At 46.7% G+C, this 115,343-nt stretch carries 91 protein-coding genes and 2 tRNA genes (2 of these 93 cut by a window edge); 49 read left to right on the top strand and 44 right to left on the bottom strand.

Annotated elements, in window-relative coordinates; all coding sequences use genetic code 11:
• On the bottom strand, positions 1-745 hold the 5' portion of the coding sequence (locus G367_RS0111510; RefSeq protein WP_020413281.1) for a patatin-like phospholipase family protein. The gene continues 422 nt to the left of window position 1, outside the view; the window shows 745 of its 1,167 coding nt (coding positions 1-745); the start codon lies at positions 743-745; its stop codon lies off the left edge, out of view.
• Positions 746-1,197: 452 nt separating this feature from the next.
• A complete protein-coding gene (locus tag G367_RS26155) occupies positions 1,198-1,404 on the bottom strand; it encodes a hypothetical protein (RefSeq protein ID WP_157533485.1) in 207 nt (68 codons plus the stop codon).
• A gap of 576 nt (positions 1,405-1,980) precedes the next feature.
• Between G367_RS26155 and G367_RS0111500 the strand changes: the two genes are divergently transcribed.
• Entirely contained in the window at positions 1,981-2,499 is a 519-nt protein-coding gene (locus G367_RS0111500; RefSeq protein ID WP_020413279.1) for a MaoC/PaaZ C-terminal domain-containing protein, read from the top strand.
• A 170-nt stretch (positions 2,500-2,669) separates the two neighbouring features.
• Here G367_RS0111500 and G367_RS0111495 read toward each other — a convergent pair whose 3' ends face one another.
• The 6 genes from G367_RS0111495 to G367_RS0111475 all read right to left on the bottom strand — a co-directional run bounded on the left by G367_RS0111495 (position 2,670) and on the right by G367_RS0111475 (position 6,619).
• Complete coding sequence (locus G367_RS0111495) at positions 2,670-3,014, bottom strand: hypothetical protein (RefSeq protein WP_020413278.1); 345 nt, start codon at positions 3,012-3,014, stop codon at positions 2,670-2,672.
• Between the two features lie 289 nt (positions 3,015-3,303).
• Positions 3,304-3,588, bottom strand: coding sequence for a hypothetical protein (locus tag G367_RS26150; protein WP_157533484.1), 285 nt, complete (start codon positions 3,586-3,588; stop codon positions 3,304-3,306).
• A 453-nt stretch (positions 3,589-4,041) separates the two neighbouring features.
• Positions 4,042-4,908, bottom strand: a complete 867-nt coding sequence (locus G367_RS0111490; protein ID WP_020413277.1) for an AraC family transcriptional regulator — start codon at positions 4,906-4,908, stop codon at positions 4,042-4,044.
• Between the two features lie 164 nt (positions 4,909-5,072).
• Entirely contained in the window at positions 5,073-5,615 is a 543-nt protein-coding gene (locus tag G367_RS0111485; RefSeq protein WP_020413276.1) for a hypothetical protein, read from the bottom strand.
• The gene (locus tag G367_RS0111480) at positions 5,615-5,890 is read right to left on the bottom strand and encodes a hypothetical protein (RefSeq protein ID WP_020413275.1); all 276 of its coding nucleotides are present in this window, start codon (positions 5,888-5,890) and stop codon (positions 5,615-5,617) included. Before G367_RS0111480 ends, G367_RS0111485 begins: the two co-directional genes overlap by 1 nt.
• Positions 5,891-6,085: 195 nt before the next feature.
• Positions 6,086-6,619: a mechanosensitive ion channel domain-containing protein gene (locus G367_RS0111475; protein WP_020413274.1), complete on the bottom strand. Its 534-nt coding sequence runs from the start codon at positions 6,617-6,619 to the stop codon at positions 6,086-6,088.
• A 304-nt stretch (positions 6,620-6,923) separates the two neighbouring features.
• On the opposite strand from G367_RS0111475, the gene G367_RS0111470 reads away from it, so the two are divergent.
• The gene (locus G367_RS0111470) at positions 6,924-7,313 is read left to right on the top strand and encodes a LexA family protein (protein WP_020413273.1); all 390 of its coding nucleotides are present in this window, start codon (positions 6,924-6,926) and stop codon (positions 7,311-7,313) included.
• Complete coding sequence (locus G367_RS0111465) at positions 7,314-8,567, top strand: Y-family DNA polymerase (RefSeq protein WP_020413272.1); 1,254 nt, start codon at positions 7,314-7,316, stop codon at positions 8,565-8,567.
• 411 nt (positions 8,568-8,978) lie between these two features.
• Here G367_RS0111465 and G367_RS0111460 read toward each other — a convergent pair whose 3' ends face one another.
• From G367_RS0111460 to G367_RS0111435, 6 genes are all read right to left on the bottom strand, one after another.
• Positions 8,979-10,133: a patatin-like phospholipase family protein gene (locus tag G367_RS0111460; protein ID WP_020413271.1), complete on the bottom strand. Its 1,155-nt coding sequence runs from the start codon at positions 10,131-10,133 to the stop codon at positions 8,979-8,981.
• 339 nt (positions 10,134-10,472) lie between these two features.
• Positions 10,473-11,465 carry a right-handed parallel beta-helix repeat-containing protein gene (locus tag G367_RS0111455; RefSeq protein WP_020413270.1) on the bottom strand — a complete coding sequence of 331 codons (993 nt, stop codon included), beginning with the start codon at positions 11,463-11,465 and terminating at the stop codon, positions 10,473-10,475.
• Positions 11,466-11,612: 147 nt separating this feature from the next.
• Positions 11,613-12,041 carry a DUF2267 domain-containing protein gene (locus G367_RS0111450; protein WP_020413269.1) on the bottom strand — a complete coding sequence of 143 codons (429 nt, stop codon included), beginning with the start codon at positions 12,039-12,041 and terminating at the stop codon, positions 11,613-11,615.
• 105 nt (positions 12,042-12,146) lie between these two features.
• On the bottom strand, positions 12,147-13,139 hold the full coding sequence (locus tag G367_RS0111445; protein ID WP_083922720.1) for a right-handed parallel beta-helix repeat-containing protein: 993 nt from the start codon (positions 13,137-13,139) through the stop codon (positions 12,147-12,149).
• A 284-nt stretch (positions 13,140-13,423) separates the two neighbouring features.
• Positions 13,424-13,500 (bottom strand) — tRNA-Arg (locus G367_RS0111440).
• Positions 13,501-13,707: 207 nt separating this feature from the next.
• Positions 13,708-14,733: a serine-rich family protein gene (locus G367_RS0111435; protein ID WP_020413267.1), complete on the bottom strand. Its 1,026-nt coding sequence runs from the start codon at positions 14,731-14,733 to the stop codon at positions 13,708-13,710.
• 829 nt (positions 14,734-15,562) lie between these two features.
• Between G367_RS0111435 and G367_RS0111430 the strand changes: the two genes are divergently transcribed.
• The 10 genes from G367_RS0111430 (at position 15,563) to G367_RS0111385 (ending at position 21,494) form a co-directional block, all read left to right on the top strand.
• Positions 15,563-15,907 (top strand): hypothetical protein, encoded by a 345-nt coding sequence (locus G367_RS0111430; RefSeq protein WP_020413266.1) that lies wholly within the window; start codon positions 15,563-15,565, stop codon positions 15,905-15,907.
• A gap of 90 nt (positions 15,908-15,997) precedes the next feature.
• The gene (locus tag G367_RS0111425; RefSeq protein WP_020413265.1) at positions 15,998-16,333 is read left to right on the top strand and encodes a hypothetical protein; all 336 of its coding nucleotides are present in this window, start codon (positions 15,998-16,000) and stop codon (positions 16,331-16,333) included.
• Positions 16,334-16,534: 201 nt separating this feature from the next.
• On the top strand, positions 16,535-17,143 hold the full coding sequence (locus G367_RS0111420) for a DUF4145 domain-containing protein (protein WP_020413264.1): 609 nt from the start codon (positions 16,535-16,537) through the stop codon (positions 17,141-17,143).
• Positions 17,144-17,248: 105 nt separating this feature from the next.
• Positions 17,249-17,542, top strand: a complete 294-nt coding sequence (locus G367_RS0111415; protein ID WP_020413263.1) for a hypothetical protein — start codon at positions 17,249-17,251, stop codon at positions 17,540-17,542.
• A gap of 128 nt (positions 17,543-17,670) precedes the next feature.
• The gene (locus G367_RS0111410) at positions 17,671-18,138 is read left to right on the top strand and encodes a GNAT family N-acetyltransferase (protein ID WP_020413262.1); all 468 of its coding nucleotides are present in this window, start codon (positions 17,671-17,673) and stop codon (positions 18,136-18,138) included.
• A 100-nt stretch (positions 18,139-18,238) separates the two neighbouring features.
• Positions 18,239-18,742 carry a hypothetical protein gene (locus G367_RS0111405; protein WP_020413261.1) on the top strand — a complete coding sequence of 168 codons (504 nt, stop codon included), beginning with the start codon at positions 18,239-18,241 and terminating at the stop codon, positions 18,740-18,742.
• 74 nt (positions 18,743-18,816) lie between these two features.
• Entirely contained in the window at positions 18,817-19,233 is a 417-nt protein-coding gene (locus G367_RS0111400) for a GNAT family N-acetyltransferase (RefSeq protein WP_020413260.1), read from the top strand.
• Positions 19,234-19,358: 125 nt separating this feature from the next.
• Positions 19,359-20,192 (top strand): hypothetical protein, encoded by an 834-nt coding sequence (locus G367_RS0111395; protein WP_020413259.1) that lies wholly within the window; start codon positions 19,359-19,361, stop codon positions 20,190-20,192.
• 64 nt (positions 20,193-20,256) lie between these two features.
• A complete protein-coding gene (locus tag G367_RS0111390) occupies positions 20,257-20,949 on the top strand; it encodes a hypothetical protein (protein WP_020413258.1) in 693 nt (230 codons plus the stop codon).
• Between the two features lie 65 nt (positions 20,950-21,014).
• Positions 21,015-21,494, top strand: coding sequence for a hypothetical protein (locus tag G367_RS0111385; protein WP_020413257.1), 480 nt, complete (start codon positions 21,015-21,017; stop codon positions 21,492-21,494).
• 65 nt (positions 21,495-21,559) lie between these two features.
• Here G367_RS0111385 and G367_RS23705 read toward each other — a convergent pair whose 3' ends face one another.
• Positions 21,560-21,901 carry a helix-turn-helix domain-containing protein gene (locus G367_RS23705; RefSeq protein WP_020413256.1) on the bottom strand — a complete coding sequence of 114 codons (342 nt, stop codon included), beginning with the start codon at positions 21,899-21,901 and terminating at the stop codon, positions 21,560-21,562.
• Positions 21,902-22,146: 245 nt separating this feature from the next.
• Between G367_RS23705 and G367_RS0111375 the strand changes: the two genes are divergently transcribed.
• From G367_RS0111375 to G367_RS0111365, 3 genes are all read left to right on the top strand, one after another.
• Positions 22,147-22,356, top strand: a complete 210-nt coding sequence (locus G367_RS0111375; RefSeq protein ID WP_020413255.1) for a hypothetical protein — start codon at positions 22,147-22,149, stop codon at positions 22,354-22,356.
• Between the two features lie 116 nt (positions 22,357-22,472).
• On the top strand, positions 22,473-22,862 hold the full coding sequence (locus G367_RS0111370; protein WP_020413254.1) for a LexA family protein: 390 nt from the start codon (positions 22,473-22,475) through the stop codon (positions 22,860-22,862).
• Positions 22,863-22,874: 12 nt separating this feature from the next.
• Positions 22,875-24,116 carry a Y-family DNA polymerase gene (locus tag G367_RS0111365; protein WP_245556688.1) on the top strand — a complete coding sequence of 414 codons (1,242 nt, stop codon included), beginning with the start codon at positions 22,875-22,877 and terminating at the stop codon, positions 24,114-24,116.
• 194 nt (positions 24,117-24,310) lie between these two features.
• Here the strand turns inward: G367_RS0111365 and G367_RS0111360 are convergent.
• From G367_RS0111360 to G367_RS0111330, 7 genes are all read right to left on the bottom strand, one after another.
• Positions 24,311-24,387 (bottom strand) — tRNA-Arg (locus G367_RS0111360).
• Positions 24,388-24,649: 262 nt separating this feature from the next.
• Positions 24,650-25,138, bottom strand: a complete 489-nt coding sequence (locus G367_RS0111355) for a DUF1993 family protein (RefSeq protein WP_020413252.1) — start codon at positions 25,136-25,138, stop codon at positions 24,650-24,652.
• Between the two features lie 207 nt (positions 25,139-25,345).
• Complete coding sequence (locus G367_RS0111350) at positions 25,346-27,565, bottom strand: ATP-dependent helicase (RefSeq protein WP_020413251.1); 2,220 nt, start codon at positions 27,563-27,565, stop codon at positions 25,346-25,348.
• A 74-nt stretch (positions 27,566-27,639) separates the two neighbouring features.
• On the bottom strand, positions 27,640-29,394 hold the full coding sequence (locus G367_RS0111345; protein ID WP_020413250.1) for a SulP family inorganic anion transporter: 1,755 nt from the start codon (positions 29,392-29,394) through the stop codon (positions 27,640-27,642).
• A gap of 75 nt (positions 29,395-29,469) precedes the next feature.
• On the bottom strand, positions 29,470-29,907 hold the full coding sequence (locus G367_RS0111340; protein WP_026305078.1) for a YeeE/YedE family protein: 438 nt from the start codon (positions 29,905-29,907) through the stop codon (positions 29,470-29,472).
• Between the two features lie 8 nt (positions 29,908-29,915).
• The gene (locus G367_RS0111335; RefSeq protein ID WP_020413248.1) at positions 29,916-30,347 is read right to left on the bottom strand and encodes a YeeE/YedE family protein; all 432 of its coding nucleotides are present in this window, start codon (positions 30,345-30,347) and stop codon (positions 29,916-29,918) included.
• Positions 30,348-30,351: 4 nt separating this feature from the next.
• Positions 30,352-30,666, bottom strand: coding sequence for an ArsR/SmtB family transcription factor (locus tag G367_RS0111330; RefSeq protein WP_020413247.1), 315 nt, complete (start codon positions 30,664-30,666; stop codon positions 30,352-30,354).
• A 98-nt stretch (positions 30,667-30,764) separates the two neighbouring features.
• Here G367_RS0111330 and G367_RS0111325 point away from each other — a divergent pair, with 98 nt between their 5' ends.
• The 3 genes from G367_RS0111325 to G367_RS0111315 all read left to right on the top strand — a co-directional run bounded on the left by G367_RS0111325 (position 30,765) and on the right by G367_RS0111315 (position 33,971).
• Complete coding sequence (locus tag G367_RS0111325) at positions 30,765-31,643, top strand: MBL fold metallo-hydrolase (protein ID WP_020413246.1); 879 nt, start codon at positions 30,765-30,767, stop codon at positions 31,641-31,643.
• Positions 31,644-31,696: 53 nt separating this feature from the next.
• Positions 31,697-32,110: a protein tyrosine phosphatase family protein gene (locus tag G367_RS0111320; RefSeq protein WP_020413245.1), complete on the top strand. Its 414-nt coding sequence runs from the start codon at positions 31,697-31,699 to the stop codon at positions 32,108-32,110.
• Positions 32,111-32,249: 139 nt separating this feature from the next.
• A complete protein-coding gene (locus tag G367_RS0111315; RefSeq protein WP_020413244.1) occupies positions 32,250-33,971 on the top strand; it encodes a SulP family inorganic anion transporter in 1,722 nt (573 codons plus the stop codon).
• A gap of 94 nt (positions 33,972-34,065) precedes the next feature.
• On the opposite strand, the gene G367_RS26630 is transcribed toward G367_RS0111315, so the two are convergent.
• From G367_RS26630 to G367_RS0111290, 4 genes are all read right to left on the bottom strand, one after another.
• Positions 34,066-36,258, bottom strand: a complete 2,193-nt coding sequence (locus G367_RS26630) for a hypothetical protein (RefSeq protein ID WP_020413243.1) — start codon at positions 36,256-36,258, stop codon at positions 34,066-34,068.
• Positions 36,259-36,865: 607 nt separating this feature from the next.
• Complete coding sequence (locus tag G367_RS0111305; protein ID WP_020413242.1) at positions 36,866-38,056, bottom strand: trypsin-like peptidase domain-containing protein; 1,191 nt, start codon at positions 38,054-38,056, stop codon at positions 36,866-36,868.
• Positions 38,057-38,439: 383 nt separating this feature from the next.
• Positions 38,440-38,757: a hypothetical protein gene (locus G367_RS0111300; protein ID WP_020413241.1), complete on the bottom strand. Its 318-nt coding sequence runs from the start codon at positions 38,755-38,757 to the stop codon at positions 38,440-38,442.
• 1,225 nt (positions 38,758-39,982) lie between these two features.
• Complete coding sequence (locus G367_RS0111290; protein ID WP_020413240.1) at positions 39,983-40,894, bottom strand: LysR family transcriptional regulator; 912 nt, start codon at positions 40,892-40,894, stop codon at positions 39,983-39,985.
• Positions 40,895-41,020: 126 nt separating this feature from the next.
• Between G367_RS0111290 and G367_RS0111285 the strand changes: the two genes are divergently transcribed.
• The 3 genes from G367_RS0111285 (at position 41,021) to G367_RS0111275 (ending at position 44,192) form a co-directional block, all read left to right on the top strand.
• Complete coding sequence (locus G367_RS0111285; RefSeq protein ID WP_020413239.1) at positions 41,021-41,863, top strand: type 1 glutamine amidotransferase domain-containing protein; 843 nt, start codon at positions 41,021-41,023, stop codon at positions 41,861-41,863.
• A 170-nt stretch (positions 41,864-42,033) separates the two neighbouring features.
• On the top strand, positions 42,034-42,861 hold the full coding sequence (locus tag G367_RS0111280) for an SDR family oxidoreductase (RefSeq protein WP_020413238.1): 828 nt from the start codon (positions 42,034-42,036) through the stop codon (positions 42,859-42,861).
• Between the two features lie 455 nt (positions 42,862-43,316).
• On the top strand, positions 43,317-44,192 hold the full coding sequence (locus G367_RS0111275; RefSeq protein WP_020413237.1) for an SDR family oxidoreductase: 876 nt from the start codon (positions 43,317-43,319) through the stop codon (positions 44,190-44,192).
• A 500-nt stretch (positions 44,193-44,692) separates the two neighbouring features.
• On the opposite strand, the gene G367_RS0111270 is transcribed toward G367_RS0111275, so the two are convergent.
• Positions 44,693-46,435, bottom strand: coding sequence for a WD40/YVTN/BNR-like repeat-containing protein (locus G367_RS0111270; RefSeq protein ID WP_020413236.1), 1,743 nt, complete (start codon positions 46,433-46,435; stop codon positions 44,693-44,695).
• Between the two features lie 112 nt (positions 46,436-46,547).
• Here G367_RS0111270 and G367_RS0111265 point away from each other — a divergent pair, with 112 nt between their 5' ends.
• Entirely contained in the window at positions 46,548-47,210 is a 663-nt protein-coding gene (locus tag G367_RS0111265; protein ID WP_157533481.1) for a hypothetical protein, read from the top strand.
• A complete protein-coding gene (locus G367_RS0111260; protein ID WP_020413234.1) occupies positions 47,207-49,180 on the top strand; it encodes an alpha/beta hydrolase family protein in 1,974 nt (657 codons plus the stop codon). Before G367_RS0111265 ends, G367_RS0111260 begins: the two co-directional genes overlap by 4 nt.
• A 291-nt stretch (positions 49,181-49,471) precedes the next feature.
• On the opposite strand, the gene csrA is transcribed toward G367_RS0111260, so the two are convergent.
• A complete protein-coding gene (gene csrA, locus G367_RS0111255; protein WP_020413233.1) occupies positions 49,472-49,660 on the bottom strand; it encodes a carbon storage regulator CsrA in 189 nt (62 codons plus the stop codon).
• An 847-nt stretch (positions 49,661-50,507) separates the two neighbouring features.
• On the opposite strand from csrA, the gene G367_RS0111250 reads away from it, so the two are divergent.
• Positions 50,508-51,101, top strand: a complete 594-nt coding sequence (locus G367_RS0111250; protein ID WP_020413232.1) for a TetR/AcrR family transcriptional regulator — start codon at positions 50,508-50,510, stop codon at positions 51,099-51,101.
• Between the two features lie 82 nt (positions 51,102-51,183).
• Complete coding sequence (locus G367_RS0111245; protein WP_020413231.1) at positions 51,184-52,320, top strand: methyltransferase; 1,137 nt, start codon at positions 51,184-51,186, stop codon at positions 52,318-52,320.
• A 148-nt stretch (positions 52,321-52,468) separates the two neighbouring features.
• Here G367_RS0111245 and G367_RS23700 read toward each other — a convergent pair whose 3' ends face one another.
• The 5 genes from G367_RS23700 to G367_RS25130 all read right to left on the bottom strand — a co-directional run bounded on the left by G367_RS23700 (position 52,469) and on the right by G367_RS25130 (position 58,653).
• On the bottom strand, positions 52,469-53,866 hold the full coding sequence (locus tag G367_RS23700) for an amidase family protein (protein WP_020413230.1): 1,398 nt from the start codon (positions 53,864-53,866) through the stop codon (positions 52,469-52,471).
• 203 nt (positions 53,867-54,069) lie between these two features.
• The gene (locus G367_RS0111235) at positions 54,070-54,573 is read right to left on the bottom strand and encodes a TlpA family protein disulfide reductase (RefSeq protein ID WP_020413229.1); all 504 of its coding nucleotides are present in this window, start codon (positions 54,571-54,573) and stop codon (positions 54,070-54,072) included.
• Positions 54,573-56,681, bottom strand: a complete 2,109-nt coding sequence (locus tag G367_RS0111230; protein WP_020413228.1) for a TonB-dependent receptor plug domain-containing protein — start codon at positions 56,679-56,681, stop codon at positions 54,573-54,575. The genes G367_RS0111235 and G367_RS0111230 overlap by 1 nt, the downstream gene beginning before the upstream one ends.
• A 422-nt stretch (positions 56,682-57,103) precedes the next feature.
• Positions 57,104-57,703, bottom strand: a complete 600-nt coding sequence (locus G367_RS0111225) for a DUF4360 domain-containing protein (protein WP_020413227.1) — start codon at positions 57,701-57,703, stop codon at positions 57,104-57,106.
• 443 nt (positions 57,704-58,146) lie between these two features.
• Entirely contained in the window at positions 58,147-58,653 is a 507-nt protein-coding gene (locus G367_RS25130; RefSeq protein WP_020413226.1) for an ester cyclase, read from the bottom strand.
• Between the two features lie 220 nt (positions 58,654-58,873).
• On the opposite strand from G367_RS25130, the gene G367_RS0111215 reads away from it, so the two are divergent.
• Complete coding sequence (locus tag G367_RS0111215) at positions 58,874-60,160, top strand: condensation domain-containing protein (protein WP_157533480.1); 1,287 nt, start codon at positions 58,874-58,876, stop codon at positions 60,158-60,160.
• A gap of 203 nt (positions 60,161-60,363) precedes the next feature.
• Here the strand turns inward: G367_RS0111215 and G367_RS0111210 are convergent, their stop codons facing one another.
• A complete protein-coding gene (locus G367_RS0111210) occupies positions 60,364-61,875 on the bottom strand; it encodes a lytic polysaccharide monooxygenase (RefSeq protein ID WP_040628755.1) in 1,512 nt (503 codons plus the stop codon).
• A gap of 1,150 nt (positions 61,876-63,025) precedes the next feature.
• Here G367_RS0111210 and G367_RS0111200 point away from each other — a divergent pair.
• Positions 63,026-64,015: a right-handed parallel beta-helix repeat-containing protein gene (locus tag G367_RS0111200; protein ID WP_169337111.1), complete on the top strand. Its 990-nt coding sequence runs from the start codon at positions 63,026-63,028 to the stop codon at positions 64,013-64,015.
• 86 nt (positions 64,016-64,101) lie between these two features.
• Here G367_RS0111200 and ahpF read toward each other — a convergent pair whose 3' ends face one another.
• Together ahpF and ahpC (G367_RS0111190) are read right to left on the bottom strand one after the other, a co-directional pair.
• A complete protein-coding gene (gene ahpF / locus G367_RS0111195; RefSeq protein WP_020413222.1) occupies positions 64,102-65,652 on the bottom strand; it encodes an alkyl hydroperoxide reductase subunit F in 1,551 nt (516 codons plus the stop codon).
• A gap of 75 nt (positions 65,653-65,727) precedes the next feature.
• Positions 65,728-66,294, bottom strand: a complete 567-nt coding sequence (ahpC, locus tag G367_RS0111190) for an alkyl hydroperoxide reductase subunit C (protein ID WP_020413221.1) — start codon at positions 66,292-66,294, stop codon at positions 65,728-65,730.
• Positions 66,295-66,685: 391 nt separating this feature from the next.
• Here ahpC (G367_RS0111190) and G367_RS0111185 point away from each other — a divergent pair, with 391 nt between their 5' ends.
• A complete protein-coding gene (locus G367_RS0111185) occupies positions 66,686-67,945 on the top strand; it encodes a 2OG-Fe(II) oxygenase family protein (protein ID WP_020413220.1) in 1,260 nt (419 codons plus the stop codon).
• A 309-nt stretch (positions 67,946-68,254) separates the two neighbouring features.
• On the opposite strand, the gene ahpC (G367_RS0111180) is transcribed toward G367_RS0111185, so the two are convergent.
• Positions 68,255-68,821 carry an alkyl hydroperoxide reductase subunit C gene (gene ahpC / locus G367_RS0111180; protein WP_020413219.1) on the bottom strand — a complete coding sequence of 189 codons (567 nt, stop codon included), beginning with the start codon at positions 68,819-68,821 and terminating at the stop codon, positions 68,255-68,257.
• A gap of 226 nt (positions 68,822-69,047) precedes the next feature.
• Here ahpC (G367_RS0111180) and G367_RS25125 point away from each other — a divergent pair, with 226 nt between their 5' ends.
• Genes G367_RS25125 through G367_RS25120 form a run of 3 tightly spaced genes read left to right on the top strand, consistent with a single transcriptional unit; the run spans position 69,048 to position 71,546 of the window.
• Positions 69,048-70,364 (top strand): DUF2157 domain-containing protein, encoded by a 1,317-nt coding sequence (locus G367_RS25125; protein ID WP_157533479.1) that lies wholly within the window; start codon positions 69,048-69,050, stop codon positions 70,362-70,364.
• The gene (locus G367_RS0111170) at positions 70,361-70,903 is read left to right on the top strand and encodes a GDYXXLXY domain-containing protein (protein WP_020413217.1); all 543 of its coding nucleotides are present in this window, start codon (positions 70,361-70,363) and stop codon (positions 70,901-70,903) included. Before G367_RS25125 ends, G367_RS0111170 begins: the two co-directional genes overlap by 4 nt.
• A 13-nt stretch (positions 70,904-70,916) precedes the next feature.
• Positions 70,917-71,546: a CPBP family intramembrane glutamic endopeptidase gene (locus tag G367_RS25120; protein ID WP_020413216.1), complete on the top strand. Its 630-nt coding sequence runs from the start codon at positions 70,917-70,919 to the stop codon at positions 71,544-71,546.
• 180 nt (positions 71,547-71,726) lie between these two features.
• Here the strand turns inward: G367_RS25120 and G367_RS0111160 are convergent, their stop codons facing one another.
• From G367_RS0111160 to G367_RS0111140, 5 genes are all read right to left on the bottom strand, one after another.
• Positions 71,727-72,368 (bottom strand): hypothetical protein, encoded by a 642-nt coding sequence (locus tag G367_RS0111160; RefSeq protein WP_020413215.1) that lies wholly within the window; start codon positions 72,366-72,368, stop codon positions 71,727-71,729.
• Between the two features lie 625 nt (positions 72,369-72,993).
• Positions 72,994-73,698, bottom strand: a complete 705-nt coding sequence (locus G367_RS0111155) for a 2OG-Fe(II) oxygenase (RefSeq protein ID WP_020413214.1) — start codon at positions 73,696-73,698, stop codon at positions 72,994-72,996.
• A gap of 447 nt (positions 73,699-74,145) precedes the next feature.
• Complete coding sequence (locus G367_RS0111150) at positions 74,146-74,730, bottom strand: exopolysaccharide biosynthesis protein (RefSeq protein ID WP_020413213.1); 585 nt, start codon at positions 74,728-74,730, stop codon at positions 74,146-74,148.
• A gap of 13 nt (positions 74,731-74,743) precedes the next feature.
• A complete protein-coding gene (locus G367_RS0111145) occupies positions 74,744-75,103 on the bottom strand; it encodes a hypothetical protein (protein ID WP_020413212.1) in 360 nt (119 codons plus the stop codon).
• Positions 75,104-75,193: 90 nt separating this feature from the next.
• Complete coding sequence (locus G367_RS0111140; protein WP_020413211.1) at positions 75,194-75,841, bottom strand: NAD(P)H-binding protein; 648 nt, start codon at positions 75,839-75,841, stop codon at positions 75,194-75,196.
• 261 nt (positions 75,842-76,102) lie between these two features.
• On the opposite strand from G367_RS0111140, the gene G367_RS0111135 reads away from it, so the two are divergent.
• A complete protein-coding gene (locus G367_RS0111135) occupies positions 76,103-77,341 on the top strand; it encodes an alkylhydroperoxidase-related (seleno)protein (protein ID WP_020413210.1) in 1,239 nt (412 codons plus the stop codon).
• 73 nt (positions 77,342-77,414) lie between these two features.
• Here G367_RS0111135 and G367_RS23680 read toward each other — a convergent pair whose 3' ends face one another.
• Positions 77,415-77,777, bottom strand: a complete 363-nt coding sequence (locus G367_RS23680; RefSeq protein ID WP_169337110.1) for a DUF4174 domain-containing protein — start codon at positions 77,775-77,777, stop codon at positions 77,415-77,417.
• A gap of 346 nt (positions 77,778-78,123) precedes the next feature.
• Here G367_RS23680 and G367_RS0111125 point away from each other — a divergent pair, with 346 nt between their 5' ends.
• Both G367_RS0111125 and G367_RS0111120 read left to right on the top strand, forming a co-directional pair.
• A complete protein-coding gene (locus tag G367_RS0111125) occupies positions 78,124-79,566 on the top strand; it encodes an MFS transporter (RefSeq protein ID WP_281165157.1) in 1,443 nt (480 codons plus the stop codon).
• Between the two features lie 87 nt (positions 79,567-79,653).
• Positions 79,654-81,042, top strand: a complete 1,389-nt coding sequence (locus G367_RS0111120; RefSeq protein WP_020413207.1) for an MFS transporter — start codon at positions 79,654-79,656, stop codon at positions 81,040-81,042.
• Between the two features lie 14 nt (positions 81,043-81,056).
• Here the strand turns inward: G367_RS0111120 and G367_RS0111115 are convergent, their stop codons facing one another.
• On the bottom strand, positions 81,057-81,965 hold the full coding sequence (locus G367_RS0111115; RefSeq protein WP_020413206.1) for a LysR family transcriptional regulator: 909 nt from the start codon (positions 81,963-81,965) through the stop codon (positions 81,057-81,059).
• A 148-nt stretch (positions 81,966-82,113) separates the two neighbouring features.
• Here G367_RS0111115 and G367_RS0111110 point away from each other — a divergent pair, with 148 nt between their 5' ends.
• The 14 genes from G367_RS0111110 to G367_RS0111045 form a co-directional block, all read left to right on the top strand.
• Positions 82,114-83,133, top strand: coding sequence for an NADP-dependent oxidoreductase (locus G367_RS0111110; RefSeq protein WP_020413205.1), 1,020 nt, complete (start codon positions 82,114-82,116; stop codon positions 83,131-83,133).
• A 425-nt stretch (positions 83,134-83,558) separates the two neighbouring features.
• A complete protein-coding gene (locus G367_RS0111105) occupies positions 83,559-84,068 on the top strand; it encodes a hypothetical protein (protein ID WP_020413204.1) in 510 nt (169 codons plus the stop codon).
• Positions 84,069-84,070: 2 nt separating this feature from the next.
• On the top strand, positions 84,071-86,089 hold the full coding sequence (locus tag G367_RS0111100; RefSeq protein ID WP_020413203.1) for a tetratricopeptide repeat protein: 2,019 nt from the start codon (positions 84,071-84,073) through the stop codon (positions 86,087-86,089).
• Entirely contained in the window at positions 86,089-89,226 is a 3,138-nt protein-coding gene (locus tag G367_RS0111095) for a tetratricopeptide repeat protein (RefSeq protein ID WP_020413202.1), read from the top strand. The genes G367_RS0111100 and G367_RS0111095 overlap by 1 nt, the downstream gene beginning before the upstream one ends.
• 69 nt (positions 89,227-89,295) lie before the next feature.
• Positions 89,296-89,880, top strand: a complete 585-nt coding sequence (locus tag G367_RS0111090) for a tetratricopeptide repeat protein (protein ID WP_020413201.1) — start codon at positions 89,296-89,298, stop codon at positions 89,878-89,880.
• Entirely contained in the window at positions 89,877-90,200 is a 324-nt protein-coding gene (locus G367_RS0111085; RefSeq protein ID WP_020413200.1) for a hypothetical protein, read from the top strand. The genes G367_RS0111090 and G367_RS0111085 overlap by 4 nt, the downstream gene beginning before the upstream one ends.
• A 69-nt stretch (positions 90,201-90,269) precedes the next feature.
• On the top strand, positions 90,270-91,001 hold the full coding sequence (locus G367_RS0111080) for a MotA/TolQ/ExbB proton channel family protein (RefSeq protein ID WP_020413199.1): 732 nt from the start codon (positions 90,270-90,272) through the stop codon (positions 90,999-91,001).
• Complete coding sequence (locus G367_RS0111075; RefSeq protein ID WP_020413198.1) at positions 91,001-91,591, top strand: ExbD/TolR family protein; 591 nt, start codon at positions 91,001-91,003, stop codon at positions 91,589-91,591. The genes G367_RS0111080 and G367_RS0111075 overlap by 1 nt, the downstream gene beginning before the upstream one ends.
• Positions 91,588-92,133: an ExbD/TolR family protein gene (locus G367_RS0111070; RefSeq protein WP_245556687.1), complete on the top strand. Its 546-nt coding sequence runs from the start codon at positions 91,588-91,590 to the stop codon at positions 92,131-92,133. The genes G367_RS0111075 and G367_RS0111070 overlap by 4 nt, the downstream gene beginning before the upstream one ends.
• 9 nt (positions 92,134-92,142) lie before the next feature.
• Positions 92,143-93,522: an AgmX/PglI C-terminal domain-containing protein gene (locus G367_RS0111065; RefSeq protein WP_020413196.1), complete on the top strand. Its 1,380-nt coding sequence runs from the start codon at positions 92,143-92,145 to the stop codon at positions 93,520-93,522.
• A 300-nt stretch (positions 93,523-93,822) separates the two neighbouring features.
• Positions 93,823-107,019: an isopeptide-forming domain-containing fimbrial protein gene (locus G367_RS23675; protein WP_020413195.1), complete on the top strand. Its 13,197-nt coding sequence runs from the start codon at positions 93,823-93,825 to the stop codon at positions 107,017-107,019.
• Positions 107,019-112,229 carry an OmpA family protein gene (locus tag G367_RS0111055; RefSeq protein WP_020413194.1) on the top strand — a complete coding sequence of 1,737 codons (5,211 nt, stop codon included), beginning with the start codon at positions 107,019-107,021 and terminating at the stop codon, positions 112,227-112,229. The genes G367_RS23675 and G367_RS0111055 overlap by 1 nt, the downstream gene beginning before the upstream one ends.
• Before the next feature lie 817 nt (positions 112,230-113,046).
• A complete protein-coding gene (locus G367_RS0111050; RefSeq protein ID WP_157533477.1) occupies positions 113,047-113,415 on the top strand; it encodes a hypothetical protein in 369 nt (122 codons plus the stop codon).
• A 767-nt stretch (positions 113,416-114,182) separates the two neighbouring features.
• Positions 114,183-115,343, top strand: the 5' portion of a protein-coding gene (locus tag G367_RS0111045) for an MFS transporter (RefSeq protein ID WP_020413192.1). 228 nt of this gene lie beyond the right edge of the window; only the first 1,161 of its 1,389 coding nucleotides appear in the window; it begins with the start codon at positions 114,183-114,185; its stop codon lies off the right edge, out of view.

The raw sequence follows: 115,343 nt of genomic DNA, 5'->3' as shown, positions 1-115,343 counted from the left end.
AATAATAACGATGTTTAACATCATCATTGTGGCTCATAAAGTCTACGGGCGGAAAAAGGGTCTCTGCGGCGGCGGCAGCTGTTACCAGTTGGTAAAGAGTGTCTGTCGGCAATTCGCTACTATCTTCGCCGCGGTTCTTAAATAGATGTAGCTTACCGGTATGGATATCGAGTGATGGAATAATGACGTAATTATTTAGTTCTCTAAAATTCAGTTCGCTACTATAGTGCTTTTGCATGACTTCATGTAGTCGATCTCCCAGAAATCTAGGAGATAAAAAGCCATTTACTGTTAAGATTTTGTGATACCATGGCGAAGAGAACAAATATTCGCTTTCGCTTTTATAGATATCAATAATTTTTTCACTTTTTGAATGAAGCTCTGCTTCTTCATCCTTGAACATGTAGTCTTTCTGATGAGGCATATTTAACCCGGTTGCGATGATGGCACCGGTTGATACCCCACTAAACACATCAAAAATTTCACTGGTAGGCTTACCTAATTTGTCCTCAATATATTGAAGGACATAAAGAGGGATAAGACCGCGAATACCACCACCATCGATGATAAGGATTTTGATAGTATCTTTGTCTTCAAGCCCCTTGTTGCTGACTATTGGTTCATCAGAAACAGGAGTCGCATTAAACTTGATGCTTTCAGCAAGTTGATTGTTGTAGAAATAAACAGTCCCAATGAAAGCAAAAGCTAACAAAGTAATAGTAAGTAGTAAGTATCTGGTCCTCATGCCAAATTCAACCTGTATCCTCTTTATTAAGAAGAGTACTAGGTGGCGTATTAGTTTTGCATTAAAAATACCTTTTGGTGACTGCGAATATATAAATATTTTTTACATTTTATATATCGATTACCAGGCAGTCGTAAAGATATTTAATTGGGGAGGGCTTGTGGCTGTTTCACTGGGAAATTATTTGTTTTTTTTGTGGTGGGGAAGATTTATATTTTATCCTCTTTCTTATTGCTTCTCGTGTTTCTATCTCTCGAGGTGGTTTTTGGCTTATATTTTATCTGAATGTATTGGAGCTAAAGGGCTATTGAATTATTCGTTTTAGCCTCACTGTCTGAGGTCTTATATTAATAAGTGGTCTCAAATATAATCGCTTTAGTTCTATAGCTGGCATGTGAAATATTAATGTACATTTAGGACAAAAATAGTATTTTGCCCTAAATAACTTCCACTCAGTTGCAGCTATGCCCATCTACATCTGCACCGTCTTCAACCCTATTGCAGTTAGGGCATTGGAATCCTCCGCCCGGTTGATTCTTGTAATTAATGTAGCTCCATCCAGTGGGAGGGTTGTCAGGTGTGTACTTGGCTTCTACTGGAGCAGGGTTTGGATTTTGGGGGTCTAAAGTCCCGTCTTTAGTGCTAAATTCAACTTCCATATTGATTACCCATTTATATATTTAAAAGTACTGATCGATGATGCTGACCAGGCAGATTCAACAAAAGATACTGCTTACTTTTTAGTAAGCGAGTCAATTCTATATGTCCACGTTGTTGCTGTTCTACTTCTGGTTATCACATCTTCTTACATGGTGGAACTTTGGTGCACAATTAGTTAGTTTCTGGCTCAGTTTGTCTGGTAAGTTACGTATTGTCGTTATTTTACGTTTGTATTTTTCAGTGGCTTATGAGTGTGGGTGTAGGATGGTTTCAAGAAATAGCCGGGGCACTTTGTAATGATTTTTCTGCCAATAGATTGAAAAGGTGCTTTCCTTGATTAATTTAAAGCAACAAGAGTTTATAGCCTTAGCTATTCTCCTGAGCGGGATTAAAGTATCTGTTTAGGGTGAAATCGTGCAGTGCGTGGTGTTCGAATAGATTGGTTGTGTGCCAGATGATTAATCTAAGTTGTTAGATTATTTTTGGTGTGTGTGATTTTACGCCATTTTTTATGAGGTGTGCGTGAAGTAGGAACCTTGGAGATTTTTTAAGGGGAAGAATTACAGGAGAATATCGTGAATTTTAAACCATATAAAGAAATTGAAGAAAACCGATTTCGAGAGGATTTTGGTTTCTATTTTGAAGACTTCGAAGTTGGACTGGTGATAGAGCATCGTCCTGGTAGAACCTTGACACGAACTGACAATGTCTGGATGACACTACTTACTATGAATACTGCTCAGTTGCACTTTGATGCGCACTATGCTGAGCGTACAGAGTGGAAATTGCCACTGGTAGATAGTACTTTAACCTTGGCAATCATAACTGGCATGACTGTTAATACGATTAGTAAAAAGGTTGTGGCCAATTTGGAATGGGATAAAGTAAAGTTGTTAAAACCAGTCTTTGAAGGGGATACTATTTATGCTGAAAGTGAAATTATCTCTAAGCGTGAATCGAAGTCGCGGCCCGCTCAAGGTATAGTTACCGTTGAGACTAGAGGTATCAAGCAGAATGGTGATATATTTATGACGTTCTTAAGAACTGTGCTGGTTTACAGAAGAGGGCATACACCGGATTATGCTATTCTTTAGCAGCCTTTGATTGTAAGGTTGTATAAAATATTGTTACATAAAAAATGTGATTTTACTGCAGTTAGCGCCGGTGAACTGAAGTGCCTACTTAAGGTGGGCCTATATGAGCACCCTGACACTAAATACTTAATTATCTATTTTTGACAGTTTTAAGTTTAGTCATTGAGTGATCAATACCCACGGGAAAAATAGGATAGCAAGTTTGAAATACTGCCTAATATAAGCACAATCTGGCTCCACAGGAGTATCTTGCAGCGAGATCGTGAGTTTCTGAAGGGCTTCCCAATTTGAAAAAAAACAACAACTATAAGCCCCATGATAATTGGCGCTAAGCCTCCCCCTATGCCAGCGGCAATGTTTCCTGTGCGCAAGAATTGGCCGAGAAAGGCTGCGGTAAAGGCGAGTGCTATAGAAAGTAATAGAAATAGAACTAGAGTAGCCCCGGCCTTGTTGGTTTTAGTACCATCAAGAGTATCACTATTTGATATTGATGCTGAGGAAGCATTTTTATTCATAGAATTTTATCCATTTGTTTGTTTCTAATTGGTACGCGCATATTTAATAGGGTTCCTGGAAAAATTTCCTAGTAACAACTCACTTAGGGTATCATGCTTGCAAGTCGTTTCTAATACGTCTTATTACATCGAGCCTATCTTGTTTTATGTAGTCTGATATTGCAGGATGAATCAGCGCGAACTTAGAAGTCTGTTGTTTGCGCAGGGTTTTATTGAGGTTTAATAAATAGAGGTTTGTAAAACGATAATTGAGTGCTAACTATCTAGGGGGAATTTTACCTTGTGGAGGTTAGTAATCGTAATTGTCGTATCCAGATCGATATTTTGAATCAAACTTATCATAATAGAAATCTACCCTGTTGCCTTCACGGCAGATAACGTCGCAGTGGCTCTGATTTTCAACACAGATATTTTGTGGTCTTTCATTATCACGAATGCACTTGCGGTAGATATCTCTACAGGTATGCTGACAGCGACTGACGATCTCACGTTCGTAAAGAGTTTCGCCCCGGGTGACTTGGGGTGCCAGTGTAATAGCGAACCCTGTAAGTAGAATCGGAAGCACTCTCTTCATAACTGTGTTAGCCCCTGCTATGTCCACTCTGGGTGGACTAACACGCTAAAGGTAATGTTTATCTGACCAGGGGACAAAAAACTCTAAGATTATTTTGTGATTAGCACGTATTTTGTATGCCTGTTTCTATGAGTATCCTGGTAAACATATTACATAACGTGATTGTTCTGTTAGGAGACTGGCTATTCACTTATCCCTATGTCGGCTTAGTATCGTTGAAGAGTATCCCTGCCTGCTGTTTAAAACACTATTGAAGGAAATACAGTTTCAGCACTAGCTGCAGCTGTTGCCAGTTGATAGAGGCTGTTTGAGGAAAGATTGGTAATTTTACCTTGGTCACTCTCTGGGGTGAGCGAGCCTCAAAGAGTTTTGCATTTCGCTGGCTGAGTTTCCCTTACTATGGGAAAAAGGTGTAGGCTGAAGTCAGTTTGCGCCTAGTGATTGAGAGTGCGCTTATTCTATTGGCAAGAAGATATCCGTAATCATTTCACTCTCTTTCACCTCTGGAAAGAATTTCACCCTCTCCAGAAAAATCGGGAAGTTTCGCAGTGCGAAACCAGACATTTCCAGCCAGTCTGAATATAGATAGCTTACGGTGATACCTATTGTGTCATCACTGCCGGTATGCCTGATAACCGCACACTTACCAGCGGGAATAGTCTTGCTCTTGATGCCATGGTTATCATTCTTCACTGAATATGGTACTGAACAACAGATATCATACTGGTACTCACCCGGTTCGGTTGCTGCCGGATCATTATAGAGAAGATTGAATGTCCTGCTTGTAGCCGGTGTTAGCCCCTGTGATTTCCTCCACTCAATAAATTTTCTAATGGTTGTGCTAAGTAGATTTGGTGGCCCCTTGTGCTCCAGGGTCGCTACCAAAGTTTCGGGAAAGTCTATGATGGTCACTTGGATTTTGTCCTGGCTTCTCATTATCTGTGTTCTCAATGTCAGAATAGGCTGGTAGTGGGAAAGCCAATGGTCCCAGTTTGGCGACAGCCGGAACTTTGATGGGCTCTGACCAAAGTGCTTTTTGAATGCCCGAGAGAAAGCTTCATGGCTGTCATAGCCATTTTCCAAAGCTATATCCAGAATCCTTCTGTCTGTGCGATAAGCCAGCTGGTAAGCGCTACGCTTAAGCCTTAACAGCCTGACAACGGCCATTAAGGGCATGCCAAAATATGCTGAGCATTGGCGATGAAAGTGATACCTGGATAACTGGGTGAGCCCGCATAGCTGGTCGATATCCAGCTCGGTATCAAGGTTGGCTTCGATATAAGCTAGTACTTGCAGAAATTGTTCCCGATAACTGGCCACACTTGCCTTCCTCCCCTTTGGTAATGGAATACTATAACGACAGGGTTACTAAGGCTTGATCAATCTTGCTGAGTAGAGTTGAGGGTTGGTTTGTCTAACTTGAATGGGGGTAAATGGGAAAGTGGTGGGGGCTTAGCCCCCATTTGAGTACTAGCGGATGCCAGTTAGCAGGGGGTGGATGATCGCTTAAAGGTGTTGACCATCATTTTTGCCTCTTTGAGGCTACTGAGATAACCCTTGAGGGAATTTACTCCGGCTTTAACCCCGAGTGAGCTCAACTTCATAACCAGTGAGAGGGCGAGCTCTGATTTGAGATAGGGCGTGAATGCCAGGAATGCCTTGAAGATAGAACAATGTATTCTGTTTAGCAGGTTCTGTATTTCTTTGTTGCTGGTAGAGATCTTTTCAGCCTTTTTTTCGAAAGCCTTCAGCTCATCCAGGTACTCCACAAATAAACGGAAGTTGAATACAACGGTTCTATGCTCCTTGTACTCCGCAATGATAGTACTCAGGGCATCGTTGATTTTTCTGAGGGCGATATAATCTGTTCTGGAGAGACTCTCATAGGAGTTAGAGAGATACGTAATGGTATCTCTCCGCAACTGACAAAACTCGAACAAGTGCTGGTCGTGTTTTCTCATTTCCCAAAGCCGATATATCTGGATTGAAATGAAGAAAAGAGCAAGGGCTAACAATATGTAGAGCACTACTCAAACTCCTTTTCATTAATTGGCTTTCTCGGTGCCACTTTTCTGGTGGGCGGGGAATAGGAGAAGGCATTATCCATCAGCTTCAGGAACCTGTCTCGATACTCCCTATTATCTGCCGCTAGTCGATCAATTTCAACTTGACGATCTTTCAGTCGCCCGCTGTACATCCAGAAAAGTAAATAATGTGCAAAGATGAAAAATACGACAAACAGACCATTTTTCAGGCCCATTTCTTGGATAAAGTGGAGTATATCTTTGAGGGTATCGGTCATGTAGTCCCTTAAAGCCAATTTTACAGATTCATGCGCATTTTTAACTATTGAGACTATTGAATCAACTTGATACGAACCCCTGTTGCCGATAATGGGGACTCGTGTGCAAATTACTGGGATATGGGAGAGCCGGGGGAGCTACGTCTCGGCCCTCTGTTATTGAGCTGGGTATGGTAAAAAGCGGGGACCTGGGTATTACTGTACTTCTGCCGGGCGTGACTTCGCTGGCTCTTTGTTATCCTCAGCCTTACTCTTTTCGGGATTTTTTATTACGCCTTTCTGGAGCATTAATGTGTTCGGATAGGTGATCAACTCTTCCCCTCTCCTGATTAATACATGGAAGAGCGTGATTTCCTCAATAATCCCGGAAATGTCGTCGTCCTTATCCATTACCTGGATTTTGTCACCCACACGATAAGGAAAACCGAAGAAAATAATCAGGCTGGCGGTGATATTGCTCAGAATTGACCACTGGGCAAAGAGCGCCACGCCAATTACAGCAAATACCGAAGAGAGGAAGATGGAAACCTGGGTATATTCAAATCCCAAAGCACTGATCAGCAGTGCCAAGTGAAATCCCAGTAGCGCAATGCCCACAGTTTTGGAGATGTATTTCAGGCGGTAGGGTTTCACTGCCTTGGCGCCGCCTAACTTTTTGATGGCGGAAGAGCTCAATCTCATGCAGATAAAATAAGAAGCCACAATCAGTGCAGCGACCAATAAATTCATATTTGTGTCTCTCTCTTTGTGCTGGGGCAGGCTTATCGAGGGGTTCCAGTGGGCTATTGATCGAGTAATAAGAGGCCCTGTTATCTGGGTTTTGCCTATGGGGCCGGATCATAGTGCCAGAGTGTCACGCTGCCAAGCGGCTTGAGGGTAACTGGTGGGCTGGCCTTTGGTGTCAGACTCCACCTCTCCTTGACCACCATTGGATGTTAGTGGGCACTTCCCGGCCCTGTGGTCACTTAATTCTCTTGCCGGTGTCACTTTTCAGCCTCTAAACTGTATTTATATACAGTATTGGTGTTCCCTAATGAAACTGACCCCTTTATACAGCCATGGTGTTGCAGCAGGCTTCCCTTCTCCCGCGGATGACCACAGGGAGGATTCACTAAGCCTCGACCAACACCTTATTACCCGGCCCGCTGCCACTTTTATGGCGCGTGCCAATGGGGACTCCATGCAGGGCCTGGGCATCTTTGACCGGGATCTCCTGATAGTAGACCGCTCACTGGAGCCGGCTCAGGGGGATGTTGTGGTAGTTGCCCTGGATGGACAGCTCGCCTGCAAGGTCCTGGACCGCTACCGGGGGCGCCTGCTCTCCGCCAATGATCGCTACCCTCCGATACCTATCAGGGAGGGGCAGGAGCTCGTTTTGGAAGGGGTGGTAAAGGCATCTATTCGCTACCATCGATCTTGCTGAATGCTGGCATTGGTGGATTGCAACAGTTGCTACGCCAGCTGTGAACAGATTTTTCGGCCGGACCTGCGGGGTAGGCCAGTGGTGGTGTTATCAAATAACGATGGCTTTGTGGTAGCGCGTTCCAAAGAGGCCAAATTGCTGGGTATCGGTGATTTGGAACCTTTCTTCAAGATTGAACATTTGCTGCGGCATCATGATGTTGCCATTTTTTCCAGTAACTACCCTCTCTATGGTGATATCTCTCACAGAGTCATGACAACCCTGCGGGACTTTAGCCCAGAGGTGGAGGTGTACAGTATTGATGAGATGTTCCTCAATCTGCAAGGCCTGCGGGAGGACTGGGTCGAGTACGGGCAGGGAATACGTCGAACCCTGTGGCGGGATGTACGCATGCCGGTGGGAGTTGGAATTGCCCCCAGCAAAACCCTGGCCAAGTTGGCGAACAGAGCGGCGAAGAAGATTCCCAAATGCGATGGGGTCTGTGTCTTGGATGGCCCGCAACGTTGGCAATGGCTGCAGAGACGCATACCAGTTGACAAGGTGTGGGGAGTTGGTCGGCGCTTGGCCCAACGGTTAGGGGAATTTGGCATTGTAACTGCCTATGACCTGGGGCAGGCCAACCCCAAAATTTTACGCAGGCGTACCAATATTAATATTGAGCGAACTATCGAGGAGTTGAATGGCTCCCCCTGTTTCAGCCTGGAAGAGCAGCCCGCGCCCAAGAAGCAGATTTATTGCACCCGCTCATTTGGGGAAAAGCTCACCGAGCTGCCGCCCCTGTTACAGGCTATTACACTCTATGCGAGTCGGGCGGCAGAGAAATTGCGTGCGCAGGAATACCTGGTAACAGCGATTCACCTGTTTCTGCATACATCCCCGCATGAGCCCAACTATTACAGCCGCAGCACCGTGGTGCGATGTCCTTACCCTACGGATGACACCCGCTTAATTGCCAGTTTGGCGAAGGGGGCCATAAGGGAACTCTATCGTCCGGGACACCGTTTTATGAAAGCTGGGGTGGGGCTGGTTGAGTTGGTACCCAAGACTTTGGGGCAGGGTGATCTATTCGCCATCGGGCAGCCGGCCCGTGCTGGTATGATGATGCAGACACTGGACCGGGTTAATCAGCGCTTTGGCAGTGGCACTTTGTTTTTAGGTGCTGAGGGTGTGCAAAAGCAGTGGAAGATGCGGCAGGCCTATCGCTCACCGGCCTACACAACGCGTTTCGAAGCTCTGCCGGTAGTTAATATTTAAAGGGCAGGCAGCAGCATTAAGGTCTGTATTTGCGGTATGTATATCGGGTGTTCCATTCATATTGCAGTTCTTGATTGCTGTGGGGGTGGTATTTAGTGGGGCGTTGCAGTGAAAACAGAAGGCGGGTCTGAGGACATTATGGTTTGCCAATTGTTTGGAAGAAATCATGCTGGGCAAGTTAATGCGGTAATAAAGTTTGCACTAACCCTATTGTTGGAAAAGGTCCGAGGGAAAGCTTCCAATTCCATTAGTACAAAATATTAACGCCTTCATGATTAAGGTTGACAGCGAGTAGAAGACAGCAGCAGGTAGAATTAACGCTAAGCTCGTGCCGCTATTTCAATCTTTAGTTTAACCCTGCCTTTAGCGTCTGGAAGAACGATAGCAGAAAGGTATTACGAGACCGGTGCACTAATTTTGCTGTTCCAAATGCTTAATAATTCTCTCTAAAGCCGGGCGATTTTCTTCAATTAGCTGGTCAGCATAGGCTCTCAGGTGCCCTTTGGATCCGGCGTCAAAGATGCCTACAAAAGGTTCTGCAATATCTATATCCAGAAAATCATATTCGATGCGCCCCTTGGATGAGAGAGACTTGGCAATTTCCAGTGTAAAAACCTGCTGGTGATCCATGGACAATTGAATATTAGAGAAGGCATCTCTCAGCCAGCGTAAACGCCCCCAGTTTTTTATTTGGTCATAACTGATTTTCGCCCCCGCAAGAGGTGGATTGCCAGCACCCAGGATCAGTAAATAGTAATTTTTCCCGGGGAATTCGTTAATGATATCCAACAAAATCAGGCTGGTTGGGTTGTTGATAGCCATACCCGCATCGGCGAAAAAACGGTGTTTTGTCTCCCCATCCGGAGCCCTGAAAATTACTGGTGGGAAGGCCGTCTCTGCACTGACAGAAGCTGTAACCAATTGGTAAGTGGTATTGGTTGGTAGGTCGGTAACAGAAGTTCCTCGGTTTTTAAAAAGGTGGATTTTTCCACTGTGTACATCCAGGGCGGGAATAATGACGTAGTTTTTTAAATCAGTAAATGGAAGGTGTTTTGAGTAGTGCTTCGCCAAGGTCTCGTGTAAACGGTCCCCGAGAAAAGAAGGGGAGAAAAGTCCTCCTGCAGTGAGTATCTTATGATACCACGGAGAGGAAAATACATAATCGGTATCCTCCCGATAGACCTTTATCATGTATTCAGTGGCTGACAGGTCTCCGCCACGGTATTCAAGGAGAGATTTAAATGGAACATTAACCCCGGTGGCAATTGCCGCTCCGGTAGAAACCCCGCTAAAAACATCGAATAGCTCACTAACAGGTTTACCAAGGCGGGACTCCAAGTACTGGATTATATAAAGTGGAATGAGGCCGCGAACTCCGCCACCTTCAATAATGAGAATATTGATAGTGTCTTTTTTTTCGATATCTGCCGTGCTTTTTATGAACTCTTCAGTCACGGAGGTTCTTTCAAATATAGCCGTCTGAGTGAATCGGGTATTGTAGATATATGCAATCGTGATATAGAGAGCGACTAAAATTAACAGACTGATGAGTACTTTTTTGGCCATGATTTTTTCATTGCAGCTAAGGATAAAATCTCCAGCCGTGGAGGTTGCAATTCAGAGTCATTTCATCGGGTTCCTGCCAGTGCTTAAATAGTATTCTCGAGTAGTGACGCTAAACAATGATAGATGATAAATATAAGCCAACTGTGCGGTAGCAGTTAAGTATTTTATGTGAAGTGCGGAGGTTATTCTTTACGCTCTAAAAGTGGATAGTGATAATGTAGGTATTGGTAAGAATGGCGCTAAATGGCCGGGGAACGGTAGTTTGTAAGAGGTTAGAGAGAGCAAAGAAAAGGGGAAAGCGGACTTTCCCCACTATAACAAACGAAGAGAACTCAGTCTTTAGCGCAGACACATAGGGTTGGCGGATTCAAACTGATTTCCCAGCCAACGATTACTTCCGGTGCAGTTTGGATCAAACAGATCAATCAGGTCAAATTGCTGATTGCCAGATAAAATGTTGCCAAGAATCTGGTAGTTGGAGCTATTTGGGTCAGTCAGGACGATACCACCATAGTTGGGGGAGGCGTTAGAGCCGTTATTTGTTACGAAGTTCGTGCTAATTTTACCACCATTCCCGCCGCTGATATTAATGCCAATCTCGCCATTACCGGTCACAGTATTTTGGGTAACTGTGGCAAAGTTACCATTGATGATTACTCCGGTTTGACCATTATTTTCAAAGGTATTTTGCGCAACAATGATATGATCTCCGTCCAGCTCTAAACCGTCTTCACTAAACCCCGCCACATAACTAAATGTCAGCGTATTGCGCAGGCCAAGTATTTCAACGCCTTCGTCACCATCGCCTAAGATGGTGCACCCGGAGACTATATTGTCATTTCCCAACACCTCTACACCATCTGAAACAGAGGAACCGGCGACTCCGGTAATGGAAGTGTCAAGCAAAATATTACCGTCGCTAAATAATAGGACTCCATTCCTAATAACATCTGTCATCGTCATATTGCTGATCTGATGGAAGCCATCGCCCATGGCTACGACGCCATTGAGGCAATTATTAAGTGTGCCATTGCTGACTCTTGCAGCGGTACCTTGTAATTCGACAGCTGTAAACTCTGTGGCGGCGGGATCTAGTGTGGAGCAGTTAATTGCGAACCCATTCATATTAAGAATGCCGGCAGGGCCCTGCACGGTAAGTGCAACTGGAGTTGCCTGGCTGAGTTCGCAATTTAGATTACCTGTTAATGTAGTTGGCGAAGTTATAGTGTCGCCACAGCTAACCGCGAATACATGGAGGGAAAATAGCGATCCAGTAATGAGTACCGCGACACTTTTTATGGCGTTTCCTAAGTTGAAGCCATAGCCTTTCATCCGGAACTCCTTTCCATAAGGGCAAGTGATTTAAATATTTAAAGCATAGCCATTAATGATCTATCTGCGTGAGTAACCGTATATTGACCTTTGGTAATGTGTATGAAGTTTGGGTTATTTGGAATGGTTATATTAGCGGAAGGTATTTTATCTATTGTCGATCGACCAAAATGTTTTTGCCTCTGGGGGCAAAGTATCCAGTACTCGATCGAAGACTGTTTCATCAACATGTTTTCTCAATGCCCAGGCAACGTCCTTGATTGCGTTGTCGGTAGAAAAGTTATGATCCGGGCGAAGGTTCCTGACTTCCTGTGTCATAGTTTGTAAATCTTCAAATGGCTTTTGCTTTTCTGTGACATCCCATTGTTCAACAAAAAGGGCTCGCAGGCATGGGGGGAGTGCTTGGGAGAACCTGATGGCATCCATCAGGGAAAGGCGGCGACGGAACACTTGAAAGACACCCTGGGTCATTGTGAAAGTCACATGGGTGCTCCAGAGGTTGGCTTTATTCCGTGCATCGATAAGATACTCATAGAGTTTATCGCGGGAGCGCTGATATTCTGCAGGAACTGGCAAGTTCTTAGGCCCCCAGGGTAGAAATGGTTAGCTTCTTAAGAAGATTATACCGAGCAAAGAAGAGTTGGCCTCTTCGTTCCCCGGTATAATAATGCTTTGCAAGTATTAATTTAGACATCCTGGGTTGGCACTTCCAAACTGATTTCCTTCCCAAATATTGCTTCCTGTGCAATCAGGGTCAAAAGGGTCGGATAAATCAAATTGTTCGTTGTTGAAAACCGTGTTTCCAATAATCTGATTCCCAGCAGCCTCGTCGCCAGTAATGACAATTCCGCCAAATTCCACTGAAAGCTGTGATCCGTTTTCAAGTATGGTGTTGGAAGTGATTCTGCTGCCTAGAGTGTTGCGAATGTCAACACCTATTTCCCCATTAAACCTGATAATGTTTTGCCCCACAGTGGTAAAGTTGCCGTTAATTGTTACTCCACGATCAATATTATTTTGAATAATATTTTGAGTGATGTTGGAGTAATCTCCATTTACTTCTATGCCTTCTTCTTCATATCCAGAGATTTGACAGAAGGTAACGTTAGTATAATCACCCAGAATTTCTATTCCTTCGTCACCATTACCGCCAACTATGCAGTTGGAAATACTATTATTATTCCCTTGCACAGAAATGCCGTCCGCTAAGCCTGAGCCGGCAAGTCCTGTAAGCATTACATTCGAAACCGTATTACGATTGCTGGCCAGGCGTATACCGTCTCGATTAAAGTTGACAATCTCAATACTGGAAATCGAGTGACTTCCTTGCCCTTCAGCAGAAACACCATTCTCACAATTGGAGATCTTACCTCCTGACACACTAGCGTTGATCCCCTTTAGAACTACGCCAAATGTTTCACCGACAAGTGGGGCCTGAATCGAACATAAAATTTCAGCATCCTCTATTGTGAGGCTGCCGAATGGCCCCATTACGGTTAAGGCTACAGGGTTTTCCTCAGTTAACTCACAGTTAAGATCTTGTGTAAGAATGGTTGGCTTTATAATGGTGTCTCCACACTCTACTGCTAGTGTTTGCGAAGAGATGAGAGATACTGAGAGAGTTAAAGAAAGAGCAATGATTGCTCGAGGTAGAATGAGTGTGCTGCTTTTCATGACAAATTCCTTTTGAAATAGTTAGGGTATTCCGGCCATCACTATAAAGGAATTTCAATTAATATATGATTTCCCGAGTTAGACTTTTTTGGAAGAGTTGGTGCTGAAGTTATATCTGGATGGTAGAAGTACTTTTTCTTTGGGGGCTGATTCCCTGAATCAATTAGGGTAGTGGTGGGTATTGATTTACATTGAGAGTAGAAGGGGTGAGGAGGAAGCAGTTCATTTGCTAGGTGGGCAATAAAAAAGGGCCTATATCCTGAAGATATAGACCCTTTGTAAACTGGCGCGCTCGGGAGGATTCGAACCTCCGACCGCCTGGTTCGTAGCCAGGTACTCTATCCAGCTGAGCTACGAGCGCGTCGAGGAGGCGCACAATATAGATAGGCAAAGATAGAGTCAAGCATTTTCTTCATTCTAGATGCATATTTTGACATTTAGTGACCTGGAGGCCTGTTTATGCGGTCTTCATTGGAAACTGTAAGGAGCTTATCTAAGAAGGGTAGGCAGGAAGCCCCCCTGTAGGGCTTCCTGAAGCTCATGCGAGACTTGCCAGGTTGTTTGGTGATTATTGATTGATCGTACCGCTATTGTTTGCTCCCAGCTGGGTCACGTTAGCAAGTTGTGAGACACCATTTTGATTGGCTGTAAGGCTGTTCAGGCTTCCGCTTTGCAGGGAGGTTAAAGTATGGCTCATACCACCCTGATTAGATACAACAGAATTTTCCATACCACTCTGGGTGGTCCATGAGCGAATTAGCGAACCTGCCTGAAAAATATTTTGCGTATTTAGCATACCTTGCTGGTTAATATTTAATTGACTAAAGGAGCTACCGAATTGATTAGCCTGTACTGAATTCTGCTCGCCAATCTGGTCAACAGTAGCAAAATTGTTGCTGCCTCCACCTTGGCCAAGGCTTATCATATTCCCTGTGCCAAATTGTGTGGAGCTGGCAAAGTCAGAAGTGCTTAGACTGTGAGATATTCCACTCTCATTTTGATCCCCGATTTGTAAAATCAGTACGGTACCAAAGGAGCTTTGAATCTGTATCGATACCCCGTTATTGTTGCTGCCGTCCTGGGTCATACTCATAAAGTTATTAGTACTGTCTATTTGGGTGAGCGCTGTATTGTTGGAGTCACCCTGCTGCAAAGAAATGGCTGTATCATTAGATGAATTAATTTGGGTGGCGCTTGTGCCATTATTGGCCCCGAAGAGTGTTTGTGACACCGTAGTTCCGGTGGTATTAATCTGAAAATTTGACAGTATGTTTCCATCGCCACTCTGCAAAATAGTCATATTGGAGGATACGGCATTCTCCTGTTCCAAATTGAGAGAGCTATTTCCGCTGCCTATTTGTGTGTGACTGATAGTGCTATTTAAAGTGGTTCCAAATTGAGTTGCGTCTGAGAAATTATTACTACCATTTTGTATTTGTGAAATGGTGCTGCTGTGAGTACTGAGGTCAGCTTGATCAGCCATGGCCATGTTGCCTGTACCGATCTGTTCAACAATAGACGTATTGTTGTCTGCTAACACATGGGCACTGGCAATAACAAGTGCAAATGCTGTGACTAAAAGCTGTGGATTCATAAGGCGATCCTTTGGGTGTAAGTGGCAACAGTAATTTGACAGGTATCAGCAGGGCGCGTGTTTGGCTAGTAATTTGGGCAGGTGAAGGACTCTGTGTGAGGATAATTTCAGAACTGAGGCTGGGTGTTTCGGGACTTCTCACCAAGCAGGTTGGGCGCCGGCACGAATAGACTGCAAATGGCCGTAATCCACGATTACTCTGTCAATTATCTCACGGGTAATCCCGTTGCAGCCATCCTTATCGCGACATCCTGATGAGGTCAATCGGTGCAGGGAAAGTGTTGTTGATATGGGGCAAGGTTGCCATGGGAGGTAAGTGCCAAATCACTAGGACAAAAGTTTACGTTTTGTGCAGCTTGGGAGAGGGCGTCGGCGAGGGCTCTTAAGGGCAGATAACAAAAAAGCCCGAACCTTTCGGTGCGGGCTTTCGTGTATGGCGCGCTCGGGAGGATTCGAACCTTCGACCGCCTGGCTGTGCATAGTTCTTTTGCGGCTATGGCGATACCGAGTGGGTGATACTGGCTGTGGTGTTCAGTATTGAAATGGGCGTATTGCCGGTGCGAAAGCCCGAATTATAGAGCCATGGCTTACATCTACAGAAATCCCCCCCTAACTTATTGATTTATTTATGGGTAAAATGTGTTCAAGAGCGGGAGGTCGAACCAGCCGACTTGAGCCGATGACTCACTATCTCTGGTTGTTATTTGAACGAAAATTTATAACCTACCGCAAACAAAGGCTTTTCTGTGGAGCTTGGAAGCTCGATTCCAGAAATAGTGGCCAAATGGATAGTGAGCCACTGGCTCTTTAATAAACTGTTAGGCATCCAGTGAAAGATAGCAACGATACAAAACGGTTTCTAAAAGGCGTACTCATTGGCGGCCCTTTAGCCATCGTCACTCTAGGTGCGTTAATTGCAGTTATCGTGACAATTGCAAGCCCACCGATTAATCTACTCAACCTGGCAATGTCTATTGTCACTTTAGTGGCTGCGGGTATGGCAACAACTTGGGCAACAGGATTTTGGGGGCGCTGGGGCATGGTTTTGTTCTTTATTCTTGCGCCTGTGCTTGTAACGTTAGATTTCAGCATAAACCCGTTGTTCCCAACAGGAGTTATTGTTGTAGCCTCTTTATTTTATGGTGCAAAATATGTTCTTCGTAGCAATGCCTAACAAGTTTATCAACGAGCGCCACTGCGTGGCTGGACAGCCAAACAACGCGCTTCGCGCTGGCTGCCCGTTATAAAGGCGTTAACTACCCACATGAGCAAAGCAATTCTCTTCATTATCGTGCCATTAACATTCTTGGCTTACCTGACGGCATTAGGCATGTTTGAGAGTGAAGGTGGCATCGAGAAGTTAAGGAAAAAACAGGGTATTTTATCGCGCATAGTGTTTTACCCTCTGACATATGAAATTCCTGAAGATTGGACGCATGATAATTCGCGCATACTTACAATTCCGGCAGCAATTGTTTTCTTTATTATGTCAAGTGTTGGGTATACTCAAGCCCTATGCACGACTGTTTCATCACGGGTGGTATCAACCATTTTTGCAATCATGTGCGTTGCAAGCATTTATTCGGCTATAGCACTATGAGCCCCTCCACAGTTAACAAGTTGCGCAAGCGGGACGTATTTTTAGCTGCTTTGATTTGTGCTTTAATAGCACAAATCAAAACAACTAAAAAACGCCCCTTCGCAAGGCGTTAAGGTTCTTATGAAATATTGCCCGTACTGCAATAGTGATAAAGGAATTGAGTTTCGGTACTTATCTGTTTATGAAGATGAGTGTTATTCAATGAATCTTAATGATCATTTTATATATGAGCACAAGGGCCATATGTTTGTATCAGAGTGTACTGCATGCGGTCGCCTCATTTTAGCTGATGACTATGGTGGTCAATTACCACCTGAATTATTTGATAAAGCGGAAGTACTTTATCCAAATGCACTGCTGTCAAGTGAGTCTATTCCTCACGAGGTTCGAGTTACTTACGAATGCGCAAAACGTATACAAAACCTAAACTCTGAGGCATTTTCTATGAGCGTAAGAAAATGCATCGAAATTATTTGTAAGCTCCATGGTATAGAAAAAGGCAGTCTTGCTAACAAACTCAAAAAGCTCTGTGAGCAACAATCTTTGCCAAGCCTAATAGCTGAGACAGCTGATAGTATTAGGCTTATTGGCAATCAAGCGGCTCATGATATTGAAAATATCCACCCAATAAATGCGCAACAGATCGACGATTTCTTTAGGATTTTAGTAGAGTACATTTATATTCTGCCCAACAAACTGAAGTGGTTTAAGCACATAAACAACATACCAGAAGGCAAGGAAACTCCACCGATAACAAAAGATGGCCGTTGGACAATGCAAAAAGGGAAATACCGTGGATGGGAACCTTAACAAGCGCAATCACGCGGAACAAATTTACGCTGCGCTTCAATTTGCCCGGTGTTGCTGGCGTTATGCTGCCACGACGTGTGAGAATCGGATTCGGAGATTCATAACTTGAACATATATGAAAAGCTGGATGAGCTTAGGAAAAGTCATTGTCCGGTTCGATATGAATTCGAGGACAGGCCACTCGTACTTGAAATACAGTACTATCTAAATTCGGCCGATCAGTCTCCTGGAGATGCTGAAAGTGGATTTTTCGTATTTGCAGTAAATACAGACGGTTTTGATATGGTGCTCGACATAGAATCAGGCTCAGAAGAAATATTTCAACGAGAATTTGATGATGTAGATAGTATCGGCCTTACATTGAGTGACTTAATGGTAAGCAAGGAAGTCGCTCTTTGAATTCACGCATAACAAATTTAGGCAGCATCGCCCCTCTGGGGCTGGACCTCAGTTACGGTGCTTCGCACCTTCACTTCGGCCGCTGCTAAAGAGCGTTATGCGGCTAGTCGCGAACAAAAGGTTGAGAGATGGAATTACAACTGCTTGCTGAGAATGAACAAGCGCTACCAATTGTTGCGGAATGGTATTTTACTGAATGGGGTTATCTAAGTGAAAGCAATAGCCTGGCTAAAACTCAAGAATCGCTTTCTGACTACCTGAACACTGATAAAATACCACTTCTCGTTTTAGCAGTCGAATCAGGAGAAATCCTGGGTGCTGCACAGTTGAAATACCGTGAAATGACTATTTACCCAGAAAAGGAACATTGGCTCGGTGGTGTGTATGTTTCCAAGTCTCATCGCGGAAAGAAAATCGCAGAAGCAATCATTGCCAGAATCATCTCACTAGCAGAGCAACTTGACGTGTCGAAGCTCTACATTCAAACGGAGCATCTAGACGGCGGTCTATATAGTCGTTTGGGTTGGAATCCAATAGAAAAAGTTATTTATCGCGGCTTAGAAGTCCTTGTGATGGAGAGAGAATTAGCCGCATAACAAGGCAATGAACCGGACATTTTTAAAGCATACTTCCGCTGCGCTGCAGCACGCTTTAGAATGCCGGTTATCGTAGCGTTAGTTTTCAAAGGAAGTTGAGGTGGAATCTCTGAGCACAGTCAAACAAATCATTGATATTTTTTCCGCATTACTTAGCCCTGTAATTGCTATTTCTGTAGGCTTTATTGCATATCAGCAATGGAAGCTAAATGTCGATAAAGAAAAACGTGAAAGCAACTCAAACAAGCTGAAAATCTATATGGTTGTAAAAAGGTTCTTGCGAAGCTTCGATAGCAATCGTGTAGTTGATAAAAAACTATACGAAGAACTTCAAGAATCAATTGCTTTAGCGGACTTTTATTTTGACTGTACTGTTACTGATTGGTTATTCCAGGTTGATTGTGATGCTTCATCTTGGTTAGATTTAACGCAAATTAACTCGCTACCAGATAGTGAAAACTTAAATCCTGAATATGTTCGTAACCAAAAAGAAATTGAAGAGCTAATTGATAGCCTTCAAAATTTCCATTGTGAGTTATTTGAGGTATTTAAAGATAGTATGATGTACTTGAAAACTAACAAGGCAATTAAATCGGACAAATAACAGTTGGCTTTGTTCGTGCCTCACAAATTTTAGCCAACTATTATTTGCCGTTTATTGCGGCGTTAGGAGATTAAATGGAGTTCAAATACTTAAACATCGATGATCCTCTTATTGAGGATATTATCTCTTTATTTGAAAAAGATCGTGTTGGAGGTACTTCTTCGTTAAGTTTGAGAAGGTCGCAAATGGGAGAGAATAGTTCGATTGTACTTGCTTGTGTACAGAATGATCTTGTTATTGGAGCAGTTGAGTTTTCACCCACATATGATGATGTGGTTCGTATTGGAAATATCGTCGTTGAGGAAGATTACCGTAAGCAAGGAATTGCTACTTTACTTCTTGAAAAAGTTGAAGAAAGAATTGCATCTGAGTACAAACCAAAGACAATTAAGACAATACCAATGCCGTACTCATATAAGATTTTCGAGAAATTTGGGTATTTACCTGATAGGGAAAGCGAATATGATTGGTTCAAGCTTGTAAATTCCTAACAAGGTCATGATGTCGTTCCGCTCCTTTGGGGCTCCACCGGACGGCCCACCCTTAACGCGGTCCGCCGTATATCACGGCGTTAGGTTCTAATAGTACTCATTTCATTCAGAGGAATACGATTGCAATGGAAATAGCATACGGAACAATGAGTCCAGATGAATGGCTAAAAGAATCTAAAACTCAATTAATTTCATCAAAATTGCTAAGGGAAGCTGGTACTAGAAAGCTAGAGGAGTTTAGAAAAATCAGATGCGGTGATGAACCAGTAACTACAGGATCACGAGCGAAAGCTTATGAGTACCTTTCTGAAAAGGAGTCAGCCTATAAATGCAGCATTCTCCTTATGGGGTATGCAATTGAACTGGCTCTGAAAGCAGGCATAGTAAAACTATACAAGCAAATACCAATCCATTTAGCCGAAAGCAACTTAAAGAAAGAGTACAGTCATAAATTAGATTTAATGGTTCAAGATCTAGGAATATCACTGGATAAAAGGGAAAATGAACTGATAAAGCTTCTCATTGACTTCATACTTGAGAAAGCTCGGTATCCGATTTCTGCACAAAACAGAGATGATCACCGGAATGAATGGAATATAAATCAAAGGAATCTACAGAGTGATGATTTATACAAGGGGTTTCTTGCTCTTCACGAAAAAATAATTGATTTCACAAAAAGTGCTGATCGTACAAGCAAAAATCCTGCTGCCAGTGGGACAGCAAAATTTGGTGACGATGGTTACTTCACATTTCGATTAGGGGGAAATCTCCCTACAAGAATTGTATTCAAGTACAGCTCTACACAAGTAGAATCGAGCCAAAACACATTGGAAGATTTGCGAGAAATAATATCTGTCAATAGTAACCTCCATCCCTACTTTCATATGCTAATAAACAACTGGTCAGACATTGACTTCTTTGAACACACATGGCGAGACAAGCTCGTAAGACGAACCTAGCAAGTAAATCCAGGTGACGTCTACGGTGCACCTGATTTAAGCGTTATACCTCTGGAAGGAACCAATGAACATCGAAGATAGAGGGCATTATTTGAGGACGTTTGAGAATCAACTATACGATTCTGTCTATCTACTCTATTTCGCATTCGATACTGATCAAGATAAATATCAAGATGATGTAATTCGCCCTTTTATCAGATCATCAGTGATTAATTGCATCCTTCTACTAGAAAGCGCATCAAACTGTTTAATTGATTCGCTGGATTTATCTACCCAGTTTTACAGTGATATTGAAAAGCTCCCAACGCTCTCTAAATTTGAGTACTTCTTGAATAAAATAAAACCTGATATTAAGTTTGATAGAGGCGTACATCAGATACAATTTGTACATGAGTTAAAGATTATTCGAGACCTTTATGTACACCCGAAGGTTAAGAAATCTAAATGGAGTAAAATATCAGAGAATGTTTGGAGTGCTGACCATGGGAATACTAAGCAGCTAAAATTTCCATTCGACCCAAGTAGCTGGCGTCGTGAACATGCCATATTGGCGCTTAAATCTGTCAACGACTTCTTTAATTTGTACTTTCTAGAGTGGTGTGCTTTTTCAAGCAGTACAGTCGTAGATATACTGTTAAGCAGAAAAAAAGTAGACTTTAATAATCCTATAGGTGCAACAATAGACTGCATTGGTGGTCTAGATCGTGCTTTCACCGAATGGGGTATAGATTTTAAATTTATAGGTAAAAAGTTATAGCAAGGCCAAGCAGCAGAACCCGCGCAGGCGCGGGCCTCTGCTGGCGGCGTTAGAAGGTAACCAATGTGAACCACCTATTTCAACAATTACATATGCCTGCTGACTTAACCATTGAGTTCATGGTGACTTTTTCACGGATGGAACATGCCTTAAAGTCAACAGGATATGCAATAGGAAATGAAGATAAGGTCGAACCTGCGTGGGATCGTTTCGCCAATGAAATTGACCAACAATTTAATCAACTGGAAGACAAAGAATTAATTGAAGCAAAGAATTTGCTTTTAAATTCACCACCAAGAAAGCAAGTGCTAAAAGAAGATCAAGTGAAATTTAAAGACCAAACCGTAGATCAACACCAGAGAACTACGCAGCAGATTATTAGGTTTGTTCGCACAGTAAGAAACAATCTCTTTCACGGTGGTAAGTTTCTTCCAGCAGGAGAAGAAGAAGCAGGAAGGAATGAAGTTCTAGTTGGAGCTTCTTTAAAAGTTATTAGAGCTTGTATCGAATTGAATGGAAGGGTTAAGCAAAGCTATGAGCATTAAACCTTCTATCAAACAACTGCAGCGGATCAATTTACGCTGCGCTCCAATTACCGCTGAGCCGGGCGCTATCGCCGACTCTTCCATAGCTGGTAGCTGCTCTCTATAGCCCTGTGGATATGTCGCCGGAATTCTCTCGGTAGCTGCCCATAGAGCCTTGCAACCAATGGTGGAAATGGAATTTGTACAAAGTGGTGCCTTAGTTCCACTCCATATACTTCCGCCAAGGTGATACCCACAGTCTCGCACCATACCGGCAGCAACTCTGCCGGTATTCGCTGAACCCCAGTTTCCATTCTTGAAATCTGCGAAGGCGCAAGCCCCAGCCTCTGGCTCAGCTGTGCCCCAGTCATCCTTTCCCGTTTCCTTGCTTCGCGCAGGCGCTTGCCCAGTGTGCCTGGCTCAAACATCAACTATCTGCCGTACCCTCACGTAATCCCATAAATTGCGATATTAGAAATTTGACAGCATTTTGCATTGCTAGATTAGGAATAATCCAGAATATCTATTTAAGAACTGTGATTTAGCTAGTAGCGTTGGGATGTTTGTCATCAAAGGCCCGAATAAAGTACTGAATGGACTCAACGGTGACAAGCCACTGCAGCTTAGGTCTTGAGTGCAGTGAGGGTTTTGTAGTTCCTACAGGAGGTGGACCATGCCAATGACTGCTCATATTCAACAACTTCATCATGTCACCAATCTATGTGCCGGCCTGGAATGGGTTGCGGATTGTCCGAATCAGCGGGCCCGTAAAGCCTTGTTGCAGCTTATTGGCGAGGAGGTAGGGCAGGTGCTTCAAGGCGTTATCTTTGCCTATGAGCAAAAGATCCCAGGAGGAAGTCCTGCAGTTGAAGAGGCGGCCTAACTGCTTGGTAGAGTCGGTGCCGTGAGTGGTGCCGGCCTCATAGTCACTCATTCCCCTTGTCTGTTGGATGCCTATAGCAATAAACTGTATATATATACAGTATTTGGTGCTCCAGTATGAAGCTTTCCACACTCTTTGGCCACGGCGTTGCCTGTGGTTTCCCTTCACCCGCTGATGACCACAAGGAGGCAGCCCTAAGCCTGGACGAGCATTTGATCACCAAGCCTGCGGCAACCTTTATGGCGCGGGCGAATGGGGATTCTATGATGGGGCTGGGCATCTTCGATAAAGATCTGTTGATAGTCGATCGCTCGCTGACCCCTGCCCATGGCGATGTGGTTGTGGTGGCCCTGGATGGGCAGCTGACCTGCAAAGTGCTGGACCAGCAGAAGGGGCGACTGCTCTCTGCCAATGACGATTACACCCCGATCCCCATCTGGGAGGGGCAGGAATTGATTGTTGAAGGGGTGGTAAAGGCTTCGGTGCGCTACCACCGTCTGCTCTGAATGCTGGTACTCGTGGATTGCAACAGCTGCTATGCCAGTTGTGAACAGATATTTCGGCCCGACCTGCGTGGGCGCCCTGTAGTAGTTCTGTCCAACAACGATGGCTTTGTGGTGGCGCGCTCCAAAGAGGCGAAGCTATTAGGCATCGGCGACCTTGAGCCCTTCTTCAAGGTTGAGCACTTGTTGCGCGTGCATCGGGTGGCGATCTTCTCCAGTAATTATCCGTTGTATGGCGATATCTCCCACCGGGTAATGACAACCCTGCGAGAGTTCAGCCCCAATGTGGAGGTATACAGCATTGATGAAATGTTTATGGACCTTCACGGACTGCAAGAGGAGTGGCTGAATTATGGCCGTAAGATCCGCAGCACACTCTGGCGGGATATCCGTATGCCTGTGGGTGTGGGTATTGCGCCCAGTAAAACACTGGCCAAGTTAGCTAACCGCGCAGCAAAGAAGATTCCTAAATGTGAAGGCGTATGCGCACTTGATACGCCAGGGAAGTGGCAGTGGATGCAGCGCCGTACCGCCGTCAATGATGTCTGGGGCATAGGCCGGCGCCTCACCAAACGCCTGGCCGATTTTGGCATACAAACAGCCTATGACCTGGCGCAGGCCAATCCGAAAATATTGCGCCGTCATATCAATGTGAACATTGAACGAACGATAGAGGAACTGAACGGTATTCCCTGCCTGGGTTTGGAGGAAGAGCCTCCGGCCAAGAAACAGATCTATTGCACGCGCTCCTTTGGCGAAAAGCTCACCGACTTACAGCCGATACTGCAGGCTGCCACTTTGTACGCGAGCAGGGCAGCGGAGAAACTGCGAGCGCAAAAATCGCTCGTAAAGTCGATTCATGTATTTCTGCATACCTCGCCCCATGAGCCCAACTACTACAGTCGCAGCACCGTTGTGCAGACTCCATACCCCACCGATGATACGCGAATAATCGTGCGGCTGGTGGGAAAGGCTATTGCTGGTCTGTACCGGTCAGGGTGCCGATTTATGAAAGCAGGAGTGGGGCTAGTCGAGATTATCCCGCGCACGCTAGGGCAGGGTGATTTATTCACGCCAGGCCAATCGGCAAGGGCTGGGGAGACTATGCAGGCGATGGATCGGATCAATAAAAAATTTGGCCGGGGGACTCTGTTCCTGGGGGCTGAAGGCATCCAGAAGAAATGGAAGATGCGACAGGCGTTTACATCGCCTGCCTATACCACTCGGTGGGGGGATTTGCCGAGAGTGGTGACTTGATTTAACTGAGGTTGTTGTCCCTTATTTTGGGAAGTCATAGATTGACTTGTGGGGGCCGTTAAGGCGTCGGTTGTATGTCGGAAGGGGCTGTCTAAATGTACAGGTTTTGAGTAATTACCCTATTTAATTTGCACCACAATTTGCACCACAACAAAAAAAGGCTTACGCCGTGAGACGTAAGCCTTTGATTTGTATGGCGCGCTCGGGAGGATTCGAACCTCCGACCGCCTGGTTCGTAGCCAGGTACTCTATCCAGCTGAGCTACGAGCGCGTTACGGGTGCGGATAGTATAGAGGGTGTTCGCCGAAGTCAACTACTTTTTTACAGAAAAGTCGTTATAAATCATTGCCTTACCTTCTATAAGCCCGGTATCCGAGGGATGTTGGAGGCTGGGCGGGAGATAGCGGCCACAACTTCAAGGAAATGAGTCTGGCTCAGAAGGGTCGGTCGGATCATGTCAATACCGGTATTTCTGCATAGAGGGTGGATTCAGTGGTGGGGTGTTGTGCTAGGCCGGGAGGCGTGTCCTCAGTTCAGACAAAGCTGAAGCCGGCTGGATAGCTATGGTAACCATCAAAGTCCCCTTTACTGAGTGCAACACCATGGGCGCGTGCGGTCCCATAGACCAGGCTGATATGGAATAGGAGGTTTGGCAGTATGTATTGGTAGATAAACTCAATTTGGGGCAGCTGCACCTCAATAAAACCGGCTTTGTCAGTGATTATCCTGCTGGTATCAAGTTGCGTTACTTTGGGTAAGGTATCCAGGTACTCCAGTGTTCTCTGGATAGTATCTTGAATATCCTCTTTTATAACCCCTTTCTTATCGAATGAAACAACTTTCCGGTCAACCAATGGGCAGTATCCGCGCAAAGCAAAATTGGCTGCAATTTTTGCATTGTCTCCCATGGAAAACATATCCGGGGAAAGCTGCTTGCCGAACAATGATTGTGGAATTTTATTAGTAATTAAAAGTAACTGGGAGAGGTGATGACAAAGAAGGCTTTTAATGGGTGGTTGCATAGAAATCTATCTGTTAATTGGTCCGGAAGTAGTTAACGCTCAGTAAATGCGTAACTGGCACCGATGCAAAAAAAATCCATTTTCGTTATCTGAATAAGATACTGATGGGTTTCCACCAGTGATAGGCATTTCACCGCTAAACCATTAAGTATCGATGCAAAACTATATCCCAGCCCCAGATATAAAGATTTTTCTTTATCGCATTTACTACATTAAATACTGAGCCAAAGTCTCCCAGTCAAAGCGCCGCGGTTTGCCGTCACTAAACAGTATTTCAATTCGCTGGTCTTCCCATTTCAGCACCCGTCCATGGCCGAGTTTGCGGTGGCGTAGGCCCTCGCCGGGTTCCGGTTTGCGTATGGGCGCACGTGGGGCGCTGATATTGGGGTTGTAATCACAGGCTTCCAGGTAGCGGAGGGCCTGGCGGGAGACAGGGATATCAGTATCTATCTGTTCAGGGCGTTGACGCAGTGAATCCGCCATCAACTTGCTCAGGGGAAGTTGCATTTCACTGATAAACAGTGAAGGCTGGGAGGCTTCGGGGTCTTTTTTATTGGCAGCCTCTGTCGGTGCCAGCAGAAATAGTTTTGACTTTGCCCGGGTTATGGCGACATACATCAGGCGGCGCTCACTCTCCAGGGAGGCGGGGGTGCTGAAATCCCGTTGGGGCTGGTAGGGCATATTGTGCTGGGTGAGAGTGGGAATAATTACCTGATCCCACTCCAGTCCCTTGGCCTGATGCATGGTTGTTATCTGGATGGCATCTGCCTCAGTTTGCTCTCCTTCGCGGTGTTGTCGCTGCAGCTCCTGAAGGTGGGCAAGGGCTTCTATGGGCGGCTGTTTGAGTGTGTCCAAATATTGGCAGAAGGCGAGGATGGTTTGCTGCCGCTCTTCTCCCTGCTGGCGGGTGAAGGCGTCGTCAGCAATTCCGCTGAGGAGTTCCAGTTCGCCGATATGTCTTCGCAGCAGCTCACCGGCATGGCCGCGCCAGTTTTCAATTTGGGTCAGCAGATCTGCGCGCTGGCGCAGGCGTTTGGTTTGTGGCTTGCTCAGGTCTTGCGGCAGCAGGTGAACCAGCTGCTTGCCCCAGCCCTTATCCAGGGCGGCGAGGGAGTAGCAAATGGGCTCCAGTACTTTGCGAGGAATACGCACATGGGGCGCAGTTAGCCACTCGTAAAGCCCCTGTTGACGCCGTTTGGCGGGCAGCTCGGCAAATCGGCCTGAGGCAATATTCAAACTCCAAAAAAGTGGCCTTAATTCGCGGCGTGATAGCACCGTATTGCGGCTGGCAGATTTGTACGGAATATTGTTGGCCAACAATGCCAGTTCAATGGGAGCCGCAATAGACCAGAGGCGAACTAGCACGGCGATATCATTGAGTGGCTGCCCATGCTTTTGGCAGCGGCGCAAATGCTCTACCAGCCAGCGGCCTTCTTTATCGGTTCTTACCAGTTCGATTTCTGTATGCCGGTCTTCATCGGCGGAAACACAGAATATATCGGCGCGGTCGCGATTATTTTCGATAAAGTGATTGGCCGCCAGGGATAGCTGGTGGCCGTAACGGAAGGTGCGGCTCAGGTGATAAATATTTGAGGGCGGAAAGTCGCCATCAAAAAATGTGAGCAGGAAATCTGGCTTGGAGCCGCGCCATTCATAAATAGTCTGGTCCGGGTCGCCAATGGCAATTACGTTGCCGGATTTTCCGTAGAGTACGCGCAATAAAAAGTGCTGTATTTCGTTGATATCCTGGTACTCATCCACCAGGATATCCTCATAATAGCTGCCGTATTGTTCGGCCATCTGCTCATCGAGGCTGAGCAGCATGGCGGGATCGTAAATCAGGTCGGCGTAAGTAACAGCATTTTGGCTACGGCGCCAGGTTTCGAAGGTACGAAACACCTGCAGGAAATACATGTACTCATCGCCGAGTTTCAGCTCCTGAAATGCGCTGAGGTCCCCGGATAGAATGGTCTTGGTGTAGTCAATAAAAAATTCTGCAGCTTCGATCTCCGATTGCTTACGCGCACGGATTTCCTCCAGCTCGTGGGTGGGGGCACATTCCTCAATCGCCTTCCAGATCTGCAGTTGAACAGTGGATTGGGGGAGAGGGGTGAGATTGGCCGCAGCAATATGATCATTGGCGATCATGCGTTGGTATAAGCGGTAGCCCATACTATGGAAAGTGTGTACCGAGGGAATAGGTCCATCCGCAAGGTGCCGCATACGGCGATCGAAATCTTCCCGCGCACTACGGTTATACATCAATACCAGCAGTCGCTCAGGAGAAATACCGGCATCCAGACGGTTTTTCACATAGTGCAGCAGGGCAGTGGTTTTGCCAGAGCCGGCAACGGCAATAATTTTGGCATGACCACCGGCGTGATCTGCAATTGCCTGTTGCTCAGTGGTGAGAGTATTGCCGCCCATCGTGTGCTTCGCCCAAATACTGGATATTTTGCCAGTGTAGGGCCGGCGCTTACAAGTTTATGGGGGATTTCGGTTCAGGCAGGATCAGCGGGAGGGTTGGGCCCGGCAGCTTGATTGTCGTCATCGATCTTATGGTGGCGCAGGGCCAATTCAGCAATATAAGAGGACAGGAACACCCTGCCGCTCAACTCCTGCAATAGCTTGGAGCGCCCCAGTCGGTCCAGTACTGGCCCTTTCACTTCTGCCAGGTGCAGGCAGATATTACGCTCCAGCAGGTCGCGATTGATTTGTTGCAGACGCTCGATGGCAGTGCTGTCAATACGGTTGACCGAAGAGAGAATCAGCACCAGGTCGTGCAGGTTGGGGTGGCGCTTGACCTCCACCAACAGACGCTCTTCGACTGCACTGATATTGCTGAAGAACAGGTTCTCATCGATGCGCAGGAAGAGGATATCCGGCAGGGTTTTCACTGTGTGGCGTAGCACATTGCGAAACTGCTCAGTGCCGGGAACCCGTCCCACCACGGCAATATGAGGCCGGCTTGTGCGCCAGATCAGGGTAGCGAAAGAGAGTCCTACACCCAGGCCAATCCCGGCCTCCACCCCAAACAAGAGTACCCCCAAGAAAGTACCGCCCATGGCAAGGCCGTCGGTGCGGTCGTAGCGCCAGTGGTGGGCCATTGCGCGGACATCTATCAGGTTTGCCGCCGCCACTATTATTGTGGCGGCCAGTACGCAGATCGGCAGTTCGGTAAAAACCTTGGTGGCATACAGCAATACCAGTGCGATCACTATCGCTGCAATAATCCCGCTGAGCGGGGTTTTCGCGCCGGCTTCATCATTAACGGCAGTACGTGCAAAACTGCCGGTTACTGCAAAGCCCCCGGAAAAAGCGCTGAAAAGATTCGAAGTGCCCAGGCCGCGCAACTCGGCGTTGGGGTTGAGTTTTTCTCCCCGGCGCAGGGCGATACTGTGGGCTACTGAGAGGCTCTCGACAAAACCGAGCAGGGCAATAATCAATGCCGGCAACAGTAGCTCGTAAACCATGCCCAGATTAAAAGAGGGCACCTTTAGGGCCGGTAAGCCCGCGGGAATCACGCCAACCACCGGCAGCTCTTTTTCCCAATGAAAGATGGTGGTGAGCAGGACCGATATCAGGACGATCAGCATAGGTGCCAGTCGCGAGAGCAGTTTTGCCCGCGGTGGGCTGGCCCCCATTTTGCGCAACAGAAATGGCAATCCCAGGCGCGCTGCAATCAGGCTGGCCAGGGCCACAATTCCCAGCAAGGCGGCTTCCGGATCTGTCATAGGGGAATTACTGAGAGTGCTTACCAGAATCTCCAGAGCGGTGTGCCCCTCACCCTGAATACCCAGCAGCGGTGCAATCTGCCCCACCATAATCAATATTGCTGCGCCGGAGACAAAGCCATCCACCACCGGCAGGCTCAATAAATTGGACAGGCTGCCAAGGCCCAGTAATCCCATTGTTAGCAAAATGATCCCGCTGAGCAGGGCCAGGAGGATGGCGCCGTTTATATATTCCTCGCTACCTGGGGTGGCGATGGGGGTGAGGGCTGAGGCAGTCATCAGAGCCAGAACGGCTACCGGACCGACGGACAGTACAGAGCTTGAGCCAAATATTGCGTAGCCAACCAGGGGTAGTAGCCCAGCATAAAGGCCCAGGTAAGGCGGTAGGCCGGCAAGTGCTGCATAGGCCAGCGCCTGGGGTATCAGCATCATGCTGGCCAGGAGCGCGCCCACGGCATCGCCTACCAGCCACTTGGGCTGGTAGCGCTTTAACCAGGGTGGGATAAGGTGGTGAGCTCGCATTCCCTTGCCTGCTGAAGATTGGCCTGCTTCAACAAGATAGTTGGCTTGTGCCGCGCTAGTGGTTAAAGCGCGGGGTTAGCTCTGGGCTGCGACAGTTTTACGGGCGCCGAACTGGAAAATACCCATGCCGGTGAGCATTGCCAGCGTAAAAACCAGGGCCTTTTCCTGGCCGGCACCTGTGGCCACAATCGCTGGGCCAGGGCAAAAGCCCGCCAACCCCCAGCCCACGCCAAACAGCAGGCCGCCGATTATCAGGGGGCGATCAATATCGGCACTGGTAGGTAGCTGCAGGGGCTCTTTAAGGAGAGAACGGCTGCGTCCCTTTACTAGCTGAAAGGCTGGCAGCCCAACGGTAATTGCACCGATCATCACCAGCGCCAGGGATGGGTCCCAGGCACCGGCCAGGTCTAAGAATCCCAGTACTTTCTCCGGGTTTGCCATGCCTGAGAGCATCAGGCCCAGTCCAAAAGTCAATCCGGCCATTAGTGCGATTATTCTGGATTTCACTGTCATTCCCTCCATCAGGCTGCCAGTAAGTGGCGCAAAACATATACGGTGGCAAAGCCCGCACCCATAAACACCAGCGTGGCAACCAGTGAGCGAAGAGACAGGCGGGACAGCCCGCAAACACCGTGGCCGCTGGTGCAGCCGGAGCCATAGCGGGTGCCAAACCCCACTAACAGTCCGGCGACAATCAGGGTTGAGTAACCCGCATCAATTTTTATTGGGGGTAGGGCAGAAAAAAGTTGCCAGGAGAGGGGGGCGATTAGTATCCCGGCAATAAATGCCAAACGCCAACCAATACCTGTCCCCCTTTCCAATAGGCCGCCAATAATTCCAGAAATACCGGCAATGCGACCATTGAAAAGCAGTAAAAGGGCGCTTGCGAGCCCAATGAGTGCACCGCCAGCGAAAGCGGTAGTGGGGGTAAAGGCCGTCCAATCGATAGTCATGGGTCTACTCCGCGCAATAAAGTTGGTATAGGGTTTGCAGTAGGGTGAGAACTCGCTGGTCAGCTACCCGGTAATACACGTGTTTGCCCTCGCGGCGGGTGGCCACCAGCCCTTCGCGGCGCAAAATACCCAGCTGTTGGGACAGGCTGGGTTGGCGAATTCCCAGCCTTTCTTCAAGTTCGCCTACATTTAGTTCTTCCTGGCTCAGCTGGCAGAGCAGGATCAGGCGGTCCTGATTGGCCAGCGAACGCAGCATGGACGCAGCCTGGCCGGCGGATTCGCGCATCTTGTCGAAGTCGAGATTATTGGGGTCTGGCATAGCGCTGAGCCTGTGAACAATTTACAAAATAACAATATATTGTTTTATATATTATCAGAATGTATATTGATAGCATAGTGAGTGCTGGAGGGCATGAAATGCACCAAGAGAAGCAAGTCGCTCAGGTAAAGCCGTTCCTTGATCGGGACACAGAAACCTGGAGCTATGTGGTATACGACAAGGAGGGGGGCTCCGCCGCAGTGGTGGATGCTGTGCTCAACTTTGATGTTGCCTCCGGGCGAACCGGTAGCCAGGGGGCAGAAGAGATAGTGTCGTTTATTCGCGATAAGCGGCTGACCCTGGAATGGATATTGGAAACCCACGCCCATGCGGATCACCTTTCAGCGGCCCCCTTTCTGCGGGAGCAGCTGGGTGGGCGTATCGCTATCGGTGACCAGATTTGCCAGGTGCAGAAAATCTTTCGCGATGTCTTTAACCTGGAACGGGAGTTCCTCGCAGACGGCAGCCAGTTTGATCATCTCTTTAAAGATGATGACACCTTTAAGGTGGGAGCGCTGGAAGCGCGAGTGATGTACAGCCCTGGGCACACCCCGGCAGATATGGTTTGGTTAATCGGGGACGCCCTGTTTGTGGGAGATACCCTGTTTATGCCGGATGTGGGCAGCGCCCGCTGCGATTTTCCCGGCGGTGATGCCACACAGTTATATCAGTCTGCACGCAAGATATTGTCCCTGCCAGAAGAAACCCGCATGTTTATGTGCCATGACTATCCACCTAAAGGCAAGCGGGATTACCAGTTTGAAACCAGCGTAGGGATTCAGCGCCGGGAAAATATCCACTTGCGCGATGGTGTCAGCGAAGAAGAGTTTGTAGAAATTCGCAAAAAGCGCGATGCCAGCCTGAATATGCCGAAGCTGATTATCCCCTCTGTGCAGGTAAATATCCGCGCGGGACAAATGCCTCCGGCAGAATCCAATGGTACTGTCTATTTAAAGGTTCCGCTAAATCAGCTTTAGTTATTTGTTAAAGTGTCCCCAGAGGATTGGATTAAATCAATTTTGAGGCGAACATGAACATTAAAAAACTGGATGACCAGGTCAGCGTTTCCGAACATATTACCTGTGACGCTTTGGCACCCTTGGCGCAGAATGGTATACAGGTTGTGGTTTGTAACTGCCCGGAAGGGGAGAGTGAAGCGCATCCCAGCTATGCCGATATGAAGCTTGCAGCGGAAGAAGCTGGAATTAAGTTTGTGGCAATTCCCTTTACCCGTGGGCGTATGATGCGAGAGCACTGCGAGGCCTTTCGCAATGTGCTGCAAGAGGGAAGTAAAGTGCATGCATTTTGCCGAACCGGAAACCGCTCCAGCCAGGTTTGGGCGGGGGCCAAAATCCTGATGGGTGCAGATAAAAAGCAACTGCACTCCCAGGCTCAAGGGGCGGGTTTTGATATTAGTGCAGTACTGGTCACAATCGAACCTTAATCTCATATATTTTTCAGCAGTCAATTCTGGCTGCTGGTGATTAACTATTCTCTATGGCGGTACAACCTGGTGCCGTCTCTAATCTTTCTTGAGTCCTGCGTATAAGGGGGCCGTGGATAGAGAAAAATGTGAGCAGTAAATGATGGCCAAGCAGCAGTTTTCCAGATGGTTTCCTATTCTCAACACCCTTACTTTTTATGATCGGGACACCCTCATTCGGGATCTTTTGGCTGCAGCAATTGTTACAGTACTGTTGATTCCACAGTCTCTTGCTTACGCTCTACTCGCCGGTTTGCCAGCTGAAGTAGGGCTCTATGCCAGTATGGTGCCCCTTATCGTCTACGGTGTTTTTGGCACTAGCAATACTCTGTCGGTGGGGCCGGTTGCTGTGGTTTCCCTGATGAGTGCTGCCGCATTAGGAGAAGTTACAGCGTCAGGTGCTGTGGACTACCTGAGTGCCGCTGCCGCTCTTGCGCTTTTATCTGGGGCTATCCTCGCAGTACTGGGTGCTTTGCGTCTTGGCATGCTCGCTAACTTTCTCTCCCACCCAGTGATATCTGGTTTTATCACTGCCTCTGCCTTATTGATAGCACTTAGCCAGTTGCGGCATCTGCTGGGTATATCTGCCAGTGGTGATACTGCGCCCGAATTGCTTGTCTCCCTATGGGAAAATTTAAGTGCAGTTAATAACCTGGCTTTAATAACCGGCTTGGGAGTCGTGCTGTTTCTATATTGGGCTCGAGCTTATGGGGCAACACTGCTGAAAACCTTTGGTTTATCATCGGGCACTGCCGAACTCCTATCTAAAGCTGCTCCAGTATTGGGGGTGTTGGCAACGATTGGTTTGTCATTTTGGATGGACTTTGAAGTGCGGCAAGTAGCCTTGGTAGGTCTTATTCCTGCAGGTTTACCATCGCTGACCGTGCCCAAAATATCGTTGCCGTTACTTGAGACTTTACTGGTGCCGGCATTAATGATCGCCATTATTGGCTATGTGGAGTCTGTATCTGTTGCCAAAACCCTAGCGGCTAAGCGCAGGCAGAGAATTGATACCAATCAGGAATTGGTTGCCCTGGGTATGGCCAATGTGGGGGCTGGTCTCTCTGGCGGATTTCCTGTGAGTGGAGGCTTCTCCCGCTCTGTGGTGAATGACGCAGCTGGTGCGCAAACGCAATTCGCCAGCATCTTTACCGCGGTGGGCATTGCCCTGGCCGCACTCTTCTTAACCCCGTTTCTTTACTATCTCCCCAAAACCACTCTGGCTGCTACGATTATTGTTGCAGTTCTCTCGCTGGTGGATTTTTCTATCCTGCGGAAAACCTGGCATTTTGCTAAGGCGGACTTTCTAGCAGTAACCCTGACTATCGCCGTTACACTGCTGTTTGGAGTAGAGCCCGGCGTTGCCTGCGGGGTAGGTGCTTCGCTGCTGTTATTTATTTATCGAGCCTCCAAGCCGCATATTGCGGAAGTTGGATTGGTGGAGGGGACGGAGCACTTCCGCAATATTCATAGGCACCAGGTAAAAACTGTTCCTGAGATTCTTAGCTTCCGTGTAGATGGGCGGTTGATCTTCTCTAATATTGGCGTTTTAGAAGAGCGTATCTATGCAGGCCTCGCCAGTAATCCTCAAGTGAAGCATGTGATATTGATGTGTAGTGCGGTGAATGAAATAGATTGGAGTGCCTTGGAGGTATTGGAGTCTATCAATGGCAATCTATTGGATAGAGACATTCAACTGCATCTGTCGGAAGTTAAGGGGCCAGTGATGGATTGCCTGGAGAGGAGTAGTTTTCTGCAGAAGTTATCTGGAGATGTATTCTTGAGTCAGTACCAAGCATTTTCTTCTGTTGTAGAATATTAACCTTAACTATTCGTAATCCACTTAGATGTTTTTATTAAAAATGGAGAGCGAGGCTCTCCATTTTTAAGTTGTTAGTGGTTTCTCTATGGCTGAATTAATTAATGCTGTTTGAGTGGTAAATCATCGCTTGCCAAACATTTTGCTTGCCGCCACCGTAGTTGTCATAGGTAGGGTTCTTGATGTATGACCAGGCTACTTTACCGTTACCAAGGAAAATGGGTTCATCTAGGCCACCCCAACCATATTTAGTCAGTTTTACTGGCCCTTCTAACACATTCAGGTCTGCGTCAATCTCCATAACATAATAGGCTTTAGGGACCAGCATACGCATTGCGCCATTCTTAGCTGAACTTCGGTTATATGACAAGTTGTCGGAGATACACTGAAATTGTGCGTAGCCAAACAGGTAGCGACCATTTTTCAAATCGATAAGTTGAGGGTCACTGATTTGACAGTCGGGCTCCTCTACCAGCCATTTGAAGCCTTGCCCCTCGATACTGCCGTTACCATCGACTTTGGCGATGCCAATACGGGTTAAAGAAGAGGCGTCCAAGGCATCGCCTCCGCGTAGGCCCTGTCTGGAGATGGTTGGGTTGGCGCTGCTTGACATATATGAGAAGAAGCAATTTGTACTATCTGAACATTGCTCATCAAAGGGGCCTCCACTACTTGTATCAATGCCGTATTTGCTTTGAAGGAAGCTATTCATTTCCTCGTCATCGATATACTTGGGGGAGACGATAAGCGATAGATTTGTATCTTCATCAACCGGAACTACCGTGTGCCCACCTCCATTGGAGAAGAATGCATTGTCGGACGGGACCAGGTAATTGTAATTTCCTTCAAATCTACTGGTTGAGGAAGTATCCTCCATTTTGATAGCAATAGTGTTTAACCCGCGAGACTGATTATATTTGCCGCCATCGCTGGTACAAATTGCTCCATATTTTTCATTGTCTGGGTTATAGAAAGCCCGGATATTTAATACATGGCCATAGCCACAAAGCCAATACCAACCCCTATTATTGCTGCCACTCATGTTTAGGGACCAGTTATCCCGATCAATGACGGTCATTCCTGCAGAATAGTGGGAGCCACCATAGCTGCCGTCAAAAACTCGCGCTGTCACGGAGAACGCATAGCTGGTACGGCCTTGGCTATCATTATCCACATAGATAAGCTCCTGGGCTCCGGCATGGCCACCACCGTGCATCTTGTTTACAACATAGGCTGCGGGCTTTTCACTGAGCGGTTGATTGTCCCACTCCATTAGCCAGATCTGGTCGTTATATTTATAGCCTCTCTCACGAATGTACTCGACCATCGCGTTATAGTCGGCTTCAGAGAGCTGATCGACGATATAAGCCATCTCCTCTTGCATCTCATTTCCTTTAATTGTCTTAAAGGATGGAGAATCACCAAAATCGGTCTCAGGGAAATTGGCTTTAAGCCCGGGGAGGAAGTCCTCAAATGTTAGGGTTGGATGATCAGTAAAGTAGCCGATGTACTGACTATGATTGGTTGATATCATCAGGCCGATGTCCCTTTCAATACGGGCATCAATAGGGCTGATATTGTCCTCCATTTTCATCCAATCGCTGCCGTATTGCTCTACCAAGTCACCCTGAACCTCATAACGCTTGTTTGCCTGGTATTCAGTGTTGCACAAGACCGCAACCCGGGAGCAATCTGAGCTGGCCGCAATTCCATGCGACTCGTAGCATTGTTTTAGTATCGTTGTGTTACCGGTTTGATCGAAGCTTGAAGTCTCTGGGTTATATTGCAGCTCATAAACAGTGCCATAAGTGACTTCATCATCTCCACTACCCTCGCTTAGGGTCTTGGAAACAAATATCCGAGGTTTATCAGTGTCAGTTGCGCAGGCAGCCGTGTAAGTTCGCATGGGGACCGACTTTAGGGTGTCGTCCTGGGTGCTGTCTGTCCTGGCAATATAGTGTGGGAGCCCGTGAACCTCTTGAGCATTGGGTTGGCCATTCGGTAGGGTGATATCCCGAGAAGTAATTCGGGCAAATCCCAAGTCTGCAGTTTCAATATCGCCAACAGTCACTGTGCCGGGTTCATTGTCTGGAAGTGGTGTAGTGCTACCTGATCCGCTGCCGCCCGTACCACTGCCACCTGTGCTACCTCCGGAGCCCTGGCCACTACCATCTCCCCCTGTGGATGGGGATGGATCGGAATCCGAAGAGGAGCCCCCACCGCCACCGCATGAAGCCAATACGACAGTAAGTGTCAGTGCCAAAATTTTCTTGCTAAATAGCTTATCCATAGTCTGCTCAAAGATACATTATTTAAATCGAATGCAATGTGGGAACTTGTGGACCACTTCACAATGTTGAAAAGGCAAAATTGGGGGACCATTCTAGTTCCCTCTATTTACTTTTCTGTGCAGTACTTAATATATCTTCTACTGGGTCACTATATTGAAAGGAAATCTGGTACAGGCCCTCTTCTTGATCAGTTGGAGAAGTTTTAAGTGGAATCACTAGAAGTTTTGTCGAAGGCTGAATGGAGAGTAAGAGTACCTATTGGTCAATGCCAGTGTCTGATTTTTATCAATAAGTGCGACTAACTTTTTGACGAGGTCTCGCAGTGGTAAAAGCTCGGTATCTTAGTTCATTTTAGAGTAACTTCGATTGCGATTGGCAAAAGGAATATATGTATGTCAGGTAAAATCTACCTGTTTATGAATAGACGATGTGTGCTTGATGCCCACAAATTTATTTGTCAAATGCTTCAATGATTTATGATTCAAGTGTCTTACAAGGTTTGGGTATTACACTTCATAACTGACAGCAAGTTTTGGATTTTTTGCTAGACAGCTTTTGCTCACCAATGCCAGTGGGCTAATTACTGGCATTGGCAGGCTCTTTTTCTTAATTTAATAGAAGACTGACTATTGGTATTAAAATAGCTGCAAATTTGGTTTGCGGATTGGATGATGGATCATTTGGATCAGTACCCTCTTCATACTCCTGAAGGTTGGTATATCCATCATTATCTGGATCATACCATGCGTCATTTACAGATAATGGATTAAGGCCATTGTCATATTCCCATTTATCATCAATTCCATCACCGTCTGTATCAGTCAGGTTTACATTCGTACCGATTTGACGCTCATGCCAATTGGACAAGCCATCATTATCGTTATCAATACGAATAGCTACCTCTGTAGATACCAATTCAATATCGGAATTTAAAACGCCGTGATTGGCACCGCCCGTTGACGTACAACCTGCATTGGTATGTACACCAATCAGGTGACCGGAATCATCTAACACGCCGGAGCCGGAGCTCCCTCCTGTTGTGTCCAAGTTTGCGTAGCGCATATAGCCGACCAAGCCGCCACTCGACTCTACGCCGTCATATTGGCCGGCGTCAACTACCTTTGGAATTCCTGCGGGATGTTGGATAATTGTTAATTGGTCATTCAGATTTGGAATATCGGCAGATAACGAGGCAGATGGAAATTGAGAGTTAGGGTTGCCTGCTAGCTGGACTACTGCATAGTCTAAGCCACCGTGCCTATATTCTACCAAGTCAACAATGTCAAACGATACTATGGATCTCAATGTGCCATTTGCATCATATTGATAATTAAATTCAACATGCATATTTGTAGCATGTTGTGCGGATGTAATTGTCCGCCCTGTGGTATTGTCAATAGGAGCATCCCATCCGCGCCCGTCATTGGTTTGCTGATCGAAACAGTGCCCGGCGGTTAAAAACAAATTGTTGGTTAGTAATGTACCCGTACACCACCTAACGTCATTGACATTTCCTGGGTTGTTATATAGCGCATTAAGGTTATTGTTCCATCGAATATGTCCGACAGCACCTTGATGCGTGTTAACGAAGTCTATGGTTGGCCCAAGCGTTCCGTTATAGCTCTCAACATCTTGCCAGTCAGTAGTGGGTCCACAAATAGATTCAGTGATAACTGCATCTGGAGGAGGGGGGATTTCATTCATCATTGATGAATGGCTGTCTTCGGCAAATGAGAATGATCCCGCGGTGACCAGCGCACCGAAAGAGACTATCCCTAGTATTGCATTTATATTCATTATTGCTTCCCTATCGTTTATGTATTCGCAAATGCGAAGCTAGTCGCCGCCCAACATTGGTTCCACTGAGTAGATATATTTACAATTTAACCCGGGCATTGTGCCGGAAGATTCCAGGTAACTATTGGCAATGCATATCCTATAATCAAGGATACCTTCCCCTTTTCTGTAAATGCGCCAATATGAAAGGCAACTTTTGGATAGAATTTTGTGGTTTGCACCAATCTAATTTAGTGATTGATGCTTCACAATGGTTCTGCTGATTTCAATATTCAGCAAGAGTTTGGTGAAGCATTCTTCACCAAACCCTAAAGTTCCAGAAGCATCTTGGTTACTTACTAAAGCTGTTCTGGCAGTTGGTGGTACCAAAATTAAGGTGCTCCCTAATAGTCCTGGTACACATATCTAATATACTGATGGTTTTCCGGGTCACATGATGGAACCCCAAGCTTAACGCTCTTTCCAGTAGTGGCCGCATTTAATAGCATGGCATACCAAGCTTTCGCCGTTTCCGGTTGAGAGTCCAAGCTGAAACGCCAATAGGTATTTCCTACGGTACTCTCTAATTTACAGGCATCATCTTTTAATCGGAAGTTGACGATGTTGTCATGAACATAGATTCTAGCTACTGGACCAACTACAGCATCAGCTTGAACATTCGCAGCTAAAGCTGCAAGACCCAATAATAGGAATTTTTTCATTTTTAAGTGGCTCCTAGCCAAGGTTTTGTGTGAGTGTCCTTCAAGATAAATTGTACCAAATACCTTGATATCCTTTTGCCTCTACAACAGGAAAGCCTGTGTGAGCTTATTGAGTTGGGTGTGAAGTTATCTGCACAACTCAACGTAAGGAAATTAATTTTTATTTCAGTATTGGTAGCGCCACTGATGGTATATTTGTAAATATCAATGCGTCAATAGGTTTAATGCTATTTTTTGCGGAGTGTACGTTTTGTGGTTTTTGTAATTTGATGTAATTTGCCGTTTTATTGGTGATAGTAGTTTTTAGATGATTAATGGTGTTGAGTTTCTATTTGTATAATTTGAATCTGGTCGTTAGTTTTAAGGTGAGTTGAATTAATAGAGGGATAAGTGGTGTATATTTTTAGCGTAATTTGTTGGCGGTGAATTCAGGACACCTAAAAATTGGAGATAGGTACTAATAAGGTTGTTGGTACCAGTACAGTATCGGCAGATATTTATTATCAATTTAGGGCTAATCGGCAGTGAAAAACTGAAAGGTATACTTGGGGTTCGAACCTCGTGGTTTTGGGTAATTGAAGTCGGATTATGTATCCTGGACTCAATTTACTCGCGACGATACTCATCGTTAATGCTAAATTCCATATCTGTATCACACAGGAATTCCCATTTTGCATAGCGAGAGGTGCAATGATAATAGGGTATCGTGCTCAAAGAGATCTGAGCGCTACGAGGCAAAGGCATTAATTATATAAATGTGTATATTTGTGCAGCATTTGATTTTGCAGTCTATGCTGTGTCAATATTTATGGCGCTTATAGCTACGAGTTTTGTGGGTGCTCCGAATCTATGCACAAGGTCAAATTAATGAAAATTGTGGTGGTAGTAGTGTTACTGATAATCAGTATCACCTATTTTACTAGACCGGAAAAAGCAAGTGAGTTACTTGCTGAATACTGTCGAGGTTCCTATCCGGATATGTCATTAGAGAAGTGTAGACAGCAAATAAGGACCCCTAAAATCAGGTGTGATGTTCTGAAAGGTACCCTGGAGAAAGATGATGTGTGCGTAAGGTGGGGGCCGCCAAAAGGTTCTCGGCGGGCTCTTGATAACGATATTAATTTATAAATAAATATTTTAGAGGTTTCACTGATTGTAGCCATACGTGATAAATTTCGATACCTGATGTATTTAATAAAGTAGTTCAAACCAAACTCATTTAAAACTAGTACTCAATACGAGCAACTTTCGCAATCTTTTCCCTTAGCCATTTATTTGCCGGATCATCCTTATTTTTTAAGCTCCAATAGGCTTTCATAGAGTATTGGGGAAGGCTGACCGGTGGAGTAAAATGCACAATATTGAATTTTCCGGCAATAGACTGGATAAATTTTCTTGGCGCGGTGAGGATTCCATCACTACATTCTACAATGTAGGGCGCACTGGAAAAATTTGCTACTTTAAATTGAACATTTCTGGACAAGCCAATTTCTTCTAGTGCCTTGTCAACCGTTCCGCGATTATCTCTCCCTGTGCCTGCCATAATATGCGGATATCGACAAAAATTATGAATATTTTTTTTGTCTTTCAAAAATGGATGCTCATTTCGTACCGCGGATACGAAATCATCTTTATACAAAGTTTTTACCACCAGGCTTGGATGATTTGATTCCATAACACTGATAGAGAGATCCGCTTCACCGCTCTCAATTTGGTTGGCGATCCTGTGCTTATCTAACTTTATAAAAATAATCTGGATTCTCGGGGCGTCTTTTTGAAGTGATGCTATTAGAGGGGGAGCGATACTCTGCTCCACCAGGTCGCTCGTTGCGATATAAAAAGTGTGCTGGGTACTTGCAGGGTTGAATTCTTCTTGATTTAAAATATTCCGCTCAAAGTCATTTAACCAGCGATTTAGCGGTGTTTGTAGGGACTCAGCTCTTGGAGTCAGCACCAGTTGATTACCCTGTCTTATGACCAATGAGTCATTAAAGCTATGGCGGAGTTTCTTCAGCGTATGGCTTACCGCAGATTGCGTTAGCCCTGCACGCTCGCCTGCTCGGGTTAGATTTCGGGTCTCAAAAATAATCTGCAGGAGCCTAAGTTGGCTTAGCTCAATGTCCGAAATATTGCTCATTCTAACCGGTCTCGGCTATTAGTTATGTTCATAGCTATATTAAATTAATTAATTTCATTAATAAACCCTAAGGTCCTATTCTGCCGCCACTTCAATTGTTTCAACCCCAATTTCGAGGAAGTGATTATGAGCTTGAAGAAACTGCTTGCGATGGCAGCATTGCTGGTGAGCCCACTGGCGATGGCAGACAACGTTCTGGTTGTGATGTCAGACGTATCGAAAATGAAGCTGAAGGGTGGCAGTGACTACAAAACGGGCTTCTATTTGAATGAGCTTATGGAACCGGTCAAATTGATGATGGAAGCTGGTCACACAATAACATTTGCCACCCCGATGGGGCTGGCGCCGACACTGGATCCGGTTTCGGATGCGCCTGACCATTTCTTGGATACCAGTCAAGAAAACTACAATGCCCATAGAGCTTTATTCAACCAGCTTATGCTGACTGACAAAGATCACAGTCCAGTAGTCAGCTTTGCGCGTATAGAGCAAATCGGGATAGAGAATTTTGATGCGCTGTTTGTGCCGGGAGGTCATGCACCTTTAGGTGACTTGGTATCCAATGATCAACTGGGTAGCTTCTTACGACATTTTAACGCCGAGTCCAAGCCTACCGGTTTAGTGTGTCACGGCCCAGTTGCGCTGCTGTCCGCATTGCCAAACAGCTCGGAATTTGAAAACCAAATGAAAGCCGGTAAGAAAGCTAAAGCTGCCAAAGGGTGGGTGTATGACGGCTACAAAATGACCTCTTTTAGTAACTCAGAAGAAGCTGTGGCTACTCAATACTACCTGGGTGGTGATGAGCTGTTCTACTGGCCTCAAAATGCACTCACCAATGCGGGCGGTAATTATTCCCGTAGCAAAGAAGATTGGCAGCCGCATGTAGTTGTTGATCGTGAACTGGTAACAGGCCAGAACAACAAATCCTCCATTGCTGTTGCTCAAGAACTTCTAAAATTGATGAAATAGTAGTCTATTTTAGTAACAGGCTTCTTCAGGCAAAGCTTCAATAAGAATCTCAAGGCTATAAAGAATGATTTCGGTAAATAGCCTATGCCTGAAGGGGCGGTATAAATGCCGTATTTTTCAAACTCTATTTTATACCTTTGAGTACCGTTGACGATAATCCAGGAATCCCTATGAGCACATCTACTATCTTTCAACCGAATAATGTCGCAGTTATTACTGGTGGTGCCAGTGGAATAGGTTTTGCAGCCGCAAAGGCCCTATCAAAAAGAGGGATGAAGATTTGTTTAGCTGATGTTAACAAAGAAAAATTGGAAGAAGCCAAGCGCGCTTTACCAAGTGACACTTTAATAGTAGAAACCGATGTAAGTGATTTTAGCTCGGTACTGGCACTCAAAGATAAAGTTAAAAAAGAATACGGCCGTATTGATTTTCTTTTTAACAATGCAGGCACAGCTGTTAAAAATGGAAGCTGGGAGAACTTAGATGGTTGGAATAAGATCATCAATACCAACCTTTGGGGGGTCATTCATTGTATTCATGCATTTGCTCCCGAAATGATAAGTCAAAGCAGCCCATCGGTTATCGTTACAACTGGATCTAAGCAGGGAATTACCACTCCACCAGGAAATCCGGCTTACAACGTCAGTAAAGCTGCGGTAAAAGCCACCGCGGAGGCGTTACAGCACTCTATTCGAAATACTCCTGGAAGTCAGGTCTCATCCCACTTATTAATTCCCGGCTTCACCTACACGGGTATGACTGGTAGCTCTAGTAAACCTGATGGCGCATGGACTGCAGATCAAGTGGTTAGTTTTATGTTGGAGAGCGTCGAGCGTGGTGATTTTTACATTCTTTGCCCAGATAATGACGTAGATCGTGAAACTGATGTTAAACGTATGAGATGGGCTATGGGGGATATCATTAACAATCGCCCACCACTCTCTCGTTGGCACCCCGATTACCGCGAGGCATTTGAGGCGGAGATGGGTAAACAGTGAGAATACTATTTTCCTAGTAGGAAATATAATCAGAATTATCTAAATGGAATGCAGGTAGGATTTAATTCAATTTTGTAATTGTTTAAGTCCTATACCTGTATGGTACTAGATAACTGCTTTTAAGGTTTTCATTCCTTAGACTGGTTTTTCAAAAATATCGTATGTTTTTCTTATTCGGCACGATATGTCTGGCTATTTGCTTACTAAAAATTAGACAAAAGAGCTGATAGATAACCAATCCGGCTCTTTGTGCTGAAGTCCTTTTTTCTTAATTTTTTAAAAACTCCCTGATTGAATATCTGATCAATAGGGGTGGCTTATAAAGCCTTTTGTGTACTGATTTTTTAGCTATTGTTTTTGTTCAGTACTATATACATAAAATTAATTCTATTGATGCGCGTACAAGTTTTAATCTTTGCAGCAGCTGATGTGATGAAAAATTTAAGGAGACAATCATGACTCAAACAGCGCTTATTACTGGTTCAAATAGTGGTTTCGGTTATCTCATTGCCAATACACTTGCAAATAATGGCTATAAAGTAATCGGCACCATGCGAGGTCCAAGTGGCCGCAATGCTTCTGTAGCCAATGAGCTTATTGCTAAAGGTATCGTTGTCGTCGATATTGATGTAACCGATGATGAGAGCGTCGCCAAGGGTATTGCTCAAGCAACTAAAGAAGTCGGTCCAATTGATATATTAATTAATAACGCGGGAGTCGGTACGCTCGGGTGGCAGGAGAGCTTTACCATCGAGGACTTTAAAAAGGTTTTTGATATCAATGTTTTTGGCGTTCAGCGTTTAATACGTGCAGTGTTGCCGCAGATGAAACAACGCCGCAGTGGAACTCTCATTCAAATATCAAGCATTTTAGGCAAGTTCGTATTACCTTTTCTTGGTTCTTATAATGCCACCAAACATGCGGTAGAAGGAATGGCAGAGAATTATCGCGTAGAGCTGGCGCAATTTAGTATTCAATCTTTAATTGTTCAACCAGGCGGATTTGGAACCGATTTTGGCTCAAACCTGTTAAGAGCAAGTGATAAAGAAGTGGCTGCGAGTTATGGTGAATATGCAGATGCCCCTGAGCAAATGTGGGCCGGTACTCAGAAGGGCCATGAATCAGAGGATGCCCCCAGCCCGCAATTGGTTGCAGATGCGGCTCTGAACTTACTGAAGACGGAGCCTTCAAGTCGACCGTTTCGAACAACTGTGGACGGTACTGGATTGAACCCTACGATCGAAAAGATCAATCAAGTGACCGAAGAAGCAATGCAGGAAATTTATTCAGCATACGAAATGGGTAATTTATTCCAGCTTAAAAAGTACTAATCTGTTCAAGGTGTAGTAGCAATCTTATGTGCTTGTACAGATATAAAGGTACCTTATATTTTATATATTTAGATTTCACATGCTCTTAAATGTGCCTTGGATTTTTATCGCAGATAGTAAAAGCCCAATTATTCATACAGCCATTAGTACTGAACGGAAAATACTATTAAAGAGGCGCTGTACGCTATTAGATTTCCTGAGATAGAGGGGCGGAATAGTAAGCAATCTGATTTCAATGGGTATTCAGAATTACTATGGATAGAAGTGCATTGGCCTGCAGCCGGTATTCCTTTTCTAGAGCTAAGCATATCATTTACTGTGGAAGTCTGGGCGGAGTTTGGCATCTGGTAAAGTGAAACCTTGTGCAAATTAGGCTAGCCATTGAAGTGTGTAAATGAAAAATTACTAATTCAATAGTATTTAGGGGTGATGCACGATATAGGCTATTTTTAACTTAATATGGGTGAGCATATAAAATACCAATGCTCACCCATATTTTGCTAGAAATTATCCTGTTGTCTTACCTGATGCCAATTGGCTCCAAAGTCAGTTGACTCATAGAAGTCCCCATTAGCACCATCACAGGATACCAACAGGCGGTCGGCAATCTGAGGGACTATAGAGGTACAATAGTCTGTCGGCGGTTCATTTTCGGTTGCCACCCAGCTCTCCCCACCATCGGTGGTGGTTAGGATTTTGACTTCAGTATCACGAGTTCCACCAGAAAAGCTATTTAACGCAAAGCTTACAATAGCAATAGCATCATTTTCATTGGAGAACCAGGGAACGGATCGGAATGTAAAGCTCTTTTTACGACATGAGTTTTTTGGAGATTTATTATCCGGGCAGCTTCGGATATAGGTTGTTATTTTATTCTGAGCGCCATTTTGGTCGATTTTATGATAGGTTGGCTTTCCACTCAATGACCAAAAGCCAGCTTTTTCAATACCTAGCTGAACAGCACCAGCATCAATAATTGCTGAAAATTCAAAGTCATTAACAGATCTTTCGATCATCCAATTGTCGGGGTTATAAATGAAAATTTCGCTATTGATTGTCGCAAATACGGTATTTTCGTAGATTGAGTGGTTACGGATATTTATATAGTTCTGCCCATTGAGTTCAAATAGTGTTGTGTTGTATATGTGGCGATCTATTTTTTTTGAGTGAGCCTGTTTGTTTTTTATTTCAGCTTCTAATCTATGATCCCATCTTTTACTCGAATTAGTGGAATAGCGGTTAATTAGTCTCCATTGTACATCTGAACCAGATACGGCGCCTCTTAGAATATCTAGCTCAAAGTCACGAGCAACCAAAATCTCGATTTCTCCTGTATCAAGCATTCTTAAATGCTCTACATGAGAGTTGTGCTCTAGTGATATATCTAGCCAATCCCCAAAAGCTGGACGCCAGAAAAGAGCTCCTTCACTACCCCCTACCACCAGGTCACCATTTTTATTTTGAGCGATGGCGGTTAATTCATGATTAGTGTCAACAGCATCAAGCTCCCACTCTCCTTCAGAGGTCCGCTTGATAAATACACCAATCTTTCCTAGAAAATAGATAGAATTGGCCGGCGAAACATACTGCTCATTGTATGTCACAGGATTCTGTGCAATAGATATATACGTTGATTCACGTTCCTCATCATTTTCATCAACATGCCATCCATTAAGTACCTCAGGGTTGTACTTAAGGAATGGGAAGTATTTCGTAAGCACTTCACCTTTCTCTGATTCTGGGGCTCGAATCAAGAGGTCAAGATACCTATCACCTTGAGGTTTCGGATAATAGATTAGTGTGCCGAGGTCTGTTACCTCTCCCTGGTTTACGGAGAAGGTTCCCAGTTTTTCATTTGCACTGACAAAGCGGCTATACCATCCATTACCATTGGCGTAAAACGCTCGAATGCTACTCAGAGAGTAGTTTCCAGGTTTGACATAGGAGGCAAATACGGTCGTGCCATTTAATTTTGGCTTTGCGGCTAGGAGGCGCTCCGGCTTTATTGACTTTGACTCATTCAGGTTTTCAGGGTTGATTGTAAGCTGATTAAAGGGTAGGGGGTTACCTGAGGCATTGATGATCCGAGCGACTACGATACCCTCTTGATCATTAATAGGAGTGCTCTCTTCCAGAGCAGGCAGTATATTAACCTGCCCCGCACAGCCCTGTATAATTATTGTACAGGTCAAAAGTATAAGTGGGTAAAACTTTATACATCTGAAGGGTTTTATCCCGGGCATATTACTCTCCATAATTTTGGTCGATGCCTGCTAATTGTATTGCAACTAGCTCTAAGATAATATTCTCAGCCGTATCATTCATTTGCAAACCTGAACTTATGGAAGCGGTATCTTGACGCAAAATCTGGAGAATAAAAGGCTGGTAGAGTGTAACTCAGGCCGAATGGCCCTCTTTTTAAAGAGTGCCATTTTTACTGCGCTTTTTTTATCGGAGTCAGTAATTGCAAGAACTCTATCACTGGTATCTTATGAAAATCCACCTGATTTGGGAAGTAGGCAGGGATATGTACTGGTGAAGCTTGATGTGGATGGAACGGCGCCTTCGATCGAATTTTTTAAATTGTATTCCAACGGAAGCACCTACTTAGAAAGTGGGAAAAAAACCAGGCTGAGAAAAAATAACCGTTACCATATCAGCCTAAAGGGTAAGCCCTCAGGCTATTACTTAATGGCTATCCCCTCAGGCCTTTACCAAATTACTCAAATTAATGCACCTTATTTTAATCTTCCATACAAGCTAGATACGTCTAGTCGACGTACTTGGCGTTTTCATGTGGAAGCAGAAAAGACCAATTACATTGGCAGCCTGTTCATAGGTAAGCAGAGAAAATCAGATTCGATTGAAGTTTATTTAAAAAATCGTATAGCAACAGATTTTAATGAAATCCAAGCATCACTTGGATCGTTAACTGAGTTATATCCTCTAGTGTCTGGCACGGGAGTACAAGATGTGTTCTTTAATAGTTGGCAGGGTCCGCTGGAGGTAGAGCAGTGAAGATTGTTTGTCAGCTAATTCAATTAGCTTTGTTGAGTTTCATAGTAAATGTTGGGTCGGCAGTTGCGATGCCTGCTGAAACTTACTTTAAGCCCGTTGAAACTATGACGGCTCAGATTAGTCCTGATGGGAAGTTTGTAGCCTCTGTAGCTCAGGGTGATGAAAGTCAGAAGTTGGTTATTTGGAATAGTGTGGATGGATCTAAGAGAACATTGATTGACCTGAAAGCCTTAACACCTAGGGATGCGTCAATCCGATTCATTCGCTGGATCGGTCCTAGATATATTGTTGCGCAATTTATGGAGTTAAAAAAAGGTGTTAAAAATTTACTCGATACCAAGCCTGCTTATCGTTTATTGGTGCTCGATGTTTTAGGTTCTAAAAGTTTACCGCCAAAAGTATTTGAGGTGAAAACATCAGGTTGGTTAGTTCATGCCTTACCGGATGAGCCTGGGTATTTTCTATACGCCAAGAGTGGGATTTACTCCAAGGTATACAAGATAGACGTATCAAAACTGAACTTGCTTAACCAGAAAGCGAGTAAGCTTGTACGAAAAGATGGCGGTCAATTTACAGCTCAGAATGAAGTAGCCTCGGTTAAGGGCTTTGCCGCACGATGGTTCTTTGACCTGTCAGGTCAGCCAGAATCTGCTCTGTATTTCGATGAAGGGAAGCTTCACCTAAGTAGGATTGCCGATGGTATTTCTTCAACTCCAATAAAGAGTTGGACGAAAGAAGAGTTAGAGGAGAAGCCATCTGCAGGTGAAAAGTATGGTGTTCTTATTCCGGTGTCTATTAGCCCTGAGGATGGTGCTTACTTTTGTCTGGATACAACTGCTGAGAAAGATCGTACTGTTTACCAGTGTAATTTTTCCACTGGGGAAGAAAGTGTAGTTTACCGATCAGATAGCTATGATATTGTTGATCTGATTATAGATGAATCAACGGGTGCGTTAATTGGTGTAAAAGTTGTTAGAGATGGAAAGCTTGAGTATCAATATATAGATGAAAGCATACAAGTAAACGATGGCATGACCAGTTTGCTGGAAACAACGGTGGGAGCAAGTATCGATAATACTGTAAAGCTTTACTTTAGTGAGACCCACGATCAGCCTGGACGCTATTTCATCCGAAAACAAGGGCAGAAATCTGATCAGCTTGTTGCCTCTAAGTTTCCTCATTTAGATGGTCGGCTTGAGAGTCGTCAATTTCATGACTGGATTCAAGTAGAGGGAATAGATATTCCTTATGTTTTGAATATGCCGAAGGGAAACGGGCCATACCCTCTTATAGTGATGCCACATGGTGGCCCATTGGGTATTTTTGATCATCAGTATTTTGATTATTACACGCAGTTCTTTGTGGCGAATAAATATGCTGTTCTTAGAGTGAATTATCGAGGATCGAGTGGCTATTCAGCTGAACTGGAAGAGGCCGGTATTCAGCAGTGGGGTAACTTGATGCTTGAGGATATTTATCAGGCTACAAAGGTGGTTGGCGCTCGTAAGGATATTGCGTCTTCACAAATTTGTGCAGCAGGGGTGAGTTATGGTGGTTATGCAGCATTGATGATGGCTATTAAACATCAACAATTATTTCGCTGTGCAGTTAGTATAGCTGGTGTTACAGATGTTAACTTATATCTTAACTCCCCTTACACATCAGAGGCTCAAACTAAGTGGTTACAAGAGAATGTTGGTGACACTGTCAAAAATTACGATCTCTTGAAGGATATCTCTCCAGTATACTTGGCTCAAGAACTTAGTCGCCCAGTGTTTATTATTCATGGCGAGAAGGATGAGGTTGTCGATATAGAGCATATGCATCGTATGCATATGATGTTGAGTAAATTTAATAAAGACTATGAGTGGAAAGTTTATCCAGATATGGCTCATGGCCCTGCTGATAGTGAGCATCACGTAGCTGTTTTTAGCTCAATTATCGAATTCATAGAAAAAAATATGAAGTGAATTATCATTTTGATGGGTTTCTAGGGTGTGTCCTAATTATTCTGTAATATCTTTTTAGCAAACTAGAATAGTTTCTTTCGATGAAGAGTGATTTCTGTACCTGACCAATTCACGGCTGTCCCTTTGTCGATATAATGTACTCTACGGTATGGCAGTAACTCCCCTTACTGCCTAAATTCTATTGATTTTCAAGTTATTTCATTCTCTGCTAGTACTAGTAGTAATTTAACTATTTAGGTTAATGTGGGGATACCCAGCAGGTTGGGGCTTCCTTGCTGGGGGCGTAGGGTTTCACTGACTGCTATTACTTATTCCCTTTCCTTGTTTAATGCGTCTATAAATTTCTTCACGGTGCACGGGTAGGGATTTGGGGGCATGTATTCCTATCTTTACTTGATTCCCCTTAACCTCTAATACTGTGATAGAGACATTTGTTCCAATTCTTAGGTTTTCGCCAGTTCGGCGCTTTAAGATCAACATATTCTTTTCCTACTGATACACATACTATGATTAGGCATTCCGTAACGGAAAGGCTTGAAGGGCGGTGTTTGCAGGAAATTTGAGGTGGGGCACGGGAACGGTAGGCGTAGAAAAAGAAAAGGCAGGCAATACGCTCCCAGAGCTTGGGGAATCGCTCCAAGCTGCTGAATGTACTCCACTTCATTGAAGACGAGCGGGTTTCTAGCGTACTATGCATGTAGCCACTTTGATAGTCTCTGTATCAATTTGGTTAGCTGGCCCCTGGTGTTCCCGCACCTTGGGTCAGCGCCTTTTACTTTCTCTTATGTCACGCTACCGTTCTCCTATAGGGAAATGGGTTATTTGAAAAAATCTTGGGCCTTTTACTTCTGAGCTATTTAGCAATAGAAGCCTGTTGAGTTGCGGCCCTAAATATCGATAAATATCTACTAATTCTACGCAGCTTTGACACTAAAACAAACTTAATAAAATCCAATAAGATTATTTTCGTGCCTATATTTTGTTCTTTTCAGTTGGATAAATCTGATTTTCCTCTTAAGAATTTCGGATTAAATTCGCGTTCTTTATAGATTCCTGTGTTAACCAGCCCCCGATGATTTATCAATTACGAGCATCTGGATGACTTAGGGTTTGTCTGTATGAATGGGCGCGCTAGTGACAGACTGGTTATTCAATTGGAAGGCGTATATGGGGAATCAGATTGTTCCTGATTTTCTGTAAAGTCCTCTTATGTAGTAAAGCTCTCAGTGTTCGTACAAACCCCTTATATTGAACAATAGTCATTCTGGAAGGTGGCGCTATACCCTGTTAGCCTCCATTGGATTGTGAATCGGGGACGGTAAGGAATATGCGGGAGTCGGATGTTGCCAATCGGTTGATAGAGGCGGCACGGGAGTGCTTTTTAAACGATGAGTACCACCGGGTAACCACTCGCCAGATTGGGTCTAAGGCGGGCGTGGCGGTATCAATGATCCGGTATTACTTTGGCAGTAAGGATGGCTTATACGAAGATATGATTCGTCAAACCTTGCTCCCCCTGATTAATGCGGTTGAGCAGCTGAGCCTCGATGGCGACTGGGATTTCGGTGACTTCTTCGATCTCTACTATGCCACAATGCAGAAGAATCCCAGGTTTCCAGCCCTAATCTTGAAGGTTATGGCACTTAATGAAGGGCCAGGAAAGAATGTTATTCGCCAACTTTTAGAGCGGGGGCGCCAGCGGGGTGCCAGGAGATTGGCGGAAATTCAGGGCGCTGAACCTTCGGACACTGGCATTGAATATGATTTGCTCAGGATAGCGTTTGTCAGTCTTGCCATGTTACCCATGCTGGCCAAGCCAGTTCTCGAGGAGCAAATGGGCCAGGAAATGGGGCCTGAGTTTTTAAAGCAGCTTGCCGATTTTAATGGCCGAATCCTAAAGGCTGGTTTACAAAATATGTAACCTTTTAAGTCTCTGTTTGTAATCACAGAGATGTTTCTTTTAATGGCTATTTTTATCGGATATTTGTTTCTGAGGAGTTCTTATGCCCGGGTCTATGCAAAAGAATAGGATTTCTAACTGGATCTTTCAGAGGGTTTCCAATGCGGTTTACAGTTTATGTAATATTCCAAACCGCCTGATGCCGCCTCCCTTTCGTTTGATGCAAATAGGATCTTTATTTTGGCAGTCTCGTTGTTTATACGCTGCTGCCTGCCTCAATGTTGCTGATCATATTGAAGATAAAGCCATTTCAATAGAGAAGTTGGCGGATTCTTGCAATGCTGACAAACAATACCTCTATCGATTGATGAGAATGCTCTGTGCAATGGGGGTCTTTAAAGAAGGGGAATCGAAATATTTCTCCCATAATAGAAATTCAAGGGTGCTTCGTACCAACGCTGACAACAGCGTAAAGAGCATGATCCTGATGCATAATTCACCTGAATTCAGTAGGCCATGGTTTACCAATTTTGAGGGGCATATCAAGGAGGGCAGTGTACCTTTTGAAGGTGTGTATGAGCGGGAGATGTTTGATTATATGAATGATCACCCGAAGGTTAGTGATCTATTTTCCGATGCAATGGATACTGTTGATCACCTTACCAGTTTACAATATTTGCAAGACTTTAACTGGGCAAATTTTGGTCGAATTATTGATTTGGGCGGCGCAAAGGGCAGTAAAAGTGCGAGTATCCTTTCTTCGTACAAACACTTGACTGCAGTTATTGTTGATAGGAGCAATGTAGAATCGACTGCGCGAGAGTATTGGCATACTCACCTGAATGATATTGTTAGGAAACGATTAGACTTTTATCCTGCTGATATCCTAAATGACCCACTTCCAAATGCAGTAAGTGATAAGGACATCTATTTGTGTGTGGCTATTTTTCACTTGCTAAATGATACCAGGGCTAAAGAGCTTTTGAAGAATATTCACCGGGCGATGGGTGAACACAATGCGACTTTAGCTATTGTTGATGCTGTACTGCCGGAGAAAGGGGCAGATCTCAATTTAGCGGCAATGGATATGCAGATGCTGATGGGAACACAAGGGCGTGAACGAACGGTCAGTGAGTGGAATAAGTTGTTTGTTCAGACTCCTTTCTACTTGGCTGAGACTGTCAGTGTGCGGTCTTTTGCTAAGGTGATGGTTTTAAAGCAAAGAGAGGAGTTAAAGTGAGCTGTCAGTAATTAAAGTGAGCTATCAATAATTGAGACATCTCTAATGTGGCCCCTATTCGACAGCAGGTATGTACCAATTGCCTGTAGAGATTTATAAAGAGATTTATAAGGAGTAAGTATTAATAGGCTAGGTGGGGCCTGAAATTTCACTTCAGGCCATTCGACACCAGTGGTGGTATCTGAAGCTCAATTTCCTTCGCTATGGCGAGAAGTGTTAAGTCTGCGCCGGGCACTCCATCCAGTTCCAGACCTACCGGTAAGCCATTATTACCCCGTCCAATAGGAATGCTTATTCCGGGAGCACCGGTGACTGCTGCTGTGGCATTGTTGTGTATGAGTGTATCCAGAGTCGGAAGCATTTTTCCGTTCAGTTCCAGTTGGTTAGATGACGTGCTAATGGGTTGAGCCTCGATCGGTGCTGTTGGGAATACAATCACGTCTAGTTGGTGCTGCCGGATGAATTTCAGGTAGCTGTCGCGTACTCCAGGCATTCTCTTTAAAGCGGTCTGATAGTCGGCATTTGATGGTGCCTTGGGGCCCATTACTGACTCCTGATAGACAGCCTTTACATCTTTACTTTTGATCATTGCAACCAACTCAGCCAGTTGGGTATTAGGCTGGTAGCTCGCCAGGAATTGGGTCATAGCGGTTTTCATTTGATGAAATCCGATAGGAAACCCAACATCAAGGACTGCACTCACTAATGAGGATAAGTCGATTTCTACTAAGGTGGCTCCCGCGGAGCTAAGGGAATGTAACGCAGCTTTAAAAGCTTGGTATACACCTGGTGAGAGATTATCAAATAGCGGGTGGGCAAGCCCCAGGCGCAGCTGATTGAGTGGCTTTGCCTGGGGTGGGGCAGACCCGGTTAATATTTCAAACAGATAGGCGGTATCCTCTACGTTGGCAGCCATGGGGCCTGGGGTATCAAACGCTGGCACAGAGGGCACTATTCCCTCGGTGCTCAGGCAGCCAGTGGATGGCCGAAAGCCCACAATTCCTGTGAGGGCTGCTGGCAGCCTGATTGAACCGGCGGTATCCGTGCCCAGGCCTGCAGATACGATCCCGGCGGCAATGGCTGCTGCTGTTCCCCCGGATGAACCACCTGGAAAGCAGCATTTGTCCCAGGGATTCCTGACGGCGCCATAGGCGGTGTTATTAGAGGTTACGCCGAAGGCGAGTTCGTGCAAATTGGTTTTTCCAATGACGATAGCTCCGGCCTTCTCTAGATTCTCAATTATTGGGGCAGAAGCCTTGGCCTGGAAGTTCATACCAGGCGTGCCGGCAGTCGTTTGCATACCTCTCACATTCATATTGTCTTTGACGACGATGGGAATACCAGCAAGAGGCCTGTTATTGCTGCCTTCTTTCAGCTCGTTATCAATGCGCTGTGCTTTCTGTAATGCGCCTTGCCTATCCAGGCAGATAAAAGCATCCAGCTCTGAGTGGGCAACCGCATTATCGCAGGCTTCTTCAATTAAGGATGTCGCTGTGATCTTTCTTTTACGGACCATCTCAGAAAGCTGGCGTAGAGATGTTGTCATGGTTTGGCTTACTGGCGGCTACTAGTTAACCTGGATATTAGAGTATTCACGGTGGAGTATTAGCGTAAGCATCATTTTCACTGGAAATATTTCTTCTCTCGAAAATCAGCGCCGCGCATCTAGTTGGGCAGTTAATGGAAAAAGCTCGATTGTTTTTCTATCTACCCCTGTGCTTTACCAGGGACAAAATTAAATCATTCAATTTATGACGTTTTTTGAGAAGTATTACCACAGGTAAAACCAAAGCTTTGTTCCAGGATTGGCTGCAGTTGCTCATCAGGAATATAACCCCTGAGCCAGCGCAGTGGCTTGCCATTGGGTGCTATTAGAAAACTGAAGGGGGTGCCGGGAGTTTCACCCAGCACTTGCTGGAGTTTTCGATTCACCTGGAACATGGGAAATTCCGGGCGCAATTTTCGATACTCAGCCAATAGTGCTTTGCGCGATCCGTTAATACCCAGGGCAAGTGGCTGGAACTGTTGTGAACACTTGTGTGTAAGCCGGTTGAGTGCTCGAACCTGACGAAAGCACCAGGGGCAGTCGGGTTCTACCAGTACCATCAGGCTTGGCTTGTCTTTGAAGTGCTGCAAGTTGATACGCTCAGGCCCGGCAAGGCTGCGCAATTCAAAATCGAATAGGGAAGTGGGAACTTCAGTCGCGCCAGTTGGCGCGAACAGAAGTGTGAAGAGTAAGAGCCAAGCTCGCATTACAGGTTCCAGTCGAAGCCCAGGTAGAATTCACGGCCGCGCAGGGGACCATAGATATAGGCTACGTCATAGGCACCACTGGCATCCCAGAACAGAGGGGTTTCCCCTTCCTCGACCTGGGTGTAATCCGTGAGATTGTTGCCGCCCAGATACAGACTGAGGTTTTCACTCACATCAAAGGTCAATTTCATATCCAGTGTCCAATAGGCGTCTGCGTTTGTGCTCTTAAGTGTGGAATCGCCCAGCTGGTTAAAGCCTTCGTAGCCAAATTCAGCCAGGTCATGAGATCCGATCCAGGTGGCGCTAGCGTATAGCATCCAGTAATCGGCTTTGTAATCCAGATTGAATAGCGCACGTTGCTCCACTGGGGCAATGGCAAAGGATTCCCGGAAAACATCGTCGTAATCGTAGGTCTCCAGAGTGCCGCCAATAGATAGATTGTCGTTCAGCGCATAATTGAGAGTAATGTCGGCAGCACCTACAGAGGCGCTTTCCTGCATTTGGGTAAGCAGCGGTACCCCGTCCTCGGTTTCACTTAATGCCGCGAGGTTGTCTACTTCGGTAAATGCCAATGACAGGGTACTGTTAAGGCGCTCTCCTTCGAAGCTCAGCGCATAAGTTGCAGATAGAGACTTCTCCAGACTTTCAATGTCGATGGCAAAGCCATCTCCGGCATCCAGGATGCCGTGATCCGTTTCGAAAAAGGATAGGGGGGCTCGGTAGCCTCGCCCCAGCGCTACGCGGGAGGTCCATTGATCGTTGTGCAGGTAACGCAGGTCTATACGCGGGGCCACCACAGTTTCATCGATCTCAGTACCGGGTTTTTGCTCGGCGACGAAATCGGCTTTGGCATTATCCAGGCGTATGGCTAGTGCCAACTCAAGATCTGGTGAGACTGTCCAGGTATCCTGCAGGTAAAGGCCGGTAGTTTGGTAGTCGAAACTATCTTCGATGTAGTTGTCGCTTTCCGCCTCCGCAGCAGAGTCGGAGCGCATGGATTCATCGCGAAGGTCGACACCAAACGTCAGCATATGCTGGTCGTTCAGGATCAGGTTGTTGCGCAGGTCGAAGTAATTGAGCGTGTCGGTAGCGCTGTAGTCGAACCCCTCGTAAAAGGAGTCCTGTTTATGCTCAGACCAGGCAACTGTCAGCAAAGTGTTATAGGACTCGTTAAATTCGTGTAGCCAGCTGCCGGAAATTTCACTGCGGGTGGTGGCTATCCATTCGGTGGTTTCCCAAGGTTTACCGATATATTGCTGTCGCACATCGTCGTCGACAAATAAGTGGTCAGACTCCACACCATCGTATCCGTGCAAGACTGAGCCAATGCTGTCTTCCTGGGGTCCACCAAAAATATTGGAGTCGGTGTAGGCCGTGCGAAGGATCAGGTTGTCCCTTTCGCCCAGGTCTTGCGAGAGACGCACGACGTAACTGGTATTTTCCTGTAACGGTGCTTCGCTGACGCCGTTATCATCGTTGTCCATCTGGTGATGTTTGTCATCCTGGATGACCAGCGATGTGCGGGTGCGTTCATCATCGCTCAGATAGCCTGCCATCAAGCCAAGAAAATAACTGTCGTTGTCCTCCATGGAGGCATTTATATTGACGCCAGTTTCTTCTATCTCCTTGGAAATCACATTGATGGTTCCGCCGATTGCTTCGGGTGCCAGCAGTGATGCGCCAGCACCGCGGGCCACTTCGATACGTGAGATGCCGGTGGTGGCCAGTGCATCTACCGCGTAGTAGCCAGCCATCATCGTGTGTAAGGGAACGCCGTCGGTGAGGATGGTGGAGTGCTCCCCGCGCATACCATTCAGCATTACCCGCTTGACGCCGCACATAGAACACTCATTGGAAACCCGTACACCGGGGGATTTCTCAATGGCATCCGTCAGGTTTACCGCTTGTTGGGACTTGATCAGGCTCTCGTCTACGACTTCAGTTTTCTGTATGGCGTCCAAAAGGGCGCCGCGTTCATACAGTCGCTGGCGGACACCTATCACTAAGGTCTCCTCCATTACAGCGTTTTGTCCGGAAGGCGCGTCATCGGCAAAGGAGGCAGGGATTGCGGAGCAGAGGGTGATGGCGATCAAGCTTTTGCGAAACATGGGTTGATTTCCCAGAAGTGAACTTTTCTCATATGGTAATGATTCGCATTTGCAAATCAAGTGGGCAATGGTGGTAGTTTTGGTGTCTTGGGGATTGGAGCGGGCGGAGTATGATTAGAGCCGGGCAGGTAGCCTGTTATTCAATGATTAAAAGTGACCGAAATTTAGAGTGAGGCCGCTTACATAAATTCAGGTCTGCCTAGCCGGGATGGCTGAGCCTCTATTGAAGGGAAAAAGTATATAGCGATTACCTATCTTTCTGGCTTTGCTGAGCTGAGTCACTCCGTATGTCTGAATGATTAATCTTTAATTAATTGCTGATATTAATATTGCCAAGCTGGTTAAAGAGGCCGTTTTTATTATTAAAATTTTTTGTACTCCCCACCTTACAAAAAGTGGGGAGTGACAACAGTTGCCCTTAATTACTCATCGCAAGGAACAATTTGTATATTCAAAAGCAACTGTGCTCCAACATCGGCAGAGCGTAAAGAAAATAAACTGTCAGCGCCGATTACTGTTGCAACGGTATCTGCTCTCGCAATAAGGGCCTCCCCATCGCACCCGGAATAGTAGGCAAATGGTGGGCGATCATTGAGGACAAAGTTCTCAAACCCAGAGCTATTCCAGTTATTGTCATGGCTTGGACCTTGGCTGCCAGAGAAAAAGTACTCTCGGTGGAAGTTGATATGTGACCCATCGGCAGAAAATACCGTGCCTCGCCAATCAATATCCAGTATTCCTACTGAAAATCCAGGTTCCACGCTCAAAGGCACCGCCAAGTTACAGTCAGAGCTGGCAATTGGGGTTACAGAGTTTGTAACTGCGCTGTACTTACTAAATAGAATAGCGATATTTTCGTTGTTATCTGTCGCAGTGGCTGTTACAGATCCTACGGGACAGCCGGTACCGTTAACAGCGATTTCTCCAATTTCAATTTGCTGCCCATCAATGAGCAATGTTTTTGCCAGAATTGGACCAGAAAAAACTGAACAAAGTGCGAGTGCTAGAAGTTTTTTAAACATTGATACTCTCCATTCCGTGAAAAGTTAAGAGGCCTGATCTTTATAAATCCTGTATGTGACATCTCGATTAATTGTTCTGTTTATAAAAGCTCCTTCTAGATTATTTGCCTCACACTGTAAAATTAAGATTTTTAATGTCAATTAATTACAGATGTAATTATTGGTGGTGGTTTAAGTTTGATTATATTTGTGGGCGGGGTCACGAATGAATTCAATGATAATCAATTAACGTGATAGGTCAGTGAGAGGGGTTGATCTAGGTATTGTGTGAGAGTTACCGGAGGAATCCTTGATAGTGTGTACAAGTTAGTGGTGCGCTATTTTTGTAACAGTAATGTTTCTATCGAATAATTTTTAAAGTAGTTGTTATAAATGGAATGCCCTGGCATAAGCTTGCCAGGGCTTCGAATAAGTTAACTACTTTCCAGTAGACTGTATGGCCACTATTTCAAAATTCCGATTTGCTTCAAGAAGGCATATTTATCCCATGTGACCCAGGTTTCTACAATTTTTCCATTTTCTATCTTGACAAACTCTACACCGTCCCAAGTGATAGTTTTATTTGTTGGAGTCTCACCCATAAATGAGCCGACATGCTTGGCACTGAGGGTCGCATGAGTGGCAACCATATTACCTTCGGCTACCTGCATGGTGTTGAGCAATTTCAAGTCTTTAAATGCGGCACGAAATTTGTCAACTTCGGCTAGAAACTCTTTCATATTCCGCTTTTGCGATTCAATTCCTGTGCCAACCGCAGAGTCAAGGTTGTTTATATAATTAGGTGCAAATATTGTGGATGGATCGATTTTTGAGTCACTTTTCCAAAAATCAATAGCATGTAAAGCAATTTTCTTGTTCTCTTGTAGGTTGTCAGATTGTGCAATAACACTGGTGGGGCCAGTGAGACAAAGAAGTATTGCCAAGGCTACTGGAAATATGTGTTTAGGCATAAAATCCTCCTGTCAATTGAATAAGTAATTCGATACTAAGTATGAGTGCTAGCGTAAATTGCGCCATCTAAATTGCACTCTGTCTGAGGAGATCTTGACGATCTAGTAATGGTTTCGGCATTTATATGGAATTATTCTGAATAACAGTGAGTAGATGATTAAGCGGGTGACTGCCTAGAGCAACGGTATATCAGTATTCTTAATGCTTGGTGTGTTTTTTATGAGTTTAGAGCCATTCTCGAGGGAGCTTGGTCCCCAAGAAGCACTATTTGTCGAGATGACCAGGCTGTCTCACGGCGGCTTGCAGTTTGTGTCTTTTATAAGGGTTTGCGAACCCTTAAAGGTAGGCCCTCTACGCGAGGGGTTGGCTTACCTTCATAAACGCCATCCACTTCTACGTGCTCGTGTGAAAAGGGGGGAGCGTCTGCGCTGGATTTGTGATGTCGACTTTAGGGATATCCCTCTGGAGATATGCCACCTAAAGAGCGACTTAAACCTTGAAGAAGCGTTTAAGACCCATGCGCTGAACTGTCTGGATAGTGAAAAATATGTATACAGTTTGAGGTTGTACCTTAATAAAGAGGGGCTGGTCGAGTGGGTTTCTATGATCAATATTCATGCAGTACTCGATGGCAGGTCAATAATGACACTGTTCTCAGATTTAGATAGATTTCTTCGCTCTAACACAAACCTTGAACAAGTCGAATCTCTGCCCCTACAGGAAAGCATAGCGAGCCAATTGGAAGCTTCTGGATATTTTGGAGAGGAAGAGCTTGAACATAAAAGCAAAGGAGATTTCAGCTGGGCAGTAGAGAAAGAAGCCGCTCCCTCTGAACGCAAGGCCTGTGCCATCTCATATCTCATGCCGCCGGAAAAGATTGATTTGCTGGCCCAGCTGGCTAAAAAAAACAAGGTAAAACTTACTGCGGTTTACTGCGCCATAGCATCAATTGCTGCAAGAGCTATACCTGGTTACAAAAAATTAACAGAAGTTATTCTGGCTATGGATGCACGAGGATTGTGCAGTCCTAATATACCTTTCGATCATATCGGCTCATTTTCAGAAACTACCAGTTTGGCTCTTCCTCCCAATGTTGTCTCAGCTGATATTATCGATGTTGCCGGAAGTTTGAATGAACAGATTGACGCTGTGCTACTCAAGCAGAGACCGATGACAAAAAATCTAAGTTCTGATTACAACATGGAAGACATAACCCGTATGGCTGCTGAAGTTACAGCGCAACAAAGCTCTTTCCCGGCAGGCATTATTGTTTCAAACGTGGGGAATATGCGCTTTTTAGCAGATGAAATACGATATTTTGAAATACAGAAGCCAATGATTACATTAACTAATGGCATAAATCCGCTAATGGTAGTCAATTATACGACCTACCGAAACTCGGTTTTTATTTTTGGCTATTGTGAACCTTTGATAAGTAAGGAAAGTATCTCTAAGTATATCGATGAGTATATGGATATTGTTAATGAGTTAATCTCAGGTGGTTGATCTTCAATCAGCTAGGGCAGGGCGTCTAGAAAGAACTTATCGGCTCTATTTTGGCTCCTTTTCTAAAGATTTTTAGGAGTAGGAGCGCCTAGAAATTTCCAATACCTTCACTAAGTAGCAAGTTAGAAAGAGTTAAGGGGGCTTGTGTCAATTGTCACAAGCCCCCTAGGGGTTAATAAAGTAAAAGTTACTTGTTGGGTGGCTTAGCGCCACACTCCCCATTGCCCGGTTGTGCCAGGTTCTTCACCCCTGGTCCACCATCCAGCAGTCCATGTTTGGCCATTGTGGCTTACCTGATCACCTGCGGTGTAGATCTGGTTGCTGTCCCAAGCTTGAATATTGGGATCAGTAGGATCAGTAGGATCAGTAGGATCAGTAGGATCAGTAGGATCAGTAGGAGATGAAGGTTCAACTACAAAGGAGTAGACCTCGTCATCCGTAGTAGAGTTACTGCTTACCGTTAATTTGAAGCTCAACTCATGATGTTCATTAGTTAAGCTTGACGTATCAATTACCAGTGCACCACTAGGTCCGGTCGCTGTTTCAACAGGGCTTCCACTTACTTGTGACCACGCGGTATCAGTGATATCTCCTGTGCTTTCTCCCGGTGAGAGTACCAGTAAATCTCCGTGCTCCACCTTTGCTATGTCGAGAGGTTTTAAAACCTTGGGCGTGATAGCGGCTATTAACTCGCTTCCATTACTTGTGATAGTGAACTCGCCGGAAGCGCGAGAATCTTTGGAGTTGAAATAGTTTCCATGTAAATCACCCTGGAAATACATGTAGTGGTTCATCTCCTCATGCCAGCGGCCGATAAAGACATTTCCATTGTGATTTGATTGATACCAGCCGGTAACCTGAGAGGCGAGCAGTCTATCCCAATCATTTTTATTGTCTTCGGTAATTGCCAGTGAAAATGATGAATGTTCCTCACCATTTTTATTGAATACCTTATAATTGACGGTGTCACCTACATCTACCGAATCGATATTAATGTCTTCTGGAATAAAGGTGTTGCCCTGGATGAGGTATGGCTCCGTAGTACCGGGATCAGGTTCGGTAGGCGGCTCAACATCACCATTTACAATGGTGATATCACTACAGTTGTAGAAGCCTTCACCCGCTGCATCTTCTCGCTGCCAGCGTACAAATAAAATTGCATTACCCACTCTATCTTCTGGAATAGTAACATTCATGCGATATTGACTATTCACAACAGGCACATTTCCCACCTCCTGGATAAGCTCCAGGTCATCCCAAGCAAGGGGTTGCGAAAGATCAGCGTTTGGTTTTGTTAGGAAAAATTGCCAGAAAGATGGGTTGTGTGGTGCTGTTGCGTGAAATACGTACTCGAAGGTTCCCGCACTGACTTCAACCCGGGTCCAGGCTTCAGTTGCTGCACCCATGCCCTTTTTCTGGGGGTCATTGGCATAACATAGAGTCCCATCAGGAATGGCATTTTTTACGGCTGTAAAATTATTGTAGTCAGGGATGTTGATAGAAAATTCATTGTGCTGCTGGAAAGGATAAGATCCAGAAATAGTTTTTGCCAGTGCGCAAGCGGGGTTAGGTGGTGTTCCAGACCAGATGTTTCCCTGGTCATAGCAAATTTTTTGCCTGGCCTTTGGATATTCAGACCAGCCATGAGCTTGAACCTGCATACTGAAAGGCATTAGTAGCATTGTTGCAATGGCACATTTAGTTCTTAGTAGCATGAAATTACTCCAGGTTTCTATATGTTTTTTAGGCCCGTTTTTCTTAGATGAATAAAAATATTCACGGTTATGGTTGAACTGTTAGCAAGAAAATCTTGCTGTTTGAGCGGCTCCGTTAAAAGGGGTTAATTCGGCCTGTTTGGCATTTTAAAAATAATTTCTTAGCATAAACTGTGAAGCAAGTTGGCTTTTCTTTGCCTTGGAATCTTTTTTACTGTGTCATGGATTTGTAGAAAAAAATTCTTGGATAAATTTATGAACTCGTTCACTTACACTAATTGAACTGACCCTCAGCTAGGGTGAGGGTTCCCTTTGATAGATTAATTTTCAGTTTTTCTGTCTGTTTTCTAGAGATGATAGTGAGGATTAACTTCACTTTTAGGCATATCGCGACACCGTTATCCGTCATCAATCAATTGGGGAGGGTAAGGAGGGAGGGAAAAGTTCTGCCGTCTATGGTTAATTTAGATATATGTGCCGAAATATCTATATTCGGGTATGAGTCTCACTTACTGGGGTAATGGAAAACAAAAATATAGATTTATTCGCTTGAAATGAGTTTGCTGGCGTTTCCGGCTGAAGCAAATAGAGATAGGTTTTATAGGGACCCGTTCTCGCTTTAACTGTGATCTGATGTTTTGATTGACCAGTTTGGTGAAATTCTCTAAGGGTTGTTGGTCTAGATTAAGAAGTCTAATTGAACGGAGTTAATTGTTTTAACGATGTGCTTTATGTTTTACTATCATTCCGTATGGTCCAGATTCGATTTTATATGTTATTCCATCACCGTTGAGATTATACTTATTTTATAAGCGGTGAAGTTTTGGCTGTCATAAGATGCTCCTTATAAAGTGAAGTCTTCAATTCGTATTTTGCTGCGTAATGATGTTTTTTGTGACGTTATAAATTTAGGATGATCTTCTTGTATTTATTCCGATTTGACGCTTTTTTATTGGGCGGGTTTCAGGGTATGTCAAACATACAGGTCATACATGTAGAAGCAGAATAAAAACCCTCGAATTCAGAATAAAAAATATATGTAGGTAATAATCTTCCAGGTGTTTTCAATCTACGCTGCTAGAACCCCCCTATGGGGTTACAGACGGATTTTCTTTGGCGCTGAATGCCTTATCTATACAGGGAGTTAATTATGAATCTGAAGAGTTTAAATCTGGCAGCGGGTCCTATATTTTCTTCTCTTATGGCGTGTGGGTTTCTTGTGCCCCACCAAGCGTTTGCGGTTGAATGCGGTGATAGAATACTTACACCGACATTTCTGACAGAGGAGTTGCATTGTCCTCTAACAGTTGATAGCCCATATGCGCTTACTATCGTTGGGCCTTCTGGGTATTTAAGGATGCTCGGTGAAGGCAAGATAACTTGCGATAATTCTCTAGGTGCTGGAATCGCTGGGGTATTGGTAGAAGGTCTCTCTTCATTTGTAGCTGGCGGTGCAGTTGACTCTTGCCCTACAGGAATCATTTTAGAAGGGGTTGGTTCGCATTCCATTTTGAATACAAAGATTAGTAACTCAACATCGGATGGGGTTGAGGTAATAAGCGATTTTAATTTCATCTCTGGAAGTGAAATAATCGGTTCAGGGCCAGGATCTTCAAGTACAGGAGTGGCAATCACTGAAGGGGGAGAGTATACAACTATTAGCAGTAATTTTATAGATGACAATGGCATAGATGGTATAGCTGTTCGTGGTCAAAATACACTGGTGACGCTAAATGAAATAGTTAATAGTGGTGTTAATGGATTATTGATAAATGCAGAAAATACCACGGTAACCAATAACTTTATCAGTTTTAATTTAGATGACGGTATTGATATAGAGACTGGCTTCAACACAATGTCAGGAAATGTTATCAGGGAGAATGGAGAGGATGGTATTGATGTGGATAATGTCGTAACCGGGAATTTAATCAATAATAATTATGTTATAGATAGTGTTGAGTTGGGGATTGCTATTGAGACAAATGCAGTAGGAAATACGATCAAGGATAATACGGCGCAGGGCAGTGGCATGTTCGACTTAATTGACGTCACAGAAAATGCTTTCTGTACCAATCAGCTGAATACCTGGGAAAATAATACAGCTGATACCTCAAGCCCTGACTGCTTGAAGGGCCTGTAAGTTATTCAGTCAATTGTTGGCCAATGCATAATGCTTTTTTACTGATTAGGGACCAGCTTTTTGCTGGCCCCTATTAATTATTATCATTACTCAACTGAAGATCGAATTAAGTAATCAAAAGCGCCCAGTGCGGCTGTAGCCCCTGCACCCATTGAAATTACAATCTGCTTGTAGGGTACGGTAGTGGCATCACCAGCGGCGTAAACGCCGGGGATAGAGGTTGCTCCGCGCTCGTCGATCACAATCTCACCCATAGGGTTCATCTCTATATCGGTTTCCTTAAGGAATTCCGTGTTCGGTACCAGGCCAATCTGCACAAAGACGCCGGCCAGATCGAGCTTTTTGCTCTCGCCTGACTCTCGGTCAGTGTAAGCAAGGCCGTTGACCCTGTTGCCATCGCCCAATACTTCCGTGGTTTGTGCATTGACAATAATATCGATGTTGTCCATCAGCTGTGCTTTGCGTACCAATACTTCATCTGCACGCAGTTTATCGGCAAATTCTAGTACGGTGACGTGTTCAACGATTCCGGCAAGATCGATGGCTGCTTCGATACCGGAGTTGCCGCCGCCAATAACCGCTACGCGCTTGCCTTTAAAGAATGGGCCATCGCAGTGGGGGCAGTAGGCTACGCCCTTGGTGCGGTATTCTGCTTCTCCAGGAACGCCCAGCTCTCTCCAGCGTGCACCCGTGGCCAGTATTACTGAGCGGCTGGATAGGGTGGCGCCACTTTGTAGTTCAATGTCTACCAGCTCGTTGCGATGTAAATTTGCTGCGCGCTGGTCGGTAACAATATCTACACCATATTCTTTAACATGCTGCTCCAGGCTGGCTGCGAGCTTGGGGCCCTCGGTGTAAGGTACAGAGATAAAGTTCTCAATACCAACAGTGTCCATCACCTGGCCGCCAAAGCGTTCGGCTACCAGTCCGGTACGAATGCCTTTACGTGCGGCGTAGATGGCTGCCGCTGCGCCCGCCGGCCCGCCGCCAACTACTAGAAGGTCGTAGGGGGCTTTTTCATTCAATTCTCCAGCTTTGCGTTCTGCGGAGCCGATATCCAGTTTGCCGACAATTTCTTCAAGGGACATTCTACCCTGGCCGAAATGTTCGCCGTTTAGGTAGACCGCAGGTACGGCCATGATATTGCGTTGCTCAACTTCCTTCTGGAACAGCCCACCATCGATCATCTCGTGGGTGATGTTCGGATTAAGGGTGGCCATCAGGTTCAGTGCCTGAACAACATCCGGGCAGTTCTGGCATGAGAGGGAAATGTAAGTTTCAAAGTGAAATTCACCTTCCAAGTTACGCACTTGCTCCAACAGCTCGGGATCCACCTTGGAGGGGTGGCCACCAGCTTGTAGTAGCGCCAAAACCAATGATGTAAATTCGTGGCCCAGGGGAATGCCGGCAAAGCTTACACGGGGTTCCTCTCCAGCAGGGGCGATAGCCATGCTTGGTGTGCGCCTGGCCTGGCCCTGTTGTGCGGTAATCTTGCTAGAGAGCCCGGAGATTTCATCTACCAGGGTTTCCAGTTCTTTTGATTTTTCGCTGTTATCAGTGGACACACGAATCTCGATCGGCTTGACGATATTCTGCAGGTAAGTGTCCAGTTGTTTTTTCAGGTTTGCGTCCAACATCGGTGTGTCCTTTCTCTAACTAGTTCAGATTGGTTGTGGCCCACCGGTTGGTGGGCCGGGTCAGAGGTATTTGGTTTAAATTTTTCCTACCAGATCGAGGGAGGGCGCTAAGGTCTCTTCACCTTCCTTCCACTTAGCTGGGCAGACCTCCCCGGGATGAGCGGCGATGTACTGTGCTGCTTTGATCTTGCGCAATAGCTCGCTGGCGTCGCGGCCAATTCCTCCGGCAGTTATCTCGACAATCTGGATACGGCCTTCGGGGTCGATCACAAAGGTGCCGCGGTCAGCGATACCTTCCTCTTCGATCATCACTCCAAAGTTACGAGTGATGGTGCCTGTGGGGTCGCCAATCATGGGGTATTGAATCTTGCCGATAGTGTCGGAAGCGTCGTGCCAGGCCTTGTGAGTGAAATGGGTATCGGTGGATACGGAGTAGATCTCCACTCCCAGTTTCTTGAACTCTTCGTAGTTATCCGCCAGATCACCCAGTTCGGTGGGACACACAAAGGTGAAGTCTGCGGGATAGAAGAAGAACACCGCCCACTTGCCCTTTACATCGGCGTCGCTGATATCGAAGAAGTCGCCGTTCTGGTAAGCCTTGGCGTCAAAGGGCTTTAGTTGGGATTCGATGTAACGTGACATGGATAACTCCTTACTCATCACTGTCTTGTCAGTCGTTGTTTGGGGAACGGGATCTATACTATTGAATCGTATTCATTGATAAAAATTATTAATATATATGTATGTGATAAAAATTTTTAATTTATCTGCATCTTCTGATAGCTGGGGGCTGGCAGATCGAGGTGGGAGGGAGCAGGTGGCTTTCAGGCAATTAAAGCCTGTAGGCGGCAGGGATTGGTGAGGTCAAGTAGTACGGTGCAAAGTTAGTCAAGTAGTTGGCCGAGAGAGGAAGAGTAATGTTAAGCGGGCGCCTTATCGGATTGGGCATGTAAGCAAGGGCAACCTAGGCTGAACTAATACGCTCTGCATTTTTTTGCACGAAGAGGTTTTGAGGCGGGTTAGTGAGGATGAGATGAATCTATCGGTTGATTTTGGAGATTTGAGGGAGAAGCTCAAGAAGGATAAGTATTTGTATCTAAGGTTAGATTCACATCCTCTCACCCAGGATAAGTTAAAAGAAATAGATTCCATTGCTAGCAACCTGGATTATGAGGAGGTTTTAGATGGAGATGCTGGAGATAAGCATAATCTTCTAGTTGGTAGGCTAAGGAATGATATTGACCTCCCTGAGGACTGCTCAAACTATATGCCGCAAGTTGATCTCATTATAAATAATGAGCAGATGCAACAGTTTTATAAGGGAATAACCGGGTTTGGCAATGTGTGTATTCGAAGATGCCAGGTAAACAGGCTCAAGGTGGGGAATTTTGTTGGGTTGCACTCTGATATGCAAGGTGATCCAGACAAGCCAGATAGCCATTTGGGCTACCAGTTTGCAATAGTGGTGCATATAGATTCCTATCAACAGCAGGGGGGAGAAACCATTCTTCATTTTGCTGATGAAGTTAAAAGAATAAATATAGAGCCCGGAGCTATGTTAATTACTGATGGTAATCTTCTTCATGAAGTGACTCGGATATCAAAGGGCTATCGGGAGACCTTAGTTTATTTTTTGTCGGACAACTTTGGGTTTCGTCGAGAAAGCTGCTTATATAATGATCAGCTGTTGAGTTTTAAGCATGAACTCTTACATCAGTCCATGGTTTTTCCCAAAAAAGAAATTCCTTTTACAGAATCAGAGTGGCAAATATTAAGGCGTATTTCCAGCGACGTTAACTATGAAAAAGTAACACTCAGTAATGCTGGTGATACTCATGAAATATTTGTTAGCAGGGTGGTTTATGATCAGTTTAAAGACTATAAACCCAAATTAATGAATACAAAAATTGCACCAGAAATACTTTCTGTCTTACTGTCAGAAAAAATGAGAGCCTTCTATAAGGAAATTATAGGAAGTGATCAGTTTATTATGCCAAGGTGTCAATTTACTATTTTAGAAAAAGGAGGTTTTATTTCTGAGCATCTGGATACAGATACTAATCCACATTATTATGCCTCGATAGTGCTGCATTTCTCCAGTGGATATACGGGAGGGAGCTACACCTATACGAATTATCTAAGGGATGCTGAGGTTGAGTTAAAGACAAAAGAAAACTCAATGGTTGTCGCTTTGAGCTCAAGGTTCCCTCATTATGTCCAGGCTATGGAAGGTGGGGAGAGACGCACATTAACTTATTTTTTATCTTTTCCATACTGCCAAATGGACCTATAAATGTAATAGCTCTAAGAATGTTGCGCTGCCTGGCTGTGTAGGCTATTGGTGGTTCAGGGCCAACTTATTGCATGTTTCTCAGTCCTTCGCAGTCTGTCAAGCCACACAGATATTTATTAATAATTCATCTTCTGGTTTTTCTATTGAGACAGTGGTGCGGTCTAAAGACATTTGAAACCAGAGTGATTAATTTACTTTGTATCAGTGACTCTCGCGCACGTTCCCTGCCCACCGCAATAGTTAAAAAATGACAATGCCCACCAAATGGTGGGCAAAGCCAGTTCCAATCCTGTGAGGGTTTGGGAAATCTTAGATCTTTCCTACTAGGTCGAGAGATGGTGCCAGGGTTTCTTCACCTTCCTTCCATTTAGCTGGACATACTTCGCCTGGGTGTGCTGCGATGTACTGAGCAGCTTTAATCTTGCGCAGCAGCTCGCTGGCGTCACGCCCAATACCGCCTGCGGTGATCTCAACGATCTGGACACGCCCTTCTGGGTCGATCACAAAGGTGCCTCGGTCAGCGATACCTTCCTCTTCGATCATCACGCCGAAGTTACGGGTAATGGTGCCGGTGGGATCGCCGATCATCGGGTATTGGATTTTTCCGATGGTATCGGAAGAGTCGTGCCACGCTTTATGGGTAAAGTGGGTATCGGTGGATACGGAGTAAATCTCAACACCCAGTTTCTTGAACTCTTCATAGTTGTCGGCCAGGTCGCCTAACTCAGTGGGGCAGACAAAGGTGAAGTCGGCAGGATAGAAAAAGAATACAGCCCACTTGCCTTTGACATCGGAATCGCTGACGTCGTGAAACTCACCGTTTTGATAGGCCTTGGCGTTGAACGGCTTGAGTTGGGATTCGATGTAACGGGACATGGATAGCTCCTTTTGAAATTCCGTTGTTTGTCTGTGTTCTTTGATGGTTTAAATGCTATGGGTTGGTCAACTTTAATAGAAATTAACAATTTAAATGCCGCAGATAGCCTTTGACTATCTGCGGCTGTTCATTGAGGGTAAGGGCGACTTTAGGGATACTCAGCGCTGACTCAGGGTGCGAGTAGTAGATCGCACCGGGATGGATACTTTTCCGCAGGATAGTGGTATGCGACTGATTCGATTGTTAAAGCACGACCTGGCACAAGAGACTGGGGAGTGGGTAGATGATGGACTGATCAGTGAGGCGCAGGCCGAGTTGATCTGTGCTCGCTACGAGGTGGACTACCACAAGGCGCGCCAGCGTTCCCTTGGGTATAACGTATTGGTGGGCCTTGGCTACTTGTTTATTGCCCTGGCATTAATCACTTTGATAGGCGCCAACTGGGATGAGATTCCCCGCGCATTGAGAATGGGAGGTTTGATCGCCCTCACTGTCGCGACCCAGTGTGCTGCATTGCATGTATATTTCAAGCGCAACCCCCGTGCAGGCGAGGGGCTTTTCCTATTGGGGAACTTCTTTTTTGGTGCCTCGATAATTCTTATCGCCCAGATTTATCACTTAGGTGAGCATATGCCCGATGGGCTCTTGTGGTGGGCGCTTGGCTGTATCCCATTTGCCCTGATTACAAGGAGCCCCTGGATAGCGCTACAAGCCAATATCCTTGCGCTAATTTGGTTCTACCTGCAGGTAGTGATGGGATATTACCCAGCACTATTTCCGTTATTCATTCTTGTTTCCCTTTTTGTTCTGCTACGTGGACGGGCGAGTGTTTTATTGCTGCTGGTGATACTGGGAAGCATTGGCCTTTGGATTGAATACTCACTGGCGGAGATCTGGCGCATACAAGAGCAGGGCTTTAAGCTGGCTCTGCAGGCTGAGAGCTTACCGGTGGCAATTGCCTTGTTTGTAATGCTGTATGTATTCAGTCATTGGTTGGCCTTGAAGCAATCCTCCGTAGCTCGGGATTATTCGGCAGTAATCTCCATTTGGTGCTTGCGTTTTGCGTTGATCACCTTATTGGTTTTCAGCTTTGAATCTCCCTGGGAGTCCTTGATTGAAGCGAATTGGGATCATTTGTGGTCCATGTGGCTGGTGGTTGCAGCCATGGCTGCAGTAACCGTGGTATTGGCAATGCCTACGCGAAGGTTGTTATCCAGTAGTGCCCTCCTTGTTTTGTTTGCTGGAGTCCTGGCTTTGGTAACTACCATTGATAATATAGATCTGGCAATTTACCTGCAGGTGGCTGCCAACTTTGCCTTGATTGGCAGTGGTATTTGGCTGATATATCGCGGGGTTCACGATGGTATTTCACATTATTTCTTCCTTGGAGTGGTGGCGATACTGCTCACCGCCTTGTTACGTTATATCGACCTTATTGGAGATTACCTGGGGGCAGCTCTGATTTTCATCCTGTTCGCCGGCCTTTTGTTGGGGGCGGCCAAGTATTGGAAGTTCCATCAGGGCAGGGAGGAAGCACGATGAAGAGGGGGGTTTTCTTCGCCTTAGTTGCAGCGATTGCTGTACAGTTTTTGATTCTTGCTGGCCTATACGTGAAGGCTCAGGTACCGCTTTGGTCTGGCGAGCCAATTCGGGTTAAGACTATCCCGGTGGACCCCCGCTCCATGTTCCGAGGTAATTACGCCCGCTTGAACTATGGCTTTTCCGAGATTAAGAAATCGGCACTGTCTGCTGGCAGGCAGGTGCGCCAGGGAGAGGTGGTTTATGTCTCCCTGAAGAAGTCTCCATCAGGACTTTATGAATTCTCTTCGGCGAGTTTTGATAAGCCCGATGAGGGTATATTCCTGAGGGGGCGTATATCCAACACAAGGCCTTGGGGTAATGACGATAGCTATCGTGTTAAGTACGGCATAGAGGCTTACTTTGCTCCCAAGAAAAAGGCGCTGCAGCTTGAGAAGGATCTGCGAGAAGGGGGGGTGGCAGAGTTAATGGTGGCGCCCAGTGGCCAGGTAAGCCTTAAAACTGTTGTTGGTGAAGAGCGGGCTGGCGAGCAAGGGGGTTGATGGAGCATGTCCTGTGTCGGAAGACAAAAATTCAGTGTTTAAGAAGACAGCGGATAAATTGAGCAGCAGACAAATTTTTTCTGTCATGATGTGGATTGAGGCAGGGGGTTTGCTATTTGCCCTTGTTGCGATTGGCTTCTCCGGTATTGAACTTCCTATACCTGGCGACTCTCCATTTTTGTCAGTAGTTTGGGGAGCCTGTGGGGCACTATTTAGTTTTACCGCTGTTGTAATTCTTACCCGCTCTCCTACATCTTTCGGTTGTACGCTGCGCGGCCACTGTGCGCAGCTGACTCAATTATTCTCAGGAATATCTACTACGCAGATTATTCTGTTGTCTATCGTTGCAGGTATTTGTGAGGAGATTTTTTTTCGGGGATTTCTACAGGTATGGCTATCACAGCTCAGTTCCCCTTTAATCGGGTTGCTGGGTGCTTCACTAATTTTTGCCTTTCTGCATTGGGCATCATTTACATATTTCCTGCTGACATTTGTTGTTGGATTGGTTTTGGGGGTTGCTTATCAGCAGACAGGCAGCTTATTGGGGGTGATTATTTGGCACGCAGTTTATGACTTGCTCGCACTCATGGTACTTTCAAAATATCCTCGTATGTTAGGCCTGGAAGTTCCACTGGACAAATAGAGATTTGGGAAACTATTTGTCTGGGGCAGCACCTTCCGTCTGCCCTGGAGAAAACAAAAAAATTATTTAAATACAGGTGGCTTGTTGATCGATTTTAGGCCTGATGATTCGATTTTGATTATGCGGTAGCCAGTTAACAATAGGGAAAATGTTAATTTGGGCCACCGCATAAATATATTGTTATACAATCTCAAAAAAGCCTATGACCTGTTCGTCATTATTTAAATTTTGGACGTAGAATCTCCATTTGTTATCTTCGCCGCGCACACCAAAACAGCGGGCAAGGCTGTCGTAGAAGGTAGTACCTCCTTTCGCGAGTACTTTTTTCATCTTTTTGGGTCCTGATACTCCATTCATTTTAAAGCCCGTAACCGAAAGCCTTCTTTCGAGCTTTACTGGAGCAGGAATATCTACCTCTTCTTCCAGTTTATCCCTTTGTTTAGAACCATTCCAGGTTGTCCCTGAACTAGTATCACCGGCAACATGCATGACTGTAACGCTATGTCTTGCGTCATCGTGAAATTTAAGGGTCATTCGGCAGCCGCTAAGGTGCGATGTCATAAAGTAGGGAGGGCTCTTACTATCTAAAGTTACTGATACGGCTGATTTACGAGCCCAGGTCATATATGTCGCTTTTTTTTCGGATTTGTCATCCTTTTTCATCAGGATTATATTTGGGTCCCTGAATACAAAGTCGATTCCGGTTTGATACACTCCATTCTTAATATCAAATTCCTGAGTATTGAAATCCAGTTTATACTTTTTGAAGGCCGTCTCAATATCGTTGTCCAATTCGCTTAAGAAATCGTCATAACTTGGCATATCTCTATTTCCTTTTCGTTAGATTTTAACTATGCGCGATATCCGGTTGTTCGCTAAGATGATAGTGTTTATAGATTATTCAAATGCAGGTCGATAGTCGACGATTTCTTCATTTCACTAGATAATAAAATTAATTTGATAACTGATAGTGTAATGTAGCTTCGAATCTTGAACTTAGCATGCCAATTTTTTGGTAACTACCTAAGTTGGCGAATTAAGCAAAAGTTCCTTATTTACTCCTTTTTTGCTCCACATTTCTTACACGATTTGTGGTTCTTCAGGTATTTTCGATGCCCCAAAGGGCTTATTCACTTAAAGGCTAATCTATGATTTGCTGGTAGGTTAATGATTGCTGGCAGAAACAGCTTGAGCGAGATCAGCTACTGATCATTTATTGTCGGTCAATAGACTTTAGTAGTGTGGAGGCGGGTTCAGGAAGGATCTGTCTCGCTTCTTCAGCGGAACATGAACTGTCTTTGTACATCTAGCGAGGTGTTTACTGAGTGAGGAGGCGTATTCTGTAGATATTGGAGGAGGTGCCGCACAGGTTGGGGTGGCCGGCAAGCCCTAAGACGTTCACTTAAAAAAAAGAAAAGTGGCCAGTAAAAACTGGCCATTATCTGAATTACTTTGCCGCACCATATATTTGCTCTGCCCGATTGAATAGGACCCAAGAAGTTAATATATACTTATCTCCTGATTTGGGTACGTTACCCCTATGAGTATGGGTAAAGCCTGCTGGAGCAATCACCATTCGGCCAGCTTTGGGCTTTACTGTTTTATTTTGGTAGTGAAATTCAGTATGCCCACCTTCATCAACATCATTTAGGTAAAACATAAACAAGAGGACGCGATGCAGGGCCTCATTGTGCGGCATTTGTGGAAAAACTTCACTGTGCCAATAGGGGTAGCCACCTTCCCCCTTATTGTATTTCTGGGCGTTAATATGCCCTAAGCGGAACAACTGCTGCATCAAAATGTGTGCTTGCGGAGCGCCGACTTCTTCATAATTATCCTGGGTGAGTTTAACCGGCTCCCCCGTTTTGGGGTGGATGACAGTAAGTCCAAAGGTACCTATAAGCAGAAAGTAATACTTTTTAAAGTACTCAGTTATATTTTCTGAGGTATAGTCAATGGTTTGCGCTAAGATATCTTTAAATTCAGGGTGTTGATTTAAATAGATATCTTTGCTTAGTTTTTTAGACGGGTCGACGCCTCCTCCGGTTACTCCCTGTACTTGCCTGCTTGGGCTGCTCTCAAAAAGTTTGATCACCTGCTGACAGAAATCTAAGGGAAGGGCATCATCATATACTTCGATAAAATCTGTCATGTGGGTTGTCCAATGAAACTGCATGTTAGGCGCTCAAGTTTAGGATTGCTAACAGTAGGGGTCAATAGTAAATACAATTTTGTTTGTATCAGGTCAATCTATTTATAAGCTTATTTTTTTAAAGCTAATTCATATCGGGTTTGTTTTTGTTTGTGTCATTAAGCGGGGGATAATTTTTTAGAATTGATGAAATGTACTTTCTGACATGTTTGGGTAAGGTCGTGTTGGTAATAGTGTGTTACTGGTCTGGTTTGATGGTGTGTAAGCTATTTTACGTTAATCACCGCTAAACTTGATGTTTAAAATTGAAAACTCATTCATGCGTTTTTGAAAAAGCTTATGCTGGGCTAAGTTTTTAGAGTTGAGTTTAATAAATCCGTTAACAGCGGCAAGCCTACAATTATAATACCGGTGCATAAGACGACGGTGCAGATGGCTCAATATTTGTCAAAGTAGGGTATGGGCGAGAAGCCAGGTGAGTAACACGGTAATTATGCAGGCAATCAGTGCGAGCAGGCCATCGTGGGTAACGAGCGCCAGACCGAAAATGGTGAGGGCAAAACCTGCTGTGGTTGCGGAGAAGGGCACCAGTTCCAGTAGTGGTATGGTTAATGCAATCAGTGAGCAGATAGTGCCTATCGCATAGGTGCCACTGCGCCGCACCATAAAATCCAGGCGCGGCCGCATCCAGCGGTCGGCAAATGCTGCTGGCCGCCTCAGCCATTGTAAGGCGTCATTCATTTTTTTCCGCGAGATGGACCGACTCAGTAACCACTGTGGCAACCAAACGTGCCTACGGCCCAGCAGCAGTTGTATAGCGACGAGCAATAAGAGAGTGGCCATTACGGTAGATAAGCCGGGTACTCCGCTTAGGGGAGAGAAGAGGATTAACCCCACTAATAGCAGGAAGGGCGCGAATGACCTGCGCCCGATGGATTCCAGTACCAGCTGTAGGGAGATGCGCTCGGTGTGCTGGCAACTGGATTTTATCTGATCCAGTAACTGGCTAAGACCGGTAATCTCTTGTGACATGATGGGCTAGCCCTCAGCGCCCTGGCACACAGAGTTTCGCCGAGCCCCGTGCGCAGCTTCCCTGGCACTCAACTTTCTGTTTGCTATCGCGCCCAACCAGGCCACCCCTTTGTTTTGAACACCAGACTTTGCCGAGGTAGTCTTTGGTGCAAAACCCTACACCACAGACAATATTGCCATTGATATCAGAGAGGGCTCCACCTCCGGAGTGAATAGCGCAATAGACATTTCCATCGCTATCTCGCGCACACTGGCCGGGGCCGCAGCGCTTCTGTTGCTGTCGATCTAGGCGACAGTCTGCCATGGAGGAGCTGGGAAATAGGGCCCAACAGATAAAAAGCAAAGGGGTGAGAAGGCGCACAGACAACAACATAGTGCTTACCGGAAAGCGGTTACCTATTGATAGTCTGTGCCCCTGTGGCGCTGATCGCCAGTCTTGATGCCCCGGATGCAGAAATAAAAGTCAGGTGTAGAACAGCTCATCCAAGGTGAAGGTTTCTACGCCAGTTCCCGCTTTTTCGCATACGGCTACCATTTTCTCGGCTACCTGGGAGCCCGTAATAGGACGATAACGATGTAGTCCGGGTAGTCGGCAGACCCAGGGTAAGATAATGGCGCCTATTTTCTCTGCAGGGCGGAGGTCGGCCCGTTTACCGATGAGCAGAGAAGGGCGGAAAATACTGATGCGGGCAAAGGGCAGTGACAGGATCTTTTGTTCCAGTTCCCCTTTCATGCGCAAATAGGCACTGTTGCTTTTCGTGTTGGCACCGCTGGAGGATACCAGCAGGTAGTGGGCAACCCCATTATCTGCTGCCAGCTGTGCAGCGCGAAATTGATATTCCACGTCCACTTTGAATTGTTGCTCCAGGCCGCCCGCTTGCTTCTTGGTGGTGCCCAGGCAGGAGAACAGCAAGTCACCATGAAACAGGTCTGCGTATTCTTCTAAGTGTTCAAAATCAACCTGCTCATTGCGAACTTTTGGATGGGAAAAGGACAAGGGGCGGCGGGTCAGAGCGACTATTTCGCCTATCGATTTTTCCTGTGCCAGCTGCTCAACCAAGTGGCTACCAATCAGCCCAGTTGCACCTATAACAATTGCTTTTTTAGCCATAGCTTCCGACTTCTTTGTTTGGAATGCGTGTGGATGATGGCCTGCCAGGGGTGTTGCCTTCAAGCTTTTTGTGGGCCTGGCGTTGTAGAGAATCCTTAAATCACCGGTATTAATGACAAATTGAACTGTACTTCATGCTGGGGGGAATTAGTCTGAAGAGTAGTCGTGAATTGAATACTGGAAAACGTAATGCCTTGAGTAATACTCCTTCGATTGGCGGCCTAATATTTTGGTTATTAGTCATAGGGATTTGTATAAGCAATGCCATTTAATTATTCGAACGTGCCTTATCCTATTCGCGATGATTTACGCAAGGCAAATCTAAAGGCTTGGCAGTTTATTGGAGAAACGGGCAACTGGTGGTCTGTAGAAGATCATATAGCTATTGCCAGGGAAGTGCGTGCGGCCTACAAATGCGAATATTGTCGGGAGCGAAGAAAGGCGCTCTCCCCTTATCAGGTGGAGGGGCTGCACGACAGCCGCTCGGATCTTCCCACAGCGGTTGTAGATACTGTTCATCGAATAGTGACTGACCCCTCCCGCCTGAGTGAGGAGTGGTTGAAAAAGCTGGTACCTTCGGAAATCTCCATGGGCCAGTATGTGGAGCTTGTGGCGGTTGTTGTCTTTGCCATGAATGTGGATACCTTCCATCGTGCGTTGGGGTTGGATTTAGAAGAGCTCCCCAAGGCGTTGGCCGGGGAGGACACAGTGCCCTCCCAATACATACCCGCAGGGTTGGAAGAGGGTGCTGCCTGGGTGCCTATGATTGGACAGGGCCAGTGCACGGGTGCCGAGCAGGATCTGTACGAGGATATCCCCAGACCTACTAATGTACTCAGGGCCCTGAGCTTGGTGCCGGATGCTGTGCGTTGCCAGCGCTATATGGAAAACCGCTATTACTTTATGCCCTTTCAGGTCATGCAAGTGGGAGAGAATCACGATCGCGCTCTTTCTCGTACTGAGATAGAGTTGGTGGCCACTAGGGTGTCGATGAACAACGAGTGCTTTTACTGTGCGGCCTCACACGCGATGTTGCTCCAAGTGAGTAGTGAAGTGCAGGGAAAACAGGAAGATATTGCCAACCTGCTTATTTCTGAAGATTCTGCAGGAGGCAATGGCGGTGGAAGACATCACCCCCATGGAGCAGAGGATTATGCGCAACTTCTCGCTTTTGTGGATGCGGTCATGGGCGAGGATGTACATCTGATCCCCCCTACCAGGGAGAGACTGGAGCAGGAACACGGTAGTTCCGCTTTAGTGGATGTGGCGGCACTAATCGGCAGTTTCCAGCGCATGAATCGTATTGCCAACGCCACAGGAATAGAGCTGGATAAAGAGGTCGACCTGTTAAGTCAACAAGCCCAAAGTGAGCTGGCACTGAATAAATACGCCCAGGCAACAGAGACTACAGCTGGTGGCAAGGCACTGGGTTGGTTGGTAGCCAAAGTGCGCCCGGTGTTATTCAAAATGGCCGGCAAGAGGGCAAGGGATAGCGTATAAGCTTTGTGTGGGCTTATAGCTAAAGGGCCGCCTTCAGTGTTTTTGCGTGTGGGCGCCAGTGATACCTTGGGGGTTAAGGAGAGGAGCCATCTTTTGTCTCTTGCTGGCGCATCGGCATGCTGTCGATACGCCGCAAAATTTCCGTGGGGGCATACTTGACAGCACGATATTTCACGCCACCGTCCTTTCCTATCAAGACTACCTGCTCGCCATCGCCCTTGAAATACTGATCCTTGATATTGGTGTTGAAATCGCTGGTGATTTTCCCTGGATAATTCGTCTCGATATTGCCCTTGGAAAAGACAAACCACAGTAAGTCCCTTTCTGCAAACTGAGGGCCCAACTTCAGTAGAGACTGCATAGTCTCTGTCTCATTGGCAGGGTTGTTGAGGAGTAATACGCGTTTCTGCCACTGGAAGCTGCTTAGATTGTTCACAGTGTCTGCTTCCGCAAATTGATAAGGAGCGAAGATTAACAAAATAAGAAGAATGTATTTGCGCATGAGAATATCTCTGCTATGGGCCGGTTGGTGACTTCAGCATCTCTGCTTACGTTGTTTAAATAGCATAAAGAGTTGTTTGTTAGCGTAGAGAAAACCTGGCTTGGATGGGAAGAATCACCAATATCTATATTTTAGCCGAGTGCTCTCAACTAAACTAATTGCTACCAATTGTCTGTCTCGGTTGGGGTGGAAATTTATAAATTGCCGTCACGGCTGAGGCGATAGCGCACATCCAAGGGTGTGGGGTATAACTTGGGACTTTCCGGGAACTTAACTTGGAATCTGGTCGGATTGTAATTCCAGGCTGAAACCCTTGGAGTTGTTAACGTCCATGTCACACATCCAGGAGCAGGACCCCAATTCCCCCCGTCTAGGCTTGCTGGCCATATTCGTGGCCCTATTTATCATTGCTATTGATATCACTGCATTCTCTCCTGCGATCCCGGCGATCGAGCGGGAGATGGGTATGGATATCACCACCTCCCAGTGGGTTATCAATGGCTATGGTCTTGTCTTTGGTGTACTGGTGGTTACCGGAGGGAGAATTGCGGATATCTTTGGGCGGCGACGGGCATTTATTACTGGAGCAGGAATTTTCCTGGCGTTCTCCTTGATGGGCGGTCTCGCCCTGAATGTGCCGATGCTTCTCGCCGCCAGGGCATTCATGGGGGTGGGGGCAGCGTTGATGTGGCCCTCCATTTTAGGAATGGCATATAGCCTGATGCCTGAAGAGCGCGCCGGAGAGACCGGCGGTCTGATTATGGCTGTTTGTGGCTTGGCGAATACCCTTGGACCTGTAATGGGCGGGTTATTGGCGGATATGTTCAGCTGGCGATGGATTTTTTTTATAAACCTGCCAGTAGCGTTTGCCGCTGCACTTATGTGCTGGAAATTTGTTCCCCGAGATGTTCCCTTTGATCCCGATGAACGTATTGACTATCTGGGTGTTATCACTCTGACTGCTTCTCTGCTGAGTTTTCTCCTGGCCCTGAATTATGCATCGGGGGTTGGTTTTATGCACCCGTTGGTAATCGGGCTATTGGTGGGATTTCTGGTATTTAGTGCAGTTTTTATTTATATAGAGTCTCACCAACGAGAGGTAGCTCTTATTCCTGAGGATGTTATTAAAAATAAGAGGTTCTCTGCGGCCGGAGCCGTTACTCTTTTTACTTCTATTACTTTCTTTTCAGTTATTTTATATCTGCCCCAGTACCTGACAAATGTGCGTGGATTTACCACTATGCAATCGGGTTTAACGCTTGTTCCCTTGATGATTGCCTTTGCGGTTTTTTCATTTATAGCCGGTAAACTCTATCAAAAGACCGGGGGGAAGATTCTGGTTTGTGTTGGGATCCTGGCCATGAGTCTGGGGATGTTTTATATCTCCAGGTTAAGTGATGGCCATGAGTATATCTTTGGATTAATTATCCTCGGGGCTGGACTGGGGTTATTTAATCCATCTACAACCACAATGGTCATCGCTGTAGTAGACCCCAGTCGCGCGAGCCTGGCCAGTGCGATTATCTATATGTTGAAAATTACTGGCGGCGCGGTGGGACTCGGTGTTAATGCCGCTATTGTAGGATTTGCACCCGATATTACTACAGGTATTAGTAGGGCTTTTGAAGTAAATGCCTGCTTTGCATTTGTAGGGTTTGTTATTGCTTTCCTGTTTATGAGCGCACCCACTGTGACTGAGCGTGAGAGAGGTAGTACTGAATGATAAGCATTTTTTGTGAGTTGGTGGAGGTTGTATTGGCTTTTCGGTTGAAGGGGCTCTATCGCTGAGTTGACTGTAAGGCTGCTGTTTATGTCATATTTCCAGATGACGCTCTCGAAGTCTCAGAAATTGGGTTTTATTGCAGTCAACCTCGCTTTATTCCTTGTCACTGTTGATTTCACGGCTTTTTCTCCTGCAATTCCCGCGATTGAACAGGAATTTAATATTGATATCACTACCTCCCAATGGATTATCAATGGCTATGGGCTGATGTTTGGGGTATTGATCGTTACGGGTGGACGTCTTGCTGATATCTATGGGCGCCGTAGGCTATTTTTAATTGGTAGTACTATTTTTCTGTTATTTTCGTTGATCGGGGGCTTATCCTTTAATACGCCAACCTTGCTGATTTCTAGAATTGTTATAGGGGCTGGGGCTGCACTGATGTGGCCATCAATTCTGGGAATTGCCTATACATTGGTGCCACCCAGCAGGGCTGGCCAGGTAGGTGGGTTGGTGATGACAGTATGTGGTTTGGCAAATGCAATAGGGCCAATTCTGGGAGGAACACTGTCTGATCTATGGGGGTGGCGGTGGATTTTCCTGATCAATATACCCCTAACCCTGTTATCTGTATTTCTTTGCTGGAAGTTTGTTCCACAGGATACGCCAACTAAATCATCGGTCAGGGTCGATTATGCCGGTGTAATTATGCTAATGGTGTCAGTGTTTAGCCTTTTGTTTGGTATGTATGTTGCCGCGGAGATCGGATTCAATCGATTATATTCATTGTATTTTTTCTTCATTTTTTTTGTTTCTCTTGTGATCTTTTTGTTTTTGGAAGTAAAGAAAGGCAGGGATGCATTGATTCCCGGTGATGTAATCACTAACGCAAAATTTACAGTGGTGGGAGCCATTAGTTTTGTTACATCGGTTGTTTTCTTTTCAGTGATTCTTTATTTGCCCCAGTATTCCTCTAAAGTGCTCGGATTCTCGGCTCTTGATTCGGGCTTGGCGCTACTGCCAATAATGATTTCCTTCGTCTTTATCTCGTTTTTATCGGGGAGAGTCTATTTAAGTTTGGGTCCGAAACTTATAATTTGTGTGGGGATTTTCCTGATGGGGGCAGGTATGGCATCGCTTTCTGCTGTATCGGGTGAATCACGTTACATAGATGTTGTTCCAGGTTTAGTATTGTTGGGGCTTGGCCTGGGGTTGTTTAACCCTGCTGCAACAACCCTGGTTGTAACAATAGTCGAGCCTGGACGGGAGAGCCTTGCCAGTGCAATCCTGTTTATGTTTAAGGTTGCGGGTGGCGCTTTGGGGCTGGGCCTGAATGCCGTGGTGGTGGCATTTGCTCCAGATATGATCTCTGGTATTGGTCGGGCCTTTTTGTTAAATGCATTTTTGGTTTTTGCTAGTTTGATAGTTGGGGTATTTTTTATTGCCAGGGGCACCCCGGAAAGTCGTGTTGAGTAAATTTTTCGATATTTTTACAGCTTGCCCAAATTTGAATATATAAAGTCCACGCAAAGTTTAATTTTGGGGATCTGATATTTGCTGCGTTCGTAGAGTAGGAAAATGCCAATGTCCCCTCCGGGACTAACCGATACTTTGCCCTCGGTAGGCACTTCTACCAGCTCGCCAGAGTCTATGTGTTCACAAACACTCCATGAGGGCACACAGAACATACCGCGATGATTTAAAGCGGCAGCCAGTAGGGCTTTGCCATTATTACTGATCAGGTGAGTGGTAAGCTCGATTGGCTCCCAGTAATTGCCGTTGAAATAGTGCCAGTCAATAGGCCCTTTGGGGCCCCGGTACTGCAATGCGTTTGCGGACTCTATGGCTTGCTTGTTTAGGGGAAATTCTTGCTTCAGGGAGCTGAGATATTCAGGTGAAGCGGTTAGTGAGAATTCGTTTTTTGACAAGCGCTTGGCGATAACATGTTCGTCAGGAGCGTAGCCTCCTCGTATAGCGATATCAACCGGGTCCTTACCCAGCTGGGTGAGATCGTCGCTATAGTGCAGGTCAAAGACAATATCCGGATAGCGTTGGGCAAACTGCTCCAGCAGGGGAGTCAGGTGTTGCTCACCATAGGAGGGGAGGCAGCTGATTCGAACAAGTCCACTAGGAGCCTCAAAAGTCTGACTGACCAGTTCATCAGCTTGTTCCAGTTGGCGAATGGCCTCGCCGATCATGGAGTAGTAGAGTTTCCCCAGTTCGGTCACCTCAACCTGGCGAGTGCTGCGTTGTAGCAATTCAATACCCAGGGAATGCTCCAGATCGCGGACTCTGCGCGAGATGGAGGAAGCTGGTACGTCAAACTCCTCGGCCACGGCAGTGAAACTACATAGTTCTGCCACTCGCTTGAAATAACGTAACGCCCTGAGTTTGTCCATAATTACCTCCCCAAATGATCATAGCGCCCAGTATTTCTCCTTATTGTTGTCAAAAAGACAAAAGACTTCCACCTATTGCCATCTATTTCCCAAGGTGGGCGGGGGGCACTATCGCTGACATCAAATGAACGGATGACCAGAAATATTTATGAAAGCACTTAAAATAACTCGCTATGGTGATATCAATACCAGCCTGGCTTTTGGTGAGGCGGTCTTGCCGACACCAGGAACAGGTGAAGTATTGATACGAATCCATGCAGCGAGTATCAATCCGATTGACCTGATGGTGATGCGTGGCGATATGAAGGCCGTCAAAAAGCTGGATCTTCCGGTAGGGATTGGTCGCGATCTCAGTGGCGTAGTGGTTTCTGTAGGCGGTGGCGTTACAGCGTACCAGCCCGGCGATGAGGTTTTCGCCCGCGTTGGGGAGGATCATGTGGGAACACTGTCGCATTTCCTGAGCGTGGATGCCTCACACCTGGCGAGAAAGCCAAAAAATCTGACGCATGAGGAGGCTGCCAGCATCCCCTTGGTGAGCCTGACTTCCTACCAGGCCCTGATTCAGGTTGCCGGCCTGAAAAAAGGTGAGAGAGTACTGATTCATGCCGGTTCCGGTGGTATCGGTTCTGTGGCAGTTCAACTCGCCAAGGCCTATGGGGCCTATGTCATTACCACAACAAGTAGCGCCAATGTTGAGTGGGTACGCGAACTGGGCGCGGATCAGGTAATTGATTATAAGAAGGAAAATTACCTGGATCTCCTCTCTGATATTGATGTGGTCTATGACACCCTGGGTGGGCAATACACGCTCGATGCTTTTAAAGTTCTGAAGCGGGGCGGAAGGGTTGTCTCAATCTCCGGTGTATTGGACCCTCAGACGGCGAAGGAATTTGGTATCGGCTGGCTCCTGCGCAAGCTGCTCAGGCTTAAAGCACGTTCTGTAATGAAGGCTGCAAAGGAAAAGACAGCGCTCTACCGGATGGTGATTATGGAGGCAAACGGATCGCAGCTTGAGGAATTGGGCTCCCTTTGTCGGGACAATATTATCAGCCCTGTTATTGATAAGATTTACCCCTTTGAACAGAGCCTTGAGGCGCTTTCATACCTGGAAACCGGTCGTGCGAAAGGCAAGGTTATTGTATCCATGGGGGAGTCAGCTAATGCTTAAGTAGGTAGTAAAGCTCTTAAAATAGATAATTTGATTTGATATCAATACCGCCCCAAAAACAGGGGCGGTCAAGTTAAGGGGCCGGATAAACTCTTACAGTACAAAAGTTTTATTATTGTAGGTTTATCAATAAGTGGCACAATCTTAAGGTAATGCAAGCTGTTTTATAGTAATCAGAGCTTGGCCATCGCATAGATAAAATACGTGATTTCTTTCACACTTTCCTGCCCTGCGCCCCTCTAAAATCGGAAAAATTCCCACCTGTCTGTTTCGCTAGATTTGACTTTCCTCACATCTGCCGATTCCTGTATTCAATACAATGCCGCTGGCTGAAGGGTCCCTGTGTACAGGCATTTCAATGTGGCCCGCAAGGGTCTTCCGCATCGCTGGTTTCATTGTTAAAGGTAGGGTCAGAGGTAGATCACATGTTCAGAATTCTACAGGTAACAATCCTGCTGCTATTGGCAAGCGTGGTTTCTGCGCAAAATGTCAGTCGCGATGATATTCGTGGTCTGGATGAGCAAATCCAGGATGTAAAAAAGGATGTGATCGACCTGACTGCGACTCTCTCGCAGCTGGAAGAGAAACTACTGTTTCCCTCTAACTCACAAGTGGCCTTTTTTGTCTCTGTTGCCGATGAGCATCCCTTTGAGCTGGAATCTGTAGAGGTCAGGCTAAACGGCGAAATTGTTGCGCACCATTTATATACCTATCGCGAAATCGAATCCCTACAAAAAGGTGGCGTGCAAAAATTATATACCGGTAACGTCCAGACTGGCGCGCATCCTTTGCAAGTCCGCTTCATCGGTAAAACACCCTCCGGCCGCGAGTATCGGGCCGAAGCTTCTTACCAGGTAGATAAGGCTGTGGGGCCGAAATTTGTTGAGATCAGCATCTTAGGAGCCGAGTCTGAGATTAACTTCAAGGACTGGTAACCATGTGTACATCTCTGCTGTCGCTACTGCCGGTCCCGGCTAAAGCAATACTGCGAGCTTTGGCGGCCTCCCTGTGTACTTTGCCTATCCTCGTAGGTGTGGTTAATGCCGAAGAGCGTGAGGAGCTGCGCGACCTGTTTTTTGGTGCTGCCATGTTTCATGCTCACCAGGAAAACTTTTTTGATGCGATTGTGGCTCTGGATACAGAGCTGGCCCAGTTTTATCGATTGGATCAGCCGGAGCTGGACCCATTCAGTGCGCATCTGGGGCAGGCAGAATTTTCCGTGGGCGACCTGGAGCTTTCCTATCGCATGCATCGGGAGGCTGGGCGCGCAATTGAAGCCGTGCTTAAAGGTAATGTTTCTCAGGCGGTACGCAATGAGGCTGCCTATCGCCTCGCCAAAATTCATTACCACAAGCAGCAACCAGTGAATGCCTTGCATGCTCTGGAAATGATAGAAGGGCGTGTACCCGAGCGTGTGCGTGCGGAAGAACAGTTCTTACGTGCGCGGGTATTTATGCAATTGGGGCGCTTTGATGAAGCGGTGGAATTACTAAAAGACTTGAAGGGGGAAGAATCCCTTGCCGGGTTTATTGAGTTCAACCTCGGAATCGCCCAGTTAAAGTCTGGCGAAGAAACCCGTGGTGTACTGGAACTGACTGCCTTGGGTAAGAAGAGCAGCAGCAAGCCCGCCGCGCAGGCGCTGTATGATAAAACCAATTTATTGCTAGGTTCGCATTTAATGGAGGCCGGTGAATTAGAACTGGCTCGCCCATATTTTGACCGCGTCAATCTCGAAGGACCGTTTTCCAATCGGGCGTTGCTGGGCGCTGGTTGGGTCGAGGCACGTGCCGGTCGCTATGGGAGAGCATTGGTGCCCTGGAAAATGCTGCAAAACCGCAAAGGCACCAATGAATCCGTACATGAAGCCATGCTCGCCGTACCCTATGCCTATGGCAAGCTGGATGTACACAGTACAGCCGCAATTAATTATGGTCGTGCGTTGGATTCATTCGGCAATGAGATTGATACGTTGACCGCTTCGATCAACAGTATCCGAGAAGGCAAGTTCCTTGAGGCATTGCGCCGCAAAGAGGCAACCCAGGTACAGAACTGGGTGGTGGCACTGCGCAACCTGCCAGATGCCCCTGAGACTCATTATCTCCTCGACCTGATGGCATCCAATGACTATCAGGAATTCCTGCGAAACTACCGCGACCTAAACGATCTCTTTGAGCGCAATGAAGAGTGGCTCAAAAGCCTTAGCGCCTACGAAGATATTATCAGTATCCGCAGGGCTTATTACGAACCCCTGTTGCCGCAGCTCGACGAGCAATTTCGCAAGCTGGATGCCCGTATCAAACTACGTATTGAGCAGCGGGATATATTTGCCAGCCGTATTGAACAGATGCTGGTTTCTCGCCGCCCGGAATATCTTGCCACCGCAAATGAGCAGGAGGCACGCCTGGAGTTGATGAAGTTGCATCAACAGATCACAGAGCGTCCGCAGGGCTTTACCGAGGCGACGCGTAGCCGGGTAGAGCGCCTGCAGGGTGTTTTAGATCTTCGCCTTTCCACTGAGTATGACCAGCGGCTTACAGAAGCTTATAAACACCTGCAGGAACTCAATATAGAAATTGAAAAGCTACAGGTGGTTTACCAGTCCTATGTGCGTAGCCGCCAGGCGGCCACACATAGTTACACCGGCTACAACAAAGAGATTACCCGCTTGCGTGCGCAGATCCGCAGCAGCCAACAGCGCCTGGAAATGTTGATGGCACGTCAGGGCAGTATGTTGGAGGCTTTGGCAATCCAGGAGTTGGAGCGCCGTCGTACCCAGCTGGAAAGCTATCAAATCAAAGCGAGATTTGCCTTGGCCGACAGCTATGACCGTGCCAATGAATTGCAGGAGCAGCGTGAGGACCAGCTCAAAATTGAGCAGCACCGCGAATCCCTGCCAAAGGAAAATCTTCCCGAACTGGATGCGGAAGTCGAAGTGAGTGATGGAGGGGAAGCCTGATGCCTTGCTTTAATTCCAGTCTGCTGAGTATGACTATTGCGCGTCGATGTGTACTGGCTTCCACTGCTGCACTGATGCTCAATGCCTGTGCCGTGAATAGCGGCAAGACTATTGGCAGCCTGCAAAATGTCGATATTGAAATTAAAGAGGAGTATATCGACGGAAGCCTGGAGAAAGCCCTCGCCAGTTACCAACGTTACCTACAGGAAACGCCTGAATCGAATCTCACCCCGGAGGCGATGCGTCGAATTGCCGACCTGAAAATTAAACAGGCGCACCGGGCTGAGGATGCTGCTATTGATGGAATCGCCAGTGGTGCCAGCGCGGTTAGTACGAGTGGAGCGGTAGTTGCTATAGAAGCAGCGGAAATTTCCGCGGAGAATACCCTTGATGCACCCGCCGAAGTCGCCGCACCGGTTACTCGGGCCCAACAGGTGGCAGGGGAAAACTCAGGTGCGATAGAGTCTGATGATGAATTTGAGGCGCGTGCCAGTGGCAATGTTGAGATTGCCTCAGACAATTCTGCATTGCCACTGCCTGCGGATGATCCCGATGCGCTGATGTCTGCCAATGCCCGGGAAGCAATTAACCTATATCTCGATCTACTTAAAAAATACCCGCTGTACGACCGCAACGACCAGGTGATGTATCAGCTGTCCCGAGCCTATGAAGAGGCGGGACAGATTGAAAATGCAGTGGATGTTTTGCGACAGTTGGTTGCCAAATATCCAGACTCCCGTCACATTGATGAATCCTGGTTCCGTCTGGGAGAGTATTACTTTACCCGTAAGAAATACCTGGATGCTGAGGAAGCCTACGGTAAGGTGATTAATATCGGAGTGGTTTCCAGCTTTTATGAGCTGGCCCTGTACAAGCGCGGTTGGTCCCTGTTCAAGCAGGACATGTACGAGATGGCGTTGGATGATTATATCGCCATGCTCGATTACAAAGTTTCCCAAGGTTATGACTTCGACCAGCAGACCAACGAGGTAGAGCGAAAGCATATCGATGATACCTTCCGTGTGGTGAGCTTGAGCTTCTCTTACCTGGAAGGTCCCGATTCGATTGTCGACTATTTCTCCCGCAAGGGGGCGCGCCAGTACGAGTACCTGGTGTACAGCCATCTGGGCGAATACTACCTGGATAAGCGTCGCTATCAGGACTCGGCAAAATCCTACACTGCTTTTGTTGAGCGTAATCCCCTGCACAAGGTTTCTGCAGATTTCTCTATTCGCGTAATTGAAATCTACGCGAAGGGTGGCTTTCCCAAGCTGGTACTTGAAGCCAAGAAATCCTTTGCCAACACCTATGCCCTCAAAGCTGAATACTGGACAGTATTCGATATCAATGAATACGGAGAGGTGGTCGAGTTCCTGCAGGCAAACCTGATTGACCTCGCCAGCCACTATCATGCGGCTTACCAGAACAAGAAGCTGAAGGATAAAAAGTCCGAGCACTATCGTGAAGCAATTCACTGGTATCGCAGCTACCTGGAATCCTTCCGTGAAACTGAGCGTGCGCCGGAGATTAATTACCAGCTGGCCGGCTTGATGCTGGAGAATAGGGATTTCCATAGCTCCGCTTTGGAGTATGAGCGCACAGCTTATGAATATCCGGCCCACAAGGATTCCAGTGAGGCGGGATATGCGGCCGTCTACGCTTACCGCGAACACCTGGCAAATAACCTGAAAGAAGCTTCGGCAGACCAGCGTGCTCCTTTATTACGCGAGATTATCCGTTCATCTCTGACTTTTGCTGATACTTTCCCTGCGCATGGGAAGGCACCGCAGGTGATGTTAGGTGCAGTAGAGGACTTGTATGGCCTCAAGGACTATACCCCCACTATCGAAAACGGCCGATCATTGCTGGAGAAATTCCCGGCGGCGGAACAGGAGATTCGCCGGTCCAGCTGGATGCTTGTAGCACATGCCTCGTTTGATGTTCAGGCGTTTGAGGATGCTGAAGTAGCCTATGGGGAAACCCTGACTCTTACCGCTGCGGATGCTAAAGATCGCGCTGGACTGATCGATAACTTGGCAGCATCGATTTACCAGCAGGGCGATATGGCCCGTACGCAGGAAGATCATGCGGCAGCTGCTGGACACTTCCTGCGTATTCGTACCGCTGCTCCCGGGGCAACCCTGCTGGCTACGGCAGAGTATGATGCCGCCGCTTCCCTGATTATCCTGAAAGACTGGACCCAGGCTGCGACAGTGCTCAACAATTTTCGCACTAACTTCCCTGAGCATGAACTGGCAAAAGACGTAACCAAGAAATTAGCAGTGGTGTACCAGGAGAGTGGTGAATTACTGCTGGCTGCGGCGGAATTTGAGCGTATTGAGCGCGAGTCTGAGGATGAGGAGATCCGCCGCGAAGCCTTGACCCAGGCAGCGGATTTGTACAGTGCAGCAAAAGACAGCAAAAAAGCTCTGGAAGTGTTGCGCCGCTATGTGGGCCTTTTCCCCAACCCCATGGAGCCTGCTCTCGAAACACGGCAGAGAATCGCCGATATCTATAAAGCAGGTGGGAATGAAAAGCTCTATATGAAAGAGCTTCGTGAGATGGTCCGTATTGAATTGCGCGGTGGCTCACAGCGTACTGATCGCACCCGCTACCTTGCAGGTAATGCAGCACTGCAACTTGCCGAGCCGAGTTACGCTGCCTTTACCCAGATAGCCCTGGTGAAGCCCATTGAAAAGAATTTGAACTTGAAGCGCAAGCGGATGAAAGCAGCTATCAGCACTTTCACAGATTTGATTGATTACCAGGTTGCAGATGTCACTGCCGCGGCGACTTATTATCTTGCAGAAATCTATTTGCATTTCAGTCAGTCTCTCAAAGATTCCGAGCGGCCTACTAATTTAAATGCGTTGGAACTGGAGGAATACGAGCTGGCTCTGGAGGATCAGATTTACCCATTTGAGGAAAAGGCGATCTCGGTCCACCAGAAAAATGTCGAGCTTCTGGGGGTAGGTATCTATAACCCCTGGATTGACAGGAGTATCGATAAGCTTGCTGGATTGATGCCGGCCCGGTATGCAAGGGCCGAGGAAGCAGGGCAGTATCTGCAAAGTATTGTACCGCTGCCGCCAGCACCTGAGCAGCTGGGCCCTGGTGAAGCGGTCTCCGGTCAGTAAGGGCAACTGCCGACGCGGTAATAAATAAAAGGTTCGAGCTAGTAGCATTAAGGTGCGGGGCTGAAGGTTATGCATACAAAATTGAGAGTATTTTTTCTACTGGGGCTTGCACTGCTTTTCACGGCCTGTGCGGGCACCCAAACCAAGACGGGAAAAATTTCTGACTATTCCTCGGTGAAGGTTTCGGGCAGTGTTAATAGGGACTTTGAGCGCTCACTGGAATACTTGGCCGAAAATAGGTACGAGCCTGCTATTGAGCTTTTGCAGTCGGTGGTGGAGCGGGAGCAGCGCCTTCCGGCCCCTTATATCAACCTGGGAATTGCTCATTATCAGGTAGGAAGTGAGAAAGACGCGGAGACAGCTTTTCTGAAGGCTCTCGAGCTGGATACGAAACACCCGGTCGCAACCAATGAATTGGCAGTGCTCTATCGCAAGCAGGGGCGTTTTGCGGATGCGCGGAAAATTTATGTGAATGCTTTGGCAGAAAACCCCGAATACCTGCCTTTGATAAAAAATCTCGGCATATTGTGTGATCTCTATCTGCAAGATCTCCAGTGTGCTCTGGCACAATTCCAGCAATATGTACAACTGGAGCCAGAGGACCAGGATGTTTCCATCTGGCTGGCGGATCTTAAGCGGAGAGCGGGCAAGTGATATTGAAGTTTAAATGGATTTTGCTATTGGTTGTCTGTTTCACAACTCTCCCCGCTGCCTTTGCGCAGTCCGGGAGTGAAGAAGAAAATGAGTCCAAGGAAAAGAAAGTGGACTCCAAGATCAAAGAGCTATCGGGTATTTCCATTATCGGTAACAAGGAAGCTCCCAAGTCTCTCTATATTGTCCCCTGGAAAAGTTCCGAAGTCGGTGTCGAAAGCGATCTTGTCTCCAGTCTGATGGATGACAAACTTAAGCCGCTTGACAAGGAAGTTTTCATGCGTGAGTTGGAGTTCTACCAGCTCAGCCTGTCCGGCGATTAACGCCGTCCTTTCTCCGGGTAAGACTGGAGCAGCAACAAATTACTGCAGTATTTCTCAAGAGGGTTTGTAATGGACTTTTTTAACAGCGTCATCGAGTTTTTCCAGACGGGCGGTACTTTTATGTACCCCATTCTTGTCGTTGCCGCTTTGGGCGGCGCCGTAGCGATTGAACGATTTATTCGCCTACACTATGAGCGTCATACTAACCGTGCCATGTGGGATAAATTACAGCCCGTTCTCGCCTCCGGGGATTTTGATCGCGCGCGCAACTTGGTTAAGCAGGATAACTCCAGTGTGAGTAAACTGCTGTCCATGGGGCTGGCACGTCAGGGTGCGGTGCGTCGTCGCGAAGATATCGAGATCGCGATGGAAGAGAGCATGATGGAGATAACACCTCAGCTGGAAAAGCGCACACCTTATGTCGCGCTCTTTTCCAATATCGCCACGCTGCTGGGGCTGCTCGGTACCATCATGGGTTTGATCGAAGCCTTTACTGCGGTAGCCAATGCCAACCCGGCGGAAAAAGCTGATTTACTTTCTGCCAGTATTTCCGTAGCGATGAACACCACCGCCTTTGGCCTGATGACCGGTATTCCCCTGTTGATAGTGCACGCGCTGCTCAACTCCCTGACCGGTCAAATTATCGATAGCCTGGAAATGGTCTCTGTAAAAGCTTCCAACCTGATTGACAGCTCAACCCGCCGTCGCTTCGAAATGGATGCACCCAAGCCAGAAAAACAGCCTGGCGAGCAATCTGCGAATGAAGTTGAAACCGAAGAATTGCAAACGGAAACTGCATAATGAGAAGGCGGCGTCACGGGAGAGACAAAGAAGCCCCGGAGCTGGACATTACCGCCTTCCTTAACCTGATGGTGGTACTGGTACCTTTCCTACTGGTGTCGGCGGTGTTTTCACGGGTAACAATCCTGGAACTGAATATGCCGAGCGGGGCTGGCGGTGGTGCACCGGATGACCCCACAGTGACCGTGGAAGTAGTGGTGCGAAAGCAGGCTCTGGAAATCAGTGATGGTGAGAAAGTAATTGCGCGTTTCCCTAATTTGAATGCCACTGAAGAAAGCGAGACTGTCCAGCCGGATGTGACTGTAGTGGAAGCCGATGGGCAGAATACGGACCTCGCAGTATTACCGACAGCTGAAGTGTACGACCTGAAAAAACTCACTGAGTTTTTATTGCAGGTGAAAGCCAGTTATCCGGAAAAAACAGACTCCATTTTATTGATGGAGGCGGATATTGCTTATGAGCACCTTGTGGGTGTCATGGATACCGTGCGTGGTGCAGAAGTTCGGGTTGAAGGCAGTGACCCCAGTGATCCGGAAGCTGTGGAGAAGGTGATTTTGTTTCCTGATATTTCCATAGGAGATGCGCCGTGAGACATGAAAGCCGACGAATGAAGCGCATGGCTCGCAGCCATAAGCGTAAAAAAACTTCAGGCATGAATCTGACATCCCTGATGGATGTGTTCACTATCCTGGTATTTTTCCTGTTGACCAATACTTCCAGTAACGAAGCGCTGGAGCCCCCCAAGGTGATTACATTGCCGGATTCGGTGGTTGAGACCAAACCCAGGGAAACCGTAACCCTGATGGTGACTGCAGAGGAGATCCTGGTGGAATCCAAATCTGTTATCGCAACCAGTGAGGTGCTCGAAAGTGAAGAGGTTGTGATTGATGTTATTAAGCAGGCCATGACCGCAGAGCTGGGTAAGGCAATCGGTATAGCCCAGGCCTCTGCCACAGAAAATGAGGGCGAGGCTGAAATGGAAGGTGAGCAGGGACCAGAACCACCCGAAGTGAATATTCTTGCGGACAGGGGCATTCCGTTCAGTTTGCTGAAAAAGGTGATGTCCAGCTGCACCGAAGCGGGCTACACCAAGGTATCACTGGCGGTAATTCAGAAAGCATCTCAGGGTTAATGGAAGTTTGTGAGTAATTTTCTTCAACAACAGCAGGCGGTCAGCGAGGCGCTTGATACGGTTCGCCAGCGTATGCATCTGCTCGAGGATGAGCAGCGGCAGATCGAAGAGAAGCTGGCTGAATTGCAAGTCGATGGTTCCAAGTACCAGTTGCTCGATGAAATTTCTGAGCGCCTTGGAAAACTCGAAGACATCGGCGCAGGTGAATTGTTTTGGGCTGAGAATTATCGGGCCGATGCTTCCCAGCAGGTTATCGCACGGATTGGGGCGTCAACTCGTACTTATAACGAAAGCCTGGATCAGCTTCATCAGAAGCGTAGGGATATCCTGGATAATATCGAATACTGCAATGAGGAGATCTTTGCCCTTGATGAGCGCGCTGATGAGCTGCGCCGTGAGGAAGAGGAATCCAAGTTTGAATTCGAGATCACCCGTGAATATGAGCAGCCCACTTTTCGCCCGATGGAAATGCCTTGGCATACCAAGGGTGAGGATGAAAAGCGCTTCCGTATTTGTGTATTTGCATCACTGTTTATTGCGGCACTGTTGGGTTATCTGGTTCCTCTATATACCTTGCCTGAACCCGAAACACAGATAGTGGAGATACCCGAGCGCCTGGCCAAATTGGTAATCGAGAAGAAGACCAAACCCAAGCCACCACCTGAGCCAGAAAAAGCCAAGCCCAAGAAAGAGGAGAAAAAAACTGAAACCAAGCCTGAGCAGAAAGTGGCCAAGCAGGATCCGAAACCATCCAAAGTGGAGAAAAAACAAGCGCGTAAGAAAGCTGAGCGTGCGGGTGTTCTCGCCTTTAAGGATAATTTCCAGGATCTTATTCAGGATGACCTGGACAATCGTTTGGGCCAACAAACACAGCTCAGCACTGCAGGTAAGAAGGAAAACCGTAGTCAGCGTTCGCTGATTACTGCAGCGGCAACTGCGGGTAGTGGTGGTATTAATACTGCAGAGCTTAGTCGCAATGTGGGTGGTACTGGATCATCCCTGGGTGGTGTAGCCTTCTCGCGAGTGGAGAGCTCCATTGGCACAGAAGGTGATTTCGCCGGCGAGGACCGACCGCTCAGTGATGGTGTGGGTCCGTCTCGTACCGACGAGGAAATCCAGATTGTCTTCGACCGCTATAAGGCTTCGCTGTATCGCATTTACAACCGTGAACTGCGTAACAACCCCGCCTTGCAGGGTAAGATGGTCTTGAGGATTACCATTGAGCCTGATGGCTCGGTATCCCTTGCGGAAGTGGAGTCCAGCGATATGGATTCGCCTGCACTCAACGCCAAGATTGTAGCGCGGGTGAAGCGATTTAATTTTGGCGAGAAGGCCGGTGTTCCAACGATCACCATTCTTTTCCCAATCGACTTCTTCCCGAACAACTAGGTGGTATTGCCTCCGCCTCCTTCTCGTTTAAGTGAGAAGGAGGCTGCTATTTTAGAAGGCGTCGAGGAGTTGGGTTTCTTCCCCTCCACTTGATCAGTCTTTTCTATCCCCCAGCCTGAGAACCACTTGGCAATCCCCAAAAAAGTTCCCTTACCTGACTGTTATTTATGACCTGCTTCACGGCCACTTTTTCGCCCTGTATTTAAAGTTCGCGCACCGGACTGTGTCTGTTCGGCGGCAGTGTTCTTGGGCATTGTCAAGGGTTTTGAAATAGAAAAGTGGCGGCTATAAGTGACGATGATGTCAGAAGTAATTGGGCGGAAATTTTGGAAGAACTCGCTTACTGGTCTGATTTTGATCAGTGCCTACTTTCTATTTGCAGCGAGTAATGCCCTAGCTACAGAAGAGTGCCCCGTACCTTTCATATCAGAGGTTGTAGCAATTGCAAGCGATAGCCACTGTGAATTGTGTGGTACAGGAACAGTCCGTGTGCGCTTACGTAACCCAACGGATGAGCCACTGCGCAACCTCTCTTTAGATCTAAATCTGAACAACCCCCGACTTGAGTATGCGGGAGGTTTGCGAGTTACAGGACAACCAGATACAGACTTTGTTTCTTCTGCTCCAGCTGATGGTGATGATAACCCTTCATTTACATTCAAGGACTTACCGGGATCAGTGGAAGATCCAATTTTTAGGCCACAGATATGTAGTGATAACGATGTGTTTGACAATGACTGTGAATTTGTAGAGCTGGAATTTAATGTACGTAGTCGTCCTGGTGAGGAGGAAAATTTAGCAGAGCTGAATTTGCCACTGGGTATTACAGCCACCGCACGTTACTCGGCTTGTGGCAGTGCCACAATTCAGCAGCAAAGCGATAGCCAAACTCTCACTATTGAACAGCCAACGCCATCTCTATCAAAGTCGGTAAGGAGTTTCGATACTAACTCGGGGGCTTTGATACCGACATTTGGTGATTCCACAGCGTATGGTCACGAACATGATGGCGTTGTCTGGGAAGTCACAGTGAACAGCGGCTCTCGAGAGCTGGAGGCTGTAAAATTTGAAGATTTGTTAGCACCTTTAAATGGAGCCTCTGACCTGGAGTGGGCGTGTTTCTCAAGAGTCGATGCAATTAGCTCCGTAGTTGATGGTTCGCCGCAAGGTAGTTGCCAGCGAATAGATGATGTTGGTAACCAATTGGTAGGGATTGATGCGGCAGGGTTGAAATTTAACTTACCTACCATTAATGGAACAGTTTCGATATTTTTTTCGGGGGAGATAGATGGATCGTGCAATAGTCAGCGTCAAACTAACGTAGTTAGAAGCCTTGAATGGGGATGTGATGTTCCGGTAGGTGATCCGAAAGGCGGCATTACCCATGCCTGGGGACAGGCGCCACCGGCCTCTCAATCTGCCTATCTATTCAGCAACCAAAGTCCAACGGACTTGGATATTACTACAACTATTCGTAATGCCCAGGGAACTAGTGGCAGGGCAGGGTCACGCGGTACGATTACTATCCGGGTAGATAATAATACTGGTCATACGGTGAGCGGAATTCGGTTATTGAATACCCTTCCAGCTGAATATGTTATGGACCCGACATATTCTCCACGAGTGAATCGCCGTAATGGTGGAGGGGGTAACGATTATCCGGGGCGTATTGACTCTGGAGAGGACGGCGTAAATTGGGATAATCCAGTCACCTTGATTCCCGATCAATCAAATCTTGGTGATACAAATCTTAAAGCTCCGAAGTTTTCCTTGAAGGGGGATGGTCAAGCAAATGGTGATGGTGCGCAAGTAGATATCCTGCGTCACGGTGATTGGGTTGAAGTTACTTTTGGAATTATTCTAATTGACCCTGAAGCCTTTGATCTAGAAACAAATCTCGATGAAGGGCCAAGTGAGCCAGATACTAATTATAGAAAAACACTTCAACATAAAGTGGATGTTGAGTTCGATAATTTCTGTAATATTAATAACGCAATTGTAACTGAAACTACTAACTTTGATGCCTGGCCAGAAGACCTGGATGTTAATATACCTGCGGCACTACATATAGTGCGTGATAATGGCACTACTGATCTGACTTTTGAAATCACAAATGAGGGGGGAGATAGAGCAGACCACTACTATGCCTATGTGTCTTTTGGTGCGACCATGAATGTTGTAGGCGTGCCGAATGGTTGTAGCAGTACTGCAGTTGCTAATCCCCCACTTCATCCAAGCACTACCCATCCATCAGGTGCTAACCCTGGAATACCTATCTGGAAGCTGCCGCCGCCTGATAATAACATCCCACCAATCCCCGCTGATGCAAGTGTCTATCTCTGTTCAATTGATAATGGGCTGGGTACTCTGAGAGCCCAAAGCGGCAGTACTGGGGATATTACTTTTATTGTAGAGAAAAATACCAGCAGTACAGGTTTGGAGGCTGATGATCTAACATTTCGTGTGGATTTGATTGGGGAGATAACCCTCGACGATGAAAGGCCATTAATCTACCCAACACCCGAAGCAGTTAATCCTGGAACCGACCCGGTAAAACAGCAGGCAAATAACTATTCTTTGGATGCTATGCGTGGCAAGGTGTTAGGCTTCAACCTGTTGAAACGGCATGTGCCGGGGAGTTGTAACGAGTTGCCTAATAGGCCTTCGATTGAGTCCGAGATTTTGATTGGTGAGGAGTGCGACTTCGAAGTGTATGCCGGTGGCTGGTTTGGGTTTGAAACACCAGGTTATAACCTAATCGCAGTTGGTGGAATTGAAATAGCTGATGAGACTCCTGGTGGTCTTAATGGGCGAGATGGTCATCAGGGATATATAAATCATCAGCAACTCTCTTCCTGTGCCGATGCAACTTTCCCAGATCCAACCAGGACAGATTGTAGTGACACTATTACAAGCTTTACCAGTACTCCAGGAACCTTACTCTCTGATTCCGGCTTAAAGTGGAATGTTAGTGATGGTAGTTCTTACGCCGTCGACAAGCGGGGACAATGGTTTCTTGCCAATATGACAACTCGGCTACTAAATAAAGATGAGGACGCAGTTTCCGGGCCGACTATTCATGGTGATACAAGTACCGATTATGGTCGCGCACGTTTTACTGCATATTTTAAGAGCGGTACGGGTACCTCAACTACAGAACAGATTACGATTGATAATTCTAGCTGCTCGAAGAATGCCAGCTGTAATACTGAATATCCAGGTTATCCTCAATGGCAGGATTGGACCGCAGAACTTACGGTAACGGAGCCTAACCTAAATATTTCCAAAAAAGTTTGTAATTTTAGTCAAGTCAATGGAAATATTAATAACTGTAGCTGGGAAGACACCGTATCTGGTAGCAAATTCGACGACTTCGTTTATCGAATTACTGTCGAAAATAATCAAGCCGCTGGTCCCGGTGCAGCGCCAGCCTACGATGTTGTAATTACTGATGAGCTAGCAAGCGCTCAAATGTGTGTATGGCCACTTGCAACCGATGGCCTGCAGAATACACCGGAAGGTGATTTTGGTCTTGTCGGCACAGGTGTTGGTCGTAATGATTATAGCTATGACCCCAATGATCCTGAGGCATCTCCACACTGTTTAGAAAATGGCACTCGTGCATACCTTACGTTTTCTTATGATCATTCAGTAGCATTAGAACAGGTCAACGAATCGGATAGCATTGATTTTTATTACCGTGTTAGCCCTCATCGAACCGTTGTACCGAATCAGTCCTTTAAGAATACTGCAAGTATATTCCGCTATGACAGTCTAAAAGGACTGGCGGGTTCTCAAAGTAATCCAACCATTGGAAACACCAATCATCCAGATACAAATGGGCAGGTTCCGGTTCGGCCCGCCTCTCCGGCGTTAGGTGGTGCCCGGATTTATTGCATTGATGGTAGTGGGTACTGTGGTTCTGATGATGCCACCATGACCATCATTGATGTAAAAACAGAACCTAAAGAGGTTATTGAGCTATCACTTGGAGACCCTAGAAATAATGATGTAGTTGTTGGTGAGGAGATACGATATCGGCTAACCGGTAAGGTGCCTGCGTCCCGGTTAATTGACTTTACTTTTCGTGATGATCTTCCGGATGGATTGAGTTGTATTGAAGCAGATGCGCTGGATTTGAGGTCCATTCCAGATACTAACTGGTTTACTGGCGGTGATCCGACTGTACCTCAAGTCAATTGTACCGATGACTATGTAGAGTGGCGCTATGGTAACCAGCATCTGTTATCTTTTGATCGAACTACATATCCTGATGGATTAGTGCCTGTTGAATTAACTTTTATTGCTCGAGTGGAAAACAATGCCTTTACGCCTCACGCAACTACTTTGGTAAACCCCAAGGTAACCGGCGTGGCGCAAATGACTTATAGACCCGCATTTGGGGCCGATCCAGTCGCGACAAATTTTGATCCTCATACAATTAATGTACAGGGTCCAAATATTCAATTGACGAAGTCATTCGCTGTACCCAATAGCGATGCAGATGACATTCTTACCGTTACTGTAACGGCAGAAAATACTGGTACTGCGGCAGCTTACAATCTACATGTGCTCGACGATCTCACAGGCACCAAGCTGGTTTACCTGGGCAATATCGGTGGTACTGATCCGCCTCAGGTTGTCGATGTCACTACTATCGGAGCCAATGCGCCCATCTTCAGCTGGAATCGCAGCAATACGGATTACACCATTGCTGTAGGCGAGACTAAAACCTTTACATTTGATGTCCGGGTAGAGCAGGGCGTTGAGCCCCATGAAATCCTGGATAACACCATCCAATCCCGCTGGCAGTCCCTGCCGGGCAATGATATTGCTTTAAACAGCAGTAATTCTATCGGCACCGATGGTGCAGACGATGGTATGCGTATTGGTGTGTTACCCAATACCGGCGATCCGATTAACGATTACGAAACTACAGCTAGTGCCCAGACAGAGGTGCCAGCGTTACAGTTGGTTAAAACCGATCTTGAGCCCACTGTAGTTCCTACTATAGGTGCGCATAAAAAATTCCAATTGGAAATCCGCCTGCCGGAGGGTATCAGCCGGGATGTGGTGATTACCGACCAGCTCGGCAGCCCGGAAGGCTATGTACTGAGCCACAATGCAGATTTCGATATTACCTATGATTTTGTAGGTATTGAAACCATTAATGGTGCGGCCCCGTCTGAGGGGGTATTCAACAGTTTCCCTACTGATAATACTTCCGGTAACGCTGTATGGAATATTGGTACAGTCGATACTGCCAGTGAAAATGATACTGCCGGCAGTACTCTGGACCCCTTAGTAAGAATTACTTATTTCGCTCGCGTGGAGAATGACCTTGCGACCAATAATGGTGACACGCGTCAGAACAGTGCGGCGTTGACATATAGTAACGGTGAGAGTGGGGCGACAGAAAACTTAAATGACAATACCGCCGCAGTTACGGTGGTAGAACCCCTACTTACTATCAATAAAGCGGTCAGCAATGCGACTAACCCCGGCAATTTACCGGTGGGTGGCGATGTACTGGAGTATGTGATTACCGTTGCCCATGATCCCGCATCTACTGCTGCGGCATTTGATTTGAATTTAGTGGATTCACTGCCATCGGAGTTGCAGTTTGATAGCAGCTTTACCCCAACTGCATTAATTAATGGTGGTGTAGTTACTGGTTTTGTTGCAACACCTGCGGCAGCACCCACTGGCCCTCTGGTTTGGGGGCGTGATAATGGCGATAACACTCTGGACCTGCAGCTTGGTGAAACTTTAGTTATTACCTATCGAACCCAGGTAACAGGAGTATTTGGTTCGCCGATTAGCAACAGCGTAATGCTTGACTGGACGTCCCTCGACGACAGCAGCATTAACCAGCTGGCTTACGAGCGTGATGGTGACGGCTGCCCGGCAGTATCCGCACCAGACGATTACTGTGAGGGTCCGGCTGAAGCCAGTATCGATACTGTGGACAACACCGGTATTGTGAAAACGGTTGTTGCAGATTCTGATACCGCTTCTGTAGTAGGCACGCTGAGGGTTGGCGATACGGTTACCTATCAACTGGCCCTGAACCTGCAAGCGGGTACGACACCGGCAGTGACTATTAATGATGCACTGCCGAGCGGATTGGAATTTAATTCCATTGTCAGTGTGAATGGTGATACTGCTGCGCCCTACGACGACAACCTGAATGATTTTGTTTATTCAGCCATTGCTGTGCCCGCAGCAGGGGACACAGGTACGGTCACCTGGAACCTGGGAGATATCCTCAGCAACTTCGGCAATACCAATAAATTTGTTATCGAGTACACCGCCAAAGTAGTGGCGGGTTCGGGTATTGCAGCGCCGACTGCGACCCTGACCAATACAGCCGTGCTTAATTACACCGGCGCTGTCAGTACCTTGCAAGATAGTGCCGACATTACGATATTGCAGCCGGTGATCGACAGCCTGACAAAAACGGACGCTACCTGGCCAAGCTCCCATATGAATGTGGACCCGGCCAACGATGTGATGCAGTTTACTCTGCACGCCTGTAACTCCGGTTTGGCGCCAGCCTACGATCTGTCTTTGACTGATGACCTGGCTACTCAGATGGACCAGGCCTCCATCGCAAATCTGCAGGTCACTTTGGATGGCACACTCCTCACACAGGGCACCGAGTACACCTACACAGCGCCAGGTAATCGTGGCGACGATATGCAGTTCACTTTCCTGGTGCCTGTCGAAGCGGGAGCCTGCCTGGATATCAATTACGAAATTGGCTTTTATACTGATATTGGCGGTGGCGAAAACTGGGTAAATACCTTCACGGTCAATGAATTCTGGTCACTGCCGGCAAAAAGCGGAGAGCAATACGCTCCTGTTCCACTGGGTACACCCTATCCGATGGGAACTGTCGCCACCACAGTCACTGCGCCGCAAAAAACTCTGCAGAGTGCTGCTACGGCAGCGGTGGGCGAGGAAGTGGTTTACCGTATACAGGTTCCAGGTAGTGCAACCACATCGGCCATCTATGATGTGGTAATTACCGATGTACTGGACCCGAGCCTGGAGCTGATCCAGCTGCAGGAAATTAATGGCCGTGCATTTACCGATAACACCACTAACAACAATATTGCCCTGACCCTGGATATTATTCCGGCTGGTGCTGTCGCTATTTTCGAGTTGCGTGCCCGGGTTGCAAACAATGCAACGGCACAGGCGGGTCATAATTTCAATAATGAAGCCAGCTATTCCTATGCCGCTACAAGCGGTGGTGTGATTCAAGCCGGTGGCACGGGTACTGCACCGACCTTAACTATCGTGGAGCCGGATTTGTCTGCGACAAATTCTGTGGCTAACCAGACTAACCCTGGTAACGACCCGGATGCTGGCGATATCCTGCGTTTCACATTGGATCTCACCGCCGCAGGTAATCCGGAAAACGCCGCTGCTTACGATTTGTTGGTCAGGGAGCAGTTGTCCCTTGGCCTGGCATTTGTTCCGGGCAGTGTGATCTTTGCCGGTGTCGCCCAGGCTGATCCTACTGTGAGTGGGGATGGTATTAATGCTGCGCAGTTACTGGAGTGGAATCGCGTAAACAGCGACCTGGATATCGCTGCTGGCACTAACAGCCTACTGGTATTTGATGTGCTGGTGCTGGATGAAGTGCTGGCTGAAGCCTCGCTGTCTGCCTCTGCCCGTATTGAGTGGACCAGCCTGGATGAGGATAACAGTAGCCCCTACGAGCGAAACGGTGCCGATGGTATTGGTGGCTTGAATGATTATGTGTTGGAAAATATTGCCGCTCAGCTAACCGCTGCCAATGACAGCACAATCAGTAAAACCCGCGTTGACGACAGTTACGGTAGTGCAGATGCACAGCTGCGTGTCGGTGACTTGGTGGAATACGAGCTGCGTTTGTCCCTGCCAGAGGGCACCGCTCCCAATACCTTAATTGTCGATACCCTGCCACAGGGGATGGTGTTTGTAGGTACCCAATCAATTAATGGCGTTACCACTGCACCCTTCGCATCGGCGGCACCCTTTGCTCATAACGATATTGCCGAACCTGTGCAGGCCGGTGATCCCGCTACCGGCCCGACAACACTGAGCTGGAATATTGCACAGCTGATCAACAGTGGTGATAACAATCTCACTAACGATGAATTTATACTTCGCTATCAGGCAAGGGTTCTGAATAAGGACGTACACCCCTGGCCGGCCAGTAATACAGCGCTAACCAATAATGTGGAATTCACTTTCGATGCCGCCGCCGGTGCCGAGCTGCGAAATGATAGTGATACCCTGGACCTGTTACAGCCGGATCTCATTGCGGCAATCAGCGCTACCCCTGCTGGCGGCACTACCTTGTCTGCCGGTGATATTGTCGATTACACCATAACGATTACCAATAACGGATCAGCGCCGGCCTACGATCCGGTCTTCCGCGACATGATCCCCATTGGCCTGCGCCAGGGCGGTGTCAATGTGCAGTCCATTACTGTGAATGGCGCTGCAGCAACTATTGTTGCCCCGACTTTTGACAACGCCACTGGTGCGGCAGTTTGGGATTTCTCTGCGGGCACAGTTTATGCCATTAATCCTGGCCAGGCTTTGGAGATGGTGTATCGCGTTCAGGCAGATGCCAATCTGGGGGCAGGTCTCAATCTGCAAAATGCCGCTTATGTCGAGCTGTATTACTCATTGGATGACGATAATTTGCCATCCCTGGGTGCGACCGCGGTTACCACAGATATGCGTGAGGACTACGGTCCTACAGCACCAGTCAGTGTGCAGTTCAATACGCCCAATGCAGCGCCGTTGCTGATTGAAAATACCCAGCCGGCATCTTCGATTGGCGAACCGTTTAATTACCGCATCACTATTCCGGAAACCGTGCAGCCCACAGCCCTGCACGATGTCAGTGTGCTGATGGACCTGAGTACTTCTGCAGCCGACCTGGAATTTGTCGGCGCGGCAAAAGTATCGGGCAGCAACGTATTCACTCCAGAAAATAGTGGATCAGGCACTGCGCTGGTCATTGCCGATGCCACTAGCGGCATTGATGTACCGGCGGGTGAACAGGTGGTTATTGATGTGACTCTGCGCCTGCGCGACAGCAATCCACCCAATGTGGATGGGTTGGCATTTAATAATAGCGCCAGCTACAGCTATAACTACGACAATGACAATGCGGCCGCGGGGCAGGGTGCCGGTGCCGGAAACACGACCCTTGATATGCAGGTAGTGGAGCCAACGGCCATCACTCTGACTAAAACCGGCCCTGCCAGTGTGCAGTCTGGATTGCCAGGTACCTTCACCCTCGACCTTCACAATGTTGGCACTGGCCCCGCATGGGATATTACAGTGACCGATATTCTGCCGGATAAAGATCCCGGTGGTATGTGTGAAACTCCTCCGAATAATTTTGCTGCGCAAATTATTGATGGTGCAGGCACTGCGGTTGCCACTCTGGTAGCAGGAACTGACTTTAATACGGTTTTTGATGAAGCCAGCTGCACTCTGACGATCACCTCCATGGGTGCGGCGGCTATGCTGGCTGCGGACCACCACCTGTTGTTGAGTTACGATGCCACCCTGGACGTGGATACCATCGATGGCGATACACTGACCAATATTGCCGGTGTGGAACTCTGGCACAGTTGGGATAGTGGCTTACCGGAAGCTCGCCAGTACACACGCCCGGCGCCCACTGATGGCACGCCAGGCGTACTCGATCACGAAGATGCCTATACCGTAAGCGCCTCTGTGCCCAAGGTAACTTTCTACAAAACCGTTGAGAATGTTACCCGTGCAGAAAATCCGGCAACTTTGGCCACTCCGGCAGATGTACTGCGCTATACACTCACGCTTACCAACCTGAGTGGTGCAGATGTTAGTGGTATTGAAATTACTGATGATCTGGGTCGCCTGAACAGCCTGCCATTGTTCCAGTCGGGTTCACTACAACTGGTGACAGCGCCGATGGGTAGCGATAGCAGTAACTCTGATGCGTCTGCTGGCACACACGGCAGCGGCTTTTTACAGGTGAAAAACCTGGATTTGGCGGCCACAGGAAATACTGGTGATTCTGTTCAGCTGGTATACGAGGTCACTTTGGCAGCTGTGATCGACAGCGGTACGCCGGTGTTGAACCAGGCTCAGGTGCAATTGCCTGGTCAGCTGCTGAAAAACAGTGATGATCCCAATATCAACGGTACTGACGACCCTGACGTTGCGGATGATGAAGATCCTACCCAGATATTAATTGAGTCCGAGCCACTGCTGGTGATTCACAAAACCTCAGCAGATATCACCGGTGACCCGGATTTACTGATGGTGGCGGATACCCTGCGCTATACCATTCGCGTGGAAAATGCCGGTAACGAAAATATCGTTAATGCGATGTTGCGCGACCAGATCCCGGCGAATACCACCTATGTAGCTGGCTCTACGACCTTGAACGGTTCAGCGCTTTCAGATGTGAGTGGTGCTTCGCCTCTTGAAGCTGGTATGAGTATTCATACACCTGGCCAGGCCGATGGCTTTATTGGTGCAACTGCAACTGCAACTGGCGCCGTGGCTTCTGTAATCACCTTTGATGTCACCATTAATGATGTCAATGACGGTACCATAATTTCCAACCAAGGCTTTGTTAATGGCGAAGGTGCAGGCAGTGGACCCTTCGATGAAGCGCCATCGGATGACCCTGCTACAGATGCTCCCAACGACCCGACTATAGATATTGTTGGCGATGTTCCCCTTTTAATCGCTCATAAAACGGTGGCAATTGCCGTGGACAATATCTCTATGGGGATTGTCGATCCCGGTGATGTACTGCGTTACACCATTGCAATATCCAATATGGGGGGCGTTGATGCACTGCAGGTGGCACTCACTGACCAAGTGCCCGCAAATACCACTTATGTTGCCGGCAGCACCACCTTAAATGGTATGGCTGTCGCTGATAACGCCGGTGGTATGTCGCTTTTAAATACTGAATTGCCGGTAGCTTCGGATGACCTAACGCCACCCTTGCCGGGTGCCAATGAGGGTGTGATTACTTCTGCACAAACTGCCACCGTAACTTTTGATGTGATGGTGAATGTGGATGCTGCCAGGGGTACTGTGATCAGCAATCAGGGCAGCGTTACCGCAGAGGAGCTGCCACTGGTACTCACTGACGCGGATGGCAATCCGGCCAATGGTGCACAGCCGACACTTGTGGTTGTGGGCGATGCGCAGCTGTTGTCGATTGTAAAAGAAGTTGCTGTTGTCGGTGGCGGCGCAGCAGAAGCTGGTGTGGTGCTTGAATACCTGGTGACCATCGAAAATATCAGTGGTGTACCGGCGACCATGGTGAGTATTACTGATGATCTTATGGTTGCTGGCGATGGTGTCCTTACCTATGTTACAGACTCCGCCATGCTTAATGGTCAGGTAGATGGAGTCAGCATAGCCGGTACCGTAATTACTGCAGATTACTCCGCTATTTATGGAGATTTGTTACCGGGTGAAAGTGCTGTATTGCGTTTCCAGGCCAAGCTCTCCGATAACCTGGAAATTGGTTATACGGTGTTGAACACCGCGGAAGTGCATTGGAATGACCCACCTTCAACCAACCAGGCCAGCGTTGCTCTTGATGTTGGTGGCACACCGGGAATCGCCAATCTGGCAGGCTACTTGTGGCACGATGTGAACTTCAATAACCAAGTCGATATGGATGAACGGTTATTGTTGAACTGGGCCGTAGATCTCTACTTCAATGACGCATTGTTGGAAACCATTCAGACCGATGAAAATGGCTACTTCCAATTTCAGGGGCTAGTACCTAATAGCTATGGTGGACTCAGTTATGAGATGCGTTACACCGCTCCAGATGCCGGCGAAAAAACAGCATCCCTGGGTAATCCGGTTTCTGATTTTACCAATGGTCCTCAGCGTATCAGCGAGATCTTTGTGGAGTCGGGAGCCAATCCGCAAGACCTGAACCTGCCGCTCACGCCTAATGGAGTGATTTATAACTCTATTCTGCGTGCTCCTATCACCGGAGCTACGTTGACTATGCTGCGCGCCAGCTCTGGTCAGGAGCTGCCGGATCGTTGCTTCGATGATAAAAAGCAGCAGGGGCAAGTAACCCGTGCAGGTGGTTATTACAAATTCGATATTAATTTCGATGACGCCGCTTGCCCGGCCAATGCGGATTACCTGATTAAAGTGGAGATTGCCGATGAGGATTATGTCGGTAGTGAATCCCTGGTAATTCCTGCACAGACCAATGAGGAAACTGCGGGCTTCGATGTGGGTGCGTGCCTCGGCAGCAATGCCGATATGATTCCTGGCACGGCTCAGCATTGTGAAGTACAGCTATCTCCAGCGCTCCCACCGTTGGATATAGAAGCACGCGATACAGCTACCGACTATTACCTGCGCCTGACACTGGACGATGATCAGGTTCCAGGAGACAGCCAGCTGTTCAATAACCATATCGCCATGGACCCGCACCTGGAAGGTGCACTTTCCATTACCAAAACTGCGGCGATGTTGAATGTAACCCGAAGCCAGCTGGTGCCTTACACCATTACCTTTGGCAATACCTTGCCTATACCGCTTTCGGATTTGCAGCTGGTGGACTTCTTCCCCGCAGGCTTTAAATACGTAGCTGGTTCGGCGCGCATGGATGGCGAACCAGTGGAGCCGGTGATGAATGGGCTACAGCTGATCTGGTCCGATCTGCGTGTGGAAGCCGAGCAAACACGTGAACTGAAACTATTGCTGGTAGTCGGCTCCGGTGTAGGCGAGGGTAAGTATGTCAACCGCGCGCGTATGTTTAACCAGCTCTCCGGCCAGGTTGCGTCCGGTGAAGCCTCAGCCACGGTGCGCGTGGTGCCGGACCCCACTTTCGATTGCACTGATGTCATCGGCAAAGTCTTCGATGATAAAAATATGAACGGCTACCAGGATGCCGGTGAGGGTGGCCTTCCTGGAGCAAGGGTAGTTACTGCAACCGGCTTAAATGCCACAGCTGATGCTCACGGGCGATTCCATATCACCTGTGCAGTAGTACCAAATGCTGATCGCGGTTCCAATTTTGTGCTCAAGCTCGACGACCGCAGCTTGCCTAGCGGATATCGTCTCACTACTGAAAACCCGCGGGTGATGCGTGCAACTCGAGGCAAGATGGTGAAGTTTAACTTCGGTGCCAGCTTGCATCGGGTAGTACGCCTGGATATGGCCGAGGCGGTATTTGAGCCGGGCTCTACTGAGTTGCGTCCCCAGTGGCAGTCTCGTATTGAGCTGTTGTTGGAAAAACTCAGTGAAGCTCCATCAGTATTGCGCCTGTCCTACCTTGCGGAAAATGAAGATCCGGATCTGGTGGAAGAGCGTTTGCAAACGATCAAGGCAGAGATTGCCGATGAGTGGGCGCGTAGTAATGGCGACTACGACTTGAATATTGAGACTGAAGTGTTCTGGCGGCGTGGAGCGCCGCCCAGTAAGGGAGGATTGGAGTAATGTCCTCGGTCAAGCGCAGCAATATGGGTCGGTTACGCAGCTCTGGTAGCTCAATGGAAACAATGACCAGGACTTTCCGTCGTCGCGAACACTGTCTTGCCACAGCGATTGCCCTGGCTTTAACTCTTCCCGTGCAAGGTCAAGAGAAAGCTGCAGCGCAGGACACTCAGTACCAGGAAGCAAGCTGGTGGCAGGTATGGCAGAAAATTCCCGGCTTGGCTTCGGAAGTGGAAGGGCCCGAAGTTGAGTTTGAGGAAACGTCTATCGGTAGTAATACCGAAGGTATGTTGCTGCGTGCACCTACTAATCAATGGCTGCAGGATGCCACCACTTTTATTCCACCGCTTGACCCGATTATTGTAGAAGACTTTATTGAACCAATATCGTTTTACACAGTGGATGACGAGGTTCCGGCAGAAACTGTGGAGTTATTGCGGGCAAAATTAAACGAACTGGGAGAGACGCCGAACTTCAAATTGTACTTTATCGGCCATACTGATTCTGATCCCATGCAAAAAGAACTGGTGGCAGATTTCGAGAGTAAGGAAGATTTTACCCTGGCTCGTGCTCAATTTGTTGCAGATTTCTTCCAGCAAGCGCTGGAATTACCGGAAGAAATGATAGTGGTGGAAGGTCGCGGTGATGTAGAGCCGATTGCCGATAATATCACCACCGCGGGGCGGGAATTAAATCGTCGTATTCAGGTACAGGTGACTTATGACGCACTAGACGAGGAAGCCATGGCTGCACGTGCCCGAGCAGAAGCTTTGGCATTGAATCGAGTAAAAGTGTGCCGCCAGGAAACAGTGTGTAGACTTAATTACACTGCGGGTAGTGAGCAACGTGCACGCTTGAAAAACCTGGTTATTCCCCTGCGCCTTGAGCCGGGACAAACAGACTTGCCTGAAGCATTTATTCGGCGTTTAGGCGAGGTGCGGTCAAATCTCGCAGATAAAAATAATCTGGTAATGCACTTTGTTGGGCACACCGATGCACTGCCGCTGGATGTGAATCAAAGTTCCGAAGATCAACAGGTAGCTTACCTGGAAAAATCCCACGGTGAAGCTCGCCGTGTTGCCCTCGCCGTGCGCGATGCACTGGCCTTGCCAGATGCGATGATTACTAGCAGTGGCAAAGGAGCCAGCCAGCCCATTGCCGCAAATGACACACCTAAAGGTCGTGCCCTTAACCGGCGGGTGGAAGTGGAATTTTGGTATGACGACCCGTTGGAAGTTACAGCGGATGGCGTGCAGGCCTGCCCGGAAGCTGCAGCCGCAGAAACTATTACTATTGCCTATGAATCCCTTCGCGGTGCGGTAGCACCGATTCGTTTTGACAATGGCGACCCCATCATTACCCAGTCGCAACTGATGCAAATGCGCAGTGCCATGTCAGAAATTTCCAGCAAGGCCAATGTGCGCTTAAGTTTTATTGGCTATAGCGAAAACAAGCGTATGGATCGCCGTGAGGCCATGGTCTATGGGGATGATATTGGCTTATCTGGCGCCCGTGCCCAACGCGCAATGGAACAGGTAAAAGAACTGCTTGGCCTCGAAGATGCACAGGTGGAGTTTGAAGGGCGTGGTTATGTGCAGTCAGACGATGTGGTGACCAACGGCTTTATCCAGGAGGAAGGAGCGCGTGTTGAAGTGCAGGTGCTCTACGATGAGCTGGCGATACTGGCAGAAAGTGATCGCTTAGAAATCGAGCGCATTAACCGTGAGGCTATCGCCAATAATCCTTACTCATTGAATTTGATGCGTATTACCGTGGATGGCAGCCCGGAATACGATCCTTATAAAAACTCCGCTGACCTGCAGCGCTGTACGGACGTGGCTCTGGATAGTGCCAATATCCAATTCCGTTTCGATAACAAAAAAATGCAACCACGGCTAAATGTCACTGCGTGGCCCAATACCATTCGCTATGCGGATAATCCAGTTACTGACCTTAGCGAGAATCGTGTAGTTTTTCGCAGTTACACCAATTACCCATCTTTTGTTGATCGGGCCGAAGTACGGCTGTTTGAAGAGGAACAATCCCTGCGCGATACTCCCATTGCGATTGTTCCGTTAGACCAGTATGGAAAAGGGAACTGGCAGGCAGAATTTACTGAATTCCAGGCACCACTGAAAAAGCTCCACTATGTGCTGCGGGTTTATGACAAAAAAGGCCGCTTCGATGAAACCGCTGAGCAAACTTTGTGGCTGGTAGGTAGTATCGAAGAGTCTGATGAAGAGGTGGATATAGCCCAGGAGCTACTGGTGGGCTATGGTGAGAACCGCCTCGCACGGAGAAATATTCCCCTGGACGGCAATAGTGTGCTTGTCAACGGCGCTCAGGTGCCGCCGGGCCATACTGTATGGCTGGCGGGCAATCCGGTACCGGTAAATGATCAAGGTCAATTCGTTGCTGAACAGATTTTTGACCCTGGTATGCACACTGTAGAAGTGGCAATCCTGGATGAAGAGGGCAATGGTGAACTGTTCCTGCGTGATCTGGAATTTGCTAAAAATGACTGGTTTACCGTAGGGATAGCCGACCTAACTGTCGGTTACGATAAAACCAATGGCCCCGCGGCCCTGGTGACGGGCGATGAAACCCACTACGACAACTCTGTAAGCTACGATGGTCGTCTGGCGTTTTATACCAGCGGCGGTTTTGGAGAGGGTTGGCGTTTGGCTGCCAGTGCGGATACGGAAGAGGGGCCTGTCGATGATTTGTTTTCCAATTTTATGGAAAAGTCACCGGATGCACTTTTTCGTCGGCTCGATAGTGATCTTTACTATCCCACCTTCGGTGATGATTCTACGGTAGTTGAAGATGCGCCCACTTCCGGCAAGTTTTATGTGAAGTTATCCAAATACGATGACTACGGCCTGTGGGGTAATTTCAAGGCGACCTATTCTGACAACGAACTGGCGCAAATAGACCGGGCACTTTACGGGGCCAATGGCCACTTTGAAAGTGATGCCATGACCAGCTTCGGGGAAAAGCGATTCCAGGTAGATGCCTTTGGAGCGGAACCCGGCACTATTGCCGGTCGCGATGAATATCGTGGTACCGGCGGCTCACTATATTCCCTTCGTCACCAGGATATTCTCAGTGGCTCTGAGCGTCTGCGTATAGAAGTGCGGGATAAGGATTCCGGCCTGGTTTTAGGAGTAAAAAATCTCTCTCCGGTGATCGATTACGATATCGACTATATCCAGGGGCGTATCTTACTCAATAAGCCCCTTTCCGCCTTGGCCAATGATAATTTATTGATTCAGGATGGTTCCTATAACGGGAACCCCCAGTACCTGGTAGCCCGCTACGAATATACCCCCGGCTTTGAGGAGATGGACACTCTGGCATTTGGTGGCCGCGCCCACTATTGGTTTGGGGATTACGTAAAGCTGGGTATCAGTGGTACTCAGCAGGACGAGGATGATAATGAAACGGCCCTCCAGGGCTTTGATCTCACCCTGCGGAAAAGTGCCGGTAGTTGGTTAAAGGTTGAAGTCGCAGATAGCGAAGGCGGTAACCTGGATAGCTTTAGCTCTCTGGATGGCGGTTTTACTTTTGATGATGGGCAAAACCTGGACCCGGAAGCTACAGCAGGCGCAACCAAGGTTGAGGGTAGCCTGCAGATCGGGGATTTTTTTGAAAGCCTACGCGGTTCCGGGAATTTCTATCATCAGGAGCGGGAAGCAGGTTTCTCCGGTCCCGGTCAATTTGTACAGGGTGATACCACCCAGTATGGAGCCGGTATTAATCTACCCCTTGGGGAGAGCTTTGATGTGGGCCTCAAAGCGGATAGCAAGGAAGAGGAGTTTGGGCTGCATACCAGTGCTACAGACCTGATGCTCGGCTATCGCCTTAACGATCACTGGCGGCTCAGCTCCGGAGTGAGGACGGACAGCCGTGAAGATTTCTCTGAAGTTGTTGCAGCCACCCAAACCCAGGGTGACCGCACCGATATGGCAGTGGAGGCCAGTTACGATTCCGGTGAAAACTGGAGTGCTTATGGTTTTGTACAGAACACTATGGAGGTCACCGGTACTCGAGAGGAAAATAACCGTGTTGGCCTGGGAGGCGCCTATAGAGTGAGCGATCGACTCACAATGGATAGTGAACTGTCCAGCGGCGATACCGGTATGGCAGCACGTTTGGGCACAGATCTCCTGGTTAGCGACAGAACCAGTGTTTATCTCAATTACACCCTGGATAATGAGCGCAGTGATACTGGCGTGCGTGCGCGCAAGGGGAATATGAGTACCGGTTTCCGCAGCCGCTACTCCGATACTTTGAGTATGTACGGCGAGGAGCGTTACAGCCACGGCGATGTTTCCGCCGGCCTGACACACGCCTTGGGTATGGATCTGGCACCTAACGACCGCTGGACCTACGGCACCACGGTAGAGGCGGGCACATTGGAAGATCCGCGTACTGGTGCCAAAACCGAGCGCAATGCCCTGGGCTTTAATATGGGCTATAGCCTGGACACTATTCGCCTGGCAACTGCGCTTGAGTACCGTACCGATATTATGGAAACGGCATTAGATGAAGAAACCGTAACGGAATCTGAGCGGGACACCTGGCTGCTAAAAAATACCCTGAGTTATCAGCTCAACCCGGATTGGCGTTTGGTGGGTAAGTTAAACTATTCCGACAGCAAAAGTTCCCAGGGAGAGTTTTATGATGGCAAATTTACCGAAGCCGTAATGGGCTATGCTTATCGCCCGGTAAATCACGACCGTCTGAATACGTTATTGAAATACACTTATTTTTATAATGTACCGACTCAAGACCAGGTTACGGTGGAAAATACCTCAGCTGAATTTATACAGAAGAGCCATATTTTCTCTGTGGATACCAGCTATGATCTTACCCGCCGCTGGACTCTGGGAGCCAAATATGCCTATCGCCTTGGGCAATTAAGCCTCGATAGAGAAGACCCTGAGTTCTTCGACAGCCGTGCCAGCCTCTATGTTCTACGAGCAGACTGGCACTTCGTAAAGCGCTGGGATCTGTTGATCGAGGGCCGCCTGCTTGACCTTCCAGACGCCCAAGATAGCAAGAGTGGTGCTCTGATTGGCCTATATCGCCATATCGGTGATCACCTCAAGCTGGGGGTGGGCTACAACTTTACAGATTTCTCTGATGATCTCACTCAGCTGGATTACGACAGCCAGGGGATGTTTGTGAATATTATTGGGAAGTTGTAAAGAATGGGCGTATTGACAGAGTGCCAGATTCTCAACGAGGTTAGTTCGCCAGTAAGATGCTAGAAAAGCCCGCATTTACGGGCCCACTTATTTAATTTCACTTGATTTTTAATGGCTCCACCCACTTATTAAATACTCCTAAAAAGTAGCAGGGTCTGTTAGTTTCTTCGTTAGAGGAGTTTGGAGAGCAATTTGTTATCGACTGGATGTCACTACATATTTCCCAACTCTTACTTTAAATAAAATAGGTTCGCCTATAATTGTGTTGATTGGTGAGAACTCATTGATATTTAAATCGTAAAAGTCATAAGAGGGTCAACTAGCAAGTACGCAATGCAATTCCCTCTATACCCTAATTTAATTTTTACTACACTACATAATTTGCGGTTAGTGGTTATCCTCAAAACTCCTGTCAAGCTACTACATAGTAGTGTCTGATAAGCTTTACTGCGCACTATAAGCACCACCAGTGTTACTGAATTGAAAATTAATCTCCGGTAGGGACCATTGTGCGCTACGATTTAGAGATCACCATCTAAATAGCGCACACGAAATACTTTCAAGAAAGTGGTTGGTTTACTTTTCTCGATAATCTGCAATAGCTCTCTTTTTAGTGTATTGGCTCTAATAACCAATCGACCATCTCTTATAGATCTAAAGTGTCAAACTTGATGTTTTATTTTATGGGTCGCACCCAAAAACTGATTTGTTATTTGGCGACAGTATCAAGTAGATAGGGCAAATCTTTCAATCCCTTTAACGACGAATTTGACTATAGCTCGAAGTAGATATAAATAGTAATTTAAAGAAATATATTGTGAATCCTGGAAAGCTTGCCATGCTGGGACTTATTTTTGCTACTGGAAATGCTTACTCTGGCACTGAATGTACTGGTAAAGTAACTTCAGTAGAAGTTGCTGCAAACGGAAATGTTAATGCTGGTATAAAAGATAGCGGAAATGGCACAAATTTTCATAGTGTCGCACTTTGCAGAGTCACAGAAGATATAGAGGGTGGATTCAAGCAAGAATCGTGTAAGGTTACTTTTTCTCTTCTAACCACAGCTCATGCAACTGGTAAGAGTGGGACTTTATGGTTTGACGAAGAAAAGTTCTCTTCCTGCTCACAGTCATGGGGTGAGATTTGGTCTCAAGGATTATACCATGTTCGCCTTAAAGAAAACTAAAGAGGGGCAAATATTATTTTTATAGCAAAGCAGAGAAGTTCGATGCTTTGAAATCTGCTCTTGCTGTTTCTTCGAGTGCCTGGGGAGCCTCGTGATTTCTATTGCTGGATAGAAGCTGACGTGGGCTCTCAGGTCCCGGCCAAATTGCTTTTGGCCTTAATTGTGGAAGTGATCGGTACTCATGTGAAAACTGCCAGGTTGCTGTGGATGACGTATAAAGGGTGATCGACAGAACCAGTGGTTACCTCAATTACACCCTGGACAATGAACACAGTGATACTGTCGAGCGTGCATGCAAGGGGGATCAGTCATATTTTCTGCAACCGTTATTCCGACATTTTAAGTGTGAACGGCGAGTAGCATTACAGTCATAGCGATTTTAACTTCGATGTGTCACGTCGAAATTTATGAATAGTTAATGCATTTATTTGGTTTTATATTAGGCCGCTAGGTTTTCCTGATTTCAATCTGTTGGTGTGTTGTTCTTGTGAACTTCTCTTTTATCTCCAGTAATGCGCTGTGGGGTCTTGTCGTTCTTTTATGTGAAGTTTTAAAACGGTAGTGGCTTTCATTTATAGCGCTAAGTTGATTTTTATATCTTGTCTGCGGGGAGTTGTTTGCATAGTTTATGTGTTTGTTTAATTTCCATTGGCGAGATATCGTGTTATTGGTATCTGTACATAAAAGTTAAAGCAATTATTTTTAACTGGGAGGAAAGGGTGGTGTAAAATGTTTAAGATATATTGAATGGTTTCTAGAGCAAAGTGATGGGGCGTTATAATAGTCCGTTGTCACGGCAGCACTATTGGGGGCTGTCGGTACTTTTTCTGGCCGTTGTCCTTGTGGCGGGTGATTTCACTGCGTTCTCTCCAGCACTCCCGGCTATTGCTCATAGCTTTTCTAGTGATATTGCGACAATCCATTGGGTAGTTAATGCCTACTCTTTGATTTATGGCGTAATAATAGTGGCGAGTGGCCGTTTTGCAGATATTTATGGCCGCCGGCGTATTTTTTTTGTGGGAGTTTTCATTTTTGCTATTTCTTCTCTGGCAGGTGGCTTGGCGGAGAAGCTTTGGGTGTTGTTTCTCTGTCGTGCCCTGATGGGACTTGCAGGAGCCCTGATATGGTCCGCAGTTCTCGGGATGGCGTACAATCTTTTGCCGCAGGAGCGGGCGAGTTTTGCCGGGGGGTTTATCCTGGCTGCACTTGGCCTGGCTACTGCTTGTGGCCCTGTGTTGGGTGGTTTTTTCACGGAGTACTTAAGTTGGCGCTGGATTCTATTTATTAATGTACCTATCGCATTGCTAGTCTTTCTTCTTGGGTGGAATAAGTACCCAGTGGATACGTTTGGCAAGGTTAATAATCATATCGACTACTTAAGTATGTTGGCACTTTCCATTTCACTGTTTTGCTTTCTGCTGGCAATGGATGTACTGGCGCAATACAGTATTAAAAACTTTCTGGTTTTACTTTTGCTGTCGGCTTTCATATTGTTATTTTTGGCTTTTGTTTATACAGAGAAAAGGGCAAAAACTAATGCTCTTGTGCCGTTGGGTTTAATTGAAAATGCCAGCTTTTTATCCGCCGGATTTAGCGTAATGCTAGTGGCGGCAGCTTTCTTTGCAACGCTTGTTTATATTCCGTTACTTTTTATTAGTGTGCATCATTACAGTGCTCTTCAGGCAGGGGTTGCGCTATTGCCAATGATGGTAACTTCGGGAGTTTTTGCTTTTATTTCTGGATTCCTGCATGAAAAGTTGGGGGCAAGGCTGTTGATATGCGTTGGAGCTTTAGGCATGAGTATCGGCCTTTTCTGGCTGTCAACGCTCAAAGGGGAGATGAGTTACTTTCAGTTTGTGCCCGCGTTACTTTTGATCGGCACAAGTTTGGGAATCTATAGCCCTGCGGTAGTAACTGCTGCTGTTACC

The organism is Microbulbifer variabilis ATCC 700307 (assembly GCF_000380565.1).
GTDB lineage: Bacteria > Pseudomonadota > Gammaproteobacteria > Pseudomonadales > Cellvibrionaceae > Microbulbifer > Microbulbifer variabilis.
The sequence above is the reverse complement of the archived record's forward strand: the minus strand, read 5'-3'. Positions and strand labels throughout refer to the sequence as shown.

Bases quoted from the DNA above. Each gene is read 5' to 3' on its own strand.
- G367_RS26155 (WP_157533485.1), bottom strand. From the start codon at position 1,404: ATGGAAGTTGAATTTAGCACTAAAGACGGGACTTTAGACCCCCAAAAT.
- G367_RS0111495 (WP_020413278.1), bottom strand. From the start codon at position 3,014: ATGAATAAAAATGCTTCCTCAGCATCAATATCAAATAGTGATACTCTT.
- G367_RS26150 (WP_157533484.1), bottom strand. From the start codon at position 3,588: ATGAAGAGAGTGCTTCCGATTCTACTTACAGGGTTCGCTATTACACTG.
- G367_RS0111480 (WP_020413275.1), bottom strand. From the start codon at position 5,890: ATGACCGATACCCTCAAAGATATACTCCACTTTATCCAAGAAATGGGC.
- G367_RS0111475 (WP_020413274.1), bottom strand. From the start codon at position 6,619: ATGAATTTATTGGTCGCTGCACTGATTGTGGCTTCTTATTTTATCTGC.
- G367_RS0111470 (WP_020413273.1), top strand. From the start codon at position 6,924: ATGAAACTGACCCCTTTATACAGCCATGGTGTTGCAGCAGGCTTCCCT.
- G367_RS0111465 (WP_020413272.1), top strand. From the start codon at position 7,314: ATGCTGGCATTGGTGGATTGCAACAGTTGCTACGCCAGCTGTGAACAG.
- G367_RS0111460 (WP_020413271.1), bottom strand. From the start codon at position 10,133: ATGGCCAAAAAAGTACTCATCAGTCTGTTAATTTTAGTCGCTCTCTAT.
- G367_RS0111455 (WP_020413270.1), bottom strand. From the start codon at position 11,465: ATGAAAGGCTATGGCTTCAACTTAGGAAACGCCATAAAAAGTGTCGCG.
- G367_RS0111445 (WP_083922720.1), bottom strand. From the start codon at position 13,139: ATGAAAAGCAGCACACTCATTCTACCTCGAGCAATCATTGCTCTTTCT.
- G367_RS0111435 (WP_020413267.1), bottom strand. From the start codon at position 14,733: ATGAATCCACAGCTTTTAGTCACAGCATTTGCACTTGTTATTGCCAGT.
- G367_RS0111425 (WP_020413265.1), top strand. From the start codon at position 15,998: ATGAGCAAAGCAATTCTCTTCATTATCGTGCCATTAACATTCTTGGCT.
- G367_RS0111420 (WP_020413264.1), top strand. From the start codon at position 16,535: ATGAATCTTAATGATCATTTTATATATGAGCACAAGGGCCATATGTTT.
- G367_RS0111410 (WP_020413262.1), top strand. From the start codon at position 17,671: ATGGAATTACAACTGCTTGCTGAGAATGAACAAGCGCTACCAATTGTT.
- G367_RS0111400 (WP_020413260.1), top strand. From the start codon at position 18,817: ATGGAGTTCAAATACTTAAACATCGATGATCCTCTTATTGAGGATATT.
- G367_RS0111395 (WP_020413259.1), top strand. From the start codon at position 19,359: ATGGAAATAGCATACGGAACAATGAGTCCAGATGAATGGCTAAAAGAA.
- G367_RS0111390 (WP_020413258.1), top strand. From the start codon at position 20,257: ATGAACATCGAAGATAGAGGGCATTATTTGAGGACGTTTGAGAATCAA.
- G367_RS23705 (WP_020413256.1), bottom strand. From the start codon at position 21,901: ATGTTTGAGCCAGGCACACTGGGCAAGCGCCTGCGCGAAGCAAGGAAA.
- G367_RS0111375 (WP_020413255.1), top strand. From the start codon at position 22,147: ATGCCAATGACTGCTCATATTCAACAACTTCATCATGTCACCAATCTA.
- G367_RS0111370 (WP_020413254.1), top strand. From the start codon at position 22,473: ATGAAGCTTTCCACACTCTTTGGCCACGGCGTTGCCTGTGGTTTCCCT.
- G367_RS0111355 (WP_020413252.1), bottom strand. From the start codon at position 25,138: ATGCAACCACCCATTAAAAGCCTTCTTTGTCATCACCTCTCCCAGTTA.
- G367_RS0111350 (WP_020413251.1), bottom strand. From the start codon at position 27,565: ATGGGCGGCAATACTCTCACCACTGAGCAACAGGCAATTGCAGATCAC.
- G367_RS0111345 (WP_020413250.1), bottom strand. From the start codon at position 29,394: ATGCGAGCTCACCACCTTATCCCACCCTGGTTAAAGCGCTACCAGCCC.
- G367_RS0111340 (WP_026305078.1), bottom strand. From the start codon at position 29,907: ATGACAGTGAAATCCAGAATAATCGCACTAATGGCCGGATTGACTTTT.
- G367_RS0111335 (WP_020413248.1), bottom strand. From the start codon at position 30,347: ATGACTATCGATTGGACGGCCTTTACCCCCACTACCGCTTTCGCTGGC.
- G367_RS0111330 (WP_020413247.1), bottom strand. From the start codon at position 30,666: ATGCCAGACCCCAATAATCTCGACTTCGACAAGATGCGCGAATCCGCC.
- G367_RS0111325 (WP_020413246.1), top strand. From the start codon at position 30,765: ATGCACCAAGAGAAGCAAGTCGCTCAGGTAAAGCCGTTCCTTGATCGG.
- G367_RS0111320 (WP_020413245.1), top strand. From the start codon at position 31,697: ATGAACATTAAAAAACTGGATGACCAGGTCAGCGTTTCCGAACATATT.
- G367_RS0111315 (WP_020413244.1), top strand. From the start codon at position 32,250: ATGATGGCCAAGCAGCAGTTTTCCAGATGGTTTCCTATTCTCAACACC.
- G367_RS26630 (WP_020413243.1), bottom strand. From the start codon at position 36,258: ATGGATAAGCTATTTAGCAAGAAAATTTTGGCACTGACACTTACTGTC.
- G367_RS0111305 (WP_020413242.1), bottom strand. From the start codon at position 38,056: ATGAATATAAATGCAATACTAGGGATAGTCTCTTTCGGTGCGCTGGTC.
- G367_RS0111300 (WP_020413241.1), bottom strand. From the start codon at position 38,757: ATGAAAAAATTCCTATTATTGGGTCTTGCAGCTTTAGCTGCGAATGTT.
- G367_RS0111290 (WP_020413240.1), bottom strand. From the start codon at position 40,894: ATGAGCAATATTTCGGACATTGAGCTAAGCCAACTTAGGCTCCTGCAG.
- G367_RS0111285 (WP_020413239.1), top strand. From the start codon at position 41,021: ATGAGCTTGAAGAAACTGCTTGCGATGGCAGCATTGCTGGTGAGCCCA.
- G367_RS0111280 (WP_020413238.1), top strand. From the start codon at position 42,034: ATGAGCACATCTACTATCTTTCAACCGAATAATGTCGCAGTTATTACT.
- G367_RS0111275 (WP_020413237.1), top strand. From the start codon at position 43,317: ATGACTCAAACAGCGCTTATTACTGGTTCAAATAGTGGTTTCGGTTAT.
- G367_RS0111270 (WP_020413236.1), bottom strand. From the start codon at position 46,435: ATGCCCGGGATAAAACCCTTCAGATGTATAAAGTTTTACCCACTTATA.
- csrA (WP_020413233.1), bottom strand. From the start codon at position 49,660: ATGTTGATCTTAAAGCGCCGAACTGGCGAAAACCTAAGAATTGGAACA.
- G367_RS0111250 (WP_020413232.1), top strand. From the start codon at position 50,508: ATGCGGGAGTCGGATGTTGCCAATCGGTTGATAGAGGCGGCACGGGAG.
- G367_RS0111245 (WP_020413231.1), top strand. From the start codon at position 51,184: ATGCCCGGGTCTATGCAAAAGAATAGGATTTCTAACTGGATCTTTCAG.
- G367_RS23700 (WP_020413230.1), bottom strand. From the start codon at position 53,866: ATGACAACATCTCTACGCCAGCTTTCTGAGATGGTCCGTAAAAGAAAG.
- G367_RS0111235 (WP_020413229.1), bottom strand. From the start codon at position 54,573: ATGCGAGCTTGGCTCTTACTCTTCACACTTCTGTTCGCGCCAACTGGC.
- G367_RS0111230 (WP_020413228.1), bottom strand. From the start codon at position 56,681: ATGTTTCGCAAAAGCTTGATCGCCATCACCCTCTGCTCCGCAATCCCT.
- G367_RS0111225 (WP_020413227.1), bottom strand. From the start codon at position 57,703: ATGTTTAAAAAACTTCTAGCACTCGCACTTTGTTCAGTTTTTTCTGGT.
- G367_RS25130 (WP_020413226.1), bottom strand. From the start codon at position 58,653: ATGCCTAAACACATATTTCCAGTAGCCTTGGCAATACTTCTTTGTCTC.
- G367_RS0111215 (WP_157533480.1), top strand. From the start codon at position 58,874: ATGAGTTTAGAGCCATTCTCGAGGGAGCTTGGTCCCCAAGAAGCACTA.
- G367_RS0111210 (WP_040628755.1), bottom strand. From the start codon at position 61,875: ATGCTACTAAGAACTAAATGTGCCATTGCAACAATGCTACTAATGCCT.
- G367_RS0111200 (WP_169337111.1), top strand. From the start codon at position 63,026: ATGAATCTGAAGAGTTTAAATCTGGCAGCGGGTCCTATATTTTCTTCT.
- ahpF (WP_020413222.1), bottom strand. From the start codon at position 65,652: ATGTTGGACGCAAACCTGAAAAAACAACTGGACACTTACCTGCAGAAT.
- ahpC (WP_020413221.1), bottom strand. From the start codon at position 66,294: ATGTCACGTTACATCGAATCCCAACTAAAGCCCTTTGACGCCAAGGCT.
- G367_RS0111185 (WP_020413220.1), top strand. From the start codon at position 66,686: ATGAATCTATCGGTTGATTTTGGAGATTTGAGGGAGAAGCTCAAGAAG.
- ahpC (WP_020413219.1), bottom strand. From the start codon at position 68,821: ATGTCCCGTTACATCGAATCCCAACTCAAGCCGTTCAACGCCAAGGCC.
- G367_RS25125 (WP_157533479.1), top strand. From the start codon at position 69,048: ATGCGACTGATTCGATTGTTAAAGCACGACCTGGCACAAGAGACTGGG.
- G367_RS0111170 (WP_020413217.1), top strand. From the start codon at position 70,361: ATGAAGAGGGGGGTTTTCTTCGCCTTAGTTGCAGCGATTGCTGTACAG.
- G367_RS0111160 (WP_020413215.1), bottom strand. From the start codon at position 72,368: ATGCCAAGTTATGACGATTTCTTAAGCGAATTGGACAACGATATTGAG.
- G367_RS0111155 (WP_020413214.1), bottom strand. From the start codon at position 73,698: ATGACAGATTTTATCGAAGTATATGATGATGCCCTTCCCTTAGATTTC.
- G367_RS0111150 (WP_020413213.1), bottom strand. From the start codon at position 74,730: ATGTCACAAGAGATTACCGGTCTTAGCCAGTTACTGGATCAGATAAAA.
- G367_RS0111145 (WP_020413212.1), bottom strand. From the start codon at position 75,103: ATGTTGTTGTCTGTGCGCCTTCTCACCCCTTTGCTTTTTATCTGTTGG.
- G367_RS0111140 (WP_020413211.1), bottom strand. From the start codon at position 75,841: ATGGCTAAAAAAGCAATTGTTATAGGTGCAACTGGGCTGATTGGTAGC.
- G367_RS0111135 (WP_020413210.1), top strand. From the start codon at position 76,103: ATGCCATTTAATTATTCGAACGTGCCTTATCCTATTCGCGATGATTTA.
- G367_RS0111120 (WP_020413207.1), top strand. From the start codon at position 79,654: ATGTCATATTTCCAGATGACGCTCTCGAAGTCTCAGAAATTGGGTTTT.
- G367_RS0111115 (WP_020413206.1), bottom strand. From the start codon at position 81,965: ATGGACAAACTCAGGGCGTTACGTTATTTCAAGCGAGTGGCAGAACTA.
- G367_RS0111110 (WP_020413205.1), top strand. From the start codon at position 82,114: ATGAAAGCACTTAAAATAACTCGCTATGGTGATATCAATACCAGCCTG.
- G367_RS0111105 (WP_020413204.1), top strand. From the start codon at position 83,559: ATGTTCAGAATTCTACAGGTAACAATCCTGCTGCTATTGGCAAGCGTG.
- G367_RS0111100 (WP_020413203.1), top strand. From the start codon at position 84,071: ATGTGTACATCTCTGCTGTCGCTACTGCCGGTCCCGGCTAAAGCAATA.
- G367_RS0111095 (WP_020413202.1), top strand. From the start codon at position 86,089: ATGCCTTGCTTTAATTCCAGTCTGCTGAGTATGACTATTGCGCGTCGA.
- G367_RS0111090 (WP_020413201.1), top strand. From the start codon at position 89,296: ATGCATACAAAATTGAGAGTATTTTTTCTACTGGGGCTTGCACTGCTT.
- G367_RS0111080 (WP_020413199.1), top strand. From the start codon at position 90,270: ATGGACTTTTTTAACAGCGTCATCGAGTTTTTCCAGACGGGCGGTACT.
- G367_RS0111075 (WP_020413198.1), top strand. From the start codon at position 91,001: ATGAGAAGGCGGCGTCACGGGAGAGACAAAGAAGCCCCGGAGCTGGAC.
- G367_RS23675 (WP_020413195.1), top strand. From the start codon at position 93,823: ATGTCAGAAGTAATTGGGCGGAAATTTTGGAAGAACTCGCTTACTGGT.
- G367_RS0111055 (WP_020413194.1), top strand. From the start codon at position 107,019: ATGTCCTCGGTCAAGCGCAGCAATATGGGTCGGTTACGCAGCTCTGGT.